This is a genomic window from Marinobacter mobilis (assembly GCF_900106945.1).
Lineage (GTDB): Bacteria > Pseudomonadota > Gammaproteobacteria > Pseudomonadales > Oleiphilaceae > Marinobacter > Marinobacter mobilis.
Genome location: NZ_FNNE01000009.1, coordinates 115344 through 220397, shown reverse-complemented (window position 1 = coordinate 220397; position 105054 = coordinate 115344). Strand labels below are relative to the sequence as shown.

Genomic DNA, 105054 nt, shown 5'->3' with positions numbered 1-105054 from the left:
CCTGTCATTCTGCATTCAGATCGCGGTAGTCAGTTCACCAGTGGCGATTACCAACGCTTCCTTGGCAGTAATCGCGTGGTAAGTAGTATGAGCGCTGTCGGGCACTGCGGCGACAATGCTGCTTGTGAGGGGTTCTTCGGAATACTCAAGCGCGAGCGTGTTCATCGCCGGCGCTATCGAACCCTGGATGAGGCAAGGGCCGACATATTCGATTACATCGAGCGATTCCATAATCCGAGGATGCGACGTAGAGTTGCCACTCAGGATCGGAAGCTTTGCACCGTTTTATAACCGTCCGTGGAAACGGGGTAGAACCCGACCGGCTGGCCGGCCAGTTCGTTGGTTAGCGCATCTTGAACGATGGGTTCCTCCAAACTGGTCCAGTGTTGGGGGGAATAAAAGTAGCTCCAGGAAAGGTAGCTGTGCCCTTGAAGGTTGGGGAGGGCCCTGGCACTGATCTCATCGAGGCTTAAAGAAATGACCGCAGGAAGGGTGCGGTCGGCGTGTTGCTGGTACCCCTTATCCATCGAGTGGAAAAAGCCCGTATTGCTATCACCGTTCAGCATGTTGATGACAAAGTCCGCGCCGGACGCGAAAATTTCCCGGGGTAGGCTGTCGAATTCCTGATTACCTAACTCAACATAGTGCTCGCCGACCACCTCAAGGCCAATCCTCGGGCCTAACACGTTGATGATAAAGCTGAGCGATCTGGGGTACGTGTAATCTGAGCCGACCAGAAAAAGCTTGGTTCCAAACGCCTGCCGGGCCCAGGTTAACGCGGGAAACAGCTGCTGATTTGGGGTGGAGCCGGCATAGATGATGTGTTTCGATTGCTCCAGTCCCTCGTACTGGACGGGATACATCAGAAGGGAGTCATAACGCTCGATAATGGGTTTTACGGCTTGCCGGCTCGATGACAGCCAACAGCCAAAAATCACCGAAACCGACCGGTCTCGCAGCAAGGTTTCGGCTTCTTTGGCAAACGTCTCGGGATCGGATTGTCCATCGGCAAGGATCATCTCAAGTGGGCGGCCAAGAACGCCGCCCTGCCGGTTGGTTGCATTGACCATGGCCCGGATGACGGCCACCTCATACTGCTCACTTGCGGCCATGGTACCGGTTAAAGAATGCAGGACGCCGATCCGGATGGGGTTAACCGGCTTCTGAAGGCTGAGCGCTATGCTGGTCAGTATGACCGCTACTAACAGGAGGAGGCCGCCAACACGTTGCAATCTTGTGTTTTTCATCGTTACGCTCATGTCTCACTTGCCGTCAGGGACGCCAGAGCCGGCAACAGATCACCTGCCTGTTACACACTAAATCTTAGTTGCTGAATGCAATTATGTGTACACGTTTGCGATGGTGTTCCGCTTTTGCCGGTTAATGCCTCCCCCCGTTGCAGCCACAAGGTACCGATGGGGCGGTCCCATTTTCTTCCTCGCCGAAAGGGGCGATTAAATTGATGGTTCTCAATGAACAAAAACGCTGCTTTATGATCGAAGTCGGACTGAACACAGGAAAGGTGGGCTAACAGAGCCTCGATTAGCTGCCTTTTACAGGCAGTTTTCAGATCCGAAGGAGACGTAATGCTAAGTGTTAATGTTGGACCTCTTGCCCTGTCTATGGGGCAGGTGTTGTTGATCCTGGGGTTTATTATTGCCCTGCTGGTTGGGGCCATCGCGGGCCGTAAGGCGAGTATTCCTGTTGCCAGTCCTCTGTCAGACATCTTGCTGGCCGCTATGCTGGCGGCCCGAATTGGCTTCGTCGTCCGTTATTTCGAGCATTACCAAAGCGATTTACTGGGTGTGATCGATATTCGGGACGGTGGTTTTGATTGGGTCTCCGGGCTGATTGGCGCCTTAGCCATGCTGGCCTGGAAACTCTGGCGTCAGCCAGCCATTCGGCGGGTGCTCGGGCGTGCCGCAGCCGCCGGGTTTCTGACGTGGGGTTCGCTCACCCTGCTGATCGCCCTCGTCGAAGGCTCGGCGAGGGGAATGCCGGAGACGCCGCTGGCGGATCTCGACCGCCGCCCCGTTGTCCTGTCTGACCTCGCGAACGGTAAACCTATGGTGGTGAACCTCTGGGCAAGCTGGTGCCCGCCGTGTATCCGGGAGATGCCAGTGCTCGAACAGGCACAAAAAGATTATCCGGACATCACCTTTGTGTTTGTGAACCAGGGAGAGCAGCCAGAGACCATTCAGCATTTTCTCAACCAGAATAAGCTGTTACTGGATAACGCATTCGCAGATGTTGGCGCGAGCATGGGACGTACGACCGGTAGCCATGGCCTGCCGACCACCCTGTTTTATGACGCCGATGGGCGGCAGGTGAGTGCCCACATGGGTGAGCTGTCCGCTGCCTCCCTGGCTTATAACCTTGAGCGTTTTAAGTAGCTTGCCCCTTTTCTCTGTTCATGGAGTGTTCATACGCTGGTCACAAGGAACGTTCACTTTAGGCCAGGCGGCCCCTTTAACACGCCCGGTAACAGCAGGCATTTCGTGGTTACGAAGCCACACTCATTGAACCTAATATGACCTGGAGCAAGACTCGGCCGGACTGTTTGACGTTCAATCTGTATGTCATAACGGACTGGAAGCCGCCAAGCGATGGTGTAAGGACGTTCTCGATGATCACCCGCGCCGATTGTTCGATAGACGGTGGCCGTTTTATTGATTGAATGAACACCACCAACCGAAATGAGTGCCGCCTTACTGGCGGGCTCGCTATTACTGCAACCTAAACAGAAGGAACTGAGCCATGTTCACTGATACGTTCAATATTTCCGCCGAACCTGTAAACCGCCTTAACAAGCTGGTGATGAGCACCTACGAAGGCATTGTTGATGCCCAGATGGCCAGCCTCCGTGGCTACATGGGACTGATCGAAGACCAGACCAAGTCGGCCGCGGGTATCCGCGACTTCGAGGGGGTAAAGAACTTTGTCGAAGAACAACCGGAGCGTTTCAACCAGCTGGTGAAGCAGATGTCTGACGACTTCCAGCAGTATGCCAAGGTCGCCGAAGAGTTCCGCAACGAAGCCAGCCAGCTTCTCCAGGGAGCGGTCAAGCCTGAAGCAGAGGAAGAACCGGCTGCTCCAGTAAAGCCGGCTTCCGCCAGCCTGAAAAAGGCAGCGACCGCCAACAACTGATTTCCTTTTTCGCCGTAAAAGGGTGGCCAGCCAGCGGGTTCTGCCCGGTGGCTGGCCAAATCGCGTTCAAATTTGAGGTCTACGATGGAACTGTTGCCGAAATTTGCGAAAGACTACCTGAAACACGTCACAGTCCTGGCGAAGTTATCGCGGGACACCGTCGCCAAAGGACTGGCTCCCGGCAAGCTGGCTACCCCGGACAACTCCTTTGTCCTGGATGTAACCTCCAGCCTGACCGATGCCTTTCGCGAAGCCATCGTCGATCCAGGCAAGGTCATGCAGGACAACCTCGAGCTGTCCCTGAAGTACTGGCAACTGGTGCAGAATGTTGCCTTGACCACCATGCGCCAACCCACCGATCCGGTCGTGGCCCCAGAGCGCAGCGATCACCGCTTCGACGACGAGGCATGGGCTCGGAACCCGTTCTATTACGCCATTGCTCAGCTTTACCTGATCAATGCCCAATACCTGGATAAGCTTACCCAGGACCTGGATGGGCTAAGCGATGACAGCCGCCGTCAGCTTACGTTCCTGGTGCGCCAGTTCGCCAACGCCCTGGCACCCACCAACTTCTTCATCACCAACCCGGAGGCGGTCCGCAAATGCCGTGAGACCTGGGGGCTCAGTGTGGTCCGGGGGCTGGAAAATTTCTATCGGGACATCCTACGAAGCCGTCAGTTACTCAACGTATCCATGACGGACGAGCAGGCCTTTCGGGTCGGTGAGAACATTGCAACCACGCCGGGTGAGGTGGTGTTCCAGAACCGGCTGTTCCAATTGATTCAATATCAGCCGACCACCGAAACCGTTCACCAACGACCTCTGCTGATCGTGCCGCCGTTTATCAACAAGTTCTATATCATGGATCTGGCTGAGAAGAATTCCCTGGTACGCTGGCTGGTCAGTCAGGGCCACACCGTGTTCATGATGTCCTGGGTCAACCCGGATGAATCCTATCGCGACACCACCTTTGAGGATTACGTGCAGGAAGGCGTATTGACCGCCATGGATGCCGTCGAACAGGCGACCGGTGAGCGCGAACTCAATACCATTGGTTACTGCGTTGGTGGCACCTTGCTTGCCACCACGTTGGCCCATCTCAAGAAAATCTCCGATAATCGCGTCAGATCGTCCACATTTTTTGCAACTTTAATGGATTTTTCTGACCCAGGGGAGATTGGTGTTTATCTTAACGAGAGGGTCATCCAGGCCCTGGAAACCTACATCGACAAGATCGGCTATTACGATGGCCGTTTTATTGCCCTGAGTTTTTCCTCCCTGAAAGAAAACAACCTGATCTGGTCCTACTTCGTTAACAACTACCTCAAGGGTGAGCCGCCGCTGCCGTTTGACCTGCTGTACTGGAACTCAGACTCCACCAACCTGCCGGCTGCGATGTACAAGTATTATCTCCGCGAGATGTATGTGAACAACAAGTTGCAAGAGCCCAATGCCCTGACCGTTGCAGGCACCCCCATCGACCTGACCAGCATCGATACACCCGCCATGTTCATTTCGGCCCAGCAGGATCACATTGCATTGTGGAAATCGACGTATGCGGGCTACAAATTGTTCTCTGGTGAGAAACGTTTTGTGTTGGGCCAGTCCGGGCATATTGCCGGCATCATCAACCCGCCGGAGCCAGGCAAGTACGGCTATTACGTCAACGACAGCGAGGCCGAGAGCCCCGAGGCATGGTTCGAGCAAACTACCCACCATAAAGGCTCCTGGTGGCCAAGCTGGCAGGACTGGGTCAGCCGCTTCCAGGGCGATGAGGTAGCGCCCCGTATTCCCGGTGATCACAAGCTGACGGTGATTGAGGCGGCGCCTGGCAGCTACGTCAGGAAGCGACTGGTCTAGGTCTGGCGTCGGGCGGCAGGACATGATCACCCTGACCAAAAGGGTCCTGCTGCCCGACCGGGTTTACCGTCAGGGTTTCGATGACTGGATGCCGACCTCTGCCAAGGCAGGAACGCGAGGGAAATCGAGACCGGTACGCGCGACGTTATTGAAGTAATTGGTCAACACGTTGTGCGCAATGTTGGCCGCAATTTCGGCGACCTCACCGTCACTGATTCCTGCCCTGCGAATGGCTTCAAGGGATTCGTCGGCCACATGTCCCCGGGTCTTGAGGACTTCCTGAACAAACGACAGCACTGCCTGGCTCCTTGAGTCCGCTGACCTGCCTTGACGCGCAGCGATAATCTCATCGTTGGTGAGGCCAGCGATTTTCTCGCCGATCAAGCTGTGCGCGGCCAGACAGTATTCGCAACCGTTGAATTCCGCCACGCTCAGGGCTATGCGTTCCTGCAAAGCCGGCCCGAGAGATCCGGTGCCCAGGTTTTCGCCCAGGTTCAGGTAGCTGCTCAGCGCCTGGGGACTGTTGCCCAGTAAAGCAAAGAGATTGGGAACCGATCCGAGCTTCTTCTTAACCTCGCCTAAAAGTTCCTGGGAGCGGGTCGGCAGGCTGTTGATATCCGGTGTTTGAATGCGTGTCATGGTAGTTACCTCTGTGTCTTCAGTTTTGGGGTTGGAATGAACCAGGGAGGCTGAAAGGTTCAGGTGCCCCGGTCCGATTGCTCTGTAATGGCGTTCTTGTGAAGCGCGTCAGCCGGTTGTGGGGAGGCGCGCAGCGTTCATGAGTGATCAGCGGGGAAGGCGGCCTTCAATGAATTGCCCAGGGCCCAGAAGGATGCGGCGAGCAACGTCAGGTCTTTGAGCAGGAACTGTCCGGGGACCACGGAAATGGCTGCGGGACCCACGTCGGGCAGAAAGACACCAGGTGTAGAGAGAAACAGGGTCAACGTTAAGAGAAACGTAACGACCGCGCCTGCAGCACCAATCGCTGCCAGTTTTGGCAAGAAAAACCGGAGGGACAGCAGGACCGCGATGGTCACTTCGATCGTTCCAATGACGGCTGAAGCGACTTGCACGCTGAAGAAGTGATAAAGCACCTTCAGGAAGGGACTGTTCGCAACAAGACCTTCAATGGCCTGTGCTTCGTATGATGAAAATTTCATCAGTCCAAACCATAAAAAAACGATAACCAGCGAAAAGTAGAGTGCTTTAGGCGCTAACGTGCTGTGGATGTGGTCGATCCATTGGTGAACTGTGGTCATAACTACTGCCTCCGTAATAGGAATGTTGTGTGTTTACGGAAGCTATAGTAGTGATATGATCGATCCTTTAGGTGTCATAAAGGATCTTAAATTTACCAATTCGTCTCATATTTTAGTGAAGGGAGCCTGGCAATGGCTGATCGATTGTCCCCACTTCTCAAACGCTTTGATCTCAACGCTCATGTATTTTTCAGTGGGGCACTCTGCGGTGCGTCTGAATTCAGCGCTGCTGAGGGGGTGGGGCATTTGCACCTGTTAAGGGCGGGGCATCTCGAACTGCTGGCGTCCGGGGGCCAGCAGGTGATGTTAACCGGCCCGGTCGCCGTGTTGTTTCCGAGGCCGATGAACCATCGTTTAACCAGACCGTTTGACGACGGTTCTGAGCTGGTCTGTGCCACCATCGATTTCGGTCATCTTATCGGTAACCCACTTCTTGCCGCATTGCCCGATCGGTTGGTTTTACAGCTGGAGGATTTGCCGGAACTCCATGGCTTGATTGAACTTCTGTTTGCTGAAGCCCTCTCGGATCTGTGTGGTCGCCAATCGGTGCTGGACCGTCTGACCGAAGTTCTGCTAATTCACATGTTTCGAAGTGTGATGGACCGCGGCCTGATTGAAACCGGATTGTTTGTGGGATTAGCCGACCAACGTCTGGCCAAAGCGTTGACCGCTGTCCACGAAGACCCCGCTTATCCGTGGACACTTGAAGCCCTGGCCCAAACCACGGGTATGTCACGGGCTCGGTTTTCAGCGCATTTTACCGCAACGGTGGGCATTCCAGCCGGAGAGTATCTGGCGCGCTGGCGCCTTGCGGTTGCTCAGTCACTGCTCAAGAAAGACTTGCCTGTAAACCTGGTTGCAGATCGATCCGGTTATAGCAGCGCGCCTTCGTTCTCAAGGGCGTTCTCCCAAAGAGTGGGTTTGAGTCCGAGCGAATGGAAGAAGCGCACGACGGACCCCAACGCTTGAAGGCCTCAGGAGGAGGGCCAGACGGGAGATCGGTATACCGGTCAGCCCTTTTTTCTGTGCCAGAGGCTTCCCAGATATTTTTGCGCCTTCATGTTGACGCCTACCAGGACAGCCGCATGCAGCGCACTCCTCACCTGAAATGCTGTCCGCCAAAAGCCGCCATGGTTTGCTCCGAACATAAACAGCTCCTGGGGATTGTCGAGCTGTACGTCGGGATTTGCCACCGATTCCTCGGCGATCATGTCGTAGATCAATAGGCCCGCCATCAGTGACCGGTTGGTGTCAGGCTCAAAGGCTTCAATACCAAACAGGGCGCAGCCTTCGTAGCCGAGCTCAAACAACTTGTTGCTCGTGACCGATGCCGTCATGGTCGCTGCGGCGACATTGGCCGACACACGGTGACCTTGCTGCCGTGCGACAATGGCCCGCCACCGCTGGATGTTTTTTGCGAGGTTATAGTTTGGCCCCTGTTGCGGGACCAGGCTGTCAATGAGGCCGAACTGGCGTCCGTTATCGGACGATACCCGGGACACCAGGTTGGGTTTGAACATGTGCTTGCGACGGCCCGCCGCTCGGAGCCTTCCCGGAAATCCGCCCCCACAGACGCTGCGGGCATACGCCCGTTCGGAGGCTTCTGCCGTCTCCTCCGGGATTGCGAACACATCGGTTGGCGTTAACATAAACGCAAATGCGTTTCTGGGATCCCTGGCCAGCACTGCCTTTACAATGGCATCCATGGCCACGGCCAGTGATACATGTTTCGCGCCATCCAGGTAAGCATAGGCGCCGACGGTCATCGGCCCCGGCAGGCTGCAGAGCCATGTGCGAATCTCCGGAGTTTCGGTTAACAGATTCGCACCGGCGCTCGCCGCGAGCTCCTCATCAGACAGCTCGGTGGAGTAAGGCTGATGCATCGGAAACAAGAGTGTACCCGGCAATTCCCGTGCGCAGGCGATCAGCTTTGCCCAGATTTGAGGGCGATCAAGGTCAACAGCGATCACCGTTGCACCGAGTGCCAGCAGGGTCAGGCAGGGACCCATTTCGGAACTGGCTCCGAGCAGCGCAAAGCGATGCCCCCGTATTTCGGTCGCCAGATCCCGTGTCGAGATATCACGCAGGGCCTGTGCACAGGAGGGTTCTATGATGCCTTTCCGTTCCCACGCGTTCACCTGGGTGGTGAATGCTTCTCCGCTGAGGCGATCTCCGCGGTAGGGCATCTCGAAGCGACGGTTTGTCACGGCGCCGGTGCCTTCGACACAGCCTGTATGCAACGTGCTCTCGGTGTAGCGGTCCATGGCTTGCGAAAGTAGCTGCTCCGTTCCGCCTCGGGAAAAACGAAAGCCGTTGTGGACGGCATCCAACCCCTGTTCGGCAATCTGGAGCGAGTGAGCGGTGTTTGCCGAACTCAATGCAGTCAGTTTTGGCGCATGCCGGTAATAGTTCTTGCGCCACGAGCGCTCGGCAAGTATGGCTTGGGCGGACTCGTCGCTGACGCCTGCCAGCGCAGCGGCCATTACCTGCTTACCAAAATCGGAGGTGCTGCGCTGATTCTGTCCATTTAACGGAAAGCATACACCGGTGTTCTGATGAGTTCCGTTTCCGGGATTCTTTCCCTTCATCAGCTAAAACTCCTCTAACGGGTTTTGGTAACTATGTGAGCGGGTCGCAGGGGCGGTTGAACTAACGCATCAGTCATGAGCAACCTAAATAACAGGCGGCATCGTAACCAACCGACGGTCGACTGACTACCGAGTCCGATCGTGAACATTGCACAGAATGGTGGTTATTTGATCAATTTTAGACTTATGTCGGGGGGCGGGGGCGGTTTTCTGGGGACAGGCTGACTAAACGGGTGAGATGCTGACCCACAGAGCGCCAAGCAGAACCACAACCCAGAAAGCTAATCGCAAATAGTTTTCCTTGTTAGGCTTTACTCCAACCTCCCTGTTGTCATGACTGGCATCAGCTTCCTTGATCCGGTTTTGCCAGATTTGTACGTAAACGGTTGAGCCAAGCTTGTCTATTAAACGCTTAATCATCGTTAGATCTTTCGTCAACGAAAGTGGTTGAAAAACGTCTGGCGACAGCGAGTGTTTATTGGCAAAACCCGGGGGGCAAGGATCCGTTAAACGGTACCCACCATCCGCTGGTCAGCCATTGGCCGCGCCTGTTCCTGGTGATAACCGATCACTCTATTTCGCCCGGATGCTTTGGCGTGATACAGCGCATGGTCGGCCGCTACAAACAACGCTTCGGCTGACTCAAATTGACCATCCTGCAACGATGCCACGCCAAGACTGGCGGTGAGGGCAAACGATGGGCCGGTTTCCTTTTCAATGGCACACCGAATTCTCTCCGCAACAGCGATCGAGTCTGCTGTGGATGTCTCCGGTAAGATGACGACAAATTCTTCGCCCCCGTAGCGACAAACTGTGTTCGGTTTGCGAACCGTGCTCTTCAGAATACCGGCGACCGCTTTCAGGGCTGAATCACCTCGGGCATGTCCGTGGCTGTCGTTGAAATGCTTGAAGCGGTCAATATCAATGACGACCAGCGATAGATCCTGGGAATTCTGGGCCGCCCGTGTGAATTCGATGGTCATCTGGTCATTGAAATAGCGACGGTTATAGAGCTGGGTGAGGGCATCGGTGAAGGATTCTGTCTTCAACTCATTCAGACGGCTGGCCACGGCCAGGCTAAGCAAAACCATTTCAATCAGCGAACCGATCTGGAACGCATTTTGGGTGAAGAAGTTGTGGGGGAGCAGACCAAAGGTTTTGGCCATATAGAGGTATACCGAAAATAGCAGGGCGCTAAAGGCGATCATGTAATACCGCGCGGTGCCGGTCCCGCGAGCCAGGGCCAAAACACCCAGCACCAGCATGTGAACGCAGATCGCAACGGTCAGCACCGATAAGGGAATAATCATCAGGTGGTAGTTTACGAACGGCGATACAACAGTCGCGACCAAAGCCCCTATCTGCAGGAAGTACGCGATGGCATCTCCCTTCGGCGTGATTTCAGAGGTATTCAGGATGGTCCGGCTAAAGAGGGTGCCGCCAAACAGGGAAACCCCCAACAGGACCAGCAGCCCCTTGTTCAGCAATAGCGGAACATCCGGCGCCAGGAACTGGAAACTGATGCCGTTATGGATCGACATATACAGCCCGTAACTGGCCAGATAAACCAGGTAATAGGCAAAGGCACGTTCCCGAACCGTTAAATACATGAACAGGTTGTACAGCAGCAGCACGATAAAGCCGCCGTAATAGATACCCAGGGAAAGGTATTCCCGCAAAGCCATGTTCATGATGTCGACAGGATCATGGACGAACAGGCCGATATTCATCGCTCCCTGGCTTTGGAGGCGAATATAAAGCGTACGTTCGCTATTGGCAGGAAGTTCCACCGGCAGCAGGAAGAGCCGGTGATCAACGGGGCGGGTATGGAATGCACGGTTGTCCCCGGTTTCTATGTGCCGTAGCTGCCCATCCTTGCCGGTATACCAGGCATCAAGCCAATCAATAAGCGGATAATCCTGGCGAACGACCACCTTGCGAGGATGATCATCGGGATTTACCAGGGACAGGCGCACCCACCAGGCCGAGTTACTAAAACCAAAATTTGAGGACTCGCCGTTAAGGGGGCGGAAATTGGACGCAAATGCTTCAGAGGAAACCTGCTCGAACGTCAGCTGAGCGCTCGGGTCCTCAAACAGTTCAAAGTGATCATCAAGTTTCAGACGGTCGACGCCAACAATGTTGGCCGGCGGCACGCTCGTCGGCACGGCGACATCCTGCCCTGAAATCACCGACAGGCCCGCAGCGTTGGCCACCATCGACAGCAAAGCAAAACCTGCCACGAGAACGACTACACAAAGACGCATACCAATCCTAGCCAACGTGGTTTCCGGGCCAAAAAATCAGAGGAGGAAACAGACAATCGACCCACTTAATGGCCCCACATAGTAGCTTCAAGGCCGCCTTGTTTATAGAAAAAATATCGAGGTAACCGGTGGTTTCAGGCCCCCGGAGTTTTGGGTTCCGTTTCCTGTTCGTGCGGATGACCTGAAATTAACTCTGTCCCGGTTTTCAGGGGAGGGACCATCACAACCTACGGTTGCAGCAAGTTGGTGTTGCCTATTGTCTGCGACTGGCTAATGGGTGCCCGGGTATTCGACGCTCAGTACATGTTATTTTTATAGTCAAACTCCAGGCCCTTCTCCATAGCACCCGGTAAAGACACCGCTGCACGAGCAACCTTTGCTGCTAACGAACGTTCTTTACTGCTTTTAACGTGGGCCTTAAAAATGTCTGAAGGTACCAAATCCTTGGGCTTTGTTTTGGCAGGCCACAGGGCCGAATTGGAAATCGCCAAGCTTGACCGTATGCGCATTGAGGCTGGCGTTATTTTTGTAATGAGTTTTGGCGTCTTTCCCTGTATCTCGAATTGCTGCAAGAGATGCTCATCAGTACAGAGCTCTGCGGTACCCCTAAGCTCCAGGAGACCGTGACAGCCTGGCACCAAGGCTATAATGCTAACCTCTGGCTGCTCAATAATGTTGCGAAAACTGTCTATTCTTCGGTTGCCTGGCCGATCAGCAAAACAAATAATCCCATCTTCTTCTCGCATAAGAAAATTTTCTGGATCACCTTTGGGGCTAACATCGGCTTGCCCGCTGCTGTTAATGGTTGCCAAAGCCAAAAACATAGACTGCTTTATAAAGTCCGATATTTCAGTAAGCGATGGTCCTATTGACTGCGGCGACCAGAAATTGGATCGGCGGAATGCCTTGGCGCAATGTAAATAACACTCTTGTACATCTACGGTCAGCCATCCATCAGCGATACCAGAGACCTTGCCATTAACGCGCAAGGTTTCTTCCATACCGCTCACCATAAACAGCGCACCAAAAGACACATCATGCGTAATGACACAGTCATCGTCTAACGCAGCCACAGGAATCCGAAGATTCCCGGAGTCAGAAATTGATGCAAAGCCTTGTTCGCCGCCCGCTGCAGTGAGCTGAATACCCCCGGCATTACCAAAAGCAAGAAACGCGAATGTGGAATATCTCAACCAACGAACGCCATGGGCGTCAATATGGTCGATGACTTTAAGGTCTCGAGGAGCGGGGAGTTTACCGACTATCTTCTGTACCTGGTCAATGCTGGTCAGTTTCATACCGACATGGCTCCTACATTTTTTGTTCTGCTCCCACCCACAATAAAATGGGCGCGTGCCATTTGTTAAACCCTCTGAACTCTATCGGAGTACGGAAACCTGGGCCATCGATTACGGGGCCAGTTTCGCCTTTAGGGGGGGAGCGACCATCGAAACCGGGACAGAACTAGTTTCGCATGCCTGAAAAGCGAGGAGTCTGGAAGTCAGGTCATAAAAAATCTGTCCCGGTTTTTCCGTCATGTCAGACAGCGGGCGGTTTATACTGTTCCCGGCCTTGACGGGTGAGAACGCTGACTTTTTTCATGCAGGCTATGACCAAAGGCAGCACGCCAATAAAAATCAAGGTTGAAACAGTGGCTGCTATGATGGTGCTTAGTAAATCATGTCCAGACAGCTGGTCTGTGATGGCGAAATCAAGATATAAAAAATAAATTGTCAGAGGTACGATAACTGCCGCACCGGCGGTTGCTAAAGCCATACCATTCTTGTGGTTTAGCCTGACAATGATCAATGCTGGAACGATAGCGGTGACGATCTCGACGACCAACGAAGAAAGCAGGTTAAATAACCAGGGGTAGTTGCTAAAAAACCCTTCATTCGGTAGTGAAACCTCATGTCCAACATAACCGATGAGTCCCATACCAATAAAACAATAGGCTAATCCAAGTACAAACGTTATAGAAGCTACCATCTTTCACTATTCCTTTAATGATGTTAATCCGTGCATGGCGGGGTCAGGTCCTGCTGTCAGGCCGGGTAGGGTAACAATCAGCAGCTGGGCACGATAGGGGGCTGGAGTGCGTGTGTCCTTTTAAATCCTTGTAATCCTTGATCAGCCTTCCGGTTCTTTACCATTTCTGTGATTGATTCAGCCGCCGCGTTAGCACTTTTCTGACTCCGCGATGACCAGAAGAGCCATGGGCGACCGCGTGTCTGGGTGGCGAGGCTCAGCCAAGTCGATGACGGCGTAACCACTATCACGTAATAGAGCGACCCACGAGCCAAGAGTGCGAAAGTACCACGGCATGCGCTGCCATGAGCCCTTGAAGTCCCGAAAATCTTCCTCTCGCCAACCGTCACAATAAGCGCCGTCCACTGACCCGGGGTGTACCGTCTGGATCACCACTTTTCCTCGTGGAACGAGCAACTGCCTGAGGGCTCGCAATAGCGCAGCAATGTCCTCCTGAAGTAAGGCGAAGTTAGCCGCAATAACATCGAAGCCGTTGCCTATCTGAGGGCAGCCGCCGGCAAGCTCTGAATAGGTGCAGACGTGAAATCGGCCACCTCCCGCAGACTGAGCGGCATCAATTAACCCGGGTGAACCGTCCACACCCTCGCAGTCAACACCTTGCCCGGCGAGCGCCCGAACCAGCCAGCCTTCACCACAGCCTAAGTCGAGCACTCGCCGTGGTTGTTGCGCGAGCACGGCGTTGACGATGGATTGATCGGTTACGAGTCGGCGGCTTTCGATGCCACCCTCACGTACGGTGGCTGTCCAGACGTCGGCATTCGCAATCCAGCTCTGCGCTAAATCGGTTGATTGATCAGAACGATTACTCATCCTGCAGTACCTTCAGAGTTAAAAGACTTGCGGTACTAACGCTCGGCTCATGGCGACCGATTGATTATTCAAAATCGATCTGACCCCTTTTAGCTTTTTAGTTTCGTCCGACTTCCCTGAGTTGTTAAATTTGAACCATCCGATCCTCTTGGGAAGGTTGTCGAACTGAACAATCAGGTTGCTGAGTGTCTATAGTCGGTCTGCCGCTAAGGCCCAAAAACATTGTTTTTTCTAAAGACGACCATTTTGTGACGATTTGATAAGTGCAGTTCTTTTTAAGAATTGCAGAAACTGTCGAGTAGGTGTAATAGTCAATTTGACCAGAACCATGGACATAAAGAATTTTTATTTCATAGTAACCTGGAACAAGTGACACCTTGTTGGCTCCTGGAGCAACTCCCCACTCACGCGGAAGAGATTCACCGTTGATTTCAACGATTCGTGTCATTTCGTTCGCCAGAGTGCCATCCCGATAGGCATAGCGTCCCTCAATAATGACCTTTTCACTTGGATGCAAAGCCTCACCACTGTGAAACTGAACATATCCGCCATCATTGCTCAGGCGCCCTGCGCAACCAGTAATCAACAACAAAACCGATAAAACTACCAATTGCCTCATAGTTCCCTCTTTGAGGATTTAACGCCAGCAATAAACGGCGCCCTGACAAGGGCGTCCGGTGGAGGCCGTAGGCCGGAACGAATTTAATTGCCTTGTTATACGCTGTCCGAACATTCTTCCTTACTGGTCATTTTCAATTCTAAATAACTTGTCATTCTCTGAAAGTTTTACAATAAAATAATCTTCGTTATCTAGTTCACTCGGCAATTTATCCTTCAATATCGAAGCAACAAACTGCAAGCCATTCTTATTCACAAGGTCAGCTATCTTTAGTAGTTGATTATCATGCATAAGCTCTTTTTTATCGTTTAGCAAGAAATGCATACAAGGAATATTTTCTTCATCAGCAAAGAGCGTGTAGGCTATGTCAAAACAGGAAATTTCACCCTGCTTTTTACCGGAACTGAAATTGGTATTAAAGGCGCTAAATTTATAAAGTTTTTGGCCCTTTTTGTTAACGACTTTATCGTACTTAAGGGCATACTTTTCACCGTAGAGGGCTTCGGATGTTGCTGAAAAGTGCTCATTAAACTTATTCACTTGTTGTTTTACTATCGCCTCAAACTCATCCGAGAACAGCTCTTTATCTATATCATTTAATTCAGATTCATACGTTTTAATATTTTTCTCTACTTCATCTAGCTGTTTTATAATGCTTTCATACTCACCTTTATCTCGATACTTAGCATTAAGCTCAGCGATTAGGCTTTCCAACTCTTCAAAAGAAGAGCTTTTAGAAACAAGATCTGCAATTTCTTGCTCTTTTTTCAAGAGTTTCCTTAAATCTGCACTCTTACTATTAATCTTTCCTTCAATAACAGGGAGCTCTTTAGAAATATACCCAATACGTTCTTGGATCATTTGATTGTGATATATAACCAAATCCTCAAAGGTTTTTTGTAATCCATCAATGTTAGTAGAAGCCTGGTTATATATTAACTCTAGCTGAGCCAAGTCAATTTTTGAGGAGGCCGAAGAAAGTTCATCCTTAGTCTCTTCTATAAGGTTTTTTCTTATATTAAGGTTACCAACATCCTTGCTTAATAAATTAATTTCATATCTCAGCTTGTTAAGACTATTCAAATCTTCCTCAAAATTCTCATTGACATTCAAAGAAGACTTCTTTTTATCTAGATCTTTTATTTCAATCTCTATTAACGCTAGCGCTGCTTCATATGCTGATTTGGTTTGTACTTTTTCGATACGCTTCTTGAAAGTATTTTCTTGTTGTATTTTTTGTAGAATTTCCTGCTTCGTGCTGCCTTTAGAGAAATCGCAACCTAATAGAAAAAGATATAGTGTCTCGTATTCAGCATCACTCGTATACTTATCAAGAGTTTTCAAAGTGTTAGAAACACTCAAATCACTATAGCGAATGTTGTGAGAAATGATCTGGCGAAACGTCGGTTTCTTACCGACCTGACTAGGAAAGAAGAGCTCGGTAAGCTTATCTTCAAACTCGCTCTCGGTATAAGGTTCTCCATCTATTCTTCGAACTATATTCTTTCTGGGCAAAAAATTTCGCTCAATAACTACCGACCTAGCTTTTTCATCGTCCAGATCTTCAGTTATATATAGAAAAACAGAGATTTTATTCTCTACGAGATAGTCCCTGACTAAAGTATAGATTTCCTTTTTATTTTCTGGATCTTCATAAATTATCTTGGGTTTTGCACCAAGGCAGAAATCTACCAACTTTAATACGGTTGTTTTTCCGACACTATTTCCAGTTACTTGGCCGTCGCTTTCGTCAACAATGAGGTTGATACCTTTATGAAAAGGTATTTCCCGAATCGCTTCTCCAGATTTTGATATTACGAGTTTTTCTATGAACATAGCTCGACTTCGCCCGAATTTAAAACAGCAGCATCAATTAGATATAGCCAATCGAGGCATAATACAAACAATGGAAACGACATTTCCTTCACGCCTTTCGATTTTTCGTAAAGCTCGAAAATCTCCATTCTTCCATTATTCTGGAGAACCTGGAGCACAATCGCACCATTATAATAGACACTATTATCGGGGTGAATGTTATCAGGAAGCAGCATACATGTACCCTTCCGGACTTTCCATTATCTTGCAACGAATAAATGCATCTACAACTAATATATCGATGCACAATTCAAGCTCATCTATTGGAATTTGCGAGTAGTTTGCACTTTCAATAACCTTACCCTTGAGTACCTCAATGACAGAAAAAAACACCTCATCAGGACTTCCAGAGTCCTTTTTATTTAGGTACTCGCGCTTGATTTTGGCCAATACTGAAGTACTTTTGTTACTTCCCATGCTGTCAAATTCAGAATATTTCGAATCCACTTTACCATGATAAAGGCAATATTCTTCAATCAAGCATTTCGCTTTATCAAGCTGGTTATGTAGGATTTTTCTATCGATCTCAAATTTATGAACTGGCTCAACATGGGAATCATCATTCCAGTCTTCTTTCGCCAATATATTTATAATCATAGCGAGATTTGAATCAAGTTTTACTGCATCTATTTCGCTGCCCAGTTCATTTTTTACGAACTCATAGACCTCTTTCTGTTCCACTATCTTTTTATTTAAAACCTCATCTAATATTGATCTTGTATCCAAGATATCTGAGGTCGGGGAAAAAGATATCCCATGCGGGTTTTTGAAGTTCATCTTTCTTAAATTAGAAGCATCTTTTGAGATTGATAAAAACAAAAACCTATATGATGGGAATTTTTTAATTATGTCCTTGCCTAAAGCGGACTCAACTTTGGCCTTTGTAGAGGTAGCAGAAACCTGCACAATTAACATGTTTTTATGATCTATAAGATCTATCGCCTCAACATTTTGCAATGTTTTATTCAAATTCTCCAGTGCATAGCCATATAACAAATTTAAAAAATGCAAATAGAAGCTCTCAGAATGCATGTGCAGTTGCAACAGATTGAGCTTACCATTGGTATCAATCCTGATCGCCAATGCGTGGAGTTTTTCATCGATATAGTTGTAATATAATGTTCTGTTCATTTCGCAACACCCTACACCATTCTCAGAAAAACAACACCGCCCCTCTTAATGAGGGCCTGACCGTTTAAATATTTTCTCATGATTAAAATAATATTGAAAACCCCAAATCGGAATTCTACTTTTCAGCGGTTACTTCTCACTAACTCCCCACGTGCATAATTATTAAACTGCCATTTTTCATAATTCTTAATTTCAGAACTCCTTTACTTCCACTTTGGGTAGATCGCGGAAACTGATGCCGTGTCGTATAACAGCGTATTAGACCGAACGCTTCATTATTGCAAAAGCGTGACTTCTGCATTTTTGCGCGTCGTTATTACGCAAAAATATAGAATCTGCAATTGAAACAGTCAAAAAATTCAGGGTGTTGCGATCCATGTCCTTCTGTTGTTCGTAATATCACCGCGTAATAACGACGCGTTCAAGCGATTACATCTCACCCAAAACAAAAAGGCCCGGGAGCGTTTGCTGCCGGGCCTTCTGTTCAGCGCTTCTGGTTGTTCACCTCAGCCGCACTTGCTGTCCCCACAGGAGAGGCAAGTCGCACAACCATCCATTACGATCACCGCCTTGGTGTTGCACTTGCCACACATGGTGGCATTAGCGGGGTAGTCGCTGGTGGTGTCGTCGTTGGTGGCCGACTTCTGGCTGGATTCAAACTCAGCACGCTTTTCGGCGAGGATGCGTTTGGTGGCTTCGCTCATTTCCTCGCTTTCCAGCAGGCCGATCGCCTTCAGGTGCTTCTCGATGACGGCGCCGATTTCAGCCACCAGTGACGGCATGAATACGCCGCCCTTTTTGAAGTAGCCGCCGTTGGGGTCGTACACGGAGCGCAGCTCTTCCACCAGGAAGGTCACGTCGCCACCCTTACGGAATACCGCGGAAATAACGCGGGTGAGGGCGATAACCCACTGGAAGTGTTCCATCGACTTGGAGTTGATGAACACTTCGTAGGGCTGACGGCTCTCGTGGTCGGTGTCTTCGTTGAGCAGGATGTCGTTGATGGTGATGTACATCGCGTGCTCAGCCACCGGCGGCTTGATCTTGTAGGTGGTGCCCAGCAGGAAGTCCGGCCGTTCGATGGTTTCGTTCATCAGAACCGGCTTGGGCGCGTTGTCCTGCGGCTGCGGGCTCTGGGGCTTCTGTTCGTCGGCCTTGGTCACCCGGTAACCGACGATGTTCTTGGTGATTTTTACAGTCATGGTTGTTGTCCTGTGTCGGTTGTCCGGATTAGTACTTGCCGTAGGTGCCTTCTTTGAGGGCATCAAACAGGTTGGCGGCGGTGTGGGTTTCACCGTCGTATTCTACCTCTTCGTTGCCTTTCAGGGTGACCTTACTGCCATCATCCAGAGTAAATTCGTACAGCGTGTTCTCCAGATCCTTCTCTTTAACCAGTACGCCCTGGAAGGCTTCCGGGTTGAAGCGGAAGGTGGTGCAGCCCTTCAGGCCCTGATCGTAGGCGTACATATAGATGTTCTTGAAGTCCGGGTACGGGAAGTCTGTCGGAACGTTCGCCGTTTTGGAAATCGAAGAATCTACCCACTTCTGGGCAGCCGCCTGAATGTCGACGTGCTGATCCGGGGTAACGTCGTCAGACGTGGTGAAGTAGTCCGGCAGCTTCTTGTCAGCGTCGTCGGAGAACGGCATGGCGCCCGGATTAACCAGTTCGCGGTAGGCCAGCAGTTCAAAGGAGAACACATCGACCTTCTCTTTGGTCTTGCGGCCTTCACGGATGATGTTCCGTGAGTAGTGGTGTGAGAAGCTCGGCTCAATACCGTTACTGGCGTTGTTGGCCAGTGACAGGCTGATGGTACCGGTCGGGGCGATGGAGGTGTGGTGGGTGAACCGACCACCTTTTTCGGCCAACTGGGTGACCAGCTCCGGCTCCACTTCTGCGATACGCTGCATGTAGTTGCTGTACTTGGCGTGCAGTACACGGCCCTTGATCTTGTCGCCTTCCTTGAAGCCGTCGGCCTTCAGTTGCGGGCGCTTGGCCAGCATTTTCGGGGTAACTTCAAAGTCGTCGTCCATGATCGGCGCAGCGCCTTTTTCTTCGGCCAGGGCCAGGGACTGGCGCCAGCCTTCAATGGCCATCTCGCGAACGACTTCTTCGGTGAACTTTACGGACTCGTCAGAGCCGTAAGGCATGCGCAGCATGGCCAGGGTGGAACCGAGGCCGAGAATGCCCATGCCGTGGCGGCGCTTGTAGGTGATTTCGTGGCGCTGTTCGGCCAGCGGCAGACCGTTGATCTCTACCACGTTGTCGAGCATACGGGTGAAGGTGCCGACAACCTTGCGGTACTTCTCGTAGTTGAAGCTGGCCTTGTCAGTGAACGGGTAGTCAACGAACTTGGTCAGGTTGACTGAACCCAGCAGGCAGCTGCCGTACGGGGGCAGGGGCTGTTCGCCACAGGGGTTGGTGGCACGGATGTCCTCGCAGAACCAGTTGTTGTTCATCTGGTTAACCTTGTCGATCAGGATGAATCCTGGCTCGGCGTAGTCGTAGGTGGAGGTCATGATGGTGTCCCAGATCAGCCGCGCTTTCAGGGTGCGGTAGATCCGGCAAGCCACTTTGCCTTCGTCGTTTGCCACGTAGCCGTTGGTGACCGGGAAGTCGCGGTAGGTAAAGCGGCTGGCGTCTGTGAGGTCCAGGCCTTCTTCGTCGGCTTCTTTCTGGGTGACGGGGAAGGACAGTTTCCAGTCGTCGTCGTTCTTGACGGCTTCGATGAAATCTTCGGTGATCAGCAGGGACAGGTTGAACTGACGCAGACGACCGTCTTCGCGCTTGGCCTGAATAAAATCGATGATGTCCGGGTGGTGAACATCAAAAGTGGCCATCTGGGCACCGCGGCGGCCACCGGCAGAGGACACGGTGAAGCACATGCGGTCGAAGATATCCATGAACGACAGCGGGCCAGAGGTGGTGGCACCGGCGCCGGCCACGTAGGCACCCTTGGGACGCAGGGTGGAGAACTCGTAGCCGATACCACAGCCTGCCTTGAGGGTCAGGCCGGCTTCGTGGTTTTTCTCCAGGATGTCGTTCATGGAGTCGTTAATGGTGCCAGACACTGTACAGTTGATGGTCGACGTGGCTGGTTTGTGGGCTTCGGCACCGGCGTTGGAGGTGATACGGCCAGCCGGGATGGCGCCGTTCTGCAACGCCCAGACAAACTCTTTCTGGTACTTGGCACGGACAGACTTGTTTTCCACCTGGGAAAGGGCAGCGGCAACGCGCTGGTAGGTGGCTTCAATATCTTTATCGACAGGCTCGCCGGTTTTGGTCTTGAGCTGGTATTTGCTGCTCCAGATGTCCAGTGAAGCGTCCTGCATTGGAATTGTTGTTATTACTGCCTGTGCCTTAGCGTTCATGTTTGCCCTCTGACTTCCCAATAGTGCCAACTTGAAGGCGACGTACCCAACAGTGTTGTCCTGCCAGTATACGACGTCTTACCCCAGAAACCTGTTTAATGAATCTTCAAAACCGATCTTCGCACTGCTGTTTTCGTAACCACTATATCTGGTGGTCGTGTGTTAACCGTTGACTGGCCCTGTGTTGACCCGCTTGTGGCGGTGGTGGTGCAACGTTGACAGGAAAGGACGATTGGTTACGAAATAACGGATTTGGTTAATAATAACCCAACATGTTGGTGCGATTTCGGAAAGTATAACAGGATATAGTGGTGTGTGAAGAAGGTGACGACTATTAAGCTTTCCCTGATCTGATAGAAAATTCAATGGAAAAACACTTGCATCGGCGAAAAGTCAGGCGCCACTAAGGGTTGCGGAAAATGTTGAAACAGACACTACATCTTGTGTATGAAAAATGGTCGATACAAGTGCGTATATGACGAAACCGGGCCAAAACAGGGCGTCGGATTGTCAATGGCATAAGGGGCATTCAGGCGGATTTTTCGGCACGAAGTTCGGTGGCCTTGCCGCGCGATGTGTGTGAGGGCAATGTGGCCAGTGGGACAGGGACAGGGACAGGGACAGGGACAGGGACAGGGGCAAGGAGGCCCCTGACCGGGATAGCCAATAATCAGCCCAGCAGCAGGCTGTCGTCGTCGAGCTGCAGGCCACGCTGTTGTTCGAACAGGCCCAGCAGGTCTTTCACTTCCAGACCTTCGCGTTCATCGCCGGCAATATCGAACACCACCTGGCCCTGGTGCAGCATGACGGTGCGGCTTCCCACATCCAGTGCCTGTTTCATGCTGTGAGTGACCATCAGTGCGGTGAGCTTCTGCTCGGCGATGATGCTCTGGGTCAGTTCCAGCACAAAGTCCGCGGTCTTGGGGTCAAGGGCGGCGGTGTGCTCGTCCAGCAACAGAATGGCGGAAGGGGTCAGGCTGGCCATCAGCAGGCTGACGGCCTGACGCTGCCCGCCGGACAACAGGCCCATCTTGTCGCCAAGACGATTTTCCAGCCCGAGCTTGAGGGTGGCAAGGCTGCTGCGGAACTGGTCCAGGTAACGAGCCTTGACCGCGGAGGTGAGTCCCCGGCGCTGTCCCCGTTTGATGGCCAGCGCCAGGTTTTCCTCGATGGTGAGTCCTTCACAGGTGCCCGCCAGTGGATCCTGGAATACCCGGGCGACGCGCTGGGCGCGGCGGTGGGTGGGCAGCCTGGTGACGTCCTGGTTGTCGACAATGATGGTACCGCTGTCCACCATGACCTCACCGGCGAGGGCGTTGAGGAACGTGGACTTTCCTGCGCCGTTACTGCCAATTACGGTGACAAATTCACCCTGGTTGACGGTAAGGCTCATGCCCCGCAAGGCCGGGTTTTCCAGCGGTGTACCTTTTCCAAAGGTCAGTTTGAGGTCGCTTGCACTGATCATGGTTAACCTCCGTCAGGCCTTGTTGCGGGAAAGGCGGGAAACGACCGAACTGCGAACACCCGGCAATACGATGGCCAGGGTGACCAGTACCGCGGTGATCAGGTTCAGGTCCTGAGCCTGGAGTCCCATGAAGTTGGCGTTGAGCGCCAGGGCAATGGCCAGACGGTAGAGAATGGCACCGACCACACAGGCAAGCAGGGCGCGGAAGACCGTGGACGGTGTAATCATCGCCTCGCCGCCAATCAGCGACGCCAGACCAATCACGATGACGCCAACCCCCATGGTGACGTCCGCCGCGCCCTGGCTCTGGGCGAACAGGGCGCCGGCCATGCCAACCAGTCCGTTGGACAGGGCGACGCCCAGCACCACCATGGCGCCAGTGGCAATGCCCTGGGCTCTGGCCATACGGGCGTTGGCGCCGGTGGCCCGCATGGCCAGACCGGTTTCGGATTTCATAAAGCGCCATAGCAGGATCAGGCAGACCACGGCGACGATGGCAAACAGCACCACCGGTACCTGGTGGAAGGCGAGCCCCACGTCATACCAGGGTGTCAGTACGGTCTCTTCGGTCAGCAGGGCCACATTCGGCCGACCCATAATCCGCAGATTGACGGAATACAGCGCGATCATGGTTAGGATCGAGGCCAACAGGTTGAGAATCTTGAGCTTGACGTTCAACAGTGCGGTCACCGCACCTGCGGCCATACCGGCCAGAATGGCGGCGCCGGTGGCCAGCCAGGGGTTGACCCCGTCGATGATCAGGATGGCGGCAACGGCGGCGCCAAGGGGAAAGCTGCCGTCTACCGTGAGGTCTGGAAAATCCAGCACCCGGAATGAGATATAGATGCCGAAAGCGACCAGACCGTAAATGAGGCCGGTTTCAATGGCGCCGTACAGAGCAATTTCACTGAGCATGGGTAGGTATTCGCTGTGAGAGGGTTCCGGGCCAGCCCTTGTGAGGCCGGCCCGTCGGGTTTGGCGTATTAAGGATTATCGGATACCACTTCCTGAGCGGAGCTGACCAGCTCGTCGGACAGGGTTATGCCCATGCGCTCGGCTGCGGCCGGATTGACGAACAGGTTGAGGCGGTCAACGCTCTCGACAGCGATATCGCCGGGGTTGGCGCCTTCAAGAATATTGGCAACCAGCACGCCGGTCTGGCGACCGTGATCGTAGTAGTCAAAGCCCAGAGCGGCGACTGCGCCACGGCTGACGGTGGCTGTGTCGGCAGCAAAGACCGGAATCTTGGCCCGCTCGCCTACTGAGACCACGGCTTCAGCGGCACTGATTACGGTGTTGTCGGTGGTGAGGTAGATGGCGTCGGCCTTGCCCACCAGGGAGCGGGCGGCACCGAGAACCTCGGAGGTCTTGGTGGCTGGCGCCTTCACCAGTTCCAGGCCGCGGGCGGCCAGGCGTTCTTCGAGCAGTTCAACCAGGGAGACGGCGTTGGCTTCGCCCGGGTTATAAACGGTACCGATGCGGCGCGCATCCGGCATGATGGACTGCAACAGGTCGATATGGCGGTCGATGGGCAGCATGTCGGTCACACCGGTAATGTTGGCGCCCGGTTGCTCCAGGTTGCTGACCAGCTTGGCACCCACCGGGTCGGTGACGGCGGCAAACACCACCGGCAATTCACGGGCGGCGGCGGCAACAGTCTGGGCGGAGGGGGTGGCGATGGCCACAATGACATCCGGGCTTTCGCCGACAAATTTGCGGGCGATCTGGCTGGCAATGGCGGCATTGCCCTGCGCGCTTTCGTGCATGATCTGCAGGTTTTCACCATCGGTATAGCCGCGCTCACCAAGTTCGTCCCTGACGCCCTGATAAACGGCGTCAAGCGCCGGGTGCTCGACAATCTGGGTAATCGCCACCACTTTCTGGTCTGCGTGGACCAGACCAGCGGCCGCCATGACGGCTGCGCCAATAAGGGTACGGAAGTTCCGCTTGGCCATATGCCGGGTCTCCTGGAGTCAGTTTTTAAGGTTATAAAGCGTTCAAGTTTATCACAGCATTTCGGGGTTGGCTGTTGCGGGGTGAGCCATCGGGCCGGAACCGGCATGGGGGATTTACCGTATTGACCAATCTCAGCGTTGGGTCGGGTGGGGCCAATATAGTTGCGATTGCGTCACGTTTTAACTCAATGGCCTGTGGTGAAATGTTCGACGAAAGTCTATAGGATCTGAAAAGCGGTCAAGACCGCTGTTTAGACGGTCATCCGTAATCAAAAATAACATAACAAGGAAGCGTCATGGACACTCAACATAAACTTCCCCTTGAGCTGGTATACCACTGGGAAACGGCCCGTGCTGAATCCATCTATCTGACCCAGCCGATGGGCAACGGCCAGGTGACCGAGTTCACCTGGCGTCGTGCCGTAGGCGAGGCGCGCCGCATGGCCGCTTATCTGAAATCCCTGAACCTGCCAGAGAAGAGTCGTATCGGGATTCTGTCCAAGAACTGTGCCCAGTGGATCATGTCTGACTGGGCGATCTGGATGGCCGGCCATGTTTCCGTGCCGCTTTACCCGACGCTGAATGCCGAGACGGTGCGCTATATCCTTGATCACAGCGGGTGCGAAGTGCTGTTCGTGGGCAAGCTGGACGATTGGGACACGATGAAAGCTGGCGTACCTGACGATCTTCCGTGTATTTCCTATCCCCTGAGCCCGCCCAACGACTACAAGACCTGGGACGACATTATCGCCAAGTATCCGCCCCTGGAGGAAAACGTCAGCCGCGATCCCAAGGAGATGGCGACCATTGTTTACACCTCTGGCAGTACCGGCAAGCCCAAGGGGGTCATGCTGAGTTTTGAAAGCATGGCGTATGCCGCAACTGGTGGCGTGGCGGCCCTGGACATTGGGCCGAACGAACGGATGCTGTCTTACCTGCCGCTGTCCCACGTTTTCGAGCGTTTCGTGGTGGAACTCGGGTCCATGAACAAGGGCTTCCAGCTGTTCTTTGCTGAATCCCTCGATACCTTTGTTACCGACCTGCGGCGGGCCCAGCCGACCCTGTTCCTGGCCGTGCCGAGGATCTGGACCAAGTTCCAGCACGGTGTCTTCGAGAAGATGCCAAAGCAGAAGCTGGCCAGGCTGATGCGGGTGCCGCTGCTGAACCGGGTGATCAAGAAGAAGATCCTGACCAACCTGGGTCTGCAATACGTGAAGTTTGCCGGCAGCGGTTCGGCACCTCTGTCACACGATATTCTGGAGTGGTATCGGGGTCTTGGCCTGGAGCTGCTGGAAGGCTATGGCATGTCGGAGAACTTTGCTTATTCACACATGACCAAGCCCGGGCGTGCCCGCACAGGTTACGTGGGTGAGGGGCTGCCGGGAGTTGAGGTGAAGATCAGTGAACAGGGTGAGGTGCTGGTGCGCAGCCCTGCCACTATGATGGGTTACTACAAGGATGAAGAAAAAACCCGCGAAACCATGACCGACGATGGCTTCCTCAAGACCGGTGACAAGGGCGAGATTGACGAGCAGGGTCGCCTGAAACTGACCGGGCGCATCAAGGAAATCTTCAAGACCAGCAAGGGCAAGTACGTGGCTCCGGCGCCCATCGAGAACAAGCTGATGAGCCATCCTGATATTGAAATGGTCTGCGTATCGGGCGAGAACTACCCCCAGCCCCATTGTCTGGTGATGCTGTCTGAGGAGGCGAATCGGCGTAAGTCGGATGAGAACTATCGTAAGGAACTGGAGAGCAGCTTCTCGTCCCTGCTTAAGGAAGTGAACCAGACGGTGGATCCCCACGAGCAACTGCAGTTCATTACTGTGGTTCGGGATGAGTGGAGCATTGAGAACGACTTCCTTACGCCGACCATGAAGCTCAAGCGTAACGTGGTCGAGGATGCCTACAAGGTTGATCTCGATAGTTGGTACGCCAAGCGTCAACCGGTGATCTGGCAGTAACTCCGCTCCAGCGGAAGTCGAAAAGGGTCTGGATTTCCAGGCCCTTTTTTTGTGGCTTTTCCTGACCGACCAACGGTGTATTGGGCGCCCGCCAGATGGCGGTTACACTGGGGGCGACTGAGGAGAACAACCATGGATTTAGCGCAGTTCCAGAACCGCATTAACGACACGATTCCCCTGACGCGGGCTCTGGGCGTCAGGGCCGAGCACTACGATGGCCAGAGACTGGTGGTCAGCGCCCCGCTCGAGCCTAACCACAATCATCAGGGCACCGGGTTTGGCGGCAGTCTTTATTCGGTGGCCGTGGTCGCGGCGTGGGGGAGCGTTGAGCTCAAGCTGGCGGATTTTGGTCTGGTGGGCAATGTGGTGGTGCAGAGCGGCGGGATGACTTACTCAGGGCCGGTCGCCGGTGATTTCAAGGCGGTGGGCCAGCTTCCCCCGGAACACGAATTGGCGCGTCTGCAAAAAAGTCTGCAACGTCACGGCAAGGGGCGTCTGATGGTGACCGCCGAGGTTTACGCGACGGCTCAGGACGGCACACCGGAGGGCAATGCCCTGGCAACCTTCGAGGGGCGGTTCGTGGTTCAGGATGCGCGTCCGGTGGCCTGATACTCAGGCCACGCTGCGGGTATTTCCGATGGAGCGGCTCATCAGAATGATGGGCACAATACCGGCGACGACAATGATCAGTGCGGGCAGGGCACTGTGGGCAAGCTGCTCGTCGGAGGCAAACTGGTATACATAGGTGGCCAGGGTTTCAAAATTGAACGGCCGCAGGATCAGCGTGGCCGGCAGTTCTTTCATGCAGTCCACAAAGACCACCAGGGCGGCGGTCAGCAGGGTTCCCCGCAGCATCGGCAGATGGATCTTCACCAGGGTGCCGGTCGGGGTGTGGCCCAGCGAGCGGGACGCCATATCCATGCTCGGAGTAACCTTCTGCAGCGCACTTTCCACGCTGCCGGCAGACACGGCCAGGAACCGGACGGTGTAGGCGAAGACGAGAGCGAAGGTCGTTCCACTCAGCAGCAGACCGGTGCTCACACCCAAGGTGCTGCGCATCAGGGCATCCAGCCAGTTATCAAAACCAGCCAGCGGAATAATGACCCCCACGGCCAGCACGGCGCCGGGCATGGCATAGCCGAGGCTTGAGAGGCGCATCAGTACCTGCATGCCGCGGGTATCGTGCAGACGGCGGCTATAGGCCAGCGTTACACCGATGATCAGGGTAGTCAGCGCGGCGGTTCCTGAGAGCAGCAGACTGTTCACGGTGTTGCGGATGAAGGTGGGGTTCCAGCTGACGTCGAAATACTCCCAGGCATAATTGGCGAGAGTCAGAGCGGGAATCACGAACCCCAGCAGTACCGGCATGGAACAGGCCAGCAGGCACAGCATCTGCAAGGGCCGGGACAGGTTGAAGCGGGTAATGGGGTTGCGGTTGTCCCGCGCGGCAAACTGGGTCTGCTTGCGTCGTGAGTAACGCTCCAGTGTGACCAGAATCACCACAAAGGTCAGCATGGTGGTGGCGATCTGCGCGGCGCCACCCAGGTTACCGAGGTTCATCCAGGTGTCAAACAGCCCTGCGGTCAGCGTCTGTACCGCGAAAAAGTCGACGGTACCGAAATCGTTGAGGGTTTCCATCAACACCAGGGACAGGCCAACGGCGAGGGCGGGCCGGGCAATGGGTAGCACCACCCGAAAGAACGTGCTCATCGCGGAGTGGCCCAGGCTGCGGCTGACCGCGAACAGGGACGGTGACTGCTCCAGGAACGCAGCCCTGGCGAGCAGGTATACGTAAGGGTACAGCACCAGCCCTAGCATGAGGGTAGCGCCCTCCAGACTGCGAATTTCCGGGAACCAGTAATCCTGTGCGCTGGACCAGCCAAACAGATCCCGCAGGGCCCCCTGAACCGGGCCGGCATAATCGAGCAGGCTGGTGTAGACGTAGGCAATCACATACGCCGGGACTGCAAAGGGCAGCAGCATCGCCCATTCAAAGAAGCGGCGCCCGGGGAAGTTGCACATGGTGATGACCCAGGCGGAAATAATGCCAATGGTCACCGTCAGCACCGTGACTCCGGCCATCAGTTTCAAGGTGGTCGTCAGGTAGCGGGGCAGGGTGGTATCGACCAGGTGCGGCCAGATGTTTTCGTCCGGAAAGAACGCCAGATACAGAACAGACAGAATGGGGAGGGCAACGATCGCCGTGGTCAGGATGGCAGACAGCAGCCATCGCTTGGACGTGCGTCTGGCCAGCATCGGCTGATGGTACGGAAAATCAGCGCTGATAGCGGGTTGCTCGCTCATGGTCGTCCTTACGGCTAAAAGAACGGGAGTTTAGTCAGAGCTTGTAATGACTGCAATGGCTGACGCTTAAAGAAGGCCTTTTCAGAGTCGCAGGATACAAGGCCTGCGACTCTGATTCTATTGACCGGCTTAGTTGTCGTAATCGACCCGATCAACCATCCGTACGGCGGCTTCACGGTTTTCAGCAATGGTCTGCAGAGACAGCGCATCCGGATTCAGCTCACCCCAGCTGGCGACCAGGCCGGAAGGCTCCACGTTCGGATTGGCCGGGTACTCGGTGTTGGCCCCGGCGTAAATCTGCTGAGCGCGATCCTGAGACAGGAACTCCATCAAACGAATGGCGTTGTCGCGGTTGGGTGCGCTATTGGTCAGCGCAATACCGCTGATGTTGATGTGTGTGCCACGGCCCTCAGCATTAGGGAATACAACACGTACCGCCTCGGCCGCTTCACGCTGGTTTTCGTCTTCCAGCATCTTGCCGTAGTAGTAGCTGTTACCCAGGGAAATATCACAGACGCCCTCGGCAATGGCTTTGATCTGGTCGCGGTCGCCACCCTGAGGCTTGCGGGCGAGGTTGTTTTTCAGGCCAGCCAGCCACTGTTCGGCTTCCTGCTCGCCGTGGTGGGCAATCATCGAAGAAAACAGGGCGATGTTGTAAGGGTGCTTGCCGCTACGGGTGCAGATACGGCCTTCCCATTCGGGCTTGGCGAGATCTTCGTACGTGGTGATCTCGCCTTCCTCTACCCGGTCAACCGACGCGTAGATCATGCGGCCACGGGTGGTCAGGGCAAACCACTTGCCATCCGGGTGGCGCAGGTTTTCAGGAATGTTCTGTTCCAGCTCGTCGTTCTGAAGGCTCTGGGTCAGGTCACGTTCCACCAGATCGTTGAGGCGGGAAATATCGACGGTCATCACTACGTCGGCGGGGCTGTTCATGCCTTCGCGTTCCAGCCGCTCTGCCAGCCCGTTACGGGCAAAAACGACGTTGGTCTGAATGCCAGTTTCTTCGGTGAAAGCGTCCAGCAGGGGCTCAAGGAGGTAGGCCTGGCGGTAGGAATAGATGTTGACCTCATCCGCTGCGTGGGCTGTAAAGCTGGCAGTGGATACGGCAAGCGCCAATGTCGTAGATGCGATGAGCTTGAATTGCATGGTGGTAAACCTTCCTGAAGTCGGCGTGTGTTGTATACGAGACTAAAACTCAAATCCAAACGCCAACCATTCTCATTACAATTAGTGCGGCTGTCAACTGTTTGTGTAAGTGACAACTGTGTCCGCTATTTTCTGTTAGAACAATGCTATGCTCGAATGACCTATATATTGACTGACATCAGGGACGTAGTAGGACTTTGCCCTCATGGATGCACATAATCGAAGAGATCATCTCAGAACAGCGTTGAGTGCCAGGGTGCTGGTCGAACATGCCCGTTTGGGTAGCGTGATTTTCTCCACCCGGGATATATCTGATGGTGGGGTATTCATCGTGGTGACGGGTTCAGATTATGTCCTCGACGTTGGTGACTGTGTAAAAGTCCAGGTTCAGGGGCTGCCGGTACCTGCGCCGATTCGGGAAATGATCGTGGTGCGGCAATGCGTTGATGGCTATGGGCTTCAATTTGCAGACGTCTGAGTTGGCCGGGAAGGCCCGACAGTCTAACGGATGAAGGGAGTACATTCAGGCGTGTTTGATTGTGTGACTACCATTGCCCGGGCCAGCCGCTGCCTGGCTCTTGCCTTGCCCGGCCTGATGGCCGGCTGCGCCTCCTATTACAGTCATTACGGGGTGTTTCCGGCTGCGAATGCCAGTGGCGAACCGAGACAGGTGCGGGTCAGCTGGCAGTCAGCCGAGTATCCGCAGTGGTTATGGTTTGAAGACAAGGCAACCCCCATTTCTGTGGTGACCCAATGCAGTGAGCGTCGCTGGCGCCTCACCGATGCATCTCATACCAGGAACCGGGGAGCCTGTGGCGATGGTATACGTGCCTGTGGCGAAGCCGGTATGGATCGGCTGGATGATCGTCCGGCGGGAAGTGAGGCTGTTTGTATGGAGGTTGTCGCTGGGCCTGACAGCCGTCGCGTGGCCGATCTTGGAGGGCGAATTGAGCTGCAGGTATTCTGCCATCCCGGCGAAACTGAGCGGATGGTCGAGGGTGAAACCGAGAATGTGGACTACCTCCGCGCCTCACCGGTGCCGTATGTGATCGACGTCCGTAAGGCCCCTCGGGGGGCTTTGGCAGGGCGGTTGCCGGATCTGGATGACAGTATCTGTGAGCAATAAGCGGATCGGAATCCTGTCCAATATGTGAGCTGGGTCACATTGCTACATTCTGTATCCTGATGGCAACTTTGGTAACGTCAATCGCGAATCAGGTAACCAAACGCTGCCATTCTGTAATGGACTCTGGCGCTGGAGCGGGCAGAATGGGAACCATCATCAATAGTTTTTTGCAGTAGCAGGGGTGAACCGGTGGGCGTCGCACAGAAGAAAGTCCCGTCACAGAATCTGGAAATTGGCATGTTTGTGTCTGACCTTGACCGGCCATGGCACCAGACGCCATTTCCTATTCAGGGTTTTTACATCCGTAGCAAGGATGACATCGATGCGGTGGCTTCCCACTGCCGCTGGGTCATGGTCGACGTGGCAGAAGTCCGCGATCTTTCCGAGTTTCAGGCGGATACGCCTGCGGTGGTTTTCCGTCGCCGACGTGCGACGTCTGCCCAGCAGACCCTTGAACTCCCTCCGATCAGCATCCGTAATGTCGTGCACTATGTCGAAACGTCCAGCTTCCACAAGGAAGTCAAGGTTGGCGGCAAGGTGCTCCGGGATGTAGAAGCCGCCTACGCGCACGTGATGAGAAGCGTTCGATCCGGCGAAGGTGTTGACCTCCAGGCGTTGAGCGGTCCTGTTGAGAGAATGACAGAGAGCGTGATTCGCAATCCCGATGCGATGCTGTGGCTTAGCCGCGTACGGGAGCATGATGACTACACCTACCAGCACGCGCTGAACGTGGCGGTCTGGGGGCTGGTGTGTGGCCGTCATATGGGGCTTGAGCCGGGTCTGCTGAACCACCTCGCCATGGGCTGTCTGCTGGCGCAGGTTGGTAAGGCGGAATTGCCTGTGGAGCTGGTTCGCAATGAGCATAACCTGTCTGCCGACGATTTTGACCTTTACCGCACTTATGTGGACAAGGGGGTGGCGAGTCTTGCTGAGTCGGGATTGTCCCGGGCGGTCATCAGCATTGTGCAAAACCATCGGGAACGCCATAACGGTACCGGCTTCCCTGCGGGTATCCGTGGAGACCGGATTCCGCTGCTGGCGAAGATTGCCGGCCTGGTGGATTGTTACGAAACCCTGATTGAACCCCGGGAAGGTTGCATTCCGATGACGCCCGCTCAGGCGGTCAGCTATCTGTATGACGTGCGCAATATTGAGTACCAGGAAGACCTGGTCGAGGCATTTATCCAATCCATTGGCATCTATCCCGTGGGCACTCTGGTAGAGCTGTCAGACGGTCAGTGTGGCGTGGTCGTATCCCATTCTGCGGAGCGGCGGTTGCTGCCGAAGGTCATGGTAATGACCGATTGCAACAAGAAGCCACTGAAGTCCGCCAAGGTGATTAATCTGGCGGAATACAACGCTAATCCTGGCAGCGGGGACCATCTGGTGGTGGAAGGTTGTCTGCCGCACGGCGTGGAAGGCTTGAACCCGAGCTACTACGACGTCACCGGCGCCGAAGCCAAGTGGCGGCTGACCCGGTTGATCAGTCGCTAACCCGGTCATTTTCGCTATTGCAGACGGGTGATCAGCGGATGATCACCCGTAACTGTTTCTTGATCCAGCGGTAACTCTCCTGCGGACGGAAGTTGATCAACAGATCAGACTCTCCCCCGGACTCTCCAGTAACGAAGTACTCCACAGTGGCACTTTGCCAGTCGTAGGCATGGATCGTCACTTCGCTGTCCCGCAGGCTTACGGCTTCCATTGCATCCAAGGTCGGCGCGGAACCGATCTGACGGACATGGATGCTGTGAATGGCGGTATCCGTTGCGGGGTGGGAGGCGGTTTCGGAATCCAGGTAATAGCGGTTGGCGAACAGGCGGGTGATTTCATCCAGCTCCCGGGTCAGGAAGTCTTCTGCCTTCTCCACCGAGAAACGGGTGAGATCCCGCCGTGAATTAACAATGCGGTCGCGCTTGGAGATCAGGTCTTCCCGGTAGACGGTGTCCGGATCAATGTCTTCTTCGTTGATCGGACGTTCGGGGGCGAGGTCAATCTGTTCCTGCGTCGGAGGTTCCTGACAGCGCTCGTCGATGTCATCGTAGAAGCAGATCTTACCCAGAAGGATGTTGGCGGGTGAGGGGTTGAGACCAACGGCGGCAAAGGTGACCGGACCAACGGAAAAGTCGATGCCCTGTTCCAGGGTTGGCAGGGCGGCATTGAGCTGGTCGATCACCCGTTGCCGGATCTCGATGCCTTCTCCTTCCTGGATGGAATCCTGCCAGTTCAGGGCCATCAGAAAGCGGGTCATGTTGATCAGGGTTGGGTCTTCAAGCAGGGCCTGCTCCGTGAGGCGATGGTCGAGCAGCCCCTCCGAATTGACCGGAGAGGTTTCAAGCTGGCTGCGAAGCTCATCAAAGAACTCCAGCGGGGTAATCATCTCATCAGCGGGTACGCCGGTTGTGAGCAAAAGATCACCTACGCTGAACTGAAGGGTCTCACCTTCATAGTAGTCGAACCGCCCGTTTGCGTCGGTGGTCCCGGTGGTGCTGGCGGTCTGGTAGCTCAAGCCCGAGATCCCGCTGGGCAGCAGTTGCCCCTGGCTGTGGCTGTTGCCATCAGAGCCTTCGCTTTCACCCAGGCAGCCGGACATCAGGCCGGAAAACAGGCAGAGGAGCAGCGGCTTTGTATGGAATCGGTACGGTTTCTTGCTCAATAGGTACTGTTTCATAGTGAGGAGACACTGGCCTGGCCGTATCATTGGCCGCATTGTAAGTTGTTGTAACTGGCATTATAGGGACCCAGCCGGGCGCTTATCGGGAAGCCGGTCGCAGTTTCGCCCATTGGCCTTTTCTTGCGGATTCAGGAGGCGCGGCCGGACAGGTCTGGTCAGACCATGTTGCTGATTGCGGGGCATAAGCCTTGAAAAAGTCGCTGGACAACACCACCTATTGAGGCTGGGTGCTTTTACCTGCCTTAACCCGCCTGCCAATCCTTTACGTCAGGAATCGCTATGACCGATGCACTTGAAATTCAGGGGCTTACCAAGACCTATGATGATGGTTTTGAAGCACTGAAGGGAATTGATCTCCGTGTCGAGCAGGGCGATTTCTTTGCCTTGCTTGGGCCTAACGGAGCCGGCAAATCCACCACGCTGGGGATTGTGAGTTCTCTGGTGAATAAAAGCGGCGGTTCCGTGAGGGTGTTTGGTCATGACATCGATACCGATCTGTCGGCGGCGAAACTGAATCTCGGCGTGGTTCCCCAGGAATTCAACTTCAATCAGTTTGAGAAAGTACAGGATATCGTCACCACCCAGGCGGGTTACTACGGCATCCCCCTGCGCCAGGCCAGCAAGGCGGCCGAGAAATATCTGCGCAAGCTCGGACTCTGGGACAAACGTGATACGCCGGCCCGGATGTTGTCTGGCGGGATGAAGCGACGGCTGATGATCGCCCGCGCACTGGTCCATGAGCCGGGCCTGTTGATTCTCGATGAACCGACCGCGGGTGTTGATATCGAACTGCGGCGCTCCATGTGGGCGTTTCTGGAGGAGATGAACCGCCAGGGCACCACGATCATCCTGACCACCCATTATCTGGAAGAGGCGGAAGCGCTGTGCCGCAACATCGCGATCATTGACCATGGCCAGATTCTCCGCCACACCAGCAAACGAGAGCTTCTCCAGCAGTTGCATCTGGAAACGTTTGTGCTTGATGTGAGCGAGCCTCTTGCTGAGCCGCCTGCGCTGGAAGGGTTTTCTGTCCGCGTTACGGGGGAGGGCGCGCTGGAAGTGGATGTCGAGAAATCACGCAGCCTCAACGAAGTGTTTGTACAGCTGGAAGCCCGGGGTATCCGGGTGATGAGTATGAGAACCAAGGCCAATCGCCTGGAGGAGCTGTTTATCCGTATGGTTGAGGAAAACAGCGAGCAGGCCGGGGAGGAAGGAAAGTGACGCTCTCAGCTATCTGGACTGCATTTCTGACCATTGTTATTCGCGAGGTGCGCAGGTTTATGCGTATCTGGGCACAAACCCTGCTGCCCCCCGCCGTGACCATGACGCTGTATTTCATTATTTTCGGCAACCTGATCGGATCGCGGATCGGTGAGATGGGGGGCTTCGATTATATGTCCTACATCGTGCCGGGGCTGATCATGATGTCGGTCATTACCAATTCGTACGCCAATGTGGTGTCTTCGTTCTTTTCCATGAAGTTTCAGCGCAGCATCGAAGAGCTTCTGGTGTCTCCGGTTCCGCACTGGGTGATTCTCGCGGGTTACGTAACGGGCGGCATGGCTCGTGGGTTGGGGATTGGTATTATTGTCACCCTGGTGTCGCTGGTCTTTACCCGGCTGGAGATCCATCACCTGCCGGTGATGGCGCTGACCATCGTCCTGACCTCGGCGCTGTTTTCGTTGGGGGGCTTCATCAACGCCATGCTGGCGACCAAGTTTGACGATATCTCCATCGTGCCCACCTTTGTACTGACACCGCTGACCTATCTGGGTGGGGTGTTCTACTCGATCCAGTTACTGCCGGAGTTCTGGCAGGGTGTGTCGATGGTGAACCCGATTCTCTATATGGTGAATGCGTTCCGTTATGGCATTCTGGGCGTGTCAGACGTGGATGTGACGATGTCGTTGCTGATGATTCTGGTGTTTATCGTGATACTGGCAGTGGTCGCACTGAACATGCTCAAGCGTGGCAAAGGCATTCGTCATTGACGTTGCCATTTCGGCCAGACGTTTTTTCTGTTTGATTTGAGGTTTGAACATGGGTCTGCACAACGCTCCCCTGGGGAAGAACAGCGAGTATCCTGATAGCTACAGCCCGGAGCTGCTGTTTCCGGTACCCCGCGATGACAACCGTCGCCGGATTGGTCTTTCTGACGGTCGCTGGCCCTGGTTTGGCGAGGATCTCTGGCAGGCCTGGGAAGTGTCCTGGTTGCGTCCGTCCGGGGTGCCAGCGGTGGCCTGGATTGAATTCCGTGTTCCGGCGGCGTCGCCTTCTCTGATCGAGTCCAAGTCCTGGAAACTGTACCTGAACTCGCTCAATCAGAGCGTCTTTTCCACCCCGGAACAGATGCTTGAGGTGGTGGAGCGGGATCTCTCAAGTGCTTGCGGTGCTGCGGTAACGGCGCGCCTGCACAGTGTCGATGAGAGTGGTGTGGCCACTGGCCGGCCGGAAGGCTTTATCCTGATCGACGATGAGCCGGTCGATGCCGTGAGCTACGACTACGATGCGTCATGCCTGAGCGTGGATGGCCCGGTCATCACTGAAAAGCTCTGCTCCCATCTGCTGAAAAGTAACTGCCCGGTCACCGGTCAGCCTGACTGGGGCACCCTGACTGTTGAATACACCGGGCCGGCCCTTTCCCGGGCTGGCCTGCTGAAGTACGTGGTGGGGTTCCGGCAGAAGCAGGATTTCCACGAGCACTGCGTGGAAACGGTGTTTACCGACATCATGACTCACTGTCAGCCGGAGTCGCTGACGGTCTGTGCCCGTTATACAAGAAGAGGGGGGCTGGACATCAACCCCTGGCGCAGCACTGAACCCGGGTACGCCCCGTCTGTCCGGCTGATCCGTCAGTAAGCATTCCAGGGGCTGTCTAAGGAAGGGCTTGGGTCAGAGTTCTTCCTGGCGCAGGCGATCTGCCGCGTCTTCCAGGGCGGCAAGAATGGACGTGCGTTCCTTTTCGGTGATCTTGTCGGAATCCAGGTACATTGCGAAACCGCTGTGTTCGTGTTCCATAAAGCTCCGGTTGGGGCCCATGTCACGGCGGAAGTCCACTACCTCATAGATCGGGACCGGGCGGACAAACCCTTTCACGGTGATTTCGCCCTTGTCCCGGCACATGATCTTGTCCTTGATCAGGGAGAAGGTTTCATAGGAGATCAGGATTTCGCCCGGTTCCGCCAGGGACTCGAGGCGGCTGGCAAGGTTCACTTCCTTGCCGATGATGGTGTAGTCCATACGGTTTTCGGCACCAAAGTTACCGACCGTGGTATAGCCCATACTGATACCCATGCGGATTTCGAGGGGCGTCTTGATGCCCTGGCTGCGCCACTTCTGCCGCATGATCTTCATGTGCTTGCGCATTTCGATGGCCATGGAAACACAGGAGAAGGCGTCTTCCCGGGCGCCGCGACTGGTTGGGTCACCAAAGAACACCATGATCGAGTCGCCTACGAACTTGTCGATGGTGCCGCCATATTTGAGGGCCACTTCAGACATTTCGTTGAAGTAGTGGTTGAGCAGTTCAGTCAGTGCTTCCGGTTCCATCTCCTCGGACAGTTCGGTAAAGCCCTTGATGTCGGAAAAGAAAATAGCGAGCTTCTTGCGCTGGGTTTCGAGCCGTACGTCCCGCTCACCCGTAAAGATGGACTGCCAGACCTGGGGTGACAGGTACTTGGAGAGTTTGTGTGACAGTGCGATGGATTGTTCGCGCTGATTCTGGATCTGGGTTTTGGCCTGCATCAGCGAGCGGGCCTGCTGATGTGAATAAAAGGCAGTGATACAGATGTAAACGCCGGATGCGGCCACCGAGACGATGCTGGTCAGCAGAGGAGTATGGAGGGATTCCGCGGTGCCGAGGAAGGCTGAGCTCAGGACCGTTGTGGTTGCCATCAGGAGCGTGCCGGTGACCCAGAGCCGAACGCCGCCCACCATCAGGCAGCTGAACATTACGGTAATCACAACGGCGGTTGACGGGATAGCGACAAGTCCTAGAAAGCCAACCAGAACACCCGCGAAGGTGGAGTCGAGCATCAGCATCTTGTGGCGGATGCGGGCGGATTTACGCAGTAGCGTTCGCCGGCTCAGGAAATGGACGACGTGAGGCCAGATGATACAGCCCGCCAACAACCAGTACAGCTCTTTGGGGACCACAGACTGGTAAATGCAGGTAGCCAGAATGACGGCCATCGAGGTATAGGCAAGCAGACGACCGTTGTAGTCGGGCATCGGCGGGATGGCCACTGGCTTGCTGCTGTCAAAAGACAGCGTCTTGGCTACCTTGAGCGGTGCATTCATCATTTCAGAACCGGATACGGCCAATCAGCATGTCTTTTAACATGACCCAATCACCCATGAGGCTGTACAGGGGGTACTTGAAGGTGGCAGGGCGGTTCTTTTCGAACTTGAAGTGTCCCAGCCAGGCAAAACCATAGCCAATAACCGGGAGCAGCCATAAAAGGGCGAGGCGGCCAGTGATCAACGCGTAACCGGCAACCACAAGGACCAGAAAACTACCAAGGTAATGCAGACGGCGACAGGTGAGGTCGCTGTGTTCCTCAAGGTAATAGGGATAGAACTCAGCAAAACTGTTGAAAGCCCTGGAATCACTCATGCACGCGCTACCCGTGTTCTCGGTTTTTTATGAGGTAGACTATTCTACTACTAAAGACTAACAGCATTGCCTGCCGTTAACAATTCTGGCAATTTGTTGTCCGTCATCCGGGCCGCGCGGCACTGGTAACTCCATTGATCTTCCAGGATCCCTTTCTATGACCGACCTTATTCACGCCATCCTGAATCGTTCTTCCGAACCGAGGCTAGATGCACCGGCTCCGGATGGAGAGGTTCTTGATCGCATTTTCCAGTGCGCTGCGAGGGCTCCGGATCATGCCTTGCTGCGCCCCTGGCGTTACCTGGTGGTTGAAGGTGAGGGGCTCGAACGGCTGGGTGGTTTGTTTGCCCAGACGGGCGAATCGGAGGCAGAGCGGGACAAGTTGCGGAAGATGCCTCTGCGGGCCCCGATGATCATTGTTGGTATAACGTCAGTAAAGCCGCACCCCAAGGTACCTGAAATCGAGCAGTCCATGTCGACCGCTGTGGGGATGGGGTATATGTTGCTGGCACTCGAATCGGCAGGTTTTGGTGGCATGTGGCGGACCGGCCCGATGGCGTACCACCCGTCAGTTGAAGCGGGCCTGGGGTTGGCAGAGCACGAGAGTATTGCCGGTTTCCTCTATGTTGGAACGGTCAAAAACCCGAAGCCGGACCTGCCTCGCCTTGAGACCTCGCATTTTGTTTCCGCCTGGCCGCCAGTCGATTGCTGAGTTGATGTGATTGCCCTGAATCTCCCTGCGCACCGGTAGCAGGGGGAAAGCTCTTGCCGCTTTTTCTGTGTTTGCCGGTCATTCTGATCCCTGACGTCCTGCCCGAGTCCCTTCTATCCCTCTCCCAGCCTCGTTTCTGAATACTTTAGAGAAACTGGCACCAGTCTTGCTGTAATCCAGAAAAAGGCGTCCAGGACGCAAATGTCGAAGTTTCCGGAGGCGGTATGGCAATTACCTTCAGCAGCGCATTGGGGATCCACGAGCAGGCTCTGCAGGCCAGGGTTCAGCGAGCGGAAGTGCTGGCTAACAACCTGGCAAATGCGGATACCCCGGGCTACAAGGCCAGGGATGTGGATTTTCAGGCGGTGATGGCCAGGGCTCAGGGAGAAATGCAGGGGCTCCAGATGGCCCGCACCCATGAAGGTCACCTGGATACGTCCATGGGTGGCCATGCCGATGTGATGTACCGCAACCCGGACCAGCCCTCTATTGATGGCAATACGGTCGACACCCAGCAGGAGCAGACCCGGTTCATGCGCAATGCCATGGACTATCAGGCCAGCTTCCAGTTCCTGAACAGCAAGTTTACCGGCCTCGCGAAGGCGATCCGTGGCGAATAAGCCGGATACGGTAGGTTAAGAGAAGGAGAGACGTGATGTCCCTTGGAAGTATTTTCGATATTGCCGGTTCCGGAATGACCGCTCAGTCACTGCGGCTGAACACCACGGCCTCGAACATCGCCAATGCAGAAACCGCAAGCTCCAGCGTTGACAGCACCTATCGTGCCCGCAAGCCGGTCTTTGCCGCCATCCAGCAGGAAATGCTCGGGGCTCAGGGGCAGGGATTTGGTGGTGCGCAGGGGCCGGGTGCCGGAGTAAGGGTGGAAGGTATTGTTGAGAGCGATGCGGAACTGCAGATGCGCTACCAACCGGATCATCCGGCCGCCAATGAAGATGGCTATGTGTTCTACCCCAACGTCAATGTGGTTGAGGAAATGGCGGACATGATGTCGTCATCCCGCAGTTTCCAGATGAACGTGGACGTCATGAATACCGCCAAATCCATGATGCAGCGCATCCTGACCCTGGGCCAGCAGTAACCGATCGAGGAACGCGAACATGAGCACGGTTAACGGTACAACCAACGAAGTCCTTAGTCAGTACCAGCTGCAAAGCACAGGGTCCGGCAAGAACAGTGAACTCGGGAAGAATGAATTCCTGGAGCTGATGCTGGCACAGCTGGAGAACCAGAACCCTCTGGAACCCCAGGACAATGGTGAGTTCATTTCCCAGCTGGCGCAGTTCAGCTCGCTGGAGGAGATGCAGGGAGTGTCGAATTCCATCGGCGATATGGTTGGTGAGTTCCGTTCATCCCAGGCGCTTCAGGCGTCTGCCATGGTTGGACGTTCGGTGCTGGTTCCCGGCACTGCCAGCCGCCTGGTCGAAGGCGGTGAGATTGCAGGCAGCGTCGCGGTGCAGCAGTCCACGTCGAACCTGACCATCTCCATCAAGAATAGTGCCGGGGAGCTGGTCCATCAGATTGATGTGGGTGCGGCAGACGCCGGCTACCACAAGTTCAGCTGGGACGGTCTGGATGGCAACGGCGAACAATTGCCGCCTGGCAAATATGAAATCGTCGCCCAGGGTAATTATGGCGGTGGTACCGAACAGCTTGGAACCCTGATCAGCGCCAACGTTGACAGTGTTTCGTTGGGTAGTGAAGGCAGGATCACCCTGAATCTGGCCCATATGGGTTCGATCGGACTGTCTGATGTCTACCAGATCAACTAATCCAGAGACGATTTACGAGGTGCAACATGGCTTTTAATACAGGGCTAAGCGGTTTACGGGCAGCTTCGGTGGATCTGGACGTAACCGGTCACAACATTGCTAACGCCAGTACCGTCGGCTTCAAGAGCAGCCGTGCGGAATTTGGTGACCTTTATGCCAGCGGCTTTCTGAGCGGTGGAAACAACACCATCGGTGATGGGGTCCGGGTTCAGGATATTCAGCAGAACTTTGGTCAAGGCAACATCAGCTTTACCGACAATGGCCTGGATCTGGCCATCAACGGTGACGGCTTCTTTGTATTGAGTAACGGTGGCGAGATCCGCTACTCCCGCGCCGGTCAGTTCGGTGTTGATGTGGACGGCTTTGTGATCAATAACCAGAATATGCGAGTGCAGGGCTACCAGGCGGATGACGATGGCAACCTGTCCGGTATTCGTGGTGATCTGCAGATCGATACCGCCAACCTGGCGCCACGCAGGACCACCAGTCTTGAAACCGACGTCAACCTGGATTCCCGGGAAGAGGTGCTGGAAAGTCAGGTGTCCGTGCTGGCAGATGTAGGGCAGGCGGAAGTGGGCGGCACCTCGTTTCCGGCAGAAGTTGTGACCGTCACCTACAGCGATGGTACCACCCAGAATGCGTCTATTCCGGCTGGTTCATCGGCTGCCGACGTGGTTGATGTACTGAGCCAGATGGACGGTGTCAGTGCGTCAGCGACCACCGAGACGACCCTGACCGGCCTTGATGACGCATTCATTGCGGTGGGTGGGTTTGACTTCCAGCTGGAGCTTGACGGCGTCTCGGTACCTATTGATACCACAGGTGTTACCGACCTCAACTCGCTGGTGGATGCCATAAATAACTCAACCGCCACCACGGTGTCCGCGTCCATTGTGTCTGGTGAGCTGCGTATCATCGATAATCGCGGCAATACGGTCACGACCACCTATTCAAACACGGCCGCAACCGTTGGTCCCCAGACCCAGTTGGGCACGGTCCGGGTTCAGGCCGACCGTAGCGTCACCGATCTCGCCTCAGACACCGGCACCTTCGGCACCGCTTGGGATGGCCGTACCCTGCAGATCACCAATTCTTTCAATCCGGCTGATCAGCGGACCTATAACCACGCAACGTCGACAACGCTCTACGACAGTTTGGGCAACCCGCATGTACTGACCCAGTTCTACGTCAAGGACCCGGCGCCGGGGAACGGCGTTGGTCAGAGCCAGTGGTCAATCTATTTGCAGATCGATGGTGAATATGTCGGCGGTACGGATATCAGTCCCTATCAGGCCCGTTTCGATCAGGACGGTACGCTGCTGTCTATCAATGGCGACCCTTCCGGCGAGATTGTGATTACCGACTGGACGCCCAAGGATGCCAGTGGCGCTCCCAACGGGGCTGACGGTCCTCCTGGGCCGGGAGTGACCGTGGTGAGTCCGATTCCGGATCCTCCCACAAGTTCTGCCTTTGTGATCAATCTGGCCGACACCACTCAGTACGGCAGTGATTTCGGGGTCAACGACCAGCGTCAGAACGGCTATACCACCGGACGTTTGTCCGGACTGGATGTCTCTGATGAAGGGGTTCTGTTTGCCCGTTACACCAACGGCCAGTCCAAGGCGCTGGGGCAGGTCGCTCTGGCGACCTTCAACAACACGGATGGTCTGAGCCCGGTGGGCGAAACGTCCTGGGTGGAAACCTTTGAATCCGGTCAGCCCATTGTGGGGCAGCCCGGCACCGGTACCCTTGGTGCGATCAAGGCGAGTTCGGTAGAGGAGTCCAACGTCGACCTGTCTGAGGAGTTGGTGAACCTGATCATCGCCCAGCGAAACTATCAGGCCAACGCCAAGACCATCGAAACCTCTGATGCGATTACCCAGACCATCATCAACCTCCGCTAAGTAGCCGTTCCGGCTTCGCTCCCGCTCCCCCGGGCCCCATGACATGGTGGCGCTCCGGGGCGGGCGGGGGTGCGCTCTCGTTGCCTGGTTCATAAATGGCACGACTCCTGCATTGTGACTACTAACAGTCAAAATTCCGGCAGGAGTTGTCCGTTATGGATAAGTCACTCTACATCGGTATGTCCGGTGCGAAGCAGAACATGCTGTCGCAGCGGGCGCACGCCAACAATCTGGCAAACGTTAACACCACGGGCTTCAAGCGTGATTTTGCCCAGGCTCGCAGCATGCCGGTGTTTGGCGAACATTATCCGACCCGCGCCTACGCCATGACTGAGCGCCCGGGCACTGACCTGGCGGCAGGCGCGCTCATGGACACCGGCCGTAAGCTGGACGTGGCCGTTGAAGGTGACGGCTGGCTGAGCATCCAGAATGCCCAGGGACAGGAAGTGTTCTCGCGCTCCGGCAGCCTTCAGATCGACGTCAATGGCCTGCTTCGTAATGCCAATGGGGACCTTGTACTCGGTAATGGCGGCCCCGTGGCTTTGCCTCCTTTCGATAACGTGGAAGTTGGCGCCGACGGCACGATATCGATCGTTCCCGTGGGCGGTCCACCGGATCAACTGGTAGTGGTGGACCGGTTAAAACTGGTCAACCCGCCGCGTGACGCACTGGAGAAAGGTGAGGATGGCTACATCCGGCGCAAGGCCGACCAGGCCCTGGGCGGAGCGGAGCCTGTCGACGGCAATCTCAGGGTTGCCACCGGATTCCTTGAGAGTTCCAACGTTAACGCCGTGGAAGAAATGATCGCCAACCTGGAGCTTTCGCGCCAGTTTGAAATGCAGATCAAGATCATGCGAACCGCGAACGACAATTCTGAGGCAGCGGCACGGCTGTTGCAGAACCTTTGATACGAATCATGAATCATCGCCGGTGAGGGCTAAGCGGCAATTTATGGCCGCTTCCAGAGTTTGACCGGCAAGGAGCAGAAGATGCATCCAGCACTGTGGGTTAGTAAGACCGGGTTAAGTGCCCAGGACACCAACATGTCCACCATCTCCAATAACCTGGCGAACGTGAATACCACCGGCTTCAAACGCGACCGGGCGGTGTTCCAGGATCTGTTGTACCAGATCAATCGTCAGCCCGGCGGCCTTAATACCGAGAACTCGGAGCTGCCCTCCGGCCTCCAGCTTGGTACCGGGGTGCGGGTGGTCGGAACCGCCAAGCAGTTTTCCCAGGGTAACCTGCAGATTACCGAGCAGCCGTTGGACATGGCGGTCAACGGGCGGGGGTTTTTCCAGGTCTTGATGCCGGATGGGGCGATCGCCTATACCCGCGACGGTCAGTTCCAGCTCAACTCCAACGGCGAGGTTGTGACTCCGGATGGCTATACCCTGGAGCCGAACATCACGGTACCGGACAACGCCACCACCCTGACCATTGGTAAGGACGGCACGGTAACAGCCATTGTGGATGATCAGGCCAGCCCGCAGAACCTTGGCCAGATCACCCTGGTGGACTTTATCAATCCACAGGGCCTGCAGGCCGTTGGTAACAACCTGTTCCGGGAAACCAATGCCAGTGGTGACCCGCAGGAAGGTGAGGCCGGCATCAATGGCCTGGGCGCCATTGAGCAAGGCACCATTGAATCGTCCAACGTCGAGGTGGTGGAGGAACTGGTTAACATGATCACCACCCAGCGTGCCTATGAAATGAACTCAAAAGTGGTGTCCACCACCGATGAGATGCTGCAGTTCATCACCAATAACATTGGCTAATTGCGCTAATGGGCTGGTGACGCAGTAGAGGTTTGGAAGCTGCAGAGCTTTGAGAGGTAACTGAGATGAAGGCCACGACAATCACCCTGTTTCGACCGAGAGGCACTCTTGCGGCGGGCGCTGTGCTTATGCTCGCGCTGTTGCAGGGTTGTACCGCGGTGACCCGTCCCCGGCCAGTGCCGGACGACCCCGCCTACGCGCCGGTACGGGCGCAATCCATGGCGGCCCAGGATGTCCATAACGGTTCCATCTATCAGTCTGCACGCAACTACAACTTCTATGGCGACACGGTTGCGCTCAACGTCGGTGACATTCTCACCGTAACGCTGCAGGAATCCACCGAGGCGAGCAAGTCAGCCGAGAGTTCCATCACCAAGGACAGCGAGCTGTCGTTGCCGGAGCCGGTTCTGTTTGGCCGCAACAGCCTGGGTTTGGTGACCAGCGCCAATTATGAGCGGGATTTTGACGGCTCCGCAGAAGCGGACCAAAGCAATAGTCTGGATGGCAGTATCACTGTCAGTGTGATTGAAGTGCTGTCCAACGGTGTCTTGCGAATTCGCGGTGAAAAATGGATCTCACTCACCAATGGTGACGAGTACATCCGATTGACCGGTATGGTGCGTCCGCAGGACATCTCCCCGAATAACACGGTCGCCTCCAATCGCATTGCCGATGCCCGTATCGCCTACGGCGGTACCGGTGATTTTGATCAGGCCAATCAGATGGGTTGGCTGTCGCGCTTCTTTAACAGCGAATGGTGGCCACTATGAGCATGCTGAAATCGTTGGTTGTGGTGTTCTCCCTGGCCATGATGGCTGCCGGCCCGGTGTTGGCCGATCGCCTCAAGGATCTGGCTCGCATTCAGGGCGTCCGCAACAACCAGTTGGTGGGATATGGCCTGGTGGTTGGTCTCGATGGCACGGGTGACAAAGCGCCGTTTACCAATCAGACCTTCCGCAACATGATGAATCAGTTTGGGGTCACCATTCCGGAAGGCACCAACCCCAACCTGGCCAACGTGGCCGCGGTTACCGTGCATGCGACTCTGCCGCCGTTCGCCAAGCCCGGGCAGGAGCTGGACATTACGGTTTCGTCCATTGGTAATGCTGACAGTCTGCGTGGCGGAAGCCTTCTGATGACGCCGCTGAAAGGCGCTGACGGGCAAGTCTATGCCATGGCTCAGGGCAGTCTGGTGGTGGGTGGTTTTGGTGCTTCCGGCGCTGATGGTTCAAGAATCACCGTCAATGTCCCGAGTGTGGGTCGTATCCCGAACGGTGCCACCATCGAGCGGGAAGTCATTTCATCGTTCCAGCAGGGCGACACCATTACCTTCAACCTGCTGCGTCCGGATTTCACCACCGCCCGTCGGGTGGTTGAGGTGGTCAATGGCACATTGGGACCGGACATGGCTTATGCCCATGACGCAACTTCGGTTTCAGTCAGGGCTCCGAGGGATCCTTCCCAGCGGGTCAGTTTCCTGTCGATTCTGGAAAACCTGGAGGTGGACCCTGCGGAAGATGCCGCCAAGGTGGTGATCAACAGCCGCACCGGGACCATTGTTGTCGGCCAGAACGTAAAGGTGAGCCCGGCGGCCATTACTCACGGCAATTTGACGGTGACCATTGAGGAAAACCCCGAAGTCAGCCAACCCGGAGCGTTCGCGGGCGGCGATACCGCGATTACCCAGAACACCCAGATAGCGATTACCGAAGAACCGGCCCGCATGTTCCAGTTTGGTCCGGCTACCACGCTGAATGACATCGTTCAGGCGGTGAACCAGGTGGGTGCCGCCCCCGGCGATGTGATGGCGGTTCTTGAAGCGCTCAAGCAGGCCGGGGCACTTCGTGCCCAGTTGATCGTGATATAGGTGATGTGATGCAGGATTTCCGGTTACAGCAGGCTCAGGTCTATACCGAATTCAGCGGATTGAATGCGATCAAGACGCAGGCGCGTAGCGACAAACAGGCGGCCCTTGAGCAAGTTGCCAAGCAATTTGAGGGCATCTTCATCTCTGAAATGCTGAAGTCCATGCGCCAGGCTAATGATGTGTTTGCCGAAGGTAATTACCTCAACACCTCACAGTCAAAACTGTATCGGGACATGTTTGATAGCCAGCTGAGTCTGACGATGTCCGGTAATGAGGGGATGGGGCTGGCGCAGGCGCTGGTCCGTCAGCTGGGGCGTCAGATTCCCGGTGTGTCGGGTTCCGCCGGGGAAAATGGCGGTAATCTGCGCAGCATTACCGATTACGATCGCAGTCTGCCGCCCCTGAGCCGGGACTTGCCAGAACGTCTGGCTGAGGTTGAACAGGTGGCCAGCGAACTGCCTGTGCACCCTGCAAGCAGCCTGACTGAGGGGCAGGATGCGCTGCCCACCACGTTCGAATCACCGGAGCAGTTTGTTGGCCATCTGTTGCCACTGGCTGAACGGGCCGCATCCGGAACCGGCATTGATCCCCGTCTGATGGTGGCGCAGGCCGCCCTGGAAACTGGCTGGGGGCGTCACATGATCGAAGCGTCTGACGGCGCGCCCAGCTTTAACCTGTTCGGTATCAAGGCGGATCAGCGCTGGGCGGGCGACAGCGTCGATATCACGACCTCGGAATACCGTGATGGTGTGCGGATGAGTGAGCAGGCGGCCTTTCGCCGTTACACCGATTTTGAAGCCAGCTTCCGCGATTACGTGCAGTTTCTGGGTGACAACCCTCGTTACCGCGATGTACTGGAAGTGGCTGAGAATCCTGAACTGTTTGCCCAGCGCCTGCAGCAGGCCGGTTACGCCACCGACCCGAACTACGCCAACAAGATCCTGCGGATCATGGCTGGCGACCAGTTGAGCAATGACCCGGGTGCCGCACCGCTGGTATCCCAGGGGACTGAGGGGTAATCATTATGGCTGGTCTTATCAATATCGGCCTTACCGGTGTGCTCGGCCATCAGGCGGCTCTGAACACCACCGGTAACAACATTACTAACGCCAATACTGCGGGTTACAGTCGGCAGGAGGTGGTGTTCGAGACCCAGGACGGTCGCCGCACCGGTGCCGGAACCATTGGGACCGGTGTAAATATTTCCGATGTGCGCCGTCTCGCCAACGAGTATCTGGTGGAGCAGGTTCGTTCGGATACCTCTCTGGCATCCGAGCAGCAGGCGCTGAACTCCGAACTGAGCCGGCTTGATAACCTGCTGGGTGGTGAGAATACCGGCATGAACGAGGCGTTGAACAACCTGTTTGCGGCCTTGCAGAGTGCGGCGGAAGACCCTGCGTCGTTGCCGCAACGCCAGCTGGTGTTGAGTGAAGCCCAGGCGATTGTTGATCGTTTCCGGGCGTTGCAGTCCGAGTTCATCCAGCAGCGGGAATCGGTCAAGAGCCAGATGCAGCAGGGCGTCAAGGATGCCAACACGCTGATCCAGACCGTTGCGGATCTGAACCAGGCGATTTCAGAATCACCGGGGCTGGCCCAGGGCCACGACCCCAACGAATTGCTCGATAAGCGCGATGAAGCGCTGCGTCAATTGTCCGAGATTGTATCGGTGCGCGTTATCCCGGCCCAGGGTGGGCAGGTCAATGTGTTGCTGAGCAATGGCCAGGCCCTGGTTGTGGGCAACGAAACTGCGAAGCTGGGTACCCGCACCAGTGCAGAGGATCCGACCCGGCTCGAGTTTACGCTGACAACTGCTGGCCGCCGCGAGGAAGTCGTGGATGACCAGATTACCGGCGGCACCCTCGGGGGACTGAGACGTTTTGAGGCCGAGGCGCTGAATCCGGCGTTTGATGAGCTGGGGCGTGTGGCCATTGCGCTGGCAGACAACCTCAACCATCAGCACGAAATCGGCATGGATCTGGAGGGTGAGCTGGGTGGTTTGCTGTTCTCGGACATCAACAGCGTTGCCGCCAAACGCAGCCGGGTAACGGCCAGTGCCAACAATCAGCAGCCTCAGGATGCGGTGATCGGCGTTGAGATTAGTGACTCCAGCCAGCTACCCGCCAGCAGCTGGACCCTCCGTTTCACTGGCGACGGCCGGAATTACGATGTCATCGACCGCAGTTCAGGGCGGGTGGTGAACCAGGGGCGCCTGCCAGATCCGCTGCCGGCAGAAATTACCCTGGACGGCTTCAATATCCAGATTGAGGGTGGCACCTTTAACGCGGGCGACAGCTTCCTTATCCAGCCGACCCATCTGGGGGCGGCAAACATTGATCTGTTGGTGGACCGGGAAGAGGACCTGGCGTTTGCCAGTCCGGTGCGTGCGGAGTCCGATATCGGAAACGGCGGGGATGCAGCCATCAATCAGGGCACCATGCTGAACGTGCGCAACCCGCTGTCCAACGCCATCCTGCCGGAATTCCAGACCCGGGGGGAGCTCAGTCCTCCGATGGAAATTCGCTTCCGCGATGACGGCGGTACGCTGGTCTACGACATCCTCGATGCCAACGATCCCACCAACGTGTTGGTCGCAGGGGATGCCGCCGCCATTCCACCCCAGAACGTCTACCAGCAGGGTATCGCTAACCCGCTGTTCAGCGAGGACCCCACCGATCCGAATTATCGTGGGTTCCAGTTCGAGATCAGCGGGAATCCCCAGGCCGGTGACAGCTTCTACATCAATTACAACACCAATGGCGTGTCCGATAACCGCAACGCTGAGCTGATGGCGGCGCTGGAAACCGCCAACACCATGAATGGCGGCACCCAGAATTTCACGGAGGGCTACGCCGGCCTGGTTGAGAATGTCGGGGTTCAAACCCGCCAGAGCCAACTGGACCTTGATGCCAGCCAGACTCTGCTTGACCAGTCGGTTGCCCAGCGGGAGTCCGTGTCCGGGGTCAATCTGGATGAAGAGGCGGGGCGGCTTATCCAGTATCAGGCGGCCTACAATGCGTCGGCCCAGGTAATGAGTGTGGCCCAGAGCCTGTTTGACACCCTGTTGTCGACCTTCAGGTAAGGAGCGCGAGGTAATTAACTATGATCAGGATTTCATCCCAGCAGATCTTTTCAAACGGGATCAGCCGACTCCAGAGCCTGAACGCCAATATTCAGCGGACAGAGGAGCAGATCTCCACCGGCAAGAAGGTGAACCGGGCGTCTGATGATCCTGTCGCCGCCGCCCGCATCCTAAAACTGGATCAGGAAGTGGCTCGTATCGAGCAGTTTCAGCGTAACGCCGGGTTGGCGGAAAATCGTCTCAATCAGGAAGAGGGAGCATTGAGCAGCATGGTCGATGTGGTTCAGCGGGTGCGGGAACTCACCGTGCAGGCCGGCAATGCGACCCTCTCGGACAACGACCGGGATTCCATTGCGTCCGAATTGCGGCAGCGTCTGGATCAGCTGGCGAACCTTACCAATACCCGGGATGCCTCTGGAGAGTATATTTTCAGTGGCTTCCAGGGGGATACGCCAGCCTTCGGCAAGAATATCTCAGGGCATTATGTCTATCAGGGCGACGAAGGGCAGCGCTTCCTGGAAATTGATGATGGCGTCCGGATTGCCATCAGTGATCACGGCAAAGGCGTCTTCGTCGATATTCCCAGCGCTCATACCACCTTCTTTGCTGAAGCCAGTCCGGCCAACGCCTCCTCGGCGCAGATCAGTACCGGTATGGTGCTTGACCAGGATGCCTACGATACCTTTGTCGACTCGCTGAACGGCGATGACCTGGTGGTCCGCTTCCAGGATGATGGCGCTGGCGGACTCAACTACGAGGTCGTGGCCAAGAGCGAGCCGGAACCGAAGACTGTACTTTCCACCGGAGCGTATACCAGCGGTGAAAGCATTGTGTTCGAGGGTATTCAGTTTGAGATTACGGGCGCCCAGCTGAACGATACCTTCAATATCAAGACGTCAGGCAAGCAGTCTTTGTTCTCCAGTATCGAGAAGCTCATCTATGGGCTGGAGCAGCAGCCGCTGACCCCGGCTCAGGCGACTATAGACGGTGCCACCGGTTTTACTCCGAATACCGGTGATGTCATGTACATCAACGGCATTGCACTGGGGCCGTTTACGGCCGGAGATACGGTTGCCGATCTGAATGCGGCCATTAATGGCAGTATTGAGTTACAGCAGGCGGGTGTCAGCTCGGAGCTGGACGGTAACCAGCTGGTTATTACAGGGCAGGGGCAGGATTTGCGGATTTCCGCCGCTGATGAAAGTGTGGCTCCGGCTGTGACCACCTGGACCGGAGACCTCGCGGTGACCGGTGGCAAGTTTGAGGACCTCAGTGTGGTCGCTGGTGTGGGGGTGACAAGCATCAATGTGGCCAGTGGTCAGCAGGCCTTTTACGATCTCATCGCGGATTCGCTGATCAACCTCGATAATGTTCAGGACAGTGTGCTCCGGACCCAGACCGAACTGGGTGGGCGCATGAACGCGGTGGAGTCAACCGCAGACTTTCTTGAAGATTCCTCCACCTACAGCAAGGACATTCGTTCCCAGCTGCAGGATGTGGACTTCGCAGAAGCCATCAGTACGCTCAGTTTCCAGAGCTTTGTTCTGCAGGCAGCTCAGCAGTCATTTGCCCAGGTGTCACAGCTGAGTCTGTTTGATCGCCTGTAGAGATGGGGATGGGAAAGCAACCGTCGTCTGTTAAAAATAACGCGTCGATGTCACATGTTGTTGATTTAAGGATTGGCGTCAGTATAATTCCCAGTCTCGCGATGCCAGCGTGGTGAAATTGGTAGACACAGGGGATTCAAAATCCCCCGGGGTAAAACCCGTGGCGGTTCGAGTCCGCCCGCTGGTACCAACATTTTAGTAGGTAGATATGCCGGGACAAGGTGTTAGTGTTCACGCCGGAAATCCCCGCCTAAGCATATCGGCCTCGGGTCCGTTGCCCGCCGCCTATCGCGGTTTCCTTGAACAGTCCTTCCAATGAATGTCTCCGATTTTCACTTTGATTTGCCGGATGAGCTGATCGCTCGCTACCCGCTTGCGGAACGCAGCGCTTCCCGTTTACTCACCCTTGATGGCCTCAGTGGCGCCATTGATCATCGTGGTTTCACAGATCTGCCCGCGTTCCTTCAGCCTGGCGATCTGCTGGTATTCAACAATACCCGGGTTATCCCTGCACGGTTGTTCGGCAGGAAGGAAACCGGCGGACAGCTTGAGATCCTGGTGGAACGGGTGCTCGACGAGCACGAAGTGCTGGCTCACGTGCGTGCCTCCAAGTCCCCAAAACCGGGGCAGGCGATTATCGCTGAGGACGGCACGGTGTTGCGCATGATCGAGCGTCAGGATGCGTTGTTCCGGCTCCGTTGCGAAGCTGCAGAGCCGGTGCTGGACGTCCTTGATCGTATTGGGCACATGCCATTACCCCCTTATGTTGATCGTCCTGATGAAGAGGCAGACCGGGAGCGCTATCAGACCGTTTATGCCGAACAGGCGGGCGCTGTGGCGGCACCGACCGCAGGGCTGCATTTTGATAACGCGATTATCGAACGGCTGCGGTCCCAGGGTATCAATACCGCCTTTGTAACCCTGCACGTAGGGGCAGGGACGTTCCAGCCGGTCCGGGTTGAACGGATTGAAGATCATGTCATGCACAGTGAAATCGCCCAGGTTCCGGAAGAAACGGTCGAGGCGGTACGCCGGACCCGGGAGCAGGGTGGGCGGGTGATTGCGGTGGGTACGACGTCCGTACGCTCTCTCGAATCCGCCAGTCGCGGTGGAAAGTTACGGACGTTCCATGGCGAAACCGACATCTTTATTCATCCGGGCTATCGCTTCCAGACGGTCGATGCCATGGTAACCAACTTCCATTTGCCGGAATCCACGTTGATCATGCTGGTCAGCGCGTTCGCTGGCTATGAGAATGTAATGGCGGCCTATCACGAAGCCATTCGGGAGCGCTATCGCTTCTTCAGCTATGGCGATGCCATGTTTGTTACCGGCCAGGAGCCCAGCCTGGGCGCACTCGCCGGCCTATCTCACGGGGGAGACAGATAGTGAGCTACATGTCCTTTGAAAAGCTCGGTGAGGACGGCAAGGCCCGTCGCGGGCGTTTGACGTTTCCCCGGGGCGCGGTGGAAACGCCGGCCTTCATGCCAGTAGGAACTTACGGCACGGTCAAGGGCATGCTGCCCCGCGATATCGAGGAAATCGGTGCCCACATCATTCTCGGTAACACCTTCCATCTGATGCTGCGTCCGGGCACGGAAGTCATCAAGGCCCACGGGGATCTTCATGATTTCACCCAGTGGCAAGGACCAATCCTGACGGATTCCGGCGGCTTCCAGGTGTTCAGTCTGGGTGAAATGCGCAAGATCACCGAGCAGGGCGTGAAGTTCCGTTCGCCGGTGGACGGATCCCCGGTGGAGCTCAACCCGGAAATCGCCATGCAAGTCCAGCGTGATCTCGGCTCCGACATTGTGATGATTTTTGACGAATGTACGCCGTATCCGGCCACCCGCAAGCAGGCCGAAGAGTCAATGGAACTCTCCTTGCGTTGGGCAGCGCGTAGCCGCAAGGCTCACGGAGATAATCCGGCGGCGTTGTTCGGTATTGTTCAGGGAGGCATGTACCCTGAGTTGCGCGATCGCTCTCTGGCGGGGCTGACGGAGATCGGCTTCGATGGCTATGCCATTGGCGGGCTGTCCGTAGGCGAGCCAAAGGATGAGATGATCCGCATACTTGATCATCTGCCGCCGAAGATGCCGGAAGACAAGCCCCGCTACCTGATGGGGGTCGGCCGTCCGGAAGACATCGTCGAGGCGGTGCGTCGGGGTGTCGATATGTTCGATTGCGTCATGCCGACCCGAAATGCCCGTAATGGGTATCTGTTTACGTCCACCGGCATCGTCAAGATCCGAAACGCCCGTCATCGTCACGACACCTCCCCGCTGGATGATCAGTGTGACTGCTACACCTGCAAGAATTTTTCGAGAAGTTATCTGCATCATCTGGATAAATGTGGAGAAATGCTCGGCTCGCAGTTGAACACCATCCATAACCTCCGCTACTACCAGAATGTAATGAGTGGTTTGCGTGGGGCTATTGAAGCAGGTAAATTGTCCGACTTTGTCGAAGACTTCTATGCACGTCGGGGCGAATCGGTGCCAGCACTTGAAGAACAGTGAAGTCGCCCGCACCTTGAACCCGATACCTTTTTTGAAAAACGGAGATTTGGAATGAAAGCAATGAAACTCTTGGCCGCCGCACTGGTTGCCTCACTTCCGGGTATGGCAATGGCGCAGGAAGCTGCACCGGGCCAAATGGGCGCTATCGGTCAGATTATCTTTTTTGCCGGCTTTATCCTGATCTTCTACCTGCTGATCTGGCGTCCGCAGTCCAAGCGTGCAAAAGAGCACAAAGCGCTGATGTCTGGTCTGAATAAGGGTGACGAGATTGTGACTTCCGGTGGTGTAGCCGGCAAGATCACCAAGGTGACTGATGATTTCATCGTGGTCGAGATTGCCGACAACGTCGAAGTTAAGGTCCAGAAAGTGGCAGTGGCTACTGCGCTTCCGAAGGGCACTCTGAAGGATATCTGAGCGGTCGTCTGAACTGATTCGCCGTTACCGACTACCGTTCGATCCATTCGAACCTTTTCGATACTAGGGACCCCATGCTCAACAAGTACCCGCTCTGGAAAAACCTGGTCATCCTGTTTGCCTTGGTGATTGGGTTCATCTACGCACTGCCAAATCTCTACCCAGACGATTTCGCAGTACAAATCACCGGTGCCCGCAGCAGTACTGAGGTCGATCAGCGTGTTCTGGATCGGGCTACTTCGGCCTTGGCAGACGCTGGCATTGCGATCAAGTCCACCAGTCTGGACGCCCGCAATGGCCTTATTCGTCTGAACAACAGCGATGATCAGTTACAGGCGCGTCGCCTTGTGCAGGGGGCGCTGAGTGACGGCTATCTGGTTGCGCTCAACATGGCGCCGTCGACCCCTGAATGGCTGAGAAGTCTGGGTGCGGGTCCGATGAAGCTGGGCCTTGATCTGAGGGGGGGTGTTCACTTCCTTTTGGAAGTAGACATGGAAACTGCGCTGACCCAACGGCTGGACGCATTGTCCAGCCAGATCAAGCGTGAGTTGCGTGACGAGCGAATTCGCTACCGTGGTGGCGACGTCAGCGGTGAGCGGGAGATTTTGTTGAGCTTCCGGGATGAGGAAGCCCGCAGTGCGGCCTTCGACCTCGTCAAGCGGCAGTACAATCAGTTTCTGCTCGATGAGCGGACCACCGGCGACCAGCTGGAGCTGGTGCTGACGCTGTCCGAAGCGGAGGTGAAGCAGATCCAGGAGTATGCGCTGGAGCAGAACCTCACGACCATACGTAACCGGGTTAACGAACTCGGCGTCGCCGAGCCACTGGTTCAGCGCCAGGGTGCCAACCGGATTATTGTTGAGCTTCCGGGTGTGCAGGACACGGCTCAGGCAAAACGGGTGCTCGGTGCAACCGCCAACCTGGAATTCCGGCTTGAAGCGCGCCCGGATGCCGCGACTGGCACCACGGAAAATTATGCTTTCCGTGATAATCCCAATCGTACGGCCCAACTGGAGCGTGACGTTATTGTGACCGGCAACAACGTTGCCAACGCCCAGCAGGCGTTCGATGAAAACGGTCAGCCGCAGGTTAATATCACCATGGATGCGGTGGGCGGTGACCTGATGAATCGTGCAACCCGCAATGCGATCAAGCGTCGTATGGCGGTTCTGTTTATCGAGTACAAGACGGTAACCGAAGACAAGCGGGTAGATGGGGAAATCCAGACCATCGAACGCCGGGTTGAAGAGCGTGGCATTATCAGTCTCGCCACTATCCAGTCGGCGCTGGGCGCCAGCTTCCGTATTACCGGGCTGGATTCCATTCCTGAAGCCTCGGAGTTGGCACTGTTGCTGCGCGCCGGCTCGCTTGCGGCACCAATGTATTTCGTACAGGAGCGGACAATCGGTCCGAGCCTTGGTCAGCAGAATATTGATGCGGGCATGATGTCTATTGCCCTGGGCTTTTCGCTGGTGCTGGCGTATATGCTGCTTTATTACCGTGGTTTCGGGCTGATCGCCAACGTTGCGCTGACCCTGAACCTGATGCTGCTGGTGGCCTGCATGTCGATCCTGTCGGCGACGCTGACCCTGCCCGGTATTGCCGGTATCGTGTTGACCGTTGGTATGGCGGTGGATGCCAATGTTCTGATATTTGAGCGTATACGCGAAGAGCTGAAATCCGGGGTGCCCCCCCAGTCGGCAATCAACGCGGGCTACTCCAGAGCGTTTGTGTCCATCTTTGATGCCAACATTACGACCTTGCTGGTGGCCATCATCCTGTTTGCAATGGGTTCTGGGCCGGTCAAAGGGTTCGCTGTCACGCTATGTCTGGGTATCCTGACCTCTATGTTTACCGGGCTCATGGTCAGTCGGGGCATGGTAAATCTGGTATATGGCGGCCGTAAGGTCGAGAAACTGTCGATCGGAGGGAAGCTCGCCAATGTCTGATTCAGCCAAGAAAGTGTTCGACTTCATGAGTCTGCGGAAGGCTGCTTCGGTATTGTCCATCGGACTGATACTGGCCTCAGTTGTAATGCTGGCTACCCGGGGGCTGAATCTCGGGCTCGACTTCACGGGGGGGACCTCCGTTGAGCTGGAATATCAGCAGGCGCCGGCGCTGGATGAGGTTCGGGCGACCCTGAGTGAGGCTGGGTACGAGCAGTTTGTCGTACAGAACTTTGGCGCGGATACCCTCGTGCTGGTTCGCATGGCGGAAGCCAATGACGACCAGCTGTCCGAACGTGTGACCAGTGTGCTGAAGGCCAACGGCGATCAGCTTACGCTGATCAGCTCTGAGTATGTTGGCTCCCAGGTGGGCGATGAGCTGAAGGAAGACAGCGGCCTTGGCCTGCTGATCGCCCTGGCGGTGGTTCTGATCTACGTTGGGATGCGCTTCCAGTTCAAGTTTGGTATTGCCTCCGTGCTGCCATTGGCGCACGACGTCATTATCATCCTCGGGGTGTTTGCGCTGTTCCAGTGGACGTTTGACCTGAGTGTACTGGCGGCGCTGCTGGCCGTTATTGGTTATTCCCTCAACGACACCATCGTGGTGGCGGACCGAATTCGTGAGAATTTCCGTAAGATGCGGGTAGGGGGTTCTGAGGAGATCATCAACGAATCCATCCACCAGACGATCGCTCGTACCATCAACACGTCAGGAACAACCCTGGTGGTCCTGATGGCCCTGTATTTCCTCGGTGGGGAGGCAATCAACAATTTTGCTCTCGCATTGATCATTGGTGTGGTTGTTGGTACCTATTCGTCGATCTATGTTTCGGCCAACCTGCTGGTTGTGCTCGGTGTGAGCCGCGAAGACATGATGCTGCCGTCGAAAGAGGGCGCTGGCAATGAGGCGGAAGAAGAGCAGCCGCCTGAATGGCTGAACCGCATGTAACGCCGGGTCACAGAAACAAAAAAGCCGCGACTGAAGAGTCGCGGCTTTTTTTATGCCATTTCATGGGGCTGTTGATCGCCCCGGGCGTCTGTTCACACTGGCAGGCGGCCGCGGAACGAGTGCAGGGATTTGAGAACTTCCCGGAACAACTTCGGGTTGGCAACCACAAGCTGCTTGTCGGTGTTCGCCGAAGGGTTTCCTGCAAAGTCGCCAGCCAGTGCGCCTGATTCCAGGGCTAGTACAAGACCGATGGAGAGGTCTTCGGGCTGCGGCCGGACAATGACTGCGCTATCAAGACGGCCAGCGGCAACGCGGGCAAGATCAAGTGAGGTGCATCCGCTGGTGCGAAGATTGCCAAACTGCTGTGCAAGGTTCGCAGCAAGCTCGCCCCAGATCACCGGATCGGATTTTTTAGCCTGGTTGAGTACATTGGTTACCAGGTCGGCTTTGTTGAGCTGGGTTACGCTGCTGGCCCGCACGCGACGGCTGTTAAGTGTGGCGCCCTGGCCACGGCTGGCGGTGTATTCCTCGCCGCTGATCGGGTTGACCAGCAGCAGGTTTTCGGTCCGGTTGCCTTTCTTCTGCACCAGCGCCAGCGCAAAATCGGGGATGCTGCGAAGGAAGTTATCGCGGCCCAGAATCGGAAAAATATGCCAGGACTTTTCCGCATTGCCTGCGTCGGCATCACCCATGGGAGCAATGGTGTGGTCCTTGTAGGCCTTTTCCAGTTGCTCTGAAAAGTTGTCGTAAATCGACTGGGCAACACGGTCAAGCTGGTTGCCGCGCTCGACGGAATCCTTGTCGGCAGGATCCTGTCGTTCGAAATGGGCTTTCAGATAGTCAGAACCCTGGCGTGCAATACGCAGGGCCATTTTAATTGCTGGTTGCATCAGACTCTACATTACCTGGCTGTATGGAAGGTCGCGTATGATACCAAAACCCTGAAATTCCTTGTACGTTTTTTGACTCAGCAATGACACGGATCGTCCGTTGTCACTTCTGAGGCATTTTTCGGGTTCTGCGAACAGACAGAGTATGCGGGCTATCTGCTATCATGGCCGGCAATTTCCATCAACTGCGACTATAGAGTGAGCCATATGCTAAAACCAGCACTACCGGGTGAAGCCACGCAATCGAACTACGATCAGATTCGTATCGTCCTGGTCGAAACCACACACTCCGGTAATATTGGTGCTGTCGCTCGAGCCATGAAAAACATGGGCTTGTCCAACCTGTGGCTGGTCAAGCCAAAGTCATTCCCCGATGAGGCGTCGTATGCCCGCTCGTCCGGGGCCAGTGATGTGCTCGACAATGCCCGGGTGGTCGATACGCTGGACGAAGCGCTCAGCGACTGTGTGCTGGTGATGGGGACCAGCGCTCGTGGCCGCAAGGTGCCGTGGCCTGTCATTCCGCCGAATCAGGCGGTTGAAACTGCGGCAGAGCATTCCGCCAAAGGTACCGTGGCCCTGGTGTTTGGCCGGGAAAGTAACGGCCTGAGCAATGATGAGTTGCAGCGCTGTCACTACCATATCCATATTCCGTCCAATCCCGACTACAGCTCTCTTAATCTGGCCATGGCTGTCCAGGTTGTCTGCTATGAATTGCGCATGCATTACCTGCGGGGGCTTGAAGAGCGGGAAAGTCGCCCATACCTAGGTGCCATGACCTCCCCATCGGACGAAGGCTGGGATGTTCCTCTGGGTACCGTGGAGGAGGTTGAAGGCTTCTTTGGCCACCTTGAGGCGACCCTTGAGGCGATCGCCTTCCATCGACGCGACAATCCGCGCCAGCTGATGACCCGTTTGCGCCGCCTGTTCCAGCGTGCCCAGATGGACCAGATGGAAGTTAATATCCTGCGTGGGGTTCTGTCAGCGGTACAGAAGTCCGCAAAATCGGTCGGTGATGAGCCGGATAATCTCTCCGGCGGGGAAAGTCAGCACAGTCAGGACCAGAATCATGTTTAATCGCTTGAAAGAAGATGTCAGCAGTGTGTTCCACCGCGACCCGGCGGCACGCAATACCTTTGAGGTCCTGACAAACTATCCCGGTCTGCACGCCCTGCTGCTTCATCGTCTGGCTCATTGGTTGTGGGGGCTGGGGCTCAAATGGCTGGCACGGACCATTTCCACCATTTCCCGGTGGTTAACCGGTATTGAAATTCACCCCGGCGCCACCATCGGCCGACGTTTCTTTATCGACCATGGAATGGGCGTTGTGATCGGTGAAACCACGGTGATTGGTGATGATGTAACCCTGTATCAGGGGGTTACGCTGGGCGGTACCAGCTGGAACAAGGGCAAGCGGCATCCGACTCTGGCGAACGGCGTTGTGGTGGGTGCTGGCGCCAAGATTCTCGGACCGTTCGAGGTAGGCGAGGGTGCCAAGGTTGGCTCAAACTCGGTGGTTACCAAGGCGGTGCCCGCTGGGGCCACCGTGGTTGGCATTCCCGGGCGTGTCATCGTCAAGCGTCCCGCTGAAGACGACGACACCCGTCGCCGGGAAATGGAAGAGCGCATGGGCTTTGATGCTTACGGGGTAACGGACGAAATGCCGGACCCGGTTGCCCGGGCGGTGCGCAGCCTTCTTGATCATATGCATGCAGTGGATGAGCGCATCGAGAATATGTGCCGGGCGCTGCATAAGCTGGACAGCGACTATCGCAATGGCGACTTGCCGCCCCTGGACGACAAGGACTTTGACTGCGTCAGAGATGAGGGTGGCAGCGGCAAGGATCGTTCGGAGTGAATACTTGACTGAAATGGTTGGTCAATACATACTCAAAAGCCGTGACTTTCCAACACCCCGATCGCCAAGGCTGACCTTATGCGACTGACCACAAAAGGGCGGTATGCGGTAACTGCCATGCTGGATCTTGCGCTCCATGGCAGCGATGGCCCCGTGAGTCTCGCCGATATTTCGGTGCGTCAGGAAATATCGTTGTCTTACCTGGAGCAGCTTTTTTCGCGTCTTCGCAGGCATCAGCTGGTTGCCAGTGTGCGTGGACCGGGCGGAGGCTATCGCCTGAGCCGTGGCGCGGATGAGATTTTCATTTCCGAGGTGGTCGATGCCGTCGATGAGTCCCTGGACACTACGCGTTGCGGTAATAAAGGGGATTGTCAGAAGGGCGAGAAGTGCCTGACTCACCATTTGTGGTCTGACCTGAGTCGTCAGATCCATCATTTCCTGAGTGGTATCAGTCTTGCGGACCTGGTTGCCAAGCGCGAAATCCAGGATGTCGCCGCGCGGCAGGACAAACAGCAGGAACTGGAATCGGATACCATTAATACCGAGCGCCTCTCTGAGCAGGCGCCGGCCTGATCATATTCAACTCAATGCTATGAAAAAACCTGTATATATGGATTATGCGGCCACGACGCCCGTAGATGGGCTCGTTGCTGAAGAAATGTCCCGTTACCTGACCATGGATGGTGTCTTTGGCAATCCAGCGTCTCGCTCCCATGTTTATGGCTGGCAGGCGGAGGCGGCTGTCGAAAATGGTCGTCGCCAGGTTGCCGGGCTCATCGGTGCTGATCCTCGAGAGATTGTCTGGACTTCGGGTGCAACCGAGGCCGATAACCTGGCAATCCTTGGCGCGGTCCATGGTTGTGAGCAGGCTCATGTCATTACCTCCCGTATTGAGCACAAAGCGGTCCTGGATACCTGTGCCTGGCTGGAGAAGCAGGGGGTGGACGTAACCTGGCTCGATCCGGACGGTCAGGGGCGTATTGCGGCAGATCAGGTGGTTAATGCGCTGCGGGACAATACGGTTCTGGTCAGCCTGATGCTGGTCAATAATGAGTTGGGTTCCGTTACGGATGTGGCGGCCATCGGTGCTGAGCTGCGGGCGCGGGGTGTTCTTTTTCATGTGGACGCCGCCCAGGCGGTCGGGAAAATTCCGGTGGATGTGGCCGGTCTTAATGTCGACCTGATGTCACTGTCCGGGCACAAGGTGTATGGCCCCAAAGGTATTGGTGCGCTGTATGTCCGGCGGTCGCCGGATGTACGAATCTCTGCCCAGATACACGGTGGTGGTCATGAGCGCGGCATGCGCTCCGGAACCCTGCCAACGCACCAGATTGCCGGCATGGGCAAGGCCTTCGAGCTTGCGGGCGAGCACCTCAGCGAGGAAATGGATCGGCTATCCGGTCTGCGTCGTCAGTTCCTGAAAGGGGTGAATGAGCTTTCCGGAGTCACCCTGAATGGCTGTTCCGAGGCCTGTGTGCCGGGCATTATGAATCTTTCTTTTGAGGGCGTTGAAGCGGAATCCCTGATGCTCGGGCTGCGGGAGTTGGCGGTCTCGTCCGGTTCCGCTTGTGCGTCCGCTACCCTGGAGCCGTCTTATGTGCTTAGGGGGATCGGTCTCAGTGATGAGCAGGCCCATCGCGCCCTGCGATTTTCTATCGGCCGATTCACCACCAGCGAGGAGGTGGCGTTTGCTGTTGCCCAGGTGGTTGACGTTGTTTCCCGTCTTCGCTCAGTCCGGTAGGCAGTGGGCCCCGGACTGCGTATAATCCCAACCCTGAATTTCTACCCTGAACATTAAACTGGAGACAAATCATGTCTATCGAGCGCACGCTCTCTATTGTTAAGCCGGATGCGGTTGCCAAGAACGTTATCGGTGAAATCTACAGCCGTTTTGAGAAGGCTGGCCTGGCCATTGTTGCTTCCAAGATGAAGCACCTGACCCAGGAAGAAGCTGAAGGCTTCTACGCCGAGCACAAAGAGCGTCCGTTCTTCGGTGATCTGGTTGCTTTCATGACTTCCGGCCCGGTCGTGGTTCAGGTTCTGGAAGGCGAAGGCGCGATCCTGAAAAATCGTGACCTGATGGGCGCGACCAACCCGAAAGAAGCTGACGCTGGCACCATCCGCGCTGACTTCGCCGAGTCCATCGATGCAAATGCGGTTCACGGCTCTGACTCTGCGGCCTCCGCTGAGCGTGAAATCGCGTATTTCTTCAACGACAACGAAATCTGCCCGCGCGGCTGATTGAGTTGTGCAGGGGCGGCGGCATCGGCTTCCGTCCCCTGTTGGTTATCTGATCGAGGTTACCCATGACATCACCCACTGAAAAAACCAACCTGCTCGGGTTGCCGAAGGCAAAGCTGGAAGCCTTCTTTGAATCCTTGGGTGAGAAGCGCTTTCGCGCCACTCAGCTGCTGCAGTGGATGCACCAGCGTGGCGTAGATGACTTCGATCAAATGACCAACGTCAGCAAGCCTTTGCGGGAGAAACTGAAGGAGGTGGCCGAGGTTCGCGGTCCAGAGGTCATTTTTGACGAAACCTCCAAAGACGGCACCCGTAAATGGGTCATGCGCATGGATAACGGTAACAGTGTTGAAACTGTGCTGATTCCCGATGGCGAACGGGGAACTCTGTGTGTTTCTTCCCAGATTGGCTGCAGCCTGGACTGTACCTTCTGTTCAACCGGAAAGCGGGGGTTCAATCGGAACCTGACCGCGGCAGAGATCATCGGCCAGGTGTGGGTCGCCCGCAAGGCCTTCATGCCTTTCGAGCCGGGTGCTGATCGCCCCATCACCAACGTGGTCATGATGGGCATGGGTGAGCCCTTGCTCAACTTTGATAACGTGGTGGATGCCATGAACCTGATGATGGAAGACCTGGCCTACGGGATTTCCAAACGTCGGGTTACCCTGAGTACCTCTGGTGTGGTGCCGGCCCTGGATCAACTGGGCGAGGTTACCGATGTTTCACTGGCCATTTCTCTCCATGCGCCGAATGATGAACTTCGTAACCAGTTGGTGCCGCTCAACAAAAAATACCCGATTGCTGAGCTTCTGGCCGCGACCCGGCGCTATCTGGACCGCTTGCCTGACAAGCGCAAAGCGACCATCGAATACACGGTCATTGAAGGGGTCAACGATCAGCCGGAGCATGCCCGCCAGCTGAGTAAGGTGCTGAAAGGTTTGCCTTGCAAGATTAACCTGATACCTTTCAATCCATTCCCGGAGAGTGATTTCCGGCGGCCGAAGCTGACGGCGACCCGACGGTTTCAGACTATCCTGAACGAAGCTGGCTACATAACGACCATCAGAACCACCCGTGGCGATGACATCGACGCGGCTTGTGGACAGTTGGTTGGCCGGGTAGAGGATCGCACTCGTCGCAGCCAACGCTATATCCAGGTTCAGCAGGTCACGCCGTAGAGCGTGTTGCCATGCCCTAATTCAAGCGCAACAAGGATTTCATGTTCGTGGCAAGATTCAGTGTAGTAATGGGACGTCTGGTTTTCGGAGCGTTGTTTGTCGCATTACTGGCCGGTTGCGTTACTACAACTGACAGCCGGTTTGCGCGGGAAGCCGATAAAGATAAAGCCATCAGGAGCTATATCGAACTGGCGACAGCCTATCTCGGGCAGGGCAATGTCGAACGTGCCAGGGTCCACCTTGACCGAGCTCTGGAGCTTGACTCTAACCGCCCGGAAGCACTGGCAGTGCTTGGACTGGTTCAGCAGTCCCAGGGGGATCTGGAGCTGGCGGAAGCCTCCTTCCAGAAGGCCTTGCGATTCCAGCCGGACTACACTCGGGGAAGGGTGTTCTACGGTGCCTTCCTGTTCGGGCAGGAGCGTTTTTCTGATGCCAAAGTCCAGTTCAGCCAAGCCTCCCAGGATGCCGGCTATGGAGAACGGGCATCGGTTTTCTTTAATCTGGGAATGACACAGGAGCGTCTTGATGAATTAGACGCAGCCAGGATGTCATACCAGCGTTCGGTAGAATTGAGCCGGGGCGATGTCCAGTCGTTGTTGGCGTTATCCCGGGTTTTGGTTAGTCAGGGGGAGTTTGCAGAGGCCGCCCGTTATTACAGTCGGCTGACGACCATCATGCAGCGCAATCCCAATATGCAGCATTCACCGGAAAGTCTCCTAACAGGGATTCGTATAGCAAGGCACTACAGCGATTGGGACAGGGAGTCCAGCCTGGCATTGTTGCTCAGGAATCAATTTCCGGAGTCAGAAGAATATAAACAATACAAGGTGCTGATTTCAGATGTCCAGTGAAGAGAGCGTACAGCAGACGCCAGCAGGGCTGACCGGGGAACGACTAAAAGCCGCCAGGGAAAGTAAGGGGCTGGCCGTGGCCGATGTTGCCAGGGCGCAACATTTGCGGCTATCGGTTATTCAGGCCATCGAAAGTGGCGATTATGAGCAGATTGGAAGTGAGCTTTTCCTGAAGGGATACGTCCGTGCTTACGCTGCCCAGGTCGGTCTTGATCAGGAAGCCACCATTGCCCAGCTGGACCAGGAACTGGAGCCTTTGCGACAGAAAAAGGCCGAGGCCCAGCAGGAAAATCCGCTCATTACGATTGAGCAGCGCAAGCGTCGCAAGAAGCGAATCGCCCGGACGGTATTCATCCTGTTGGTACTGGGGCTTGTTGCCTATGCCGGCTATCGGCTGATTCCAGGAATGTTACAGCCCTCTGACGACAGTGCGTTGATGGGTGAAACCGGAGATCGTGCGGTTGAACCTGTGCCTGCGGAAGAAGAGGTTCTGGTCTCGCCTGTTGAGGACGCCCGTGAACGCACAGACAGTGAAGCCGCACAGGAATCCGTCGTAGATTCCGACGTAACAACGGTAGAGGTTGCCGCGCCTGCGACTGAAGATGAGGCTGTTGAGGAAGAGAGCGGGTCTTCTGCATTAGCGCTGGAAGAGCCGCAAGCGGAACCGATTGCGGCTCCTGACGATGCCGTAGCAGAACCGGCGGCGGAGTCCGTGCCGGAATCAGAAGAGACCTTGCCGGTCGACGTCAGCGGAGTCCGACTGCAGGCAACGTTTGTTGCTGACTGCTGGGTGTCGGTGACCGATGGCGAGGGTAAAACCCTGGTGTCATCCCTCCGGCGTGCTGGTGGCGGGTTTGATGTCTCTGGTGAGCCGCCCCTCAAGGTTGTTATCGGGGCCGCAGATGCCGTGGGCAGTCTCACGTTTCAGGGGCAGGCTGTCAGCCTGTCAGATTACCGCGTGGTTAATAACCGGGTGCAGTTTTCGCTCCAGTAACCCCATTTACATCACTACCTAGAGAACCTTTCTGGTCAGTCTTTTATGAAACAGGAATCTCCGATCAAGCGACGGGTATCGCGTCAAATCATGGTGGGTAACGTACCGGTAGGTGGCGACGCCCCCATTGCGGTGCAGAGCATGACCAATACCAACACCTGTGACGTCGAGGCTACGGTCAACCAGATTCGTGCTATCCAGGACGCAGGCGCCGACATCGTACGGGTGTCGGTACCGTCCATGGAGGCGGCGGATGCTTTTGGCCAGATTCGTTCCCAGGTGACCGTGCCCCTGGTTGCGGACATCCATTTTGATTACCGCATTGCCCTGAGAGTGGCGGAGCTGGGGGTGGACTGCCTGCGGATCAACCCTGGCAATATTGGCAGGGAAGACCGGGTCAGTGCTGTGATCACCGCCGCGCGGGACCGCAATATTCCGATCCGCATCGGAGTAAACGCGGGTTCTCTCGAAAAAGACCTGCAGAAAAAATATGGCGAGCCCACGCCCGAGGCTCTGGTAGAGTCTGCGATGCGCCATATTGATATTCTCGACCGTCATGATTTTCAGAACTACAAGGTGAGCCTCAAGGCGTCCGAAGTGTTCATGACCGTTGCCGCGTACCGCAAGATTGCCTCACAGATTGATCAGCCCCTCCACCTGGGTATTACCGAAGCCGGCGGATTCCGCTCTGGCACGGTCAAGTCGTCTATCGGGCTGGGCATGCTGTTGATGGACGGTATTGGTGACACTATCCGGGTATCACTGGCTGCGGATCCGGTTCAGGAAATCAAGGTTGGGTACGACATTCTCAAGAGTCTGCGGCTACGCAGCCGCGGTATCAATTTTATTGCCTGCCCCAGCTGCTCCCGTCAGAACTTCGATGTTATCCAGACCATGAACGATCTCGAGGCTCGTCTCGAGGACGTCAATACCGCTTTGGATGTCGCTATCATCGGGTGTGTGGTCAATGGGCCGGGCGAGGCGAAGGAAGCGGATGTAGGACTTACCGGCGGTAGCCCGAAAAATCTGTTTTACGTGGGTGGTAGCCCGGATCAGAAGCTTGATAATGCAACCCTGACCGACGATCTCGAGCGGCTTATCCGTGAACAGGTGGCCCGCAAGCAGGAGCAGGAAGAGGCGATTATCGCCCGCTCCGACAGTTAAAGGCTTCGCTCAGACGCGCTACGATCCGATTATTTGAACGTATAGTTATAAGGTTTTCCCTTGGCAAAGATTCAGGCTATTCGCGGGATGAACGACATCCTGCCGGAACAGACGCCGGTTTGGCAGTTTGTTGAAAGTACGGTTCGACAGGTATTGCGGAGTTACGGCTACCAGGAAATCCGCATGCCAGTGGTTGAGCAGACCGACCTGTTCAAGCGTTCTATCGGTGAAGTGACCGATATCGTTGAAAAGGAAATGTACACCTTCGAGGATCGTAACGGTGATAGCCTGACGCTTCGTCCGGAAGGCACCGCCGGCTGTGTCCGGGCAGCCGAGGAGCACGGCCTGCTGTTCAATCAGACCCGCCGGCTCTGGTACATGGGACCGATGTTCCGCCACGAGCGTCCACAAAAGGGCCGCTATCGCCAGTTCCACCAGATCGGTGTGGAATGCTTCGGTATGGAAGGTCCGGACATTGATGCCGAGCTTCTCATTCTGACCGCCCGTCTTTGGCAGGCGTTGGGTTTGGTTGAACATACCCGTCTTGAAATTAATACCATAGGCACCTCGGAATCCCGCAAACGTTATCGTGATGCCTTGGTGACTTATCTGTCTGACTTCCGTGAGAAGCTGGACAGCGACAGTCAGCGTCGTCTGGAGACCAATCCTTTACGCATCCTCGACAGCAAGAGCCCGGAGACCCAGGCGATTCTCGAAGGTGCGCCGACCCTGGATGATTACCTGGATGACGAGTCACGGGCGCATTTCAGCAAGCTGCGTGCTTTGCTGGATGCGGCGGGCGTAACCTATACCGTTAACTCCCGCCTGGTGCGTGGGCTCGACTATTACGGCAAGACCGTCTTTGAGTGGGTCACCGAGAGCCTTGGCGCCCAGGGCACTGTCTGCGCCGGCGGCCGGTACGATGGCCTGGTCGAGCAACTCGGTGGCAAGCCAACCGTCGCCGTCGGATTCGCCATGGGGCTGGAACGTCTGATTCTGTTGCTTGAGACCCTTGGCCTGGTGCCGGATTCGGTCAACGGTGATGCAGACGTGTACGTGACCGCCATGGGTGACAAAGCCGTTGCGGCAGCTCAGGCGTTGGGCGAGCGCGTACGTACCGGTATTCCGGGCAGCGTGGTGGTGACACACTGCGGCGGCGGGAGCTTCAAGAGTCAGATGAAGAGGGCTGATCGAAGCGGTGCCAGCGTCGCATTGCTTCTGGGTGACAATGAAATTGAAGCCGGCACGGTAGGCGTGAAGCCACTGCGGGCCGATGATCCCCAGCAGGACGTGGCCCAGAGCAATCTGCTGGAAGTGCTGAAAGAACTGCTGGATCGATAATTCCGGCGCGGTAACAACCTACAACAAGTGAATGAGAACGGGAGACAGCATGGCCGAGTTGCGTACCGAAGAGGAACAGATACAAGCGATCAAGAACTGGTGGAAGAATAACGGCAGTTCACTTCTGATCGGTATCGGTGCCGCATTGGCAATCGTGTTTGGGTGGCAGGCATGGCAAAAAAATCAGGCGGAACAGCGCAGTGCCGCAGCGGCCGAATTTGCCTCCCTGCTGAACGCATATTCCGATCCAGCCGCTGAAGGCCGCGCTGATACCGTCGGTTATGTTGCCGACCAGCTGCGAAGCGAATTCGGTGACAGTGCCTACGCGGTTTACGGTTCACTGATGCAGGCTCAGGTTCAGCTGTCCGAACAGGACGATGCTGAGGGCGCTATTGAATCCCTCCAGTGGGCCCATGAGCACGCCAACGACCAGAAGGCGCTGGAACTGGTCATCCGCAGTCGTTTGGCCCGCGCGCAAATGGCGAACGGTGATCTTGACGCTGCCCTTGCGACCGTCAGGGGTGCCGTCGAGCCGGGTAGTTTCAAAGGGCTGCTGGCTGAACTGGAAGGCGACATTCTGCTGGCTCAGGGAGATCGTGACGGTGCCGCTGCGGCTTACCTGATTGCCCGCGAGGAAAGCCTGGGTAACCGTAACGGTGTACTCAACCTCAAACTGGCTGATCTTGGCATCGGGGAGGGCTCTTGATGCCTTTCAATCTGCGCCGTCTGTGGTTTGCTGGCGTGGTTGCCTCGGCGTTGGTGGGGTGCAGTTCGTCGGATTCGTTTGAGGAACCACTGCCGGTTCCCGACGTTGTATCCAGTGTTGAGCTTGAGGAAGTCTGGGACGTTACCATCGGCGACGGATTCGACGAGCAATATTTGCAGCTTTCTCCGCTGTATGCGGGGGACGTCATCTATGTTGTGTCGGCGGATGGTCAACTGATCGCCGTGGACTCGGAGCAGGGTACCTTTATCTGGACCCGGAATCTGGAGTCGCGGATCCTTGCCGGAGTTGGGGGTGATCCCGGTCATCTGTACGTTGTCACCGGTGACGCCGAATTGCTTGCCCTGAACCCCGAATCCGGGGAGGCGTTGTGGCAGGTGCCGTTGCCGAACGAGGTCATTGGTACGCCAAGATCCAATGGCCAGGTCGTGGTTGCCCAGACCAATGACGGCAAAGTGCTGGCATTTGATACCGCTACCGGCGAAAAGCGGTGGCAATACGACGGTGTGATCCCGGTCCTTACCCTTCGCGCTGCGGCCTCGCCTCTGGTTGGTCGAGATATGACGCTGGTGTCGTTCGCCAATGGCCGGGTATTTGCGCTGGATTCCCGCAGTGGTCAGCCTCTTTGGCAATACTCTGTTGGCGAGCCCCAGGGGCGTACAGAGTTGGAACGTCTGGTGGATGTCACCAGTGAGCCGCTGATCATGGAAGGCGTCGCTCTGGTGACCGGTTATCAGGGCAAGCTTGCGCTGATTGATTTGCGCTCCGGCCAGGAGATCTGGAGCCGGGAATCATCCAGCCTGCGCTCGCCAGTGATTGCCGAAGGTAACATCTATGTCGCCGAAGCCAATGGCAAGATCCAGGCCTACGACGGCAATACCCGGCGGGTTGTTTGGACCCAGGAGCAGCTTGGCTGGCGTCAGACGACTCAACCCCTGGTCGTTGATGACTACCTGCTGGTGGGCGATTATGAAGGTTATATCCATCTGCTCTCACTGGAAGACGGCTCGTTCCAGGGGCAGCTGGAGTTTGATGACGATGGCCTGCTGGTCCCTATGCAGAGGATTGGCGATCGCGTGCTGGTCTATGGTAATAGCGGCAAGCTCACTCTCTTTGAACTGGAGTCGCGCGACTAAGCCGACTTCAGCCTGTGCCCTGATACCGGCACAGTCTATCTGGAAAACGAACGACTATGACCCCTGTAATTGCCTTGGTTGGCCGCCCCAACGTTGGTAAATCAACGCTTTTCAACCAGATGACCCGATCCCGGGATGCATTGGTTGCGGATTTTCCTGGCCTGACCCGCGATCGTAAATACGGTGAAGGCAATTACGAAGGCCAGCGCTTTATCGTGATTGATACCGGCGGACTCACCGGCGACGAGGAAGGCATTGACCTCGAAATGGCGCGTCAATCGCTCCAGGCCGTTGAAGAAGCGACGGTTGTTCTGTTCCTGGTGGACGGGCGTGCGGGACTGACGGCCGGAGATGAGATGATTGCCGACCATCTCCGCAAGATCGGCAAAAAGGCTCACCTGGTTGTTAACAAGACCGACGGCCAGGATCCGGACGTTGCCGCCGCTGATTTTTACCGCCTTGGCTTTGAGTCAACCTACCTGATTGCCGCTGCACATAACCGTGGCGTGCGCTCCATGCTTGAAGAGCTGCTGCCGCCGACAGACGAAGACGTCGAAAGCGATACGGCCAGCCGCTACCCGGGTATCCGCATTGGCATTGTTGGTCGTCCCAACGTTGGAAAGTCAACGCTGGTCAACCGGATGCTGGGCGAAGAGCGGGTGGTGGTCTATGACATGCCAGGCACCACTCGTGACAGCGTCTACATCCCCTACGAACGTCAGGGTAAGGAATACACCCTGATCGACACCGCCGGTGTCCGCCGACGCAAGAATGTTCGTGAGGTTGTCGAAAAGTTTTCCATCATCAAGACCCTCCAGGCGATCGAGGATGCCCATGTGGTCATCCTTGTCATTGATGCCCGTGAAGGCCTGGTGGACCAGGACCTGCATCTCATCGGTTTCGTGCTCGACGCGGGGCGTTCACTGATTATTGCCGTCAATAAATGGGATGGCATGGATCCTGAGGACCGTGATCGGGTCAAGGAACAGGTCCAGCGGCGGCTCGACTTTCTTGACTACGCCGACAAGCACTATATTTCTGCGCTCCATGGCTCTGGTGTTGGGGTCATGTATGAGTCGGTGTCGAAGTGTTATGAATCTGCGATGGCCAAGTGGCAGACCAACCGTTTGACAGCCATTCTTCAGGACGCGATCTCCCAGCACCAGCCTCCGATGGTTCATGGCCGTCGCATCAAGCTGCGTTATGCCCACCAGGGCGGCTCAAACCCGCCGATCATTGTTGTGCATGGCAATCAGACTGATTCGTTGCCAGGGGCCTATAAGCGTTATCTTGAAAATACCTTCCGCCGTGTGCTGAAGGTGACCGGCACGCCTATCCGGTTTGAGTTCAAGAGTGGTGATAACCCCTTCGCTGGGAAGGTCGATCGTCTGACGCCAAGGCAGAAGGTCAAGAAAGACAATGATATGCGCCAGGGTCGGCGCACAAAGAAAGTCAGAATGAAGAGCAAAAAGCGTTAATTGCCGCAGTATTCCGGGGCCCTTCAGGCCCCGGCATCCTCTACCTGCCTGGCCTGTACCGCTGTCAGTGCGATGGTAAACACGATATCTTCCACCAATGCGCCCCGCGACAAATCATTGACCGGTTTTCTCAAGCCCTGAAGCATCGGACCGATACTGACAACATTGGCGCTTCGTTGCACTGCCTTGTACGTGGTGTTACCGGTATTCAGATCGGGAAACACAAACACTGTGGCTTTGCCTGCGACCTGGCTGTTTGGGGCCTTGCTTTTGCCGACGCTGGCAATAGCGGCAGCGTCGTATTGCAGAGGGCCATCAATGAGCAGGTCAGGCCGGCGCTCTCGCGCAATGCGGGTAGCCTCACGAACCTTGTCGACATCCTGTCCAGTGCCTGATTCGCCGGTGCTGTAACTGATCATGGCGATCACCGGCTCGATGCCGAACGCGGTTGCCGATTCGGCGCTCTGAATGGCGATGTCCGCCAATTGTTCGGCATTGGGATCCGGGTTGATGGCGCAATCGCCGTAAACCAGCACCTGTTCCGGCAGCAGCATGAAAAATACCGAAGAGACAATCTTGGCCTGTTCGTGGGTCTTGATCAGCTGGAGCGCCGGGCGCACGGTGTTGGCGGTCGTGTGTACCGCGCCGGAAACCAGACCGTCCGCTTCGTCCATCGCCACCATCATGGTGCCAAGCATCACGTTATCTTCCAGCATGGCTTCCGCCATATCCGGTGCCAGTCCTTTGTGACGTCTCAGGCTGACCATGGGGTCGATGTAGCGGTCGCGAACGTCCGCAGGATTGATGATCTCCAGGTCATCCGGTACGACCATGCCCTGGGCTGCAGCAACAGCGTTAATTTCATTCCGCTCACCGATCAATACGCAGCGTGCGAGGCCACGTTGATGGCAGATGATGGCGGCTTGCACTGTCCGCGGTTCATTGCCTTCGGGAAGAACGATCCGTTTGTTCGCGGCCCGGGCCCGCTCTGAGAGCTGGTAGCGGAAGGCCGGGGGTGAGAGTCGGGGTTTGCGCTGAATGCGCAGATGCTGCTGTAGCCAGTGAGTATCGAGTTCGCCGGCAACGAGCTCCATGGCTTGCTCCAGACGTTCGCCATCATCGGTCGGTATCGCCGAGGAAAGGGTGGCCAGCCGCTGGGCGGTGGTAAGAGTGTTGGTGCTGGTATTAAGCAGCGGAAGGCCGGTGTCCAGCGCCTGCCTGCAGAAGCCCAGCATGCGTTCGTCGAGGTGAAAGCCCCCGGTCAGCAAAAGGCCAGCCAGGGGAACCCCGTTGAGCGCGGCAACACAGGCTGTGAGGACAACATCTTCGCGGTCGCCCGGGGTCACGACCAGGGTGCCGGGCTTAAGCGTATCGATGATATTGCCAACGGTTTGTGCGCATACGGTTACCCGGTGCACCCGGCGATTCTCCATCTGCCCGGAGCTGAGAATCTCGGCCTTCAGCTCCATGGCTACATCGGATACCCTTGGTGCCAGCAATGCCGGTATCCAGGGAATTTGCCCCAGCAGACGAAAGCGGTTGTTCGCAAAAACCTGACATTCAGACTGATAATCGGGTACCGCAATCGGCGGTGCTTCGTAGATCTGGGAGGAGAGTCCGGATTGCCGTGGTTCGCCGAGTTTATTGAGGATGACGCCAATGACGTCAGGGTCGCTTGGGGCGGCGAACAGCCGGGCCGAAAAATCGAGGGTGTCATCGAGATCCGCTGGGTCGGCTTCCCGTGGGGCGTTAACAAGAATGACCTCAGCGCCCAAGTTCCGGGCAACTTCGACATTAAGACGGGCGATGTAGGCTTCCATTCGGTCTGGAACGAGCCCTTCGATAACCACGACATCAACGGCGTCTGCGACCTGTTGAAAGTGGCCAACGACCTCTTCCATTAACAGATCCGCCTTGCCCTGGTTGAGCAGTTTCTGAGCGTGCCTGAGGTCAATGGGGTCGGGCGGGTTGAGGTCGGTCCGGGCGCGGATGAACTCAACCGAAGCGTCTTTGTCGTTGGGAATCCGGGGTGTTTGTTCGCTCAGATTCTGGGCAAAGGGCTTGTAGAACCCAACCCGAACGCCGACCCGGTCGAGGGCGCGGTAAAGGCCCAGACAGACCGAGGTTAGTCCGCAATCAAGCGTCGTGGGTGCAATAAACAGGTTCTTTGCCATGGATTTTCCTTATCTGTGTTACCTATCCTGATCGGTGAAAAGTGATTAACCGATCCGTTCCAGTCCGTGAGCGATCGCCGCACGTGCGATGACCAACTCTTCGTTGGTGGGGATCACCAACACCGGGAACCGGCTAGCGGGGGCTTCAATGTGGTGGTTGCTGTTTTTGCCGTTGCCCTCGTTGTTCTCCCTGCTCAGCTCAAAGCCTAATAATGTCAGGTGAGTCAGAGTTCTGGCGCGTACCTTGGCGCTGTTCTCGCCAATGCCTCCAGTGAATACCAGGGCGTCGAGGGAGGTGAGTGAGGCCATCATGGCGCCAATGTAGCGGGCTAGCCTGAAACAGAATACGTCGATCGCGAGTGCCGCTTCCTGATGGCCTTCTTCTGCCATCCTGCACAGGGTACGCATGTCATTGCTCTGGCCGGACAATCCCAAAAGGCCGCTTTCCCGGTTGAGGATTCGATTGATCTCTCCCGCATCCATACCTTTCTCGCTCAGGAAATCAAATAGCCCGGGATCGACATCGCCACTGCGGGTACCCATCACCAGTCCTTCCAGCGGTGTCAGTCCCATGCTGGTGTCCACGCTTTTGCCATTGCGGATGGCGGTAATGCTGCAGCCGTTCCCGAGATGGGCGGAAATCAGTGATAGGTCACTCACAGGCTTTCCCAACACGTTAGCGGTCTGATCGGCCATGAACTGGTGGCTGGTCCCGTGGAACCCATATCGACGAACCCCCCAGTCTCGATAGAACCGCTGGGGCAGGGCATAGTGAAAGGCGTGTGCCGGCAGGCTTTGGTGAAACGCGGTATCGAAGACCGCGACCTGCGGAATGCCCGGGAACAGGCGCTGCGCTGCTTCGATGCCTATGAGGTTAACGGGGTTATGCAAGGGCGCCAGGGCCGAGCACGCGCGGATCGCCACCAAAACCTGGTCATCAATCAGTGACGGCTCCTTAAAAGTTTCGCCGCCGTGAACAACCCGGTGACCGACCGCAAGGGGGGCCTTGCGGATCAGTCCCCGTTGCCGGAACAGGTCAATGGCCATGGTCAGTGCCTGTTCGTGGGAGCCCGGTTCGGGAAGGTTCAGGGACGACGGTTCGCCGGAGAGGCGGATGCATGCTTCCGGGGTATTGAGGTTTTCAGCCAGCAGACTGCCAAGGCGCTGCTCCTGACGTGTAAAGAGAGCAATTTTAAGTGAAGAGCTGCCGCAATTGACGACGAGAATGGGGTCATCCATGAAGTGAGCCTGTGCTGTAATTATGAAGTCAGATCTGCGCCCGCTGGCTGGTCTCAAGCCAATCCCGGTATTCCGGTTCCGGCATGGGACGGCCGTAGAAATAGCCTTGCGAATAGTCGCAGTTTTCATCATTGAGGAAGGTGATCTGTTCCTCTTCTTCGACGCCCTCGGCAATAACCTTGAGGCCAAGACTGTGAGCCATGTTGATGATGGCTCTTACCAGCGAGGCATCTTCCTGCTTGTTATTGACGTCTTGTACGAAGGACTTGTCGATTTTGAGCGTGTCGAAGGGGTAGCTCTTGAGGTAACTGAGCGCCGAATACCCGGTCCCGAAATCATCGACCGACAGGCGTATACCCTCCTGATCAAGCCGGGTCAGGATTTCCGAGGTCTCGATGCTGTTATCGAGAATCAGCCGCTCAGTAATTTCCAGCTCCAGTCGTTGTGGGGGAAGTCCGGAAAGCTTGAGGGCACTCAGCACCACATCAATGAAGTTGGGGTCGCGGAATTGCCGGGGTGAAACGTTGACGGAGATGGAAAGCTCAATACCGTAGGCTTTTTGCCACTGCATGGCGGCCTGGCAGCCCTGTTCCAGCACCCATTGACCGATCGGAATAATAAGCCCGGTTTCCTCTGCCAGCGGGATGAATTTGTCTGGCATAACCATGCCCATGGTGGGGTTGTTCCAGCGTAACAGGGCCTCCGCGCCGAATACTTTTCCGCTGCAGGTTTCCACGATTGGCTGGAAGTACAGCTCAAGTTCGTTCAGTTCCAGAGCGCGGCGCATCCGTGATTCGATTTGCAGGCGCTCATGGGATACTTCCTTCATTTCCGGAGAGAATCGCTCGAAAGCGCTCTTGCCCTTGTTCTTTGCCTGGTACATGGCGGCATCAGCATTCTGGAGCAGGGTGCCACTGTTCTCTGAATCGGTGGGGTAGATGGCAATGCCGATACTGGTTGAGACAAAGACTTCCTGATGGTTGAGGGTAAACGGTGTGGCGAATGTCTGCAGGATCCGTTCCGCAACCTGGGTTGTTGAGTCCGCGTCCTGCAGCCCAGGCAGCACCACCAGGAATTCATCGCCACCGAGCCGTGCGACCGTACTGGTCCCCCGAAGCGCGCTGGAGATCCGTCGTGCCGCTTCAATCAGCAGGCTGTCGCCGGCGTCATGGCCCATGGTGTCGTTGATGTGCTTGAAGTTGTCCAGGTCGAGGAACATGACGCCAACCAGGGTGTCTTCCCGTTGTGCCTGGGCCAGCGCCAGTTTAAGGCGATCCAACGCCAACATTCGGTTGGGAAGGCCGGTCAATACATCGTAATTGGCCTGCCGCAGCAACTGCTGCTCATAGCGCTTACGTATGCTGATGTCTTCGCCCAGGATCAGATAATTGGTGACCTGGCCGTCTGTGCCCTTGATTGGGGTAACGATGAGCTGCTCCCAGAATCGCTCGCCGTTCCTGCGGACACTGTTGGATTCGCCCTGCCAGACACCAACCCTTTGTACCTGGAGTTGGATGGCCTGCCAGAGTTGCCGGTTTTCACGCTGCAGGAAAGGGTCATCCGTCAGCATGCCCGGATGTTTTCCAATCATGGCTGCGGAGTCATAGCCGGTGAGCTGGGTGAACTTCTGGTTTACGAACTCGATCTTCCATTGGCGATCACAGATGATGACCGATGAGGGGCTCTGTTCGATGGCTTTCGACAGTTCGTTGATTTTCGCTGCATCGAGCCGCTGCTTGCGCAGGTCTTCCTGCAGTCGTTCGCGCATCTGGTTGATGGCTTCGGTTACCTGTGACAGCTCGTCGATACGGTTGATTTCGGTATCCGGACGATCCAGTTGGAGAGGGTCGTCGAGATTATTGAGCGAGAAGTTACGGGCGTAGTTGGCCATCGCCGACAGATGCCGGGTAACAAAGTATTGGAAAATCCAGACAATCAGGATGGAGATGAAAAATGTCTTGAGAAACTGTGTGGTCAGTACCACAACGACGGTCTGTTTAAGATTGGCGTAGATTTGCTCAAGGCTGGCGGTAATCGTCATCTGGCCAAGCTTGAAGCTCTCGTCACCGTCATGAATCAGATCAAAGCTGTGTACCCGGGTCTCGACGCCGTTTGGTACCACCCCCATGAGAATCTCTGAGTTGGGCGCGATCTGGAGCCGGAGCTGAATGATGTCTGGCAGACTGAGAATGCCTTCCATCTGAATTTCGAGGAGCTTCTGGTCCAGTGCCCAGAGGCTGCGCGAGAGGCTGCTGGAGTAACTCGTTTCGACGACCGACATGCGCTCTTCGATCGAGTTAACGCCCTTTCGGAAGTCGTTATATATCTGAATGCCCGACGCAAGCAGGGTAAAAACAGAACTGAACAGTAGGATGTATGCCAGCAACCGAAACGAAAGGGGCGACCCGGATCTGAATTGTTGCAAGCGACTCGCGAGTTTGTGCATGCCGTGTACTAAAGTCATCCCTTGGAGGAGGATCGGTGTTGATTCTGACTGGAAACGCGCAGCCAACTCTGAAAGTTCTTGCAAGCGCTACTTCACAAACTATAGCAGCGTTGATTTGCAAGTTCTGTATCAAAGTAGGTTTTTTTGACTATCGAGCTGCCAGAAAAGGAGGGGGCGTGATTGATCTGGATCAAGAGGTCGGAAAGCCTGGAAGCGTAATCTGAAGCCATGTTTAGGACATTACCCAAATTGCTGGAGGGTTAACGCCATGTATATGGATTCAGTTGTTGTCGCAGGTATCGTAACGGTATTGCTGATCTTGGGATTCTTCGGGGGGGTTGGCGCGTTCGTTGTTTACGACATCAAGCGTCGCAAGCCGAAAGCCGGTAAGAACGACTCCCATGCACCGGCTAAGCCGGCTTGAACATGCCTGAGAAGTGAAGGTGAAAATTGGCGTCCCCTAGGGGGTTCGAACCCCTGTTGCCGCCGTGAAAGGGCGGAGTCCTAGGCCACTAGACGAAGGGGACGCATCGTTTTCAAAACCTTGCCTCGTCGAGGTGGCGCGTATATTAGGTAAGACTGTTTTATCTGTCAAACAGTTTTTGAAAAAAATTTTGATGCTAACGACGGCTGTTGATGCATAGCTTGAGTTCGCTGGCGAGACTGTCGTAAACCGCATCGGCTCCGTCGGTGCCGTAAAGACTGTAGAGCGGCGATACGATGGACTGATGTGTTTCAGGGAGTTGGGCGCGAACCGCACTTTCCGGCGCTTCCAGCATGGCGGCCATAAGAACCTCATGCCGGACTTTGTTCTCTCCTGCACAGAAGTGGAAGTGTGCTTCGCGGCTACCGCTTTCCGGCACACCGTGTTGCTGATAGACCGCCGTTGCGCAACGGGCAAATTCAACGTTTACCCGTGTGTAGGTCTTGGTCAGGCCCTCGTTATTCACCAGTTCTCCTAACGCTGCGACGCGTGCTGAGGATTCTGCTGTGATCTCTGGCAGCGTCTGCTGCAGCATCTCTTCATCAAAGCCTCTTCCCAGTAATTGAATCACGGTCAGGTACTGGCTGGTAATAAGGCTGCAGGATTCGTAGCTTTGCCGACCGGATGGCTGTTCGGCCTGGGCGTTCATCGCCAGTAGCAGGATGAAACCTGTAGTTATCAAACGGCAAAAACCAGGCATGGCGCTATTCTCGTTATCAGGTCGTTGAGGGGCTGCGGAGGGCACGCACCGGAGATTACCACTCCCCGGACTCGGGGAGTGTGGCAGCGATCTCGATCTTGGTAACCCGCTATGCCTGGGTTAGCGGACTGCGCTTCTGAGGGCTGGCTCCAGATCCGTAAACTCAAATTGGAACTCGCTGTCGAGCAGACGCTCTGGATAGGCTTTTTGCCCGGTCAGCAACAGACGCGACATTTCACCGAGTGCGACTTTCAGGGCTAAGGCGGGGGCTGGCAGTATCGCAGGCCGGGAAAGTACCAGGCCAAGTGTCCGGGTGAATTCGCTGTTGGTAACGGGAGCAGGGCTCACGACATTATAGGCGCCAGCAGCCTGCTCGGTTTCCGCCATCCACAGTAACGCATTGGCTACATCGTTGCGGTGAACCCAGGGCATGTATTGCCTGCCGTTCCCGAGACGACCGCCGAGGCCCAACCGGAACGGAGGAAGCATTCGCTGCAGAAAGCCGCCGGCGGGACCAACGACCAGCCCGGTGCGGGAAAGACAGACTCGCACGCCCTGATCGGCAAGCGCAGTGGCTGCCTGCTCCCAGTCGCGACACAGCTGGTGGGTGAATTCATCGTGGGGTGGGGTATGTTCGGTGACGCGGTGGTCACCCTGGTCTCCGTAAAAGCCAACGGCGGATCCGGAAACCAGCACGGCGGGAAGGTTGGACCAACTGCTGATGCTGTGAATCAGGCGCTCAGTCAGGGCTACCCGGCTATCGCGGATCAGGCGCTTGCGAGCGGCGCTCCACCGCTTGTCAGCGATGCCTTCGCCCGCGAGGTTAAAGACGGTATCAAAGCCCTGGTGGTTGGTGAGCTGGGTAAAAGAAGACAGCGTATCCACCGGCCCGCAGAGGGTTTTGACAACTTCCGGTGGTTGCCGGCTCAGTACCGTGAGCTGGTAGCCGTTCTTATGAAGTACCCGGCAGAGTTTCTGGCCGATGAAGCCAGTGCCGCCGGTAATAAACGCCGTTTTAGCCATGGTCAGGCCTCCAGGGTGTCCTCCACAACGGCTCTGATAGCCAGACCCAGATGCGGATTCTCTCCGATTGGCGGTGATAGATTAATAGTAGCGCTGTATGTCTTCTCAAGCGACCGGATCATGTCCGGAACGTCCTTGCGAAGGTGTCGGCCGGCGGCGAGAAACAGAGGGACCACCACGAATTCACGGCAACCGAGTGCCACAGATTCTGCCACAATCTGTTCAAGGGATGGCTCGCACAGTTCCATATAGGCGATGACCGAGTCGGCAACGCTTTCCAGGGTGGGGGCAGCCAGTGCTTCAAAGGTCTGTCGCCAGTTGTCATCACTGCTGCCGTGTGCCAGTAATACGGTTTTTCGAGACATTGTCATGAAGACTCCGATATTGCGGTAGGCAGACCACAGTCTACAGCTCTCACGAGCGGCTTGACTACAGGTTTGGGGTGAAGGGGAGTAGGGGAAGTAACGGAGGTTGCATGCTTGATTGGCCAGATATACTGGATTTCTGGTTTGGTCCACTGGACGAAGAGGGTATTCCCGATGATTTTCATCGTGGTCGCTGGTTTCATTCAACCCGGAAATTTGACCAGGAAATTCGCCGGCGTTTCCTGTCGCTGGTGGTGGTTGCCGGCGAGGATGGTCTGCTGCACTGGCGTCATACGGGCGCTGGTCGGCTGGCAGAAATTCTGCTGCTTGATCAGTTTACCCGGAATATCCACCGGGGCGGTGCGCTGGCGTTCTCCAATGACCGGTTGTGCCTGCAGCTGTGCAAAGAGGGTCTGAAGGTCGGAGCTGACACCGTTCTGCCTGGCGTGCAGCGGTGTTTCTTCTATCTTCCGCTGCAGCATTCCGAGCGGATCGGAGATCAGGAGTTGGGCGTCGAGTTGTATCAGCAGCTCGTCGCGATGGAGCGAGGTGATCTGGCGCCTTTGCTGGAGGGGTTTCTGGCATCCGCCCGGGATCATCGAGACGTTATTCGTCGATTTGGGCGTTTCCCTCATCGGAACCGTGTTCTGGGTCGGCTGTCCACAGAGGAAGAGCGGGATTACTTGGGGGCCACGGGCAAACGTTTTGGCCAATGATTCAAAAGGTGACGAGTTTTGTCATTTTGAAACTGGGTAACTGATTTTTCCGGCCGTTGGCGCCATAATGTACAAAATCTACGGACACCTAACGTGGGTAAGTGAAATGACAGATGTAAGGAACGAAGACCGAGCTGATCTTCTGGACCAGTGGGAGTCCGAAGACGGATCGCAGTCCGTTCAGTACAGCGGGCGAAAGGCCTTCCGTGCCAAGAGCGAGCAGCGTCGGCTGCAGATTCTTGAGGCGACACTGAGAATTGCCGTCAAGGATGGCATAAGGGCGATTAAGCACCGATCGGTTGCCAAAGAGGCGGGAGTGCCGCTGGCCTCGACCACGTATTACTTCAAGGACATCAACGAGCTGATCAATGATGCCTTTATCCTGTTCGCGGAAAAGTCCCAGGAAGGTATCGATCATTTTTACGCCATGATCAACATGGTGCTTGATGGTACTCCTCCAGAGGCCATGAAGCGTGGCGGCCCCGGCCGGGAGGCGTTGGTTCACCGCCTTGCCAGCATCGTATCGGCTCATCTTTCGGAACAGTTGATGAATCGTCGTGATGCGGTTCTGGCTGAACATGTGTTCCTGATGGAGGCGTTGAGGGATCCTGCGTTGTCCGTACTGGCACGGCAGTATCATGCGTCCTGGGTAACTGGCCTGGAGCGCATGCTGGAGCGGCTGGATTCGCAGTTTCCATTGCAGGATGCGAATATGCTTGTCAGTGTTGGGCTCGGTCTGGGGTATGACGGGTTGCTGTACCAGGATGACTTTGAGGCTCGGATGCTGACCGATAGCGCGGAGCGCTTGCTGGGCTTTGTGATGGGGCTGCCGCAGTGCCCGGAAACCTGTCCGGGACGACAGCAGGGGTAAATATTTTTAAAAAAGTGGTGCGGAGGTGTTGCACATACCAAAAGTGCTCCGTATAATCCGCATCCGTTGTCGCAATGAGCCCACGTAATAGGCTGACGCGACAGGCAAAATGCGGGAATAGCTCAGTTGGTAGAGCACAACCTTGCCAAGGTTGGGGTCGCGAGTTCGAATCTCGTTTCCCGCTCCAAATTCCAGAAAAAACCCAGCCCAGTGGCTGGGTTTTTTCGTTTTCGGACGGCTCATTCATTTCGTTCGGATTCCGCTTCGTTATATCCTCGCTTTCATTGTCTGACGTTAAATCTGAACGCTCACAGGGAGTTGGTCCAATGCAGATCCAGTCGTTGTTCATCTATCCGGTCAAGTCGCTCAGGGGCATTGCGGTGGATACCATGCAGCTGGATGACTTTGGACCACGGGCGGACCGGCGCTGGATGCTCGTCGATTCGGTGAACGGCTTTGTAACCCAGAGAACTCACCCGACGCTGGCCAATATCGGGCTGGAAATGTCGGCCAGTGGCGAGCTGGAGATTGCCGTGCCTGGCTCCGCTCCTGAAGTGCTCAGGCCGGGCACCGTCGAAGTTCGGGTTCGGGTCTGGCAGGACTGGGTTGTCGCCCTTGAGGCCGAGCAGGGGGCTTCTCAGCGAGTCAGCGACTACCTGGGGCAAGAGGTCCGGTTTGTTTATATGCCGGAGACGACGTTTCGTCGCGTCGATACCAGGCGTGTGTTCGAGGAGCGTCGCGTCGGCTTTGCTGATGGCTTTCCGTTTCTTATCGTCAGCGAGGCGTCGCTGAATGATCTCAATGCCCGGCTTGAGGAATCGGTGGATATTCGTCGGTTTCGCCCCAATATCGTAGTGTCCGGTGCGGAGCCGTGGCAGGAAGACCGCTGGGCCGAGTTGCAGGTCGGTGGGCTTCTGTTCCGCCTGGTCAAGCCGTGTTCCCGTTGTGTGATGACTACGGTCAACCCGGATACGGGTGCCAAGGCTGGCAATCTCGAGCCGCTGCGGACACTCGGACATTTTCGCCGGACACCCGATGGGGTGATGTTCGGAATGAATGCTGTTCACAATGGTGAGCCCGGGCAGATTGCCGTTGGCGACCCAATCACGATTATTTAAGGAGTACGGACCCATGCCGCTGTTGATTCTTGATGAGGTGTCCCTGGCCTATGGGATGCATCCATTGCTGGACGGGGCGTCGCTCTCGGTGGACGCCGGCGAGCGGGTCTGTCTGCTTGGGCGCAACGGCGAAGGGAAGTCCACTTTGCTCAAGATCGTCAATGGCGATGTGACGCCGGACGGAGGGCGCGTCAAGCTGGAGGCCGGAGCCCGGCTTGCGGTACTGCCGCAGAATCTGCCCACCGGTGACGAGCGGACAGCTTACGATGTTGTGGCCAGTGCCTTTCGGGAAGCGGGTGAATTGCTGGCGGAATTTCATGCCCTCTCCCAGCAGGCTGATGAGGCGAGTCTGGACCGGATGACCAAGGTACAGGAACGGCTGGAGGCTCTTGATGGCTGGCGACTCGATCAGAAGGTCAATGCGATTCTCAAGCAGTATCAGGTAAACCCGGATGCCCGTCTCAATACATTGTCGGGCGGTTGGCAGCGCCGTGTTCTGCTGGCCGCAGCGCTGGTTTCAGAGCCCGATATCCTGTTACTTGATGAGCCAACCAACCATCTTGATGTTCCGGCGATCAGCTGGCTTGAGGACACCTTGTCGCAGTTCCGCGGGGCCATCCTGTTTGTCAGCCACGACCGGGCCTTTATCCGGCGAATGGCAACTCGTGTGGTTGAGCTTGACCGGGGACAGCTCGTCAGTTTTGCTGCGACGTATGATCGCTACCTTGATCTCAAGGAAAAGGCTCTTGAGGAAGAGGAGCGGCAGAATGCGCTGTTCGACAAGCGCCTCAAGCAGGAAGAGGCCTGGATTCGTCAGGGCATTAAAGCTCGGCGTACCCGCAATATGGGGCGTGTACGGGCGCTCAAGGCCATGCGCGAAGAGCGTCGCTTACGTCGTGACCGAGGGGGTAATGCCTCATTTGTAGTCGAGGATGCCGCCCGCTCAGGCCGGTTGGTGGTCGAAGCCCGGGGAGCAGGGTTTGCCTATCCCGATGGTAAGCGCGTGATTGAGGATATGAATCTGGTCATCATGCGAGGCGACAAGATTGGCCTTATCGGAGAAAACGGCACCGGTAAAACCACCCTGGTGCGTCTCCTGCTGGGAGAATTGCAGCCAACCGAAGGACAGATTCGCCTGGGGACGAACCGGGAAGTGGCGTATTTCGATCAGCTGCGGGGTGAGCTGGAGCTGTCAAAAACCGCGTTGGACAACCTCGCTGAAGGTCGGGAATACATTGAGATTAATGGTCAGCAGAAACATGTCCTCGGATACCTGCAGGAATTCCTGTTCAGTCCGGAGCGGGCGAGGTCGCCGGTCAGTGTCTTTTCCGGTGGTGAGCGAGCGCGTCTGATGCTGGCAAAACTGTTCAGCAAGCCGGCCAATATTCTGGTTCTCGACGAACCCACCAATGACCTGGACGTTGAAACTCTTGAATTGCTGGAATCCCAGTTGGTGCAATTCTCCGGGACGGTACTGGTTATCAGTCATGACCGGGAATTTCTGGATAATGTGGTCTCCGATACTCTGGCGCTGGATGGCTCCGGGGTGGTTCGCGAATATGTCGGTGGTTACACAGATTGGCGTCGTCAGGGCGGGCGTTTCAGTGCGGAGCTGGAAGAGGCCAGCCCTGTACCCGTGAAAAAAACCGAAGCGCCAAAGCCGGCGAAGGCCGAGCCGGCGCTCAGGCCGAAGCCTGCAAAACTCAGTTACAAGTTAAAGCTTGAATTGGAGCAGTTGCCAGGCAAGATTAGTGAGCTGGAAGGGGCGGTTGAAGCCTTGCAGCAGGAAATCGGTGACCCCGAATTCTATACCCGCCCTCAACCGGAAGTGGCGCAAAAGCTGGAGCAGCTTGCGGATACCGAACATCAGCTGGAGTCGACAATCGAACGATGGATGGAATTGGAAGAGCTGGGAAACCCATGAACGTAGGCTATGAATTTGCGCTTGAAGATGGTCGCCGAATTGCGTTTAAGGTTACGGATCAGCCCTCGGGTCATTCGGAAGCGCTACCAGCCTGGACACGGCTGGAGAACTGCCAGTGCTCGAATTGCCCGCTAAGGGCTTCTGATTCAGTCAGTTGTCCGGCGGGGGTTGCCATGCTGCCGGTGGTTGACGCGTTTCAGGCTGAAGATGCATACCAGAACGTTGAAGTCACGGTTACCGACGAGCATCGAAGCTACGTTAAAAAAACCACCCTGGAGGAAGCCCTGCGCTCACTGCTGGGTTTGAAAATGGCAACCAGTGGTTGCCCTGTGCTGTCAGAACTGAAGTCCATGGCGGTTCATCATCTGCCTTTTGCTTCCTCCGATGAATTCATCATGCGCAGTGTGTCCCATTACCTGTTAGAGCAGTATTTTGAGATGCGTCACGGCAAGGATCCTGACTGGATGCTGAAAGGGCTGGTAGAGCGAAATCAACGGCTTCAACTGGTGAATCAGGCGTTGTGGCAGCGCATCCACTCGGTCTGCCGCGGCGACAGTAACCTGAAAGCCTTGCTGAACTTCTTTTCGATGGCATCCAGTGTCAGCGTGTCCCTTGAGAGTCAGTTACGGAAGCTGGAAGCGCGGATTCTGAACGACCAGCCAACATTCTGACGTCCTGAATGTCGGTAGAAAGGCTGCCGGTCAGCGGGAAGGAAGGGCTGGGTGTGCCTGCGCTGCCTGGTCGGGGCAGTCGTGTAACCAAGGTAGTGTCAGCAGGCGCCGAAAGGCGCCTGGTCTCAGGGTTGGCGGTTAGCTGATGCGAACGGCCAGCACATCACATTTTGCCCCGTGCAGCACGCCATTGGCGGTGGATCCAAGCAGAAGCTGGATACCGCTGCGGCCATGGCTGCCAACCACGATAAGGTCAACCCCCCGGTCTTCCTGGAGGCGATGAATTTCGGATTCAGGGCGGCCAACCGTAACGACCTGATTTTCAGTGCTCACCCCGTGGCTGGCTCCGTAGTTTGCCAGTTGCTCCTTTGCGGCAGCATCGAGCTGATCCTGCAGCTCAGTCAGGTCCATGGGTATATCCCCGCCGTAGGCGTAACCCACGGGTTCTACGACATGTGCCAGCACGAGCTCGGCGCCGTGCACTTTGGCGATCTCAGCGGCTTTGTTGATCACTTGGGGTGCTTCTTCGGTCAGATCAATGGCGGCCAGGATCTTTTTGTAACTCGACATCACGAACTCCTTTCTGTTTGTGCCCGAAGGTGGGTGGTCTATGGCTTAACTGTAAGACAGAAAACCGGATAGGTCACTGACGGGCATCAATATTCATCAGAGGGGGTGTGCCGGCAGCGGAGGCTGCCGGGTGGGGAGCAATGCTCAGGCGCTTTGCTGCAGCAGATCGATGGTCGTCGCCAGATCTTCGAGGATGCCCTTGGAGTAGCGGTCAATCACAAACGACACATTGTTCTCGTTGTAATTGATGTAAGAGTTCTTGATAAAGCTCCATTTGGACTTGATCCCCTCAAGCGTTGTTTTGAGGGGGCCGCTGTTCGGTCCGGCGCTCAACTGGCCCAGAAGGTTTTCGAATTGCTGTGCTTTCTGGTCAAGGGGAGTGTCGTCGCTGGAGCCCTGAAAGGTTTGTGAGACAGACATGTTGGAGCGAACGGAATACTTCGCCATCATCTGGGCCATGGTGACGGAGGCCAGTCGAGCAGCCTCAACCTTGTCATTACTGGAAACCTGGCTGCTTTCCAGGGCCTCGTTGTACATGTCGGAGGCGCGGTTATTCAAAATGGCGGCCTGATCGGCCATTTCGGACACCAGGCGCAGGTCGGGGTATCCGCTCTGGCGAACGTCATTGATGTTGAGGCGAACCAGGTTCTTGAACTTATCAAACTCCTGATTGAGGTTCTCGATTTCGCTGGCTGCAAGAACCTCGGCGGTGCTATCAGACACGGTGCTCATCGAAGTGTTTGCGCTGTTGATGGCGGTAACGATCTCGTTCAGGGCATCGGTATTGCCGTCAACCGTAAACCGGTAGTAGGCGTCCAGTGCGACAAAGTTGTTGACGCGGAATTCGTGAAGATTGCTGAGAAAGTCAGCGGCTTCATCCGCCTTGGCGGCAAAGGAGAATGTAAACAGTAGGGAGAGAGCCAGGGAAATGGCCTTTGCCCGGATGTGAAGGTCTTTCATCGGATCAATGCTCCGTTTCTTATTCGATTTTATTATTGTTGCCAGGTGAAGTCCTGTCGCCCACCTCGTCTATCATACGAAGGTGAATCCGATTCCTTGGGTGGGGTTCGCACTCGACGTTAATGTAACTAAGCCCGCCAATCAAGGGCTTTTCCCGGCTGGAGCCGGTTTAAATGTAACGAATTTTTGCCGGTACGTAGCCAAGTTTCAGCGCTTTGTCAGAACTTATCTTTAATAACTTGAAATACAAGAAAACTCTATCCAATTTTTGAGGTATCAGCCATACCTGGGGTGTTTCTTTTGGGACGTAGTGCCCAGAAACAAATTGACAAACGGGCGGATTTTTTTCATCGTGTGACCCTCACGATTCAAACGACTGTATGAATTTTTGAATCGGTTGATCGGGCAGTGACCAAAATCTCGCTGCACAAACAACAGGACGGTACATGTCGAACCGGCCTGCTGGAAGCAGTTCCAAACACAGACTGGAGATCAGTTGATGATTTACGAAGGTAAAGCCATCACGGTTAAAGAGATCGAAGGCGGGATCGCTCAGTTGAACTTTGACTTGCAAGGCGAGTCAGTCAACAAGTTCAATCGTCTTACCATTGAAGAGCTCCGCGCCGCGACCGACAAACTCAAGGAACAGAAAGGTCTGAAGGGTCTGGTTGTCACCAGCTCCAAAGACGCGTTCATTGTCGGCGCCGATATCACCGAATTTACCGAGATGTTTGCAGGCTCAGAAGAAGATCTGGTTGCAAACAACCTCAAAGCCAACGAAGTATTCAACGCCGTTGAAGACCTGCCGTTCCCGACCGTTACTGCCATCAATGGCATGGCTCTGGGTGGTGGTTTTGAAATGTGTCTGGCGACTGATTACCGCGTTATGGACAGCAAGGCCAAAGTTGGTCTGCCGGAAGTCAAGCTGGGTATCTTCCCGGGCTTCGGCGGTACCGTGCGTCTGTCCCGTCTGGTCGGTGTTGATAACGCAGTTGAGTGGATCTGTGGCGGCACCGAGAACCGTGCCGATGCAGCCCTGAAGGTCGGCGCTGTCGATGCAGTGGTTGATTCCGGTAATCTTGTTAATGCCGCTGTTGCCATCATCAACCAGTGCAACGAAGGCAAGCTGGACAACCTGGCGCGCCGCGAAGAGAAGAAGGGCAAGATCAAGCTGAATGCCATGGAAAGCATGATGGCGTTCGAGATCTCCAAGGCGTTCGTTGCCGGCAAAGCTGGCAGGAACTACCCGGCACCGGTTGAAGCGATCAAGGTTATGCAGAAGCATGCAGGCCTGACCCGCGACAAGGCGATCGAAGTCGAAGCCAAGGGCTTCGCCAAGATGGCCAAGACCAATGTGGCTGCCTGCCTGGTTGGCCTGTTCCTGAATGATCAGGAGCTCAAGAAGAAGGCCAAGGCATGGGAAAAGGAAGCCAGTGAAGTCAAACTGGCCGCCGTTCTGGGTGCAGGCATTATGGGTGGTGGCGTAGCCTACCAGTCAGCCCTGAAAGGCACTCCGATCATCATGAAGGACATCAACCAGGCCGGTATCGACCTGGGCCTGAAAGAAGCTAAGACTCTGCTGACCAAGCGCGTAAGCCGCGGCAAGATGAAAGCTGACAAGATGGCTGACGTTCTGAACAGCATCACTCCGGCCCTGAACTACGGCGATTTCAAGAACGTGGATCTGGTGGTTGAAGCGGTTGTCGAAAACCCGAAGGTCAAAGACATCGTTCTGCGTGAGACTGAAGACCAGGTTCGCGAAGACGCCATCCTGACATCCAACACGTCCACGATTTCCATCAACCTTCTGGCCAAAAACCTGAAGCGTCCGGAAAACTTCTGTGGCATGCACTTCTTCAATCCGGTGCACATGATGCCGCTGGTTGAGGTTATCCGCGGTGAGAAGACCAGCGATCGCGCTATCGCGACCACTGTGGCTTACGCCAAGGCTATGGGTAAGACGCCGATCGTCGTCAACGACTGCCCGGGCTTCTTGGTTAACCGTGTACTGTTCCCGTACTTCGGCGGATTTGCCGGTCTCGTACGTGACGGTGCTGACTTCCAGAAAGTCGACAAAGCCATGGAGAAGTTTGGCTGGCCGATGGGTCCTGCCTACCTGCTCGACGTCGTTGGCATGGACACTGCCAAGCACGCCAATGAAGTGATGGCTGAAGGCTTCCCGGACCGGATGAAGGACGAGAACAAGAGCGCCATCGATGTCATGTTCGAGAACGACCGTTACGGTCAGAAGAACGACAAGGGCTTCTACAAGTACGAGCTGGACCGCAAGGGCAAGAAGAAGAAGGTTGTCGATGAAGACACCTACAAGCTGATCGCGCCTGTGGTTCAGGGCCAGAAGGACTTCGACGAGGAAGAAATCGTTGCTCGTATGATGATCCCGCTGTGCCTGGAAACCGTTCGCTGCCTGGAAGACGGCATTGTTGAGGCTGCAGCTGACGCTGACATGGGTCTGATCTTCGGTATCGGTTTCCCGCCGTTCCGTGGTGGTGCCCTGCGTTACATCGACGACATGGGTGTAGACAAGTTCGTCGAGCTGGCAGACAAGTACGCAGATCTGGGTCCGCTGTATCACCCGACCGAGAAGCTGCGTGAAATGGCCAAGAATGGCAAAAAGTTCTTTGGCTAACCCTGAACGAGATTTCCGAACGGAGAAAGATCTATGAGCCTTAATCCGAGAGACGTTGTCGTCGTCGATTGCGTACGGACTCCGATGGGTCGTGCCAAGAACGGCTGTTTCCGCAACGTACGTGCAGAAACACTGTCGGCCGCGCTGATTGACGCACTGTTTGAGCGTAACCCTGAGCTCAATCCGAAAGAAGTTGAAGATGTGATCTGGGGTTGTGTAAACCAGACCAAGGAACAGGGCTTCAACGTTGCACGCCAGATTTCACTGCTGACCCAGATTCCACACGAATCTGCGGCGCAGACCGTGAACCGTCTGTGTGGCTCCGCCATGACTGCAATTCACACCGCAGCCCAGGCAATCATGACTGGCAACGGTGACGTATTTGTGGTCGGTGGTGTTGAGCACATGGGACACGTGCCCATGACTGAAGGCTTCGACCACAACCCTGCGGCATCCAAGTACACTGCCAAGGCTTCCAATATGATGGGCCTGACCGCAGAAATGCTGGCCAAGATGCACGGTATTACCCGTGAGCAGCAGGATGAGTTCGGCGCCCGTTCACACCGTCTGGCTCACGAGGCCACGTTGGAAGGTCGCTTCAAGAATGAAATCGTGCCTATCGAGGGTCACGACGAGAATGGCTTCAAGAAGCTGATCGAAGAAGACGAGACCATCCGTCCTGAGACCACTGCTGAGTCCCTGGGCCAGCTGCGTCCGGCTTTTGATCCGAAGAACGGTACTGTGACCGCTGGTACTTCCTCACAGCTCACCGACGGCGCTGCAGCCATGCTGCTGATGTCCGCTGAGCGTGCAGAAGCGCTGGGGCTGAAGCCGCGTGCCCGTATCGTGAGCATGGCGGTCGCTGGTTGCGATCCCGCGATCATGGGTTACGGCCCGGTTCCGGCGACCAAGAAGGCGCTGAAGCGTGCAGGCCTGAAAGTTGAAGATATCGACTTCTGGGAACTGAACGAAGCGTTTGCAGGTCAGTCCCTGCCGGTCATCAAGGACCTGAAGCTGACGGCTGTGATGAACGAAAAAGTTAACCTGAACGGCGGCGCGATTGCTCTTGGCCATCCGCTGGGTTGTTCCGGTGCCCGAATTTCCACTACGTTGGTTAACGTACTGGAAGCCAAAGGCGGTAAGTATGGTGTTTCCACCATGTGTATCGGCCTTGGTCAGGGTATTGCAACCGTATGGGAACGTCTCTGATACTTGTCAGACACGCGACCAGAAAAAGCCCGGCATTGCCGGGCTTTTTTTGTTTAATGGGTTGTGTTGGATTTCTTGACCCTGTAAAACAGAGCCTCTATATAAAGAGGCGACTAAGATGTGTTTAGTAGTCGCCTGATTTTCCAGCAAGTTTATGATGTGCTGAATATTCGAACGATTTTCGTCAAGGATACAGAACTCCGATATGGGTAAAAGTCTCGTCATAGTCGAGTCGCCAGCGAAAGCGAAGACCATCAACAAATATCTGGGCTCCGATTACATTGTGAAGTCCAGTGTCGGCCATATTCGTGATCTTCCGGTCAGTGGTAGTGGCTCGCAAAGCGACCCCAAGGAACGTGCCAAGCAGGCGGCTCTGACCCGCAAGATGAGCCCTGACGAAAAGGCTGCGTACAAAAAACGCAAAGCCAGGGAGCAATTGGTTGCGCGTATGGGGGTAGACCCGGACCACAACTGGCAGGCCCGTTACGAGGTGCTCCCGGGCAAGGAAAAGGTGGTCAACGAACTCAAGCGTCTGGCCAAATCCGCCGACCACATCTATCTGGCGACGGATTTGGATCGCGAGGGAGAGGCGATCGCCTGGCATCTGCAGGAGACCATCGGTGGCGAGCCGGAAAAGTATCGCCGCGTTGTGTTCAACGAGATCACCAAGCGCGCGATTCAGGCGGCGTTTGAAGAACCGGGGACCTTGGACACCAATCGGGTCAATGCCCAGCAGGCCCGCCGCTTTCTGGACCGGGTTGTGGGTTACATGGTCTCGCCGTTGCTGTGGGCGAAACTCGCCCGCGGGCTGTCAGCCGGCCGTGTGCAATCGGTGGCCGTCAGGTTGATTGTTGAGCGGGAAGGTGAAATTCGGGCCTTTGTCCCGGAAGAGTTCTGGCAGCTTCATGCCGATCTGGGTGCGAAGAATGCTGACAAGCCGGTACGCTTTGAAGTTACCCGTTACGCTGACAAGGCCTATCGGCCGGAAAATGAAAAGCAGAGCCAGGAGCATGTGCAGCGACTGGAGCAGGGCTCATTCCGGGTTGCCAAGCGTGAAGACAAGCCAACCCGGTCACGTCCCAGTGCGCCGTTTATCACTTCGACGCTGCAGCAGGCGGCCAGTAACCGTATGGGCTTTAGCGTCAAGAAAACCATGATGCTGGCTCAGCGCCTCTATGAGGCGGGCTTTATTACCTACATGCGTACCGATTCAACCAATCTGAGTCAGGACGCCGTGACCAGTTGCCGGGAATTCATAGGCAAGCAGTTTGGTGATCGCTATCTTCCCGATCAGCCGAGGGTGTATGGCAGCAAGGAGGGCGCTCAGGAGGCTCACGAGGCGATTCGGCCAACGGATGTCAAGCGAAGGGCGGCGGATATTAGTGGCCTTGAGAAGGACGCTGAGAAGCTCTATGACCTCATCTGGCGTCAGTTCGTGGCCTGCCAGATGGCTGATGCCGAATTCCTGAGCACGTCCATCGCCGTAGCTAACGGTGACTATGAGCTGCGCACCCGTGGCAGGATCATCAAGTTCGATGGTTTCCTTAAAGCTGCTCCCCAATCATCCAAGAAAGATGAAGATGTTGCGTTGCCGGATATTCAGGTGAACGAAGAGCTGACGCTCGCGAAGCTTGATCCTACTCAGCATTTCACCAAGCCTGCTCCACGTTACACCGAAGCCAGCCTGGTTAAAGAGCTTGAAAAGAAAGGGATTGGTCGGCCATCCACCTACGCATCCATTATTTCGACCATCCAGGATCGGGGTTATGTGCGGTTGCAAAATCGCCGGTTCTACTCCGAAAAGATGGGCGATATCGTTACCGAACGGCTGACTGAGTCGTTTGAAGACCTGATGAATTACGATTTCACTGCCAAGCTCGAAGAAGAGTTGGATGATATTGCCGAAGGTGAGATTGAGTGGAAGGCCGTATTGAATGGCTTCTACACCAATTTCAGCAAGCGTCTTGAAGTGGCGGGGCAGGATGGCAGCGACGGTATGCGCGGAAATACGCCGACCGAGACCGATATCCCATGCCCGTCCTGTGAGCGTCCGATGCAGATCCGGGTTGCCAGTACCGGTGTGTTTCTTGGCTGTTCCGGTTATGCCTTGCCGCCCAAAGAGCGTTGCAAAACCACGATCAACCTGGTGTCCGGTGATGAGGTGGTCAGCGCAGATGATGATGTCGAAGGGGAGGGTGAATCCCGTCTCCTCAGGATGAAGCGCCGCTGTCCGAAGTGCGGAACGGCGATGGACAGCTACCTTGTCGACGAGAAGCGTAAGCTGCACGTGTGTGGTAATAACCCTGATTGTTCGGGCTATGAGGTCGAGCAGGGCAGCTTCCGGATCAAGGGTTATGAAGGGCCGACACTGGAGTGCGACAAATGCGGCTCAGAGATGCAGCTCAAGACCGGTCGTTTTGGCAAATACTTCGGTTGTACCAATGAGGAGTGCAAGAATACCCGCAAGCTGTTGAAGAGCGGTGAGCCTGCGCCCCCTAAAATGGACCCGGTGCCGATGCCGGAGCTGCAATGTCAGAAAGTCGATGATACATACATCCTGAGAGATGGTGCGTCCGGGCTGTTCCTGGCGGCGAGCAAGTTCCCGAAAAATCGCGAAACCCGTGCGCCTCTTGTCAGCGAATTGTTGCCGCACAAGGACGAAATTGATCCGAAGTATGCTTTCCTGATGAAGGCGCCGGTCAAGGATCCAGATGGCAATCCGGCGGTTGTGCGTTATAGCCGGAAGACCAAAGAGCAGTACGTGATGAGCGAGAAGGATGGTAAGGCGAGCGGTTGGACAGCCTACTATCAGGGCGGGAAGTGGGTCCAGAATCGCTGACCCGGCGTTCCGTTCACAAAAAGCCCGGATGCATGAATGTGCTCCGGGCTTTTCGCTTTTTAGCGGTGTCAGGCGGCTGCTGAGGCTGCGTCTTTCATGGTGCCCGCCAGCAAGGTATAAGTCTTGACCCAGGCGTCTTTGCAGTCAGGGGTGAAGTCGTCGCCGAGGCCCTGCTCAAGGGTCCAGATCAAGGCGTTGCCGACCGTGTCGTAATCGCCGTCTTTCACGCCATAGTTGTTGTGGCGTTCGCCCAGACTCTGTACGGCAGGGACCAGGTCATCAAGGCGGCCGAGGCTGTTAACCGCAAGCCCGATCATTTTCATCAGTTTTTTGCCCTGTTCCTCCATGCTGCCTTTGAACAGGGGCTTCAGGGAAGGGTCCAGTTCAAACAGTTTCTGGTAGAACATGGCGGCGGCCTGGTCGGCAATCGGGGCGACTTTGGCAAAGGATTGCTGGACGAGTGCGATTTGTTGTTCGTTCATGGATAGGCTCTCTCGGGTCGGGGCAGATGGGCGTGTCGTTGGCGGCCGGTTGGTTGACCATACCTGACTAGAGTAGCGCCTTTTCCTGTAACGGTTTTCGCGTTGTGTATCGGTTGTGTATATATTTTGAGTGGTTCTTTTGTTGCCGGGGACGGCAAGGGGGGGCGTGACGCCCTGAGGCGCCACCAGAGGCACGGCCGGGGGTCAGTGCGTGCGAAGGCGCTGAATCAGCGCTGAGGTGTCCCAGCGCCGCCCTCCCATGGCCTGAACGTCGCCATAGAACTGGTCAACCAATGCGGTGACCGGAAGGCTGGAGTGGTTACGGCGGGCCTCCTCCAGGCAGATTGCGAGATCCTTGCGCATCCAGTCTACGGCAAAGCCATGTTCGAACTCGCCCTCAATCATCGTCGCTGAGCGGTTTTCCATCTGCCAGGACTGAGCGGCACCCTTGGAAATCACATCAATCACTTTGCTGACATCAAGGCCTGCGTTTTCTGCAAAGTGAATGGCTTCTGACAGGCCTTGTACAAGGCCGGCGATGGCAATCTGGTTGACCATCTTGGTTCTCTGTCCGGCACCGACCGGTCCCATGAGATTGACCGCGCGGGCGTAGCAGTCGAGCATTGGTTTGGCGGCGTTGTAGGCCTGGGTATCGCCTCCGCACATGATGGTCAGCTGGCCGTTCTCAGCCCCTTGTTGTCCGCCTGAGACCGGCGCGTCGATGAATGCCTGGCCCTTTTCTCTGGCCACGCCTGCGAGGCGCTCCGCAACGCCAGCAGACGCGGTGGTGTGGTCTACCAGTATGCAGCCTTCCGGTGCATTGGCGATGATTCCCTGTGGTCCTTCATAAACGCCGATCAGGTCCGGATCGGCGCCAACGCAGGTCATCACCACTGCTGCTCCGGCCACCGCCTGCGCAATCGATTCAGCAGCAGTGCCTGGGTATGCCTGTGCCCACTGTTGTGCCTTTGCCGGAGAACGGTTCCAAACGGATACCTGATGACCTGCTTGCGCAAGGTGTCCAGCCATCGGGAAGCCCATAACGCCCAGGCCAATGAATGCAATTTTTGTTGTCATGATCCGTCCCCTGAAAGAGCGGTGAGATAGCGGTCTGCTCCGTATGATCGCAGAAGGGGCTGAATTTACAAGGTCGACAAGGGTAGGGTGGTGTTTGCAGAGGGCGGGCCAAAAAAAGGGCCGCTGAAGGCGGCCCCTTTAATTTGCAGCTGCTGATGCAGCCACCGGACTTACTTCTTCGGGTAATCGCGGGAATCAGAGCCGGTATACAGCTGGCGCGGACGCCCGATACGGTAGTCGCCGCTGACCATTTCGTTCCAGTGGGAGAACCAGCCGATGGTCCGGGACATCGCGAAGATGACCGTGAACATGGAGGTCGGGATACCCATGGCCTTGAGGATGATGCCGGAGTAGAAGTCTACGTTCGGGTACAGTTTACGCTGCACGAAGTATTCGTCTTCCAGGGCAATGGTTTCGAGACGCTGGGCGATTTTCAGCAGGGGATCGTTCTCCAGGCCGAGCTCTTTCAGAACTTCGTGGGCGGTTTCGCGCATGACTTTGGCGCGAGGATCGAAGTTCTTGTAGACGCGGTGGCCGAAGCCCATCAGGCGGAACGGGTCTTCCTTGTCTTTCGCCTTGGCTACGAACTCCTCGATGCGGGATTCGTCGCCGATTTCTGCCAGCATGTCCAGTACCGCTTCGTTGGCTCCGCCGTGAGCAGGCCCCCAGAGAGCTGCGATGCCGGAAGCAATGCAGGCGTAGGGGTTGGCGCCAGTGGAGCCGGCCAGACGTACGGTGGAGGTGGAAGCGTTCTGCTCGTGATCTGCGTGGAGGATGAAGATCTTATCCATGGCCTTGGCCAGGACAGGGTTCGGTTTGTACTCCTCACAAGGGGTGCCGAACATCATGTACAGGAAGTTTTCAGCGTAGGACAGATCGTTACGCGGGTACATGAAGGGCTGGCCGTTGGCGTACTTGTAACACCAGGCCGCGATGGTCGGCATCTTGGCAACCAGGCGGTGCGCGGTAATTTCACGCTGGTGGGCGTCATTCACATCCATCTGATCATGGTAGAAGGCAGACAGGGCGCCTACTACGCCGCACATGATGGCCATCGGGTGAGCGTCACGACGGAATCCGTGGAAGAAGTTGCGCATCTGATCATGCAGCATGGTGTGGTTCTTCACGGTGTCGTGGAAGCGCTTGTTCTCTTCTGCTGTTGGCAGTTCGCCGTTCAGCAGCAGGTAGCAGACTTCAAGGTAGTCCGAGCTTTCTGCCAGCTGTTCAATCGGGTAGCCCCGGTGCAGGAGAACGCCTTTGGCGCCATCAATGTAGGTGATCTGGGATTCACACGCCGCCGTTGACACGAATCCTGGGTCGTAAGTGAAGACGCCTTCCTGAACGAGGCCTCGTACATCAATGACATCCGGGCCTACAGTGCCTGAATAAACTGGTAGCTCAATGGACTTGTCACCCACCGAAAGCGTTGCTTTCTTGTCGGTCATGGTGCTCTCCTATTTATCAGCATTTTGAATGCGCGGGAAGGCGCGTATTATGGCAAAACAGGCGGCAAAATATAGGGTGTTGGCTTTTTTTGTCAATGGAGGAGCGAATAAAAGGTTTAAAATCAGAGTGTGCTTTTCCTGTCTGAGTGCTTGCAAGTGGGTCTTCCGAATTGATGTGCCGGACTAATTAATTAGTCAAACGGGGACCTTTGTGCCCTGATTTTCAGGGGGTTTGGCACGTTGCAGGTTTGTAATTCCCATGGCCACTCCTTATAATCCGTAGCCCGGAATAGGGGATACACCAATCCAATGCGCCTGCAACGACGTCTGCGTGCGGTGGTTTCTCTCCCTCCAGAGCCAATCGTGTTACGGCTTCGTTTCAACGCGACAAACAGACACGACAATCCTTACATACCAACCATCCGCCCCCGGTTTCGTCCGGACGCGCGGAGCAAAGAGAGAGTGTGAGAGCGCTGTGAATAGCAAACGACCAGTTAATCTCGATCTCGGCAAGTTTCATTTTCCACTGCCAGCCATCACGTCAATCCTGCACCGGGTCAGCGGCATCATCATCTTCGTAGGTGTTGCCTTCCTGTTGTACGGCCTTGATGTTTCCCTTTCCGGGGAAGAAGGCTTCGCTCGTGTTAGTGAACTGCTGGACGGCTTCCTTCCGAAGTTGATCATCTGGGGCATCCTGTCCGCCTTGTTGTACCACCTGGTAGCTGGCATCAAGCATCTGCTCATGGATATGGGTATTGGTGAAGATCTTGAAAGCGGCCGCCTCGCCGCAAAAGCCACCCTCGTGGTTTCCGTCATTCTCATCGTTCTGGCAGGAGTCTGGGTATGGTAAGCAGCGTAACTAACCTCGGTCGCAGTGGCGTCTATGATTGGCTCATTCAGCGTGTCACCGCCTATGTGCTCGCACTCTATACCATCTTCCTGCTCGGCTTCGCGCTGACCACCGATGTGAACTATGACTCCTGGTCCGCACTGTTCGGTCAGACCTGGTTCCGTATCTTCAGTCTGCTGGCGCTCCTTTCTCTCGGCGCCCATGCCTGGGTAGGGCTGTGGACTGTTACGACTGACTACATTAAGGCAACTCTGCCGCGTTTCCTGGTTCAGGCGGCTTGCGGGTTGGCGATGTTTGTCTATGTCGCCTGGGGTGTTCAGATTCTTTGGGGGCTTTAATAGATGGCTAATATCAAAACCATTTCCTACGATGCCATTGTGATCGGTGGCGGCGGTGCAGGCATGCGTGCTGCACTGCAGTTGACCGAGTCAGGCGTAAAGACTGCCTGTGTCACAAAAGTATTTCCGACCCGTTCGCACACCGTTTCCGCCCAGGGTGGTATTACTTGTGCGATCGCCAGTGCAGACCCCAACGACGATTGGCGCTGGCACATGTACGATACCGTCAAGGGTTCCGACTACATCGGAGACCAGGACGCGATCGAGTACATGTGTTCTGTAGGTCCTCAGGCGGTATTTGAGCTTGAGCACATGGGGCTGCCATTCTCCCGTACCGAGCAGGGTCGCATCTATCAGCGTCCGTTCGGTGGTCAGTCCAAGGACTTCGGTAAGGGTGGTCAGGCTGCCCGTACCTGTGCTGCTGCTGACCGTACCGGTCACGCACTGCTGCACACTCTGTATCAGGCTAACATCAAGGGTGGCACCACTTTCCTGAACGAGTGGTACGCTGTTGATCTGGTCAAGAATGCCAAGAATCAGGTGGTCGGTGTTGTTGCTATCGACATCGAATCCGGTGAGGTGGCTTACATCAAGGCTCAGGCTACTGTGCTGGCAACCGGCGGTGCCGGTCGCATCTACTCCTCTACCACCAATGCCCTGATCAACACCGGTGACGGTATTGGTATGGCCTTGCGTGCAGGCTTCCCGGTTCAGGACATGGAAATGTGGCAGTTCCACCCCACAGGCATCCACGGTGCCGGTGTGCTGGTAACTGAAGGTTGCCGGGGTGAGGGTGGTTACCTGATCAACTCCGAAGGCGAGCGATTCATGGAGCGCTACGCGCCCAACGCCAAAGACCTTGCGGGTCGTGACGTTGTTGCTCGCTCCATGGTTCTGGAAATTCTTGAAGGTCGTGGCTGTGGTCCTGACAAGGATCACGTTCTGCTCAAGCTGGACCATCTGGGTGAGGAAACGCTCAACCTGCGTCTGCCGGGTATCTGTGAGCTTTCCAAGACCTTTGCCCACGTCGATCCTGTCAAGGCTCCGGTTCCTGTGGTTCCGACCTGTCATTACATGATGGGTGGTCTGCCGACCAACATCGGTGGTCAGGTTCTGAGTCAGGATGAGAGCGGTCAGGACACCGTTGTAGAAGGTTTGTTCGCCTGTGGTGAAGCGGCCTGTGTATCCGTACACGGTGCCAACCGTCTCGGCGGCAACTCTCTGCTTGATCTGGTTGTCTTCGGTCGTGCGGCTGGCCTGCACATTGAGCAGATGCTGCGCGAAGGCTTTGGTACTGACGACGCGACAGAAGAAGACATCGATCGCGCCATGGCGCGCCTGACCCGTCTTGACGCCGCTGCGGATGGTGAAGACGTTGCTGAGGTTCGTAAGGACCTGCAGAACTGCATGCAGCTGTACTTCGGTGTATTCCGTGACGGTGAAAGCATGGAGAAGGGTCTGGCCATGCTCAAGGAAATCGGTGAGCGTGTTCGCAAGACCAAGCTGGCTGATCAGAGCAAGGCGTTCAATACCGCGCGTATTGAGGCTCTTGAGCTGGATAACCTCTACGAAGTGGCATTTGCGACAGCCGTTTCGGCCATCGAGCGTAAGGAAAGTCGCGGTGCTCACGCCCGTAACGACTTCACCGAGCGTGACGATGACAACTGGCTGAAGCACTCGCTTTACTTCCCGCTCGAACAGCGGGTCGGCAAACGCGATGTTAACTTTGCTCCGAAAACGGTCGACACATTCGAGCCGAAGATTCGGACGTATTAAGGGGAGATTCAGTCAATGTTGGTAAGCATCTATCGTTATAACCCGGACACCGACAATGCGCCCTACATGCAGGACGTTGAGCTGGAACTTCCGGAAGGTAAGGATCTGATGATCCTTGACGTACTGGCGTTGTTGAAAGAGAAGGATCCGACGCTTGCCTATCGTCGCTCCTGTCGTGAAGGGGTTTGTGGCTCCGACGGCATGAACATGAACGGCAAGAATGGTCTGGCCTGTATCACACCGGTTTCCCAGGTCGTCAAGAGTGGCAAGCTGGTTCTGCGTCCTCTGCCGGGCCTGCCGGTCATTCGCGATCTGGTGATTGACATGAGCCTGTTCTACAAGCAATACGAAAAGGTTCAGCCATACCTGGTCAACAGCAATCCGGCACCTGCGATTGAGCGTCTGCAGTCTCCGGAAGAGCGTGAGAAGCTGGACGGTCTGTACGAGTGTATTCTCTGTGCATGCTGTTCGACGTCCTGCCCGTCTTTCTGGTGGAACCCGGACAAGTTCATTGGTCCTGCGGGCCTGTTGCAGGCTTACCGCTTCCTGGCGGATAGCCGTGACACGGCTCAGGCAGAGCGCCTCGCAAACCTGGATGATCCGTTCAGTGTATTCCGCTGCCGCGGAATCATGAACTGCGTCAGCGTGTGCCCGAAAGGTCTGAACCCCACAAGGGCAATCGGCCATATCCGGAACCTGCTGCTGCAACGGGCGACCTGAGCAGCAACGGCGTAATACTGGCTATACTGTTCTGAAATCGCCAGCACCCTGAATAAAGTCCTGCAAAGGGGCGGGACTTTCAACTAATGGCTTATGGTCAAAGGTAGTAAAAGGGTGCAAGCTACGGAAGCCGTGACGAGGGCTTAAAAGGCAACTGTCACGGCTTTACTTAGTATAAAAACCACGAGGGAACGGAAAACATCCGTGCTGTCTGTGGTGGCTACAGTCGATCGCGTAGAAACCCGTATTGACTGTGCAATACCCCTGGCCGACCATAGATAGCTCCCCGCACCAGCCCAAGGTGAGCTATTCAAAATGCATGAAAGCATAATGGAGCAGTTATGGCAGACTTCCCATCTTCAGGGAGGTAATCTTGCCTATGTTGAAGAGCTTTTTGAAACCTACCTGACTGATCCCAATGCCGTCCCAGAAGAGTGGCGTAGCTATTTCGACAAGTTGCCCAGTGTCGATGGCAATCAGGGTCCCGATGTCGCCCATTCTTCTATCCGCGAACAGTTCGAGCACATTTCACGCAATCAGCGTGCACTGTCTACCGGTGGCGTTCCCGCAAGTGCTACATCCGACGCAGACAAGAAACAGATTCGTGTATTGCAGCTGATCAATGCGTTCCGTTTTCGGGGCCACCAGCAAGCACAACTCGATCCGCTTGGCGTACTGGTTCGTCCCCCGGTTGAGGATCTCAGTCTTTCATTCCACGAGCTTTCAGAAGCCGACCGTGATCTGGAATTCCAGACAGGCTCGCTGAATTTCGGCGCCGAAACGATGAAACTTGGCGACATCGCTGACGGTCTGCGCGAAACCTATTGCAGCAGCATCGGTGCTGAATACATGCACGTGGTTGATACCCGAATCAAACGCTGGTTCCAGCGTCGTATGGAACCGGTTCGTTCCAGGCCCGAGTATGAAGCTGACACACGTCGCCACCTGCTTGAGCGACTGACAGCGGCAGAAGGTCTGGAAAAGTATCTGGGTTCCCGTTACCCCGGTGTCAAACGGTTTGGTCTGGAGGGTGGCGAAAGCCTGATTCCTTGTCTGGACGAACTGATTCAGCGTGCCGGTAGCTACGGTGCCAAGGAAATCGTGCTCGGCATGGCCCACCGTGGTCGTCTCAACGTTCTGGTTAACACCCTGGGTAAGAACCCGAAAGAACTGTTTGACGAGTTCGAAGGCAAGAAGCTGGCTGACTTCGGTTCCGGTGACGTCAAGTATCACCAGGGCTTCTCGTCCAACGTGATGACGACCGGCGGCGAGGTTCACCTGGCTCTGGCATTTAACCCCTCCCACCTTGAGATCGTGTCGCCAGTGGTTGAAGGCTCCGTGAGAGCTCGTCAGACCCGCCGGGACGATACCGATGGCAGTCAGGTTCTTCCGATTATCATGCATGGAGATGCGGCCTTTGCCGGTCAGGGCGTGGTCATGGAGACATTCCAGATGTCCCAGACCCGTGGCTACGGTGTTGGTGGCACGATCCATATCGTGATCAACAACCAGGTTGGCTTCACCACCAGCAAGCAGGAAGACGCGCGTTCTACTGAATACTGTACCGATGTTGCCAAAATGGTTCAGGCGCCGATTCTGCACGTCAATGCGGATGACCCTGAAGCGGTCCTGTTTGCCAGCCAGATGGCGATGGACTACCGCAACGAGTTCAAGAACGACGTGGTCATCGATCTGGTTTGCTACCGTCGCCGAGGCCACAACGAGGCCGACGAGCCTTCCGCCACCCAGCCGATCATGTACGACAAGATCCGCAAGCTGAAAACCACCCGTGAGCTGTACGCGAACCGGTTGATTGAAGCGGGTGTTATCAGTGCTGACGAAGCCAAGCAGATGGAGCTCGAGTACCGCGACGCTCTGGATGAAGGCGAGCACGTGGTTAAGTCGCTGGTCAAAGAACCCAATACCGAGCTTTACGTTGACTGGGCACCTTACCTTGGTCACGAGTGGACGGCGAAGTGCAAGACCAGCGTGGTGCTGAAGACTGTTCAGCGACTGGGCAAGAAGCTTTCCCAGGTTCCCGAAGGTTTTGCGGTTCAGCGTCAGGTCTCCAAGATCATTGATGACCGCAGCAAGATGACAGCCGGCGCACTGCCCATCAACTGGGGTTACGGTGAAGTGATGGCCTATGCCACGCTGCTGAATGAAGGGCACCCGATTCGTCTGACTGGTCAGGACGTGGGGCGGGGGACTTTCTCGCACCGTCACGCCGTGCTGCATAACCAGAAAGACGGCTCAACCCACGTAGCCCTGCAGCAATTGTCAGAAAAACAGCCTTACTTCGATATCTATGACTCGCTGCTTTCAGAAGAAGCGGTCATGGCCTTTGAATATGGCTATTCCACCACCACGCCCAATGCACTCATTGTCTGGGAAGCCCAGTTCGGTGACTTTGCCAACGGCGCTCAGGTGGTTATTGATCAGTTCCTCACCAGCGGTGAGCACAAGTGGGGACGTCTGTGTGGTCTGACCCTGCTGTTGCCCCATGGTTATGAAGGTCAGGGACCAGAACACAGTTCGGCTCGTATGGAGCGTTTCCTGCAGCTGTGCGCTGAGCACAACATTCAGGTCTGCGTTCCGACCACGCCGGCGCAGGTGTTCCACATGCTGCGTCGTCAGGTTAAACGCCCGCTGCGTAAGCCGCTGGTTGCGATCACGCCGAAGAGCCTGCTCCGTCACAAGGAAGCCATTTCCAGCCTGGACGACCTGACGGAAGGTACCTTCCAGACGGTATTGCCGGAAATTGAAGCGTCCGATCCGAAGAAAGTGACCCGGATGATTCTTTGTAGCGGCAAGGTCTACTACGATCTGCTTGAGAAGAAGAAAACAGATGAACGCGAGGATGTGGCTATAGTTCGACTTGAACAGCTGTACCCGTTCCCTGCGGACGATCTGGATGAAATTCTGGCGCAACACACCAAACTGAAGCATGTTGTCTGGTGTCAGGAAGAGCCGATGAACCAGGGTGCCTGGTACTGTAGTCAGCACCACATGAGAAACGCTCTGACTCGCCTGAATCCGAAGCTATATCTCCAGTATGCCGGTCGCGAAGCATCTGCGGCTCCTGCTTGTGGACACACCTCTGTCCATATTGAGGAGCAGAAGAAGCTGGTGAACGACGCGTTTGAAATCTGACGAGCTACCGAACTTAAGGAACAGAGATGTCAATTGAGATTAAAGCCCCCGTATTTCCAGAGTCGGTCGCTGAGGGCACTGTAGCGACCTGGCACAAGCAGCCTGGTGAAGCCTGTTCTCGTGACGAGCTGATTGTCGATATTGAGACAGACAAGGTGGTCCTCGAAGTTGTTGCACCTGCTGATGGTGTGATTGAAGAAGTTATCAAGGGTGAAGGCGACACCATTGAAAGCGGCGAAGTTATTGCCCGCTTCAAGGAAGGTGCCGCTGCGGCGCCGGCCGCCGCCAAGGCAGAGCCAGCTCCGGAAGCTGCAGCAGCACCTGCGGCGGCATCAGCCGATGCGGTACTGAGCCCGGCAGCCCGCAAGCTTGCCGAAGAGAAGGGCGTTGATGCGTCTGCCGTCAAAGGCACCGGAAAGAGCGGTCTGGTTACCAAGGAAGACGTTCAGAATCACATTGACGGCCAGAAGTCCGCAGCGCCCGTAGTTCCCGCTGCTGCACCTGCGCCGCAAGTTGCACTGGCCGCCGGCGAGCGCCCGGAGAAGCGGGTAGCGATGACCCGTCTGCGTGCAAGCATTGCCAAGCGTCTGGTGAGTGCACAGCAGAATGCGGCCATGTTGACCACCTTCAACGAGGTCAACATGAAGCCGCTGATGGATCTGCGAAAGCAGTACAAGGACGGCTTCGAGAAGCGTCACGGCATCAAGCTCGGTTTCATGTCACTGTTCGTCAAGGCAGCTACCGAGGCGCTCAAGCGTTTCCCGATGGTGAACGCGTCTATCGACGGCAATGACATTGTTTATCATGGCTATCAGGATATCGGCGTTGCCGTGTCCAGCGATCGGGGCCTGGTGGTACCGGTCTTGCGTGATACCGATGCCATGGGTCTGGCTGATGTCGAGAAGAAAATCGTCGAATATGGCACCAAAGCCCGCGACGGTAAGCTTGGTATTGAGGAAATGACCGGCGGAACTTTCACCATCTCTAACGGTGGTGTATTCGGCTCTCTGATGTCCACCCCGATCCTTAACCCGCCACAGACGGCCATCCTGGGTATGCACAAGATCCAGGAGCGTCCGATGGCGGTGAACGGTGAAGTGGTTATTTTGCCGATGATGTATCTGGCTCTGTCATACGATCACCGTATGATCGACGGCAAAGAAGCTGTCCAGTTCCTGGTAGCCATCAAGGAAATGGTCGAAGACCCGGCGCGCATTCTGCTGGACGTCTGAATCTGTCACTCATCGAATCAGTAAACAGGATAAAACATGTCTGATAAGTACGACGTTATCGTCATTGGTGCGGGTCCAGGTGGGTATGTTGCGGCCATCAAAGCTGCTCAGCTGGGTCTGAAAACTGCCTGTGTTGAATACTGGACCTCAGCAGAGGGCAAACAGGTTCTGGGTGGCACCTGTCTGAACGTGGGCTGTATTCCGTCCAAGGCCCTGCTGGAGGTTTCCCACAAGTACGAGGAAGCCAGCGAGCACTTTGCGGAGCAGGGTATTGAAGCCCAGGGTGTTGAGATCAACATCGCCAAGATGATGGAACGTAAGAGTGGCATTGTTAATCAGCTGACGGGCGGTATTGCCCAGCTGTTCAAGGCCAACGGCGTCACTTCCATCCACGGTCGCGGCCGTCTGCTGGCGAATCGTCAGGTTGAGGTCACTGATGGTGATGGCAAAGTCACTGTCTACGAGGCTGAAAATGTCATCATTGCCACGGGTTCTACTCCGGTAGAGATTCCGCCGGCACCGCTGAAGGAAGGCTTCATTGTCGATTCCGAGGGTGCCCTGGAATTTGACGAAGTGCCCAAGCGTCTGGGTGTCATCGGTGCTGGTGTGATCGGCCTTGAGCTGGGTAGTGTTTGGGCCCGTCTGGGTTCTGAAGTCACTATCCTTGAAGCCCAGGACACGTTCCTGCCTGCGGTTGATCAGCAAGTGGCGAAAGATGCGCTGAAGCAGTTCAAGAAGCAGGGCCTGAACATCAACCTGAAGGCTCGTGTTACCGGCACTTCGGTCAAGCGCAATCTGGTCTACGTTAACTACGAAGATACCAAGGGTGAGCAGGAGCTGAAGGTCGACAAGCTGATCGTTGCTGTTGGTCGTCGTCCCAACACCGACAACCTGCTTGAGGCCGACACCGGTGTGAATCTGGACGAGCGTGGCTTCATCTTTGTTGATGAAAACTGTCAGACCAACGCTCCTGGCGTATGGGCGGTCGGTGATGTAGTGCGCGGACCGATGCTGGCGCACAAGGCATCTGAAGAAGGTGTGATGGTTGCTGAGCGCATTGCCGGTCACAAGCCGCAGGTCAACTACGACTGCATCCCGAGCGTTATCTATACCGCACCGGAAGTGGCTTGGGTGGGCAAGAGCGAAGAGCAGCTCAAGTCTGAAGGCGAGGCCTACAAAGTGGGCACCTTCCCATTCGCGGCGAATGGTCGTGCGATGGCGGCCAACGCAGCATCCGGTCTTGTGAAGATCATCGCTGACGAAAAAACCGATCGTATCCTCGGCTTCCATGTCAGTGGTCCGCAGGCTTCCGAGATCGTTGCCCAGGGCGTTATTGCCATGGAGTTCGGCTCCACCGCTGAAGATCTGGCTTTGACCTGCTT

The 105054-nt window shown here is 55.7% G+C and carries 93 protein-coding genes and 3 tRNA genes (1 of these 96 cut by a window edge); 61 read left to right on the top strand and 35 right to left on the bottom strand.

Annotated elements, in window-relative coordinates; genetic code table 11:
• On the top strand, window positions 1-291 hold a 291-nt coding region (locus tag BLV11_RS14930), incomplete at its 5' end, for an IS3 family transposase (protein ID WP_139173244.1).
• On the opposite strand, the gene BLV11_RS14925 is transcribed toward BLV11_RS14930, so the two are convergent.
• Window positions 261-1259: a transporter substrate-binding protein gene (locus BLV11_RS14925; RefSeq protein ID WP_091816318.1), complete on the bottom strand. Its 999-nt coding sequence runs from the start codon at window positions 1257-1259 to the stop codon at window positions 261-263. The two genes, BLV11_RS14930 and BLV11_RS14925, sit on opposite strands and share 31 nt — an antisense overlap.
• Before the next feature lie 327 nt (window positions 1260-1586).
• Between BLV11_RS14925 and BLV11_RS14920 the strand changes: the two genes are divergently transcribed.
• From BLV11_RS14920 to phaC, 3 genes are all read left to right on the top strand, one after another.
• The gene (locus BLV11_RS14920) at window positions 1587-2393 is read left to right on the top strand and encodes a TlpA disulfide reductase family protein (protein WP_091816314.1); all 807 of its coding nucleotides are present in this window, start codon (window positions 1587-1589) and stop codon (window positions 2391-2393) included.
• Window positions 2394-2757: 364 nt separating this feature from the next.
• Window positions 2758-3147, top strand: coding sequence for a phasin family protein (locus BLV11_RS14915; protein WP_091816310.1), 390 nt, complete (start codon window positions 2758-2760; stop codon window positions 3145-3147).
• Between the two features lie 84 nt (window positions 3148-3231).
• The gene (gene phaC / locus BLV11_RS14910; protein WP_091816306.1) at window positions 3232-5007 is read left to right on the top strand and encodes a class I poly(R)-hydroxyalkanoic acid synthase; all 1776 of its coding nucleotides are present in this window, start codon (window positions 3232-3234) and stop codon (window positions 5005-5007) included.
• A gap of 69 nt (window positions 5008-5076) precedes the next feature.
• On the opposite strand, the gene BLV11_RS14905 is transcribed toward phaC, so the two are convergent.
• Together BLV11_RS14905 and BLV11_RS14900 are read right to left on the bottom strand one after the other, a co-directional pair.
• A complete protein-coding gene (locus tag BLV11_RS14905) occupies window positions 5077-5646 on the bottom strand; it encodes a carboxymuconolactone decarboxylase family protein (protein ID WP_091816302.1) in 570 nt (189 codons plus the stop codon).
• Window positions 5647-5783: 137 nt separating this feature from the next.
• Complete coding sequence (locus tag BLV11_RS14900; protein WP_091816299.1) at window positions 5784-6266, bottom strand: DUF417 family protein; 483 nt, start codon at window positions 6264-6266, stop codon at window positions 5784-5786.
• Between the two features lie 132 nt (window positions 6267-6398).
• On the opposite strand from BLV11_RS14900, the gene BLV11_RS14895 reads away from it, so the two are divergent.
• Complete coding sequence (locus BLV11_RS14895; protein ID WP_091816294.1) at window positions 6399-7235, top strand: AraC family transcriptional regulator; 837 nt, start codon at window positions 6399-6401, stop codon at window positions 7233-7235.
• Between the two features lie 41 nt (window positions 7236-7276).
• On the opposite strand, the gene BLV11_RS14890 is transcribed toward BLV11_RS14895, so the two are convergent.
• The 14 genes from BLV11_RS14890 to BLV11_RS14825 form a co-directional block, all read right to left on the bottom strand.
• Window positions 7277-8854: a hypothetical protein gene (locus BLV11_RS14890; protein WP_091816291.1), complete on the bottom strand. Its 1578-nt coding sequence runs from the start codon at window positions 8852-8854 to the stop codon at window positions 7277-7279.
• Window positions 8855-9360: 506 nt separating this feature from the next.
• Window positions 9361-11121 carry a diguanylate cyclase gene (locus BLV11_RS14880; RefSeq protein WP_091816283.1) on the bottom strand — a complete coding sequence of 587 codons (1761 nt, stop codon included), beginning with the start codon at window positions 11119-11121 and terminating at the stop codon, window positions 9361-9363.
• Between the two features lie 296 nt (window positions 11122-11417).
• Window positions 11418-12419: a pyridoxamine 5'-phosphate oxidase family protein gene (locus tag BLV11_RS14875; RefSeq protein ID WP_091816279.1), complete on the bottom strand. Its 1002-nt coding sequence runs from the start codon at window positions 12417-12419 to the stop codon at window positions 11418-11420.
• A 241-nt stretch (window positions 12420-12660) separates the two neighbouring features.
• On the bottom strand, window positions 12661-13110 hold the full coding sequence (locus BLV11_RS14870; RefSeq protein ID WP_091816276.1) for a hypothetical protein: 450 nt from the start codon (window positions 13108-13110) through the stop codon (window positions 12661-12663).
• A gap of 189 nt (window positions 13111-13299) precedes the next feature.
• Window positions 13300-13980 carry a class I SAM-dependent methyltransferase gene (locus tag BLV11_RS14865; RefSeq protein ID WP_091816273.1) on the bottom strand — a complete coding sequence of 227 codons (681 nt, stop codon included), beginning with the start codon at window positions 13978-13980 and terminating at the stop codon, window positions 13300-13302.
• A 124-nt stretch (window positions 13981-14104) separates the two neighbouring features.
• Window positions 14105-14599 carry a hypothetical protein gene (locus BLV11_RS18245; protein ID WP_139173243.1) on the bottom strand — a complete coding sequence of 165 codons (495 nt, stop codon included), beginning with the start codon at window positions 14597-14599 and terminating at the stop codon, window positions 14105-14107.
• Between the two features lie 120 nt (window positions 14600-14719).
• Window positions 14720-16435, bottom strand: a complete 1716-nt coding sequence (locus BLV11_RS14860; protein ID WP_091816270.1) for a DUF2326 domain-containing protein — start codon at window positions 16433-16435, stop codon at window positions 14720-14722.
• On the bottom strand, window positions 16426-16650 hold the full coding sequence (locus BLV11_RS18640) for an ABC-three component system middle component 6 (protein WP_091816267.1): 225 nt from the start codon (window positions 16648-16650) through the stop codon (window positions 16426-16428). Before BLV11_RS18640 ends, BLV11_RS14860 begins: the two co-directional genes overlap by 10 nt.
• A complete protein-coding gene (locus BLV11_RS14850; protein WP_091816263.1) occupies window positions 16637-17605 on the bottom strand; it encodes an ABC-three component system protein in 969 nt (322 codons plus the stop codon). The genes BLV11_RS18640 and BLV11_RS14850 overlap by 14 nt, the downstream gene beginning before the upstream one ends.
• A gap of 506 nt (window positions 17606-18111) precedes the next feature.
• Window positions 18112-18807 (bottom strand): TSCPD domain-containing protein, encoded by a 696-nt coding sequence (locus BLV11_RS14845; RefSeq protein WP_091816259.1) that lies wholly within the window; start codon window positions 18805-18807, stop codon window positions 18112-18114.
• Window positions 18808-18835: 28 nt separating this feature from the next.
• Window positions 18836-20974 carry an adenosylcobalamin-dependent ribonucleoside-diphosphate reductase gene (locus BLV11_RS14840; protein ID WP_091816254.1) on the bottom strand — a complete coding sequence of 713 codons (2139 nt, stop codon included), beginning with the start codon at window positions 20972-20974 and terminating at the stop codon, window positions 18836-18838.
• Window positions 20975-21644: 670 nt separating this feature from the next.
• Entirely contained in the window at window positions 21645-22439 is a 795-nt protein-coding gene (locus BLV11_RS14835) for an ABC transporter ATP-binding protein (RefSeq protein WP_091816250.1), read from the bottom strand.
• A gap of 12 nt (window positions 22440-22451) precedes the next feature.
• A complete protein-coding gene (locus BLV11_RS14830) occupies window positions 22452-23354 on the bottom strand; it encodes an ABC transporter permease (protein WP_091816247.1) in 903 nt (300 codons plus the stop codon).
• Between the two features lie 68 nt (window positions 23355-23422).
• Window positions 23423-24394: an ABC transporter substrate-binding protein gene (locus tag BLV11_RS14825; protein WP_091816243.1), complete on the bottom strand. Its 972-nt coding sequence runs from the start codon at window positions 24392-24394 to the stop codon at window positions 23423-23425.
• A 296-nt stretch (window positions 24395-24690) separates the two neighbouring features.
• Between BLV11_RS14825 and BLV11_RS14820 the strand changes: the two genes are divergently transcribed.
• Together BLV11_RS14820 and BLV11_RS14815 are read left to right on the top strand one after the other, a co-directional pair.
• A complete protein-coding gene (locus BLV11_RS14820; protein WP_091816240.1) occupies window positions 24691-26358 on the top strand; it encodes an AMP-binding protein in 1668 nt (555 codons plus the stop codon).
• A gap of 132 nt (window positions 26359-26490) precedes the next feature.
• The gene (locus BLV11_RS14815) at window positions 26491-26967 is read left to right on the top strand and encodes a YiiD C-terminal domain-containing protein (RefSeq protein WP_091816237.1); all 477 of its coding nucleotides are present in this window, start codon (window positions 26491-26493) and stop codon (window positions 26965-26967) included.
• Between the two features lie 3 nt (window positions 26968-26970).
• Here the strand turns inward: BLV11_RS14815 and BLV11_RS14810 are convergent, their stop codons facing one another.
• Both BLV11_RS14810 and BLV11_RS14805 read right to left on the bottom strand, forming a co-directional pair.
• Window positions 26971-28662 carry an ABC transporter permease gene (locus BLV11_RS14810; protein WP_091816234.1) on the bottom strand — a complete coding sequence of 564 codons (1692 nt, stop codon included), beginning with the start codon at window positions 28660-28662 and terminating at the stop codon, window positions 26971-26973.
• 129 nt (window positions 28663-28791) lie between these two features.
• Window positions 28792-29811, bottom strand: a complete 1020-nt coding sequence (locus tag BLV11_RS14805; protein ID WP_091816231.1) for a Fe(3+) ABC transporter substrate-binding protein — start codon at window positions 29809-29811, stop codon at window positions 28792-28794.
• A 205-nt stretch (window positions 29812-30016) separates the two neighbouring features.
• Here BLV11_RS14805 and BLV11_RS14800 point away from each other — a divergent pair, with 205 nt between their 5' ends.
• The 3 genes from BLV11_RS14800 (at window position 30017) to BLV11_RS14790 (ending at window position 32431) form a co-directional block, all read left to right on the top strand.
• A complete protein-coding gene (locus tag BLV11_RS14800) occupies window positions 30017-30289 on the top strand; it encodes a PilZ domain-containing protein (protein ID WP_091816229.1) in 273 nt (90 codons plus the stop codon).
• 63 nt (window positions 30290-30352) lie between these two features.
• Window positions 30353-30937: a hypothetical protein gene (locus BLV11_RS14795; protein ID WP_245726047.1), complete on the top strand. Its 585-nt coding sequence runs from the start codon at window positions 30353-30355 to the stop codon at window positions 30935-30937.
• Between the two features lie 189 nt (window positions 30938-31126).
• A complete protein-coding gene (locus BLV11_RS14790; protein WP_091816222.1) occupies window positions 31127-32431 on the top strand; it encodes an HD-GYP domain-containing protein in 1305 nt (434 codons plus the stop codon).
• A gap of 31 nt (window positions 32432-32462) precedes the next feature.
• On the opposite strand, the gene BLV11_RS14785 is transcribed toward BLV11_RS14790, so the two are convergent.
• Entirely contained in the window at window positions 32463-33593 is a 1131-nt protein-coding gene (locus tag BLV11_RS14785; RefSeq protein WP_245726045.1) for an organic solvent ABC transporter permease, read from the bottom strand.
• A 297-nt stretch (window positions 33594-33890) separates the two neighbouring features.
• Here BLV11_RS14785 and BLV11_RS14780 point away from each other — a divergent pair, with 297 nt between their 5' ends.
• The 3 genes from BLV11_RS14780 to queF are packed head-to-tail and all read left to right on the top strand — an operon-like array spanning window position 33891 to window position 36470.
• Window positions 33891-34832, top strand: coding sequence for an ABC transporter ATP-binding protein (locus BLV11_RS14780; protein WP_091816218.1), 942 nt, complete (start codon window positions 33891-33893; stop codon window positions 34830-34832).
• Entirely contained in the window at window positions 34829-35602 is a 774-nt protein-coding gene (locus tag BLV11_RS14775; RefSeq protein WP_091816215.1) for an ABC transporter permease, read from the top strand. Before BLV11_RS14780 ends, BLV11_RS14775 begins: the two co-directional genes overlap by 4 nt.
• 49 nt (window positions 35603-35651) lie before the next feature.
• On the top strand, window positions 35652-36470 hold the full coding sequence (gene queF, locus BLV11_RS14770) for an NADPH-dependent 7-cyano-7-deazaguanine reductase QueF (RefSeq protein WP_091816212.1): 819 nt from the start codon (window positions 35652-35654) through the stop codon (window positions 36468-36470).
• 33 nt (window positions 36471-36503) lie between these two features.
• Here the strand turns inward: queF and BLV11_RS14765 are convergent, their stop codons facing one another.
• Window positions 36504-37910, bottom strand: coding sequence for an adenylate/guanylate cyclase domain-containing protein (locus BLV11_RS14765; RefSeq protein ID WP_175528366.1), 1407 nt, complete (start codon window positions 37908-37910; stop codon window positions 36504-36506).
• Between the two features lie 4 nt (window positions 37911-37914).
• Window positions 37915-38226, bottom strand: a complete 312-nt coding sequence (locus BLV11_RS14760) for an Mpo1-like protein (RefSeq protein ID WP_091816204.1) — start codon at window positions 38224-38226, stop codon at window positions 37915-37917.
• Window positions 38227-38383: 157 nt separating this feature from the next.
• Between BLV11_RS14760 and BLV11_RS14755 the strand changes: the two genes are divergently transcribed.
• From BLV11_RS14755 to secF, 18 genes are all read left to right on the top strand, one after another.
• Complete coding sequence (locus BLV11_RS14755) at window positions 38384-38938, top strand: nitroreductase family protein (protein WP_091816201.1); 555 nt, start codon at window positions 38384-38386, stop codon at window positions 38936-38938.
• Window positions 38939-39162: 224 nt separating this feature from the next.
• Window positions 39163-39558, top strand: coding sequence for a flagellar basal body rod protein FlgB (gene flgB, locus BLV11_RS14750; protein WP_091816199.1), 396 nt, complete (start codon window positions 39163-39165; stop codon window positions 39556-39558).
• 35 nt (window positions 39559-39593) lie between these two features.
• Window positions 39594-40037, top strand: coding sequence for a flagellar basal body rod protein FlgC (gene flgC / locus BLV11_RS14745; protein WP_091816195.1), 444 nt, complete (start codon window positions 39594-39596; stop codon window positions 40035-40037).
• A 19-nt stretch (window positions 40038-40056) separates the two neighbouring features.
• Entirely contained in the window at window positions 40057-40728 is a 672-nt protein-coding gene (locus BLV11_RS14740) for a flagellar hook assembly protein FlgD (protein ID WP_091816191.1), read from the top strand.
• A 26-nt stretch (window positions 40729-40754) separates the two neighbouring features.
• Window positions 40755-42632, top strand: a complete 1878-nt coding sequence (locus BLV11_RS14735) for a flagellar hook protein FlgE (RefSeq protein ID WP_091816187.1) — start codon at window positions 40755-40757, stop codon at window positions 42630-42632.
• A 155-nt stretch (window positions 42633-42787) separates the two neighbouring features.
• The gene (locus tag BLV11_RS14730; protein WP_091816180.1) at window positions 42788-43540 is read left to right on the top strand and encodes a flagellar basal body rod protein FlgF; all 753 of its coding nucleotides are present in this window, start codon (window positions 42788-42790) and stop codon (window positions 43538-43540) included.
• A gap of 81 nt (window positions 43541-43621) precedes the next feature.
• Complete coding sequence (gene flgG, locus BLV11_RS14725; RefSeq protein ID WP_091816177.1) at window positions 43622-44410, top strand: flagellar basal-body rod protein FlgG; 789 nt, start codon at window positions 43622-43624, stop codon at window positions 44408-44410.
• Between the two features lie 65 nt (window positions 44411-44475).
• A complete protein-coding gene (gene flgH / locus BLV11_RS14720; protein ID WP_091816172.1) occupies window positions 44476-45180 on the top strand; it encodes a flagellar basal body L-ring protein FlgH in 705 nt (234 codons plus the stop codon).
• Window positions 45177-46277, top strand: coding sequence for a flagellar basal body P-ring protein FlgI (locus BLV11_RS14715; protein ID WP_091816169.1), 1101 nt, complete (start codon window positions 45177-45179; stop codon window positions 46275-46277). Before flgH ends, BLV11_RS14715 begins: the two co-directional genes overlap by 4 nt.
• An 8-nt stretch (window positions 46278-46285) precedes the next feature.
• Window positions 46286-47296: a flagellar assembly peptidoglycan hydrolase FlgJ gene (flgJ, locus tag BLV11_RS14710; RefSeq protein ID WP_091816164.1), complete on the top strand. Its 1011-nt coding sequence runs from the start codon at window positions 46286-46288 to the stop codon at window positions 47294-47296.
• A 5-nt stretch (window positions 47297-47301) separates the two neighbouring features.
• Window positions 47302-49356: a flagellar hook-associated protein FlgK gene (flgK, locus tag BLV11_RS14705; RefSeq protein ID WP_091816161.1), complete on the top strand. Its 2055-nt coding sequence runs from the start codon at window positions 47302-47304 to the stop codon at window positions 49354-49356.
• 20 nt (window positions 49357-49376) lie between these two features.
• Window positions 49377-50963: a flagellar hook-associated protein FlgL gene (gene flgL, locus BLV11_RS18560; protein ID WP_245726044.1), complete on the top strand. Its 1587-nt coding sequence runs from the start codon at window positions 49377-49379 to the stop codon at window positions 50961-50963.
• Between the two features lie 103 nt (window positions 50964-51066).
• Window positions 51067-51153 (top strand) — tRNA-Leu (locus BLV11_RS14690).
• Window positions 51154-51278: 125 nt separating this feature from the next.
• Window positions 51279-52352, top strand: a complete 1074-nt coding sequence (gene queA / locus BLV11_RS14685) for a tRNA preQ1(34) S-adenosylmethionine ribosyltransferase-isomerase QueA (RefSeq protein ID WP_091816157.1) — start codon at window positions 51279-51281, stop codon at window positions 52350-52352.
• Window positions 52353-52360: 8 nt separating this feature from the next.
• Window positions 52361-53482 carry a tRNA guanosine(34) transglycosylase Tgt gene (tgt, locus tag BLV11_RS14680; protein WP_091816361.1) on the top strand — a complete coding sequence of 374 codons (1122 nt, stop codon included), beginning with the start codon at window positions 52361-52363 and terminating at the stop codon, window positions 53480-53482.
• Between the two features lie 51 nt (window positions 53483-53533).
• Window positions 53534-53896, top strand: coding sequence for a preprotein translocase subunit YajC (gene yajC, locus BLV11_RS14675; RefSeq protein WP_091816154.1), 363 nt, complete (start codon window positions 53534-53536; stop codon window positions 53894-53896).
• 74 nt (window positions 53897-53970) lie between these two features.
• Window positions 53971-55845, top strand: a complete 1875-nt coding sequence (secD, locus tag BLV11_RS14670) for a protein translocase subunit SecD (RefSeq protein WP_091816150.1) — start codon at window positions 53971-53973, stop codon at window positions 55843-55845.
• A complete protein-coding gene (gene secF / locus BLV11_RS14665) occupies window positions 55838-56791 on the top strand; it encodes a protein translocase subunit SecF (protein WP_091816147.1) in 954 nt (317 codons plus the stop codon). The genes secD and secF overlap by 8 nt, the downstream gene beginning before the upstream one ends.
• Window positions 56792-56883: 92 nt before the next feature.
• Here the strand turns inward: secF and BLV11_RS14660 are convergent, their stop codons facing one another.
• The gene (locus BLV11_RS14660) at window positions 56884-57681 is read right to left on the bottom strand and encodes an inositol monophosphatase family protein (protein ID WP_091816144.1); all 798 of its coding nucleotides are present in this window, start codon (window positions 57679-57681) and stop codon (window positions 56884-56886) included.
• Between the two features lie 207 nt (window positions 57682-57888).
• Between BLV11_RS14660 and trmJ the strand changes: the two genes are divergently transcribed.
• From trmJ to der, 13 genes are all read left to right on the top strand, one after another.
• Window positions 57889-58755 carry a tRNA (cytosine(32)/uridine(32)-2'-O)-methyltransferase TrmJ gene (trmJ, locus tag BLV11_RS14655; protein ID WP_091816139.1) on the top strand — a complete coding sequence of 289 codons (867 nt, stop codon included), beginning with the start codon at window positions 57889-57891 and terminating at the stop codon, window positions 58753-58755.
• The gene (gene cysE, locus BLV11_RS14650; protein ID WP_091816135.1) at window positions 58748-59536 is read left to right on the top strand and encodes a serine O-acetyltransferase; all 789 of its coding nucleotides are present in this window, start codon (window positions 58748-58750) and stop codon (window positions 59534-59536) included. The genes trmJ and cysE overlap by 8 nt, the downstream gene beginning before the upstream one ends.
• Window positions 59537-59614: 78 nt before the next feature.
• On the top strand, window positions 59615-60109 hold the full coding sequence (gene iscR, locus BLV11_RS14645; RefSeq protein ID WP_091816132.1) for a Fe-S cluster assembly transcriptional regulator IscR: 495 nt from the start codon (window positions 59615-59617) through the stop codon (window positions 60107-60109).
• A 19-nt stretch (window positions 60110-60128) separates the two neighbouring features.
• Window positions 60129-61277, top strand: coding sequence for an IscS subfamily cysteine desulfurase (locus BLV11_RS14640; RefSeq protein WP_091816128.1), 1149 nt, complete (start codon window positions 60129-60131; stop codon window positions 61275-61277).
• 71 nt (window positions 61278-61348) lie between these two features.
• Window positions 61349-61777: a nucleoside-diphosphate kinase gene (gene ndk, locus BLV11_RS14635; protein ID WP_091816124.1), complete on the top strand. Its 429-nt coding sequence runs from the start codon at window positions 61349-61351 to the stop codon at window positions 61775-61777.
• 65 nt (window positions 61778-61842) lie between these two features.
• Entirely contained in the window at window positions 61843-62955 is a 1113-nt protein-coding gene (rlmN, locus tag BLV11_RS14630; protein ID WP_091816121.1) for a dual-specificity RNA methyltransferase RlmN, read from the top strand.
• Between the two features lie 68 nt (window positions 62956-63023).
• Window positions 63024-63806 carry a type IV pilus biogenesis/stability protein PilW gene (gene pilW / locus BLV11_RS14625; protein WP_091816117.1) on the top strand — a complete coding sequence of 261 codons (783 nt, stop codon included), beginning with the start codon at window positions 63024-63026 and terminating at the stop codon, window positions 63804-63806.
• Entirely contained in the window at window positions 63796-64800 is a 1005-nt protein-coding gene (locus tag BLV11_RS14620) for a RodZ domain-containing protein (protein ID WP_091816113.1), read from the top strand. Before pilW ends, BLV11_RS14620 begins: the two co-directional genes overlap by 11 nt.
• Window positions 64801-64845: 45 nt before the next feature.
• Window positions 64846-65964, top strand: coding sequence for a flavodoxin-dependent (E)-4-hydroxy-3-methylbut-2-enyl-diphosphate synthase (gene ispG / locus BLV11_RS14615; RefSeq protein ID WP_091816110.1), 1119 nt, complete (start codon window positions 64846-64848; stop codon window positions 65962-65964).
• A gap of 60 nt (window positions 65965-66024) precedes the next feature.
• Window positions 66025-67305 carry a histidine--tRNA ligase gene (gene hisS / locus BLV11_RS14610; protein ID WP_091816105.1) on the top strand — a complete coding sequence of 427 codons (1281 nt, stop codon included), beginning with the start codon at window positions 66025-66027 and terminating at the stop codon, window positions 67303-67305.
• A 49-nt stretch (window positions 67306-67354) separates the two neighbouring features.
• Entirely contained in the window at window positions 67355-68011 is a 657-nt protein-coding gene (locus BLV11_RS14605) for a YfgM family protein (RefSeq protein ID WP_091816101.1), read from the top strand.
• On the top strand, window positions 68011-69165 hold the full coding sequence (gene bamB, locus BLV11_RS14600) for an outer membrane protein assembly factor BamB (protein WP_091816097.1): 1155 nt from the start codon (window positions 68011-68013) through the stop codon (window positions 69163-69165). Before BLV11_RS14605 ends, bamB begins: the two co-directional genes overlap by 1 nt.
• 56 nt (window positions 69166-69221) lie before the next feature.
• Entirely contained in the window at window positions 69222-70643 is a 1422-nt protein-coding gene (der, locus tag BLV11_RS14595; protein WP_091816094.1) for a ribosome biogenesis GTPase Der, read from the top strand.
• 23 nt (window positions 70644-70666) lie between these two features.
• Here der and pta read toward each other — a convergent pair whose 3' ends face one another.
• From pta to BLV11_RS14580, 3 genes are read right to left on the bottom strand one after another with little or no spacing between them, the layout of a single operon-like run.
• Entirely contained in the window at window positions 70667-72817 is a 2151-nt protein-coding gene (gene pta / locus BLV11_RS14590) for a phosphate acetyltransferase (RefSeq protein ID WP_091816091.1), read from the bottom strand.
• Between the two features lie 45 nt (window positions 72818-72862).
• Window positions 72863-74056: an acetate/propionate family kinase gene (locus BLV11_RS14585; RefSeq protein ID WP_091816087.1), complete on the bottom strand. Its 1194-nt coding sequence runs from the start codon at window positions 74054-74056 to the stop codon at window positions 72863-72865.
• A gap of 28 nt (window positions 74057-74084) precedes the next feature.
• On the bottom strand, window positions 74085-76502 hold the full coding sequence (locus BLV11_RS14580) for a bifunctional diguanylate cyclase/phosphodiesterase (protein ID WP_091816084.1): 2418 nt from the start codon (window positions 76500-76502) through the stop codon (window positions 74085-74087).
• A 268-nt stretch (window positions 76503-76770) separates the two neighbouring features.
• Here BLV11_RS14580 and ccoM point away from each other — a divergent pair, with 268 nt between their 5' ends.
• Window positions 76771-76926 carry a cytochrome c oxidase subunit CcoM gene (gene ccoM / locus BLV11_RS18355; protein ID WP_175528364.1) on the top strand — a complete coding sequence of 52 codons (156 nt, stop codon included), beginning with the start codon at window positions 76771-76773 and terminating at the stop codon, window positions 76924-76926.
• Between the two features lie 27 nt (window positions 76927-76953).
• Here ccoM and BLV11_RS14575 read toward each other — a convergent pair.
• The 4 genes from BLV11_RS14575 to BLV11_RS14560 all read right to left on the bottom strand — a co-directional run bounded on the left by BLV11_RS14575 (window position 76954) and on the right by BLV11_RS14560 (window position 79080).
• A tRNA-Glu gene (locus BLV11_RS14575) sits at window positions 76954-77029 on the bottom strand.
• Window positions 77030-77122: 93 nt separating this feature from the next.
• Window positions 77123-77668, bottom strand: coding sequence for a hypothetical protein (locus BLV11_RS14570; RefSeq protein WP_139173242.1), 546 nt, complete (start codon window positions 77666-77668; stop codon window positions 77123-77125).
• 138 nt (window positions 77669-77806) lie between these two features.
• Entirely contained in the window at window positions 77807-78709 is a 903-nt protein-coding gene (locus BLV11_RS14565) for a TIGR01777 family oxidoreductase (protein ID WP_091816078.1), read from the bottom strand.
• A 2-nt stretch (window positions 78710-78711) separates the two neighbouring features.
• Window positions 78712-79080, bottom strand: a complete 369-nt coding sequence (locus tag BLV11_RS14560) for a sirohydrochlorin chelatase (protein WP_091816074.1) — start codon at window positions 79078-79080, stop codon at window positions 78712-78714.
• A 104-nt stretch (window positions 79081-79184) separates the two neighbouring features.
• Between BLV11_RS14560 and BLV11_RS14555 the strand changes: the two genes are divergently transcribed.
• The 6 genes from BLV11_RS14555 (at window position 79185) to BLV11_RS14530 (ending at window position 84374) form a co-directional block, all read left to right on the top strand.
• Window positions 79185-79790: a DUF924 family protein gene (locus BLV11_RS14555; protein WP_091816071.1), complete on the top strand. Its 606-nt coding sequence runs from the start codon at window positions 79185-79187 to the stop codon at window positions 79788-79790.
• A 106-nt stretch (window positions 79791-79896) separates the two neighbouring features.
• The gene (locus BLV11_RS14550; RefSeq protein ID WP_091816067.1) at window positions 79897-80661 is read left to right on the top strand and encodes a TetR/AcrR family transcriptional regulator; all 765 of its coding nucleotides are present in this window, start codon (window positions 79897-79899) and stop codon (window positions 80659-80661) included.
• A gap of 111 nt (window positions 80662-80772) precedes the next feature.
• Window positions 80773-80848: transfer RNA gene (locus BLV11_RS14545), tRNA-Gly, on the top strand.
• A gap of 139 nt (window positions 80849-80987) precedes the next feature.
• Entirely contained in the window at window positions 80988-81779 is a 792-nt protein-coding gene (locus tag BLV11_RS14540) for an MOSC domain-containing protein (RefSeq protein WP_091816063.1), read from the top strand.
• A gap of 13 nt (window positions 81780-81792) precedes the next feature.
• Window positions 81793-83703: an ATP-binding cassette domain-containing protein gene (locus tag BLV11_RS14535; RefSeq protein ID WP_091816059.1), complete on the top strand. Its 1911-nt coding sequence runs from the start codon at window positions 81793-81795 to the stop codon at window positions 83701-83703.
• Entirely contained in the window at window positions 83700-84374 is a 675-nt protein-coding gene (locus tag BLV11_RS14530) for a DUF6901 family protein (RefSeq protein ID WP_091816054.1), read from the top strand. Before BLV11_RS14535 ends, BLV11_RS14530 begins: the two co-directional genes overlap by 4 nt.
• 138 nt (window positions 84375-84512) lie before the next feature.
• Here BLV11_RS14530 and BLV11_RS14525 read toward each other — a convergent pair whose 3' ends face one another.
• Window positions 84513-84944, bottom strand: coding sequence for a universal stress protein (locus BLV11_RS14525; protein WP_091816050.1), 432 nt, complete (start codon window positions 84942-84944; stop codon window positions 84513-84515).
• A 144-nt stretch (window positions 84945-85088) separates the two neighbouring features.
• Window positions 85089-85904: a hypothetical protein gene (locus BLV11_RS14520; protein WP_091816046.1), complete on the bottom strand. Its 816-nt coding sequence runs from the start codon at window positions 85902-85904 to the stop codon at window positions 85089-85091.
• A gap of 499 nt (window positions 85905-86403) precedes the next feature.
• Between BLV11_RS14520 and fadB the strand changes: the two genes are divergently transcribed.
• From fadB to topA, 3 genes are all read left to right on the top strand, one after another.
• Window positions 86404-88551 (top strand): fatty acid oxidation complex subunit alpha FadB, encoded by a 2148-nt coding sequence (gene fadB / locus BLV11_RS14515; protein WP_091816039.1) that lies wholly within the window; start codon window positions 86404-86406, stop codon window positions 88549-88551.
• A 33-nt stretch (window positions 88552-88584) separates the two neighbouring features.
• Entirely contained in the window at window positions 88585-89760 is a 1176-nt protein-coding gene (gene fadA / locus BLV11_RS14510; protein WP_091816035.1) for an acetyl-CoA C-acyltransferase FadA, read from the top strand.
• A 205-nt stretch (window positions 89761-89965) separates the two neighbouring features.
• Complete coding sequence (gene topA, locus BLV11_RS14505; protein WP_091816030.1) at window positions 89966-92599, top strand: type I DNA topoisomerase; 2634 nt, start codon at window positions 89966-89968, stop codon at window positions 92597-92599.
• A 68-nt stretch (window positions 92600-92667) separates the two neighbouring features.
• Here topA and BLV11_RS14500 read toward each other — a convergent pair whose 3' ends face one another.
• The 3 genes from BLV11_RS14500 to gltA form a co-directional block, all read right to left on the bottom strand.
• Entirely contained in the window at window positions 92668-93081 is a 414-nt protein-coding gene (locus BLV11_RS14500) for a globin family protein (RefSeq protein WP_091816026.1), read from the bottom strand.
• Window positions 93082-93285: 204 nt separating this feature from the next.
• Complete coding sequence (locus BLV11_RS14495; protein WP_091816023.1) at window positions 93286-94158, bottom strand: NAD(P)-dependent oxidoreductase; 873 nt, start codon at window positions 94156-94158, stop codon at window positions 93286-93288.
• 170 nt (window positions 94159-94328) lie between these two features.
• Entirely contained in the window at window positions 94329-95603 is a 1275-nt protein-coding gene (gene gltA / locus BLV11_RS14490; protein ID WP_091816019.1) for a citrate synthase, read from the bottom strand.
• 475 nt (window positions 95604-96078) lie between these two features.
• On the opposite strand from gltA, the gene sdhC reads away from it, so the two are divergent.
• The 7 genes from sdhC to lpdA all read left to right on the top strand — a co-directional run.
• Window positions 96079-96453: a succinate dehydrogenase, cytochrome b556 subunit gene (gene sdhC, locus BLV11_RS14485; RefSeq protein WP_091816016.1), complete on the top strand. Its 375-nt coding sequence runs from the start codon at window positions 96079-96081 to the stop codon at window positions 96451-96453.
• Window positions 96447-96791: a succinate dehydrogenase, hydrophobic membrane anchor protein gene (sdhD, locus tag BLV11_RS14480; RefSeq protein WP_091816012.1), complete on the top strand. Its 345-nt coding sequence runs from the start codon at window positions 96447-96449 to the stop codon at window positions 96789-96791. The genes sdhC and sdhD overlap by 7 nt, the downstream gene beginning before the upstream one ends.
• 3 nt (window positions 96792-96794) lie before the next feature.
• Window positions 96795-98567, top strand: a complete 1773-nt coding sequence (gene sdhA / locus BLV11_RS14475) for a succinate dehydrogenase flavoprotein subunit (protein WP_091816009.1) — start codon at window positions 96795-96797, stop codon at window positions 98565-98567.
• A gap of 15 nt (window positions 98568-98582) precedes the next feature.
• The gene (locus BLV11_RS14470) at window positions 98583-99287 is read left to right on the top strand and encodes a succinate dehydrogenase iron-sulfur subunit (RefSeq protein ID WP_091816005.1); all 705 of its coding nucleotides are present in this window, start codon (window positions 98583-98585) and stop codon (window positions 99285-99287) included.
• A gap of 315 nt (window positions 99288-99602) precedes the next feature.
• Window positions 99603-102440: a 2-oxoglutarate dehydrogenase E1 component gene (locus tag BLV11_RS14465; RefSeq protein WP_091816002.1), complete on the top strand. Its 2838-nt coding sequence runs from the start codon at window positions 99603-99605 to the stop codon at window positions 102438-102440.
• Between the two features lie 26 nt (window positions 102441-102466).
• Window positions 102467-103672, top strand: coding sequence for a 2-oxoglutarate dehydrogenase complex dihydrolipoyllysine-residue succinyltransferase (gene odhB, locus BLV11_RS14460; RefSeq protein WP_091815999.1), 1206 nt, complete (start codon window positions 102467-102469; stop codon window positions 103670-103672).
• A gap of 36 nt (window positions 103673-103708) precedes the next feature.
• Window positions 103709-105054, top strand: the 5' portion of a protein-coding gene (gene lpdA / locus BLV11_RS14455) for a dihydrolipoyl dehydrogenase (protein WP_091815994.1). Its footprint extends 94 nt past the window's final position; the window shows 1346 of its 1440 coding nt (coding positions 1-1346); the start codon lies at window positions 103709-103711; its stop codon lies beyond the right edge, outside the window.

Coding starts and splice junctions, on each gene's coding strand:
- BLV11_RS18640 (WP_091816267.1), bottom strand. CDS start 16,650: ATGCTGCTTCCTGATAACATTCACCCCGATAATAGTGTCTATTATAAT.
- BLV11_RS14585 (WP_091816087.1), bottom strand. CDS start 74,056: ATGGATGACCCCATTCTCGTCGTCAATTGCGGCAGCTCTTCACTTAAA.
- odhB (WP_091815999.1), top strand. CDS start 102,467: ATGTCAATTGAGATTAAAGCCCCCGTATTTCCAGAGTCGGTCGCTGAG.
- BLV11_RS14870 (WP_091816276.1), bottom strand. CDS start 13,110: ATGGTAGCTTCTATAACGTTTGTACTTGGATTAGCCTATTGTTTTATT.
- BLV11_RS14555 (WP_091816071.1), top strand. CDS start 79,185: ATGCTTGATTGGCCAGATATACTGGATTTCTGGTTTGGTCCACTGGAC.
- queF (WP_091816212.1), top strand. CDS start 35,652: ATGGGTCTGCACAACGCTCCCCTGGGGAAGAACAGCGAGTATCCTGAT.
- gltA (WP_091816019.1), bottom strand. CDS start 95,603: ATGACCGACAAGAAAGCAACGCTTTCGGTGGGTGACAAGTCCATTGAG.
- flgC (WP_091816195.1), top strand. CDS start 39,594: ATGTCCCTTGGAAGTATTTTCGATATTGCCGGTTCCGGAATGACCGCT.
- BLV11_RS14860 (WP_091816270.1), bottom strand. CDS start 16,435: ATGTTCATAGAAAAACTCGTAATATCAAAATCTGGAGAAGCGATTCGG.
- BLV11_RS14520 (WP_091816046.1), bottom strand. CDS start 85,904: ATGAAAGACCTTCACATCCGGGCAAAGGCCATTTCCCTGGCTCTCTCC.
- secF (WP_091816147.1), top strand. CDS start 55,838: ATGTCTGATTCAGCCAAGAAAGTGTTCGACTTCATGAGTCTGCGGAAG.
- iscR (WP_091816132.1), top strand. CDS start 59,615: ATGCGACTGACCACAAAAGGGCGGTATGCGGTAACTGCCATGCTGGAT.
- trmJ (WP_091816139.1), top strand. CDS start 57,889: ATGCTAAAACCAGCACTACCGGGTGAAGCCACGCAATCGAACTACGAT.
- sdhA (WP_091816009.1), top strand. CDS start 96,795: ATGGCTAATATCAAAACCATTTCCTACGATGCCATTGTGATCGGTGGC.
- flgH (WP_091816172.1), top strand. CDS start 44,476: ATGAAGGCCACGACAATCACCCTGTTTCGACCGAGAGGCACTCTTGCG.
- BLV11_RS14865 (WP_091816273.1), bottom strand. CDS start 13,980: ATGAGTAATCGTTCTGATCAATCAACCGATTTAGCGCAGAGCTGGATT.
- flgG (WP_091816177.1), top strand. CDS start 43,622: ATGCATCCAGCACTGTGGGTTAGTAAGACCGGGTTAAGTGCCCAGGAC.
- BLV11_RS14565 (WP_091816078.1), bottom strand. CDS start 78,709: ATGGCTAAAACGGCGTTTATTACCGGCGGCACTGGCTTCATCGGCCAG.
- BLV11_RS14470 (WP_091816005.1), top strand. CDS start 98,583: ATGTTGGTAAGCATCTATCGTTATAACCCGGACACCGACAATGCGCCC.
- ccoM (WP_175528364.1), top strand. CDS start 76,771: ATGTATATGGATTCAGTTGTTGTCGCAGGTATCGTAACGGTATTGCTG.
- rlmN (WP_091816121.1), top strand. CDS start 61,843: ATGACATCACCCACTGAAAAAACCAACCTGCTCGGGTTGCCGAAGGCA.
- BLV11_RS14820 (WP_091816240.1), top strand. CDS start 24,691: ATGGACACTCAACATAAACTTCCCCTTGAGCTGGTATACCACTGGGAA.
- BLV11_RS14780 (WP_091816218.1), top strand. CDS start 33,891: ATGACCGATGCACTTGAAATTCAGGGGCTTACCAAGACCTATGATGAT.
- BLV11_RS18245 (WP_139173243.1), bottom strand. CDS start 14,599: ATGAGGCAATTGGTAGTTTTATCGGTTTTGTTGTTGATTACTGGTTGC.
- BLV11_RS14715 (WP_091816169.1), top strand. CDS start 45,177: ATGAGCATGCTGAAATCGTTGGTTGTGGTGTTCTCCCTGGCCATGATG.
- BLV11_RS14735 (WP_091816187.1), top strand. CDS start 40,755: ATGGCTTTTAATACAGGGCTAAGCGGTTTACGGGCAGCTTCGGTGGAT.
- BLV11_RS14525 (WP_091816050.1), bottom strand. CDS start 84,944: ATGTCGAGTTACAAAAAGATCCTGGCCGCCATTGATCTGACCGAAGAA.
- BLV11_RS14915 (WP_091816310.1), top strand. CDS start 2,758: ATGTTCACTGATACGTTCAATATTTCCGCCGAACCTGTAAACCGCCTT.
- BLV11_RS14840 (WP_091816254.1), bottom strand. CDS start 20,974: ATGAACGCTAAGGCACAGGCAGTAATAACAACAATTCCAATGCAGGAC.
- BLV11_RS14760 (WP_091816204.1), bottom strand. CDS start 38,226: ATGAGTGATTCCAGGGCTTTCAACAGTTTTGCTGAGTTCTATCCCTAT.
- BLV11_RS14540 (WP_091816063.1), top strand. CDS start 80,988: ATGCAGATCCAGTCGTTGTTCATCTATCCGGTCAAGTCGCTCAGGGGC.
- BLV11_RS14640 (WP_091816128.1), top strand. CDS start 60,129: ATGAAAAAACCTGTATATATGGATTATGCGGCCACGACGCCCGTAGAT.
- fadB (WP_091816039.1), top strand. CDS start 86,404: ATGATTTACGAAGGTAAAGCCATCACGGTTAAAGAGATCGAAGGCGGG.
- BLV11_RS14845 (WP_091816259.1), bottom strand. CDS start 18,807: ATGACTGTAAAAATCACCAAGAACATCGTCGGTTACCGGGTGACCAAG.
- BLV11_RS14495 (WP_091816023.1), bottom strand. CDS start 94,158: ATGACAACAAAAATTGCATTCATTGGCCTGGGCGTTATGGGCTTCCCG.
- flgL (WP_245726044.1), top strand. CDS start 49,377: ATGATCAGGATTTCATCCCAGCAGATCTTTTCAAACGGGATCAGCCGA.
- cysE (WP_091816135.1), top strand. CDS start 58,748: ATGTTTAATCGCTTGAAAGAAGATGTCAGCAGTGTGTTCCACCGCGAC.
- BLV11_RS14905 (WP_091816302.1), bottom strand. CDS start 5,646: ATGACACGCATTCAAACACCGGATATCAACAGCCTGCCGACCCGCTCC.
- BLV11_RS14755 (WP_091816201.1), top strand. CDS start 38,384: ATGACCGACCTTATTCACGCCATCCTGAATCGTTCTTCCGAACCGAGG.
- flgK (WP_091816161.1), top strand. CDS start 47,302: ATGGCTGGTCTTATCAATATCGGCCTTACCGGTGTGCTCGGCCATCAG.
- BLV11_RS14620 (WP_091816113.1), top strand. CDS start 63,796: ATGTCCAGTGAAGAGAGCGTACAGCAGACGCCAGCAGGGCTGACCGGG.
- sdhD (WP_091816012.1), top strand. CDS start 96,447: ATGGTAAGCAGCGTAACTAACCTCGGTCGCAGTGGCGTCTATGATTGG.
- BLV11_RS14560 (WP_091816074.1), bottom strand. CDS start 79,080: ATGACAATGTCTCGAAAAACCGTATTACTGGCACACGGCAGCAGTGAT.
- BLV11_RS14730 (WP_091816180.1), top strand. CDS start 42,788: ATGGATAAGTCACTCTACATCGGTATGTCCGGTGCGAAGCAGAACATG.
- BLV11_RS14925 (WP_091816318.1), bottom strand. CDS start 1,259: ATGAGCGTAACGATGAAAAACACAAGATTGCAACGTGTTGGCGGCCTC.
- pilW (WP_091816117.1), top strand. CDS start 63,024: ATGGGACGTCTGGTTTTCGGAGCGTTGTTTGTCGCATTACTGGCCGGT.
- BLV11_RS14550 (WP_091816067.1), top strand. CDS start 79,897: ATGACAGATGTAAGGAACGAAGACCGAGCTGATCTTCTGGACCAGTGG.
- BLV11_RS14765 (WP_175528366.1), bottom strand. CDS start 37,910: ATGAATGCACCGCTCAAGGTAGCCAAGACGCTGTCTTTTGACAGCAGC.
- pta (WP_091816091.1), bottom strand. CDS start 72,817: ATGGCAAAGAACCTGTTTATTGCACCCACGACGCTTGATTGCGGACTA.
- BLV11_RS14605 (WP_091816101.1), top strand. CDS start 67,355: ATGGCCGAGTTGCGTACCGAAGAGGAACAGATACAAGCGATCAAGAAC.
- BLV11_RS14835 (WP_091816250.1), bottom strand. CDS start 22,439: ATGATCAGTGCAAGCGACCTCAAACTGACCTTTGGAAAAGGTACACCG.
- BLV11_RS14580 (WP_091816084.1), bottom strand. CDS start 76,502: ATGCACAAACTCGCGAGTCGCTTGCAACAATTCAGATCCGGGTCGCCC.
- BLV11_RS14465 (WP_091816002.1), top strand. CDS start 99,603: ATGCATGAAAGCATAATGGAGCAGTTATGGCAGACTTCCCATCTTCAG.
- secD (WP_091816150.1), top strand. CDS start 53,971: ATGCTCAACAAGTACCCGCTCTGGAAAAACCTGGTCATCCTGTTTGCC.
- phaC (WP_091816306.1), top strand. CDS start 3,232: ATGGAACTGTTGCCGAAATTTGCGAAAGACTACCTGAAACACGTCACA.
- bamB (WP_091816097.1), top strand. CDS start 68,011: ATGCCTTTCAATCTGCGCCGTCTGTGGTTTGCTGGCGTGGTTGCCTCG.
- BLV11_RS14805 (WP_091816231.1), bottom strand. CDS start 29,811: ATGCAATTCAAGCTCATCGCATCTACGACATTGGCGCTTGCCGTATCC.
- BLV11_RS14800 (WP_091816229.1), top strand. CDS start 30,017: ATGGATGCACATAATCGAAGAGATCATCTCAGAACAGCGTTGAGTGCC.
- BLV11_RS14660 (WP_091816144.1), bottom strand. CDS start 57,681: ATGCAACCAGCAATTAAAATGGCCCTGCGTATTGCACGCCAGGGTTCT.
- queA (WP_091816157.1), top strand. CDS start 51,279: ATGAATGTCTCCGATTTTCACTTTGATTTGCCGGATGAGCTGATCGCT.
- fadA (WP_091816035.1), top strand. CDS start 88,585: ATGAGCCTTAATCCGAGAGACGTTGTCGTCGTCGATTGCGTACGGACT.
- BLV11_RS14830 (WP_091816247.1), bottom strand. CDS start 23,354: ATGCTCAGTGAAATTGCTCTGTACGGCGCCATTGAAACCGGCCTCATT.
- BLV11_RS14880 (WP_091816283.1), bottom strand. CDS start 11,121: ATGCGTCTTTGTGTAGTCGTTCTCGTGGCAGGTTTTGCTTTGCTGTCG.
- yajC (WP_091816154.1), top strand. CDS start 53,534: ATGAAAGCAATGAAACTCTTGGCCGCCGCACTGGTTGCCTCACTTCCG.
- flgJ (WP_091816164.1), top strand. CDS start 46,286: ATGCAGGATTTCCGGTTACAGCAGGCTCAGGTCTATACCGAATTCAGC.
- BLV11_RS14850 (WP_091816263.1), bottom strand. CDS start 17,605: ATGAACAGAACATTATATTACAACTATATCGATGAAAAACTCCACGCA.
- BLV11_RS14920 (WP_091816314.1), top strand. CDS start 1,587: ATGCTAAGTGTTAATGTTGGACCTCTTGCCCTGTCTATGGGGCAGGTG.
- ispG (WP_091816110.1), top strand. CDS start 64,846: ATGAAACAGGAATCTCCGATCAAGCGACGGGTATCGCGTCAAATCATG.
- BLV11_RS14535 (WP_091816059.1), top strand. CDS start 81,793: ATGCCGCTGTTGATTCTTGATGAGGTGTCCCTGGCCTATGGGATGCAT.
- BLV11_RS14740 (WP_091816191.1), top strand. CDS start 40,057: ATGAGCACGGTTAACGGTACAACCAACGAAGTCCTTAGTCAGTACCAG.
- tgt (WP_091816361.1), top strand. CDS start 52,361: ATGTCCTTTGAAAAGCTCGGTGAGGACGGCAAGGCCCGTCGCGGGCGT.
- BLV11_RS14895 (WP_091816294.1), top strand. CDS start 6,399: ATGGCTGATCGATTGTCCCCACTTCTCAAACGCTTTGATCTCAACGCT.
- BLV11_RS14810 (WP_091816234.1), bottom strand. CDS start 28,662: ATGAGCGAGCAACCCGCTATCAGCGCTGATTTTCCGTACCATCAGCCG.
- ndk (WP_091816124.1), top strand. CDS start 61,349: ATGTCTATCGAGCGCACGCTCTCTATTGTTAAGCCGGATGCGGTTGCC.
- BLV11_RS14900 (WP_091816299.1), bottom strand. CDS start 6,266: ATGACCACAGTTCACCAATGGATCGACCACATCCACAGCACGTTAGCG.
- BLV11_RS14530 (WP_091816054.1), top strand. CDS start 83,700: ATGAACGTAGGCTATGAATTTGCGCTTGAAGATGGTCGCCGAATTGCG.
- der (WP_091816094.1), top strand. CDS start 69,222: ATGACCCCTGTAATTGCCTTGGTTGGCCGCCCCAACGTTGGTAAATCA.
- topA (WP_091816030.1), top strand. CDS start 89,966: ATGGGTAAAAGTCTCGTCATAGTCGAGTCGCCAGCGAAAGCGAAGACC.
- BLV11_RS14815 (WP_091816237.1), top strand. CDS start 26,491: ATGGATTTAGCGCAGTTCCAGAACCGCATTAACGACACGATTCCCCTG.
- BLV11_RS14825 (WP_091816243.1), bottom strand. CDS start 24,394: ATGGCCAAGCGGAACTTCCGTACCCTTATTGGCGCAGCCGTCATGGCG.
- BLV11_RS14890 (WP_091816291.1), bottom strand. CDS start 8,854: ATGAAGGGAAAGAATCCCGGAAACGGAACTCATCAGAACACCGGTGTA.
- flgB (WP_091816199.1), top strand. CDS start 39,163: ATGGCAATTACCTTCAGCAGCGCATTGGGGATCCACGAGCAGGCTCTG.
- BLV11_RS14500 (WP_091816026.1), bottom strand. CDS start 93,081: ATGAACGAACAACAAATCGCACTCGTCCAGCAATCCTTTGCCAAAGTC.
- BLV11_RS14875 (WP_091816279.1), bottom strand. CDS start 12,419: ATGAAACTGACCAGCATTGACCAGGTACAGAAGATAGTCGGTAAACTC.